Genomic DNA, 113,270 nt, shown 5'->3' with positions numbered 1-113,270 from the left:
CTGCAAAAGTTGCCGTATCAGATCATCGTCGGCGACAAAGAGAAGGCTGGCGAGTTGGTTGCCGTTCGCTCCCGCGGGGAAGACCTGGGGCAGCTTACGCTGGATGCGCTGATCGCGCGCCTCAAGGCTGAGATGCCTGAGGCCTGATTCCGGCGGCGGCAGGCATTAAGTTTAGATTAATAGGAGATTTGGCTATAGCTCAGGAACGCGAAGCACGGATCAACGGCGAGATTACCGCCCGTGAAATTCGTCTGGTAGGTAAAGAAGGTGAGCAGATTGGTGTTGTCAGTCTGCGTGAGGCAATGGCGCTGGCGGAGGAAGGCGACGTGGATCTGGTGGAAATTTCCCCGACCGCGCAGCCTCCGGTATGCAAGCTGATGGACTACGGCAAGTACAAGTACGAGCAGTCCAAGAAGCGTCACGAAGCCAAGCAGAAGCAGAAACAGGTTCAGATCAAGGAAATCAAGTTCCGTCCGGGCACCGACGACGGCGACTACAACGTCAAGTTGCGCAACTTGACCCGATTCCTGGCTGACGGCGACAAGGCCAAGGTCACCCTGCGCTTCCGCGGTCGTGAGATGGCCCACCAGAACATCGGTTTGGAGTTGCTTAAGCGTGTCGAAGCCGATTTGTCCGAAATTGCGGTTGTGGAGCAGTTTCCCAAGCTGGAAGGCCGCCAGATGGTCATGATGATTGCGCCGAAGAAGAAATAATCGGTATAATCATCAAATTGACACGGCAGGGTTCGCTCTGCCGTGTTGATTTTGTAGGTCGGCAACGATCTGCCCAAAAGCGTGACACGATGGTTTTTCAAGCGCTTCCGGACTTTGTTCGGCAGCCACCTCGCGTCTAATCTAATCAAAATTCAGCAGGAGCAGTCCATGCCGAAAATGAAAACCAAGTCGAGCGCGAAAAAGCGTCTCAAAGTACTGGGCAATGGTGGTGTAAAGCGCTCTTACGCGTTCAAGCGTCACATCCTGACCAAGAAAACCACCAAGAACAAGCGCCAACTGCGTGGCACTACCATGGTAGATAGCACCAATATGGCCTCTGTTCGCGCAATGATGCCCTACGCTTAAGGAGACTAAGATATGCCACGCGTAAAACGCGGTGTAACCGCTCGTGCTCGTCACAAGAAAATCCTCGCACTGGCGAAAGGCTATCGCGGCCGCCGGAAGAACGTCTATCGCATCGCCAAACAGGCGGTGATGAAAGCCGGTCAATACGCCTACCGTGACCGTCGTCAGAAAAAGCGTCAGTTCCGTCAACTGTGGATTGCTCGTATCAATGCAGCTGCTCGTGAAAACGGCCTGCCGTACAGCAAATTCATGAACGGCCTGAAAAAAGCCTCTATCGAAATCGACCGCAAGGTCCTGGCCGACCTGGCCGTGTTCGACAAGCCGGCTTTTGCACAGATCGTCGAAAAGGCGAAAGCAAGCCTCGCTGCTTAATCGCCCGGACGGATCAAAAGGGAGGCAATCTTGCCTCCCTTTTTTTTGATGCGGCCCGGCCGCAACATGACTCAAGATCAAGACGGTTGGCCAGACTCGCCCGAGCTCTGGGGCGCGTGTGGCCAGCTTTCTTTCGCATACGGTGTGGAACACGATGAACAACGTTGACGCGATTCTCCAATCCGGCCTGACCGCGGTAGCCGCGGCGGCCGATCTCGTTGAACTGGAGCAGGTCAAGGCCCGCTATCTGGGCAAGAGCGGCGAGTTGACCGAACTCCTGAAACAGCTGGGCAAGCTGCCCGCCGAAGAGCGCAAGGCCGCCGGCGCCACCATCAATGTGGCCAAGCAGGCTTTCGAAGCCGCGCACAAGCAGCGCCTCGATCAATTGAACGCCGCCAAGCTGGAGGCGCAACTGGCCGCCGAGGCGCTGGACGTGACCCTGCCGGGGCGCGGCAGCAACGGCGGCGGTCTGCATCCGGTGGCGCTGACGCTGGAACGCATCGCCGGCCTGTTCCGCACCATGGGCTTCGAAGTGGCGGACGGTCCAGAGATCGAAACCGACTTCTATAATTTCCAGGCGCTGAACATCCCGGAAAACCATCCCGCGCGGGCGATGGCCGACACCTTCTACGTGGAAGGCGGCGACGTGCTGCGCACCCATACCAGCCCGATCCAGGCGCGCTTCATGATGAACAATCAGCCGCCGATCAAGATCGTGGCCCCGGGCCGGGTGTATCGCGTGGACTCCGACGCCACCCATTCGCCGATGTTCCATCAGATGGAAGGCCTGTGGGTGGAAGAGGGCGTGTCCTTCGCCGATCTCAAGGCGGTGGTCACCGACTTCCTGCGCCGTTTCTTCGAGCGCGACGATCTGCAAGTGCGCTTCCGTCCGTCCTTCTTCCCGTTCACCGAACCGTCGGCGGAAATCGACGTGCTGGGCGAACGCGGCTGGCTGGAGGTGGGCGGCTGCGGCATGGTGCACCCCAATGTGTTGCGTAATGTCAACATCGATCCGGAGAAGTACACCGGCTTCGCCTTCGGCATCGGTCTCGATCGTTTCGCCATGCTGCGCTACGGCGTCAACGACCTGCGGCTGTTCTTCGAGAACGACCTCAACTTCCTGAGACAGTTCAACTGATCGCGTACGGAGCCGAATACTATGCAATTTTCCGAACAATGGCTGAGAAGCTGGGTTAATCCGTCGCTGAGCACCGACGAACTGTCCTACCTGCTGACCATGGCGGGTCTGGAAGTGGAAGAAGTCAACGCCGCCGCGCCGGCCTTCAGCGGCGTGGTGGTGGCCGAAGTCAAGGAAGTGGCCAAGCACGAAAACGCCGACCGCCTGCGCGTGACCAAGGTGGACGTGGGCGCGGGCGAACTGGTGCAGATCGTCTGCGGCGCGCCCAATGTCGCCGTCGGCCTGAAAGTGCCGTGCGCCTTGCCCGGCGCCGCGCTGCCCGGCGATTTCAAGATCAAGCCGACCAAGATGCGCGGCGTGGAATCCAACGGCATGTTGTGCTCCGGCAAGGAACTGGGCGTGCCGGACGAAGTCGACGGCCTGCTGGTGCTGCCGGCCGACGCGCCGACGGGTCAGAGCATACGCGACTACCTGGGCCTGGACGACCAGCTGTTCACGCTGAAGATCACCCCCAACCGCGCCGACTGCCTGTCCATCCGCGGCATCGCCCGCGAAGTGGCGGCGCTGACCGGCGCCGAACTCTCGCCGGTGGCCATTCCCGCGGTGGCGCCGGTGATCGACGACGCCTTGCCGGTGAGCATAGACGCCAAGTCGGGCTGCGGCCGTTACCTGGGCCGCGTGCTCAAGGGCGTCAACGCCGCCGCCGCCACGCCGGAGTGGATGCGTCGCCGCCTTGAGCGCGCCGGCCTGCGTTCGATTTCCGCCGTGGTCGACATCACCAACTACGTGTTGCTGGAACAAGGCCAACCGATGCACGCCTTCGACCTGGCCAAGCTGGACGGCGGCATCGTCGCGCGCATGGCCAAGGACGGCGAAGAGCTGCTGTGCCTGAACGAAAAAACCGTCAAGCTCAAGCCGGATTACATGGTGATCGCGGACCAGGGCAAGGCGCTGGCCATCGCCGGCGTCATGGGTGGCGAACACAGCGGCGTGACGACCGCCAGCGCCGACATCTTCCTGGAAAGCGCCTTCTTCGCGCCGGAAGCGATCGCCGGCAAGGCGCGCGAGCTGGGCTTCGGTTCGGACTCCTCCTTCCGTTACGAGCGCGGCGTGGACTTCCAGCTGCAACGCGAAGCGATGGAGCGCGCCACCCGTCTGGTGCTGGACATCTGCGGCGGCCAGCCGGGTCCGGTGGTGGAGGCGCTGGCCGAACTGCCGCAGCGCGGCGAGGTCAAGCTGCGCGTGTCGCGCTGCGCCAAGCTGCTGGGCGTCGCCCTGAGCAGCGAACAGATCGGCGAGATCCTGAGCCGGCTGGGCCTGAGCCATCGCCTGGACGGCGAGGTCTTCACCGTGGAGGCGCCGTCCTTCCGTTTCGACATCGCGATCGAGGAAGACCTGATCGAGGAAGTGGCGCGGGTTTACGGCTACGACGCGATCCCGTCCGACGCGCCGCGCTCCGGCATGCGCATGCTGGCGCAGCGCGAAGAGCTGCGCCCGCGCGATCAGATCCGCCACCTGCTGGCGGGCCGCGACTACCAGGAAATCGTCAGCTACGCTTTTGTAGACGAAGCCTGGGAGCGCGATTTCGCCGCCAACGAGCAGCCGGTGCGGCTGATCAACCCGATCGCCTCGCAGATGAGCGTGATGCGCTCCACGCTGATCGGCGGCCTGGTCGACGTGCTGGTGGGCAACCTCAACCGCAAGCAGCCGCGCGTGCGCGTGTTCGAAGTGGCGCGCGTGTTCAAGAAATCCGCCGACTGGTTCGACCAGCCGGAAAAAGTGGCCGGCCTCGCCTGGGGTCCGCGTCTGCCCGAGCAATGGGGCGCCAAGGCCGAGCGCGTTGATTTCTTCGACGTCAAAGCCGATGTCGAGGCGCTGTTGCATCCGCAACAAGCCAGCTTCCGCAAGGCCGCGCATCCGGCCTTCCATCCGGGCCGCTGCGCCGAAGTGCTGGTGGACGGCGTCGTGGTGGGCGTGATCGGCGAACTGCATCCCAAGTGGGCGCAGCAATACGATCTGTCCAGCGCGCCGGTGTTGTTCGAGCTGGACCTGGCGGCGGCGGAAGCGCGGCGGCCGATCAAGGCGCAGCCGGTGAGCAAGTTCCAGGCGGTGCGCCGCGATCTGGCCCTGGTGGTGGACGAGGCGGTGGAAACGGCCCAATTGTTGGCCTGCTTCGCCAAGCACGGCGCCGCCATCGTCAGCGAAGTGGCTTTGTTCGACGTGTATCGCGGCAAAGGCGTGGAAGAAGGCAAGAAGAGTCTGGCCTTCCGCGTGATGTTGCAGGACAATAGCCGCACGCTGACCGACGAAGACGTGGAGCCGGCGCTCAAGGCCCTGCTGGACGGCGTAGCCGCCGAGCTGGGCGCTCAGCTGCGCTGAGCCCAAGGCGTGGAGCCCGCCGCGTGGTCGGCGGGCTTTTGAATGATTAGAAATATTGATGTGTGAGAGGGTGACATGACTTTGACCAAGGCTGAGCTGGCCGACATGCTGTTCGATCAAGTGGGACTGAACAAGCGTGAAGCCAAGGACATGGTTGAATCGTTCTTTGAGGAAATCCGCCAGGCTCTGGAGTCCGGCGATTCCGTCAAATTGTCCGGTTTCGGCAATTTCCAATTGCGCGACAAGCCGCAGCGTCCGGGCCGCAACCCCAAGACCGGGGAAGAGATTCCCATCACCGCGCGACGTGTGGTAACGTTCCACGCTAGTCAGAAACTCAAGGGAATGGTCGAGCAATTCCATGCCAACAAGCAAGGCTGATCTGCCGTCGATACCGTCCAAGCGTTACTTCACCATCAGCGAAGTGAGCGAGCTCACCGGCGTCAAGCCGCATGTGCTGCGCTATTGGGAGCAGGAGTTCTCCCAATTGCGCCAGGTGAAGCGCCGCGGCAACCGCCGCTATTACCAACATCACGAAGTGTTATTGGTCAGGCGCATTCGCGGTTTGTTATATGACGACGGGTTTACCATTCACGGGGCGCGCCAGCGCCTGGGCGCGGACGGCCAGGAAGTGCGTCCGGCCACGGCTCAGGAGGTGAGAACCGAGCTGGAGGCAATTTTGGAATGGCTCGATTCAGGGCTTGGCAAAAATTAAAAAGCAGTTTAGAATACGTTTCTCTCGAGTCGGGGCGTAGCGCAGCCTGGTAGCGCACCTGCATGGGGTGCAGGGGGTCGGAAGTTCGAATCTTCTCGCCCCGACCAAAGAATTCCAAAAGTATCAAATATTTAAAGCTCTGCATTTGCAGGGCTTTTTTTATTTTCTCTGTAAAATATTAGAAATCCTTCTAATATCATCCCTCTTCGCGGTCAAACTGAGGCGGTTGATTCCGCCGAATCTCCCATTGCGCGGCCGGCGGCGGCGAACCATTTCCCCCCGTGCTTGCCGTATTCCAGCGGCCGTCGCAAATGCGCGCGGCCGCGTGTCGTCGACTTTTGTGAGGATTGCCATGTTGCATGTCGTTGCCGTGATTACCGCCAAGCCGGGACAGCGCGCCGAGATCTTGCGCGAACTGAATGCGATCGTGCCCCGGGTGCGCGAGGAAGAGGGCTGCATCGAATACGGTCCGGCTCTGGATCACGCGGATTCGCCGCAGCCGTTTGGGGCGGACAGCCTGGTGGTGATGGAGAAGTGGGAAAGCAAGGCGGCGCTGGACCGGCATCTGGACGCGCCGGCGCTGCGCGCCTTCATCGCCGCGACCGAGGGCGCGGTTGCCGGTCTGTCGGTGCATGTGTTGAACCCGGTCTAGCCGGTCGTATCCGTTCTCAGCCGGCTTAGCCGGCTATTTTTTTGGGCAGGGCTAGGCCGGCGACGCTTCTATTGGCAGCCGCTGCAGCTCGCCGTTGAAAAAGCTGCGTTCGCCGCGGCGCAGGGAGGGCAGCAAGGCCTGGAGGCGGGACAGCGCGTCGGCGGCCTCCTGGCCGGCGCCTTGCTCATGCAGCAGAAACCAGGCGGCCTCCAGCAGTAGATTGGCTTGCTGCAAGGGCGGGAAGGCGGCGTTGCCTGCGAGCTGCTCGTCCAGCGCCAGTACCGCCGCCGCGGACCAGCGGCTGAAGCCCTTGGCCGGAGACAGCGAGGCGTGCAAGGGCTGCAGCGCCGCGATGGCGGTTTCCAGCGACAGCGGCTGTTGGGCGCGGAAGGCCGCCAGGCTGCGCGAGCGCGGCGGCGGGCAGTTGCCGCGGGCGATGCGCAGAATGAAGATCAGGTTCCAGGCGGAGCCGCTGCCGTAGCCGAAGCGGTCGCAAATCCATTCGGACAGCCCAAGCCAGCGCATCGCCTGCAACTGCACCGCGCCCACTTGTTGTTCCCGTTCCGGGTCGATCAGGCTCTGCTGCCAGAACAGCCACAGGCACCAGCCGATATTGGCGGCCACATGCTGGGCGGCGTCGATGGAATCCGCCTCGTAAGCCGCCTCCAGCGCGCCGCTCAGCGCCTGCAGCGCCGCGCCGGCCTCGCCTTGCTGGCGCGCGACGCCGGCGCCGCTGGTGGCGGCGTGCTTGTGCAACAGGGCCATCAGGTTCAGGCATTCGAAGCGCACGCGCGGGTTGTAGCGGAATACCGGCTGTAGCTCCGGCGAGGTTTGCAGATGCTCCAGCATGGTCCGCGCCGCGTCGGCGTCGCCGTGGGAATAACGCTCCCAGGCTTTGACGATGCAGGCCATCGCGGCGAAGGTCGGGTGGGCGTGATGCACGCTGCCGGCGTCCAGCACCCGGTCCAGCCGTTTCAGCGCGCTGCGGCTGCCATCCAGCTGGGCGCTGCGGCGCCAGGCCAGGCTTTCCTTCATCAAGGCCAGCGCCTGCTGAAAATCGTCGCCGGCGAACTGGCGCGCGACGTGGAAGGATTCCGCCACCTGACGGCTGGGCCGGCGTCCGAAGCCGTCGTATTCATCGCGGATCGCTTGCGCCATCTGTTGCCAGAAGCGCATATCGCGCATCAGGTAGGACAGGTCGCCGGCCGGACTTTCCGGCCGTTCCCGGCGCAGGCCGAGGAAGTGCTCCAGCCAATCCCGCTCCACTTCGGCGCCGTCGGCGCGGAAGCGCAGCCGCGACGCCATGCCGGCCGCCAGCCAGAACGGGCCGCGGCTGCGCCCGTTCAGCGGCAGGGTGGCGATGGGCTGGCCGCGCGCGGCGCCCCAGCCCGCTTGCACGCCCCAGCGCGCGAAATCGGCGAAGGCGCGCGAGATCAGCATGCGGATATTGTTCTGGCCGGGAAATCCCAGCCGCAAGGCGGAGGCGGACACCGCGCCGTCGCCGAAATGGTGGGCGTGCCAGAGCCGGGCCAGCAGCCAGACGGATTGGCCGCGGGCGGCTTCGCCGTTGACCTGGTAGGGGGCGGTTAACTCGATTTCGATGGCGTCGGAGGCTTCGGTCATGGTTGGCTCGGGCCGCTTGCGGATTGGGCTGGATGGAAGGCCGGCGGCGCTTGCGACAGGCGCTTGTCGGCGGAAGGCGTGATTCTACCGCTCCGCGTCGATGTTTTGACGGCGCCGGACGGTTGTTTGGCCGGGCGCGACGCCGCGGCGGGAGGGCGCGCTCACCAAAGCCGGTCGATTTCCCCCGGATGGAGCGCGATCTCGCAATGCTCGAAGCGCGCGGCCATCCGCTTGGCCCGGTCGCTGAAAAAGCAGGCCATCGTCGCCTTGTCGAACTGGCTGCTGGGAAACGGCGCGGCCGGCGTGCCGCCGATCAAGACGGCGCCGGGCAGCTCGTTCCAACCGCAGCTTTGGTAAAAGCGCCGCAAGGGCTTGTCGCAAGTGAAGACGCCGAGGTCGGCGCCGTTGGCCTGCATGGTTTCGCGCGCGGAGGCGGCCAACAGCCGCCCCAGGCCGCGGCTGCGGTCCTCGGGCTGGGTGACCATGCAACTGATGCCGCTGGCCTGAAAGTCTTCGCCGGCGTGGCGCAACGGCTTGTTGAGAATGTCCAGCGCCGACAGCACCCGGCGGTTCTCCACCAGCAGCAGCGACAGCGGCGCCAGCGCCGGGTCGTGGACGGGATCGGGGCCGGCCGGCGGCTCGCCGGGCCAGGCCAGGTTTTGCAGCGCCAGCACTTGCATGCGCAGTTCGGCGGGCACTTCCGCTTCGGGAAAGATCAGAATCTCCATAAGCTGGCTCTTCTCGCAATGGACGGGTATGGTCGACCTTCATGATAACAGCGTTGACGACGCGGCCGGACCTGGCCCGGTCGGCGGCGACAAGGAGAGCCCATGTCTTCACAGCCTCAAGCCTGTCTCTGGCTGGATCAAAGCCCCGCCGAGCCGCGCTGGCCGCCGTTGGCCCAGTCCGCGCGCTGCGACGTGGCGGTGATAGGCGGCGGCTATACCGGCCTGTGGACCGCCTACTACCTCAAGCGGATGGCGCCGGAACTGGAGGTGGCGCTGCTGGAGGCGGAAAGCTGCGGCTGGGGCGCGTCCGGGCGCAACGGCGGCTGGCTGATCGGCGGGCTGGCCGGGCAGGAAGCCCATTTGCGCGGCCTGGACGGCGAGCGGCGCGAACAGGCGCGCCGGCGGCTGTTCGGCATCGTCGACGAGGTGGCCGCGGTATTGGCGCGCGAGGGCATCGAGTGCGATTTCGCCCATGGCGGCGTCTTGTACGCGGCGGCGCGCTATCCGGAGCAGGAGGCGGCGGGACGGCGCTGGCTGCGCGAACTGCGGCGGGCGGGGCACGGCGAAGCCGACTTTCGTTGGCTGGAGCGCGAGGAAGCGCAGTCGCAGCTGGGCGCGCGCGATGTGCGCGGCGGAGTGTTTTCGCCTCATTGCGCGGTGATCCAGCCGGCCAGGCTGGCGCAAGGGCTGGCGCGGGCCGCGGCGCGCTTGGGGGTGCGCATTCACGAGCGCAGCCCGGTACGGCGGCTTGCTCCCGGCGTGGCGGGGCTGGACGGCTGCGAGCTGCGCGCCGACGTCATCGTGCCGGCGCTGGAGGGCGCGGCCAATCAGTTTCCTCTATTGGGGCGTTGCCTATTGCCGGTGCAGAGCCTGCTGCTGGCCACCGAGCCCTTGCCGGCGGCGCTGTGGGAGGAGATAGGCCTGGCGCGGCGGCAGGCCTTCGGCGATCTCAGCCGGATGGTGACTTACGGCCAGCGCAGCGCGGACGGGCGTCTGGTGTTCGGCGCGCGCGGCGGCTACCGGCTGGGCGGCCGCGCGCAGTGGGACTTCGATCCGGACGGCGCTGAGTTCGCGTGGCGCGAGCGTCTGTTGCGCCAGCTGTTTCCGGCGCTGGGCGCGGCGGCGGTGCAATACCGCTGGGGCGGCACCCTGGGGGTGGCGCGCGCCTTTACCCCCTACGCCATGTACGACCGGCGCGCCGGCATCGCCATGGCCGGCGGCTATGGCGGCGAGGGCGTGGGAGCGGCCAATCTGATGGGGCGCACGCTGGCGGAATGGATACTGGAGCGGGACGGCGATTTGACCTCCATGCCCTGGGTCGTGCCGGAGGGGCGTTTGGAGCGGGTGCGCCGCTGGGCGCCGGAACCCGTCCCCTGGTTGGGCTATCACCTGCTGCGCGGCGGCTACGCGCTGGAGGAGAGGTTGTGCGCCGGAAACGCCGCGCCGGCCTGGGCCCGACGGGGAGCGGGCAGGCTGGCCGCGGCGCTGGAGTCCTTGCTGGCCTGAAGGCCGGCGCGCGATAGGGGGAGGGCAGTCATGTTGCGACGCATTGGAGCCGTGATCTGGGTTTGCTGTGCGGCCTTGTCGGCGGAGGCGGCCGAAGAAAAGGTGCTGAACGTTTACAACTGGAGCCACTACATCGGCACGCAGACCTTGCGCCGTTTCGAGAGCGAGACCGGCATCAAGGTCCGCTACGACGTCTACGACAGCAATGAAATCCTGCAGGGCAAATTGCTGACCGGCCGCAGCGGCTACGATGTGGTGGGACCGTCGATGAGCTTTCTGGGCAATCAACTGGCGGCCGGCGTCTTTCAGCCGCTGGACAAGGCCAAGCTGCCCAATCATCGCCAACTGGACCCGGCGCTGCTGCGGCAACTGGCCGCCGCCGATCCGGGCACCCGCCACGCCGTGCCCTATTTGTGGGGCACCACCTCGGTGGCCGTCGACGAAGACCGGGCGCGGCGGGCGCTGGGCGGCCAGCCGCTGCCGGCCGACGCGCTGGCCTTGCTGTTCGATCCCGCCTATGCGGCGAAGCTTGGCGACTGCGGCGTCGCCATGATGATTTCGCCCAGCCAGGTGGTGGTGCAGGCGCTGATCTACCTGGGCAAGGATCCGGCCCTGAACCGGCCGGAGGACTTGGCGGCCGTCGCCGGCCTGTTGCGCGCGGTTCGACCCTATGTGCGAGTGTTCAGCTCCTCGCCCATCAACGACCTGGTCAACGGCGAGGTCTGCGCGGCGATGATTTACTCCGGCGACGCCTACATCGCCGCGCGCCGCGCGCGCGAGGCCAACAGCCCGCGCAAGATACGCTACCTGCTGTCCCCCAAGGGCGCCGAATTATGGATGGACACTTTCGCCATTCCCAAGGACGCGCCGCATCCGGACAACGCGCATCGTTTCCTCGATTTCATGATGCGGCCGGAAGTGATGGCGGACATCAGCAACGAGCTGTTCTATCCGAATGCCTTGCCGGCGACGCGGCCGCTGCTGGACCGCGCGCTGACGGCGGACCGCAACCTCTATCCGGACGCGGCGACGATGGCCAGGCTGCGCGGCCAGGGGCGGGTGCCGCCGGCGCTGCAAAGGGAGCGGGTGCGGCTGTTCAATCAGTTCAAGAACAATAGTTATCGCTGAAGACGTCCGCGGGCCGGCCCAGCAACTGGGCCGGCGTGCGGCCGAACTCCCGGCGGAAGGCGGCGATGAAGGCGCTGGGGCTGTCGTAGCCGCAGCGCCAGGCGGCGGCGCCGACCGCTTGGCCGGCCGACAGGTATTCCAGCGACTTCAACAGCCGCAGCCGGCGGCGCCAGGCCTGGAAGCTGAGCCCGGTCTGTTCCGGAAACAGGCGGCTCAGGCTGCGCCCGCTGAGGCCGGCCCATTGCGCCCAGTCGTCGCGCGAGCGCGGATCGTCGGGGGCGTCCGCCAGCGCGTCGGCGACGCGGCGCGCGCGCCGGTCTTGCGGCAAGGGCAGGTTCAGGCGCAAGGGCGGGCATTGCTCCAACTCGTCCAGCAAGACCTCCAGCAGCCGCTGTTGCCCGGGAAGGGGCGGAGCGGCGAAGTCCAGCGCGCGCCGCATGATGGCCGGCAGCAGCGCATCGCAGGCGATGGCTTGCGCGCTGGTCGGCAGCCGGACGCAGGCCGCGGCGGCGAAGTGCAGGCTGATGCCGTCTATCAGGCCGTGACGGTGGGAGGCGTGGCGCACGCCGGGGGGAATCCAGGCCAGGTGGCCGGGCGGCAGCCAGAGCCGGCCGCCGTCGGTGGCGATGCTCAGCACGCCGTGGCGCAGCAAGCTCAGCTGGCCGCTGTCATGGCTGTGCCAGGCTTCGGGATCGGCGGCGTCGTGGCGGATGCGGGCGGCGGCGAGCAACATGGGTTTGGCCTGTTTGAGATATTGCTAGGCATTATAGCGATAACGCGCCGTCGCGGCGGGGAGGGATACTGTCATCGTGGCGGCGCGGACTTTAGAGAGGCTGACAAAAACCAGTTTCGCGGCTGAGGCAGGTCGGCGCAACGCGGCATCCGGAGTTTGTTGGCCGCTCTTGGCCGCGCCGCCCAACGTCGACATCGTATCCCCATAAGGAGCAAGACCATGCAAGACACCGCTATCGCCGTGGTGCGTGAATTATTCGACTGCGCGTTGCTGCGCCCGGAGCTGGACGAGAGTCGCTTGGCGCGATTGGTGCATCCCGACTACCGCCAGCAGGCGGACGGCCGCAGTCTGGACTACGCCGATTTCGTCAAGCATCTGCGCCATCTGAAGCAGGCGTGCCACCGGGTCGGCCTGGAAATCCTCAGCTGGGCGGAGCAGGGCGAACGGCTGTTCACCCGTCATCTGGTCACCGCCGACAAGCGGGACGGCAGCCAGGTGCGCATGCTGGTCATCGCCGAGTTCCGCGTGCGCGACGGCATGGTGCGCGCCTGCGACGAACTGACGCATATGCTGAGCGGGGCGGCCGAGGACAGGGATCTGGGGTCTCGCCACTGATGCGGTTTGGCCGCATGACGTTGCGTTCGGGCATTCGCGCGTCTTGAACGCCGGCGGCATCGTTTTGCATGCGATGCCGTCGCGCTTATCCATTTCGCAATGGGGCGTCCCCCTAATATGAACGACGGCGGGGCGGCGGATGAGAGAGGGCAAAAAAAATGGACCCGGCGGGTCCATTCGATATGGCGGCGCTTGAATCAGGCTTCCGGCACGTTCAGCGAGTTGATGCTGAAGCCGGCGTCGACATAGGTGATTTCGCCGGTGATGCCCGAGGACAGATTGGACAGCAGGAAGGCGGCGGTGTTGCCCACTTCCTCGGTGGTGACGTTGCGGCGCAGACAGGATTGCCCGGCGGCCATGGCCAGCAGCTTGGAGAAGCCGGAAATGCCGGCGGCGGCCAGGGTCTTGATCGGGCCGGCGGAAATGCCGTTGACGCGGATGCCGTCCTTGCCCAGGCTGGCGGCCATGAAGCGCACCGAGGCCTCCAGGCTGGCCTTGGCCAGGCCCATCACATTGTAATTCGGGATCGCGCGCACCGCGCCCAGGTAGGACAGGGTCAGCAGCGCGGCGTTGCGGCCCTGCATCATCGGGCGCGCGGCCTTGGCCAGCGCCGGGAAACTGTAGGCGGACACGTCGTGGGCGGTCTGGAAGGCTTCGCGGCTCAGCGCGTCCAGGAAGTCGCCTTCCAGCGATTCGCGCGGGGCGAAGGCGATGGCGTGCACCAGGCCGTCCAGGCCGTCCCATTCCTTGCCGAGATCGGCGAACAATTTATTGATTTCTTCGTCGTTCTGCACGTCGCAGCGGAAAACCAGCTTGGAGCCGAAATCCGCGGCCATTTCGCGCACGCGGTCTTCCAGTTTGTCCACCACATAGGTGAACGCCAATTCCGCGCCTTCGCGATGACAGGCCTGGGCAATGCCGTAAGCGATGGAGCGGTTGGAGATCATGCCGGTAATCAGAATCTTTTTGCCTTGCAGAAAGCCCATTTGGAGTCCTTCTCGGAATAAACAGCTGCGCATTATACCGAAGCCCGGGCGTTTCAGCAGCGGCATTGTCGGCCAGGTCGGAGCCTTTCCGGTGGTATATAAGGAAAGAACGAAGCGCAAACCGGGCCGCGCGCGCCGGATTTCCGGTTGCTCCGGCAGTCCGCGCTTGCTACCATCACACATCAATTGCAGTCGATGCACCACCAAATAAATAGCGAGGAAACCATGAGCGATCTGATCCACCACGTAAGCGATGACAGTTTCGATACCGATGTTCTGAAAGCCGACCTGCCGGTGCTGGTTGATTACTGGGCCGAGTGGTGTGGTCCGTGCAAGATGATCGCTCCCATCCTGGACGAAGTGGCCAAGGAATACGAAGGCCGCCTGAAAGTGGTCAAGCTGAACATCGACCAGAACGAACTGACGCCGCCGAAATTCGGCATCCGCGGCATCCCGACACTGATGATTTTCAAGGACGGCCAAGTTGCCGCCACCAAGGTGGGCGCGCTGGCCAAGAGCCAGTTGACCGCCTTCATTGACAGCCAACTGTAAAGCGTCTATTCTCCAGCAAAATCTCAAAACGGGTAGCGATTGACGCGTTGCCCGTTCCATTTTTTACGCCACCCTCCGAATTCAGCGTTCCGCTAAATCGTTACCGAGTCGACCTACGGCTGCTATGCACTTATCTGATCTAAAACATCTTCATGTTTCCGAGCTCGTTGAAATGGCCATTTCCAACGAGATCGACGGGGCCAACCGACTGCGCAAGCAGGACTTGATCTTCGCCTTGCTGAAAAACCAGGCCAAAAAAGGCGAGAGCATTTTCGGCGAAGGTACCCTGGAAGTGCTGCCGGACGGTTTCGGTTTCCTGCGCAGCCCAGACACCTCCTATCTGGCCGGCCCGGACGACATCTATGTCAGCCCGTCGCAGATTCGTCGCTTCAACCTGCATACCGGCGATTCGATCGAAGGCGAGATCCGCACCCCGAAGGACGGCGAACGCTACTTCGCGCTGGTCAAGGTGGACAAGGTCAACGGCGAAGCGCCGGAGAACTCCAAGCACAAGATTCTGTTCGAGAACCTGACGCCGCTGTTCCCCACCGAGCAGTTCAAGCTTGAGCGCGACATCCGCGCCGAGGAAAACATCACCGGCCGCATCATCGACCTGATCTCGCCGATCGGCAAGGGCCAGCGCGGCCTGCTGGTGGCGCCGCCGAAGTCCGGCAAGACCGTGATGCTGCAACACATCGCCCACGCCATCACCGCCAATCACCCGGAAGCGGTGCTGATCGTGCTGCTGATCGACGAGCGTCCGGAAGAAGTGACCGAGATGCAACGCTCGGTCAAGGGCGAAGTGGTGTCGTCCACCTTCGACGAGCCGGCCACCCGTCACGTGCAAGTGGCCGAGATGGTGATCGAGAAGGCCAAGCGCCTGGTGGAGCACAAAAAGGACGTGGTAATCCTGCTGGACTCCATCACCCGTCTGGCGCGCGCTTACAACACCGTGGTGCCGGCCTCCGGCAAGGTGCTGACCGGCGGCGTGGACGCCAACGCGCTGCAACGCCCGAAGCGCTTCTTCGGCGCCGCGCGCAATGTGGAAGAGGGCGGCAGCCTGACCATCATCGCCACCGCGCTGATCGATACCGGCAGCCGCATGGACGATGTGATCTACGAGGAATTCAAGGGCACCGGCAACAGCGAGATCCATCTGGAGCGCCGCATGGCCGAGAAGCGCATCTTCCCGGCGCTGAACATCAACCGCTCCGGCACCCGTCGCGAAGAGCTGCTGATTCCGCAGGATCAGCTGCAGCGGATCTGGGTGTTGCGCAAGCTGCTCTACCCGATGGACGACCTGGAAGCGATGGAATTCCTGCAGGACAAGATCAAGGCCACCAAGTCGAACCAGCAGTTCTTCGACTCGATGCGCCGCTAAGAGCGTTCGGACACGCTCAGCAATGCCAGGCTCGCCGCCTGGCATTTTTTTTGCCCGCGTCCGCCGGCGCCGCTCAGGCCCCGGCGCGCGGGATTTTTGTTAATACCGATGGCGGCGTCGACAGCGAGGCCGCGATTTGGCCTAAGATGGAGCAAGGATGCCGCCGGCGCGTTGGCCCGGCGAGTGGATGACGGCAGGGGACAATAATATGTGGTCGATGGAGGCGGGAGAAGCGGCCGACTGGATTGCCGGTCGGCTTTCGGCTTATGACTTTACCGGCAGGGTCGGCGATTTCAGTTTCCGGCCGGCTGACGGCGGTTTGCGGCCGGCGGCGGTGCTGGTGCCGCTGGTGTGGCACAGCGAGGGGCCCACGGTGATGTTGACCCGGCGCGCGGAAAACCTGCCGGCCCACGCCGGCCAGGTCAGCTTTCCGGGCGGCAAGCTGGAGCGGGACGACGGCTCCGCCGAGCGCGCCGCGCTGCGCGAAACGCGGGAGGAAACCGGGCTGACGGAGAACCATGTCCGGCTGCTGGGCCGTTTGCCGGACTATGTGACGATTACCGGCTTCGTGGTGACGCCGGTGGTGGGTCTGGTGCTGCCGCCGTTCGAACTGAGCCCGGAGCCGGGCGAGGTGGCCGAGGTGTTCGAGGCGCCGCTGCCGCTGCTGATGGACACCGGCGCCTATCAGCGCCACAGCCACCAGGGGGACGACGGCCAGATGCGCGCGTATTTGTCTCTAGACTGGCAGCGTCACCGGATCTGGGGCGCCACCGCGGCGATGTTGTGGCTGCTGTCCGATGCCTTGGGCGTGGCCGGACAGGATCAGCCGCCGTTCAGATCATGTCCAGATCGTTGAACAGGATGTTGCGGCCGGCCACCTTGGCTTCGTAAAGCAGGCGGTCGGCGCGCGCCAGCATCAGTTCCGGCGTGTCGTGAGGCCGCCAGTCGGTCAGCCCGCCGCTGAAGGTCACGCTCTGATCCACCAGCGGGAAGCGGGTCTGGCTCAGCACCACTTGCACCCGTTCCATCACCTTTTGCGCGTCGCGCAGCCGGGTGCAGGGGAAAATCACCAGGAATTCCTCGCCGCCCACCCGAGCGCTGATGTCGGTGTTGCGCGTGGTGTCGGTCAGCGCGTTGGCCACCGCCACCAGCACATTGTCGCCGGCCTGATGGCCGTGGCGGTCGTTGAATTGCTTGAAGTGGTCGATGTCGAACACCGCTATGGTCATGGTCTGGCCGTAGCGTTCGCAGCGGCTGATCTCGTCCTTCAGCATCATGTCGGCGTAGCGCCGGTTGTACAGATGGGTCAGCGGGTCGGTGGCCGCCATTTCGCTCAGTTGCTGGTTGCTTTCCTGCAACTGCTGCTCCAGCTGTTTGCGGCTGGAAATATCGTAGAGCGCCACCAGCGTGGACGGCGGGGTGCGTTCGCCCAAGGGGCGCAGCGAGACGATGACCCAGAGCCGGCTGTGGTCCTCCAGTTCCAGCTCCATTTCCTGATTCTCGACTTCCTGGCCGGCCTCCAGCCACTGATCCAGCGGCTGCAGTCGAAACGGCAGGTTGAGAATGTCCGAGTCCTCCTTGGAGCCCGCCGCGCGCGGCGGCAGCTGCAGCATGGCGCGGGCCAGCGCGTTGGCGCGCTGGATGCGGCGGGTCTTGGGATTGACCAGCAGCAGCGCCAGCGGCGCGGTGTCCAGGATCAGCTTGGCCTCTTCCTCGCTTTGCCGGATCAGGTCGGTGCTGCGGCTCAGCAGCGTGTGCTGGCGCAGATTGGACAGGTAGTTGCGCAAGGCCAGCAGCGTCATGCCGGCGATGAACAGCCAGCCCAGCAGCGCCAGCATCGCCTTCTCCTGCACCGAGCGGGTGAAGTCTTTGCGGGCGATGCCCACCGCCACCTGGAACGGGTAGCGGCCGGTCTGGCTTTGGCTGTACAGGCGGGTGACGCCGTCGATATTGGACGGCGCGCTGAATTGCGCCTGATTGCCGTCGCGGCTGAGCAGCTTGGCCGGTTGCAGCGGCCGGAACTGTCGTTCCAGTCCCTTGGGCGGCTTGGGCCAGCGCGCCACCATCAGTTGCCTTTGGTCCAGCACCAGGATTTCCCCGTGCTCGCCGACGGTGATGCGTGAGACTTCGTCCTGAAAGAAGTTGTTGGCGATGACGCCGGCGGCCATGCCGATGACGTTGCCGCCGTCGTCGCGCAGCTTGCTGGCCAGCACGATGCCGTGTTGCTCGGGGTTGTGCTGGGCTGCGGTGTAATTGTTTTCCGGGTCTTCGTTGCGGTGCAGCCAGCGGCAGAACTCATTGTGAGGCTGCCGCACGATGGCGGCCTGACGGCTGGTGAAGATGGCCTGGCAGGCGCTGTCTATGATTTCTATCCGGCTCAGATAGGGGGCCAGCTGCAGTTGCTGCTGCAGTTGCTGAAACAGTTTTTGTTGCCCGTCCTCGCTGCTTTTGCCGGTGTGCAGCAGGGCCTGGACCTGCGGCAGCTGGCTGCTGCTTTGCAGGATCAGCCCGGCTTCGCTGATGCCGGCGGCCAGCCGCTCCGCCAGCAGCTGGCTGAGGCCGTTGGCCTGCCGCAGCGCGTTTTCCTCTTCCTGGTGATAGGTGTTGAGCAGTTCCAGGGCCACCAGCGCCAGCGTGCCGAGCAGGAAGAGGATGGAACCCCAGATCGCATAGCGTGCCGGGCGTTTGTTCCGTTTGCGGAGGTTGAAGTCCATGACGCTCGTCATTGGGGGTTATGAACCAGTTATAGCGCTAGGCGGCGGAGTATGACAGGGGCCCGCCGCCGTTGGGCTCGGACGACGTCTCAGAGCCTGTTCAAAGTCTGCTGAGCTTCGGCGATACAGCGTTGAAAACCAGCTCAAAATGCTCATGTACCACGTGTACATTCCGCTTTTTCGCTAGTTTTCGCCTTGTCTCGCCCTTGCTCGCGAGACTTTGAGCAGGCTCTCAGGCCGCGGTGAAGCGCATCGAGAGATCGACGGCGCGGACGTCCTTGGTCAGCTTGCCCACGGAAATGCGGTCGACCCCAGTTTCCGCAATCGCGCGCACGGTGTCGAAGTCCACGCCGCCGGAGGCTTCCAGCTGGGCGCGGCCGGCGGTCAGGCGCACCGCTTCGCGCATTTGCTCCAGCGACATATTGTCCAGCAGCGCCAGCTTGGCGCCGTGGCGCAGCGCTTCTTCCAGTTGCTCCAGCGTTTCCACCTCGATCTGCAGGCTGACGTCGGCCGGGGCCAGTTGTTGCGCGGCCCGCAGCGCGGCGGCGATGCCGCCGGCCGCCATGATGTGGTTTTCCTTGATCAGGATGCCGTCGAACAGGCCGACGCGCTGATTGTCGCCGCCGCCGGCCGTCACCGCGTATTTCTGCGCCAGCCGCAGCCCCGGCATGGTCTTGCGGGTGTCCAGTATCCGGGCGCGGGTGCCGGCCACGGCGTCGACGTAGCGGCGGGTTTCGCTGGCGACCGCGGACAGGGTCTGCAGGAAGTTGAGCGCGGAGCGTTCCGCGCTCAGCAGCGCGCGCGCCGGGCCGGCGATATTGCACAGCACCGCGCCGGCGGCCACTTGCTCGCCTTCGGCGGCCAGCCACTCCACCCGGCAACGGGGATCGACTTGGCGGAAGCATTCGTCGAACCAGGCCTGGCCGCACAGCGTGGCCGCTTCGCGCGCAATCACCCGCGCCGCGCCGGCGCTGTGTTCGGGAATCAGCAGGGCGGTCCAGTCGCAGCGGCCGATGTCTTCGGCCAGGGCGGCGGCGACTTGCTGGGCGATCAGGTGAGGGGCGGGCAAAGCGGGCATGCGGGACTCTCCAAGAAAACGTCATTGTACCCAATGGCGACGGCTTGGTGCGCGCGCTCTGGTATCATTCGAAATGGATAAGCAAGCCGATAGGTCGTTCATGGATTTGCCCGCATCGTTTTTTCCCGACGCCGCGCTTTGGTTGAGCAATGGCGCGGCTTTGTCTTTGTTGGCGCTGGCGGCGCGGCGGGTGGCCTGGCGCGGCTTGCCCTTGCCGGCGTGCAACGCCTGGATGGGCGCCTGCGTGCTGGCGCTGGCCTTGTGGCTGTTGCGCGGAGGCGTGGCGCCGGGCCTGTCCTTCCATTTGCTGGGCGCCGGCCTGTTCACCCTGATGATGGGGCCGTGGCTGGCCTTGCTGGCCTTGGCGCTGCCCTTGCTGGCGCTGGCCTTGAGCGGGCAGGCCGATTTGCCGGCGCTGGGCCTGAATTATCTGACCATGATCTTGCCGCCGGTGGCGCTGTCCGCCGCGGCGCTGCGGCTGAGCCAGCGCGCCTTGCCCAGCAATCTGTTCGTCTACGTCTTCGTCAACGGCTTTCTCGCCGGCGGCGCCGGCATGTTCGCCGCGGGCCTGTCCGGCCTGTCGGCCTTGGGGCTGGCCGGCGCCTATCCCTGGGACCAGTTGCTGGAAGAGACGCTGCCGTTCTATTTTTTATTGTCGTGGTCGGAGGCTTTCACCACCGGCTTGTTGGCGGCGGTGCTGGTGGTTTACCGGCCGGAGTGGGTGGCGACCTTTGACGACGGCCGTTACCTCGGGCCGCGACGCCGTGCGCGGTGAGAGGCTGTTGGCGGTCCGCCGCGCGGCGTAAGAGGCGATAGGGCGAGCGCGTTTTCAAGGGCGCTCATGCGCAATGCTGGATCAAGATAGGAGAATGTCATGCCGTTCGCTTTATGGAGCATTTTGCTGGCGGCCTTGCTGCCGTTGATTTGGGCCGGGGTGACCAAGGCCGGCGCGCGGATGGACAACCACAAGCCGCGAGAGGCGCTGGCCCAGGCCAGCGGTTACCGGCTGCGCGCCAATTGGGCGCAGCAGAACGCCTGGGAGGCGCTCCCGACTTATGCCGCCGCGGTGCTGGTGGGATGGGCGATGCACGTGCCGCAGGCCTTTCTGGACGCCGCAGCCGGGGTTTTCATCGTCGCGCGGGTCGCGCACGGCTTGCTGTATCTGGCCGATCAGGCCAGCTTGCGCTCGCTGTCCTGGCTGATCGGCCTGCTGACGGTGGTGGCGATTTTCTGCAAGGCCGGCGGGGTGTTCTAGCGCGGCCCGACCTAATCCAGCCAGCCGTTGGCGCGCAGCGCCGCCTGCACCTGGTCCAGGCCCTTGGTGTGAAAGGCCTGCCAGCCGGCGCGGCGCGCGGCGTCCACGCATTCGATATTGTCGTCGAAGAAAGCGATACGCCCCGCCGCGACGCCCAGTTCCTGCTGCACATGGCGGTACGCCGCGTCGTCCGGCTTGCGCAGGCCGATCAGATGGGAGGCGAACAGCCTGTCGAAGCGGTGCAGCAGATCGAATTCGCGCTCGATCTTGCCCCAGTGCAGCGCGTTGTTGTTGCTGAGCACGGCCAGGCGATGGCGAGCGCCGAGCCGGGCCAGCATCTCGGCCGCGCCGGGGAAGGCGCCGCGCAGCCAGCTGTCCAACTGCGCGGTCATTTCCTTCGCGTCGATGTCCAGCCCCAGATGTTCCGCCATCGCGGCGCTGAACGCCTCCGGCGTGCAGGCGCCGGTGTCGAGTTCGGCGATCCACGGCGTTTCCATCCAGAAACGCCGGGCCTGCTCCGGATCCAGCCTGCCCTGGGACAGCTTCACCAGCGGATCGATGCCGTTCCAGTCCACCAATACCCCGCCCAGATCGAATACCAGCACGTCTACGCTTGAATTCATTGCTTCGCCTTTTGTCTAGGGCGCGAGCGGCTCGCGCCAACAGTTTAGAGAACGATGGGTTCCGGCTCCAGTTCCACGCCGAAGCGCCGACGGACTTCGGCGCGCACCTTGTCGGCCAGCGCGCGCATCTGTTCGCCGCTGGCGGCGCCGTAGTTGACCAGCACCAGCGCCTGGCGCGCGTGCACGCCGGCGTCGCCGTCGCGATAGCCTTTCAGCCCGCATTGGTCGATCAGCCAGCCGGCGGCCAGCTTGATCTGGCCGTCGGCGGCGGGGTAGTGCGGCAACGCCGGATGGCGCGCCAGCAGCGCTTGCGCCTGCTCCGCCGGCAGCACCGGGTTTTTGAAGAAGCTGCCGGCGTTGCCCAGCTCGGCCGGGTTGGGCAGTTTGCTGGAGCGGATGCGGATCACCGCGTCGCTGACGTCCCGCGGCGTGGGCGAGGCGACGCCGGCGGCGGTCAGCTCTTGCTGAATGTCGCCGTAGCCGGTGCGCAGCCGCGGCGCGCGCGACAGCCGGAAACGCACGGCGACGACCAGCAGGCGGCCGGCGGCTTCGTGCTTGAACACGCTGTCGCGATAGCCGAAGCGGCAGTCCGCCGCGTCCAGCGTCAGTTCGGCGCCGCCGCGCTCGAGGTCGGCGCAGACGACTTGGTGAATGTGGTCCTTGGCCTCCACGCCGTAGGCGCCGATGTTCTGGATAGGGCTGGCGCCTACGGTGCCGGGAATCAGGCTGAGGTTTTCCAGCCCGTACCAGCCCCGGCTCAGGGTGTGGAGCACGAAGTCGTGCCAGTTCTCGCCGGCGGCGGCTTCGACGATACACTCGTCGCCGTTCTCCTCCTGCAGGCGGATGCCGCGCAGCCCCAGCTTGACCACCAGGCCGGGGTAGTCGCGGGTGAACAGCAGATTGCTGCCGCCGCCCAGCCACAGCACCGGGCCGGTTTGATAGGCCGGGCTGTCCAGCAGCGCCGGCAGGTCGGCCAAGGCGTCCAGTTCGCAAAAGTCGCGCGCGCGCGCGTCCATGCCGAAGGTGTTCAGCGGTTTGAGCGGGTAATGTTGGCTGAAGGTCAGGCTCATGGCGCCGGTTCCGGTTGAAGTTGTCGATGCAGGCGGCGGCGGCTTTCCCCGGCCAGGTAGCGGGTCAGGAACAGCGCGGCCACGCTCAGGCTGATCACCAGCGCGGTCCAGAAGCCGAACACGCCCATGGGCTTCCTGGTCAGCCAGTCGGTCAGGCCCAGGGTGATGCCCAGGCCCAGGCCCACGCACCAGAACGACAGAATGTGAATGATCATCGGCACCGTGGTCAGCTTGTAGCCGCGCAAGGCGCCGGAGGCGATGGTCTGGGCGGCGTCGGTCAATTGATAGACCGCGGCGAACAGCAGCAGGGTGGCGCCCATCGCGATCACGCGCGGGTCCGGCGTGTACATGCGCATGATGGGTTCGCGGAACAGCAGCACCACCAGCATCGCGCAGAAGGCCATGCTCAGGCCCAGCAGCAGGCCCACGCCGGAGCTGAAGCGGGCGGCGCGGTAGTCGCCGGCGCCTACGTGGTGGCCGACGCGCACCGACAGCGCGGTGGCCACGCTTTGCGGCAGCATGTAGATGATGCTGGAAAAATTGAGCACGGATTGGTGGGTGGCCACCACCACGGTGCCCAGCTCGGCGATCAGCAGCGCGATGAAGGAGAACAGGCTGACCTCGACGAAGAAGGACAGGCCGATGGGCACGCCCAGCTTGAGGAAGCCGCGGTACATGCGCCAGTCCGGGCCGCGCAGCCGCTCCAGCAGCCGGAAGCGGCTGAAGTTGCGATGCCAGCTGACATAGGCGAGCAGGGCCAGGCAGTTGAACCAGAACACGATGCCGGTGGCCCAGCCGCAGCCGGCGCCGCCCAGTTTGGGCAGGCCGAACAGGCCGTGGATCAGGATGTAGTTGAGCGGCACGTTCAGCGCCAGCGCCAGCAGGCTGACCACCATGATGGCCTTGGGCCGGCCCAGGCTGGACGCGTAGGCGTGCAGCGCGCGGTGGGTCATCGCCGCCGGCATGCCCACGGCGGCCCCGGTGATGAACAGCATCACCTTGTCGGTCACTTCCGGCGGCAGATGCAGCCATAGCCGCAGCGCCGGCTCCAGCGCCACCATCATCGCCGCGCCGAAGAGGCCGATCAGCAGGCCGAACCACAGGCCCTGGCGCGCGGTGTCCTTGAATTTGTCGTGCTCGCCGGCGCCCAGCTGGTGAGCCAGGATGGGGTTGAGCGCGGTGACGATGCCCATCAGGGTGACGTAGAAGGTGATGAACACGCTGGCGCCCAGCGAGACGGCGGCCAGGTCGTCGGTGCTGACGCGGCCGGCCATCACGGTGTCGACGAAGGCGGTGGCCACCTGAGCGATCTGGGCGATCATCATCGGCAAGGCCAGCCGGCTGATTTGACGGGCTTCCTGCAGCACGGCCCCGCGCGGGGCGCGATTGATTTCAAACAGCATGGGAGTAGGCGGGATGGCACGGAGAACTGGCCATTATACCGGCTGCGGGGCGGGCTTGTCTTTGCCGCTCCATGGCAATGGGGCGGCAAAGGGCGGAACGGACGCGCGGAGCGCTCCCGGCGGTTCTTGGAACGGATTTGCGATCCCGGGAGCCAAGGTGAGGCGCGAGGCGTTGCGGCTGAAGAAGCGGATGAGCCTTCCTAAGCGCTGTTCGCCGCGTATGGCCTCGCGACGCGCGGCCGAGCGTAAACCGGCTCTTCAGAAGCGCGCGGGCGGATCGCGGCGCAGATCGCAGCTGATCAGCAACTCGCCGCCGAAACGGGCGTTGATGCTGAGCGCGTCCACCAGCGAAATGTCCCGCACGGTCAGGTGTTCGCCGTTGCGGTCCAGTTCATAGCCCAGCTCATGGGCGAAATCCGCCAGCTCTTGCAGGGCGGGGGTGTCGGCCGGCGTGAGCGGAGAGGCGCTCAGGCTGCCGCAAAGGGGGCGAGGTCTTCCCACGGCGTCGAAATTGGCAAAAGAGAAATCGGTATAGCTATCTTGCAGGCAGTCGTACATGGCGGTTCTCCAATCGGTTCGGTCGCGGTTGGCGCGCCGGACTGGGATCTCGCCGGCGACGCTTTAGCAGGATTTTTGGGCGCCCTGCAAGTTGTCTTTAACTCGGCGCCGCCGCGCATGCCCGAAACGGAAACGGGGCGCGGCTCATGCATCGATCCGAAGCGATTGCCGTGCTTAACTGCCTGTACGGGTAAAACAAAACCCGCCTACGACTAAGAGCGCAAGCGGGTTGACCGGTTTGACGCTTTAGCTGGCATTTGTTAAGCGCCCGCAAGCTGTGTCAAATCGGCGCATGAATGTCAGCCTATGCCTTTGGCTTTGGGCTGTCAATCCCCTTGCTCGGCCTCGGCGGGCCAATCGGCCAGCCAGCCGCGCCAGTGAGGTTCCGGCCGCGCGGCGACGGCGGCGCGCAGCCCCTGTTTACAGGCCTGGTGGGCGGCGGCGTCCAGCGCGCCTTCCAGCCATTGCCGGCGCAGCCACAGCAGGTGGCAGCTGGCGGCCTGGCGCGCGTTGTGCTCCGCGAGCGCGCCGGCGTTGCCGGCGCGATACAGTTCCCAGCGCCGCGGGCCGTTGAGTTCGGCCTCGCCGGGCAGGCCGCACAGCCTGGCCAGTTCGCCCAGCGGGGTGGCCAGTTCGGCATGGCCGCCGCTCAGGATTTCGCTCAGCGCGCAATGCGCGTCCGCCGGCCGGCCGGAACGCAGCTGCTCCGCCAGCGGCAGGCCCAGCGCCAGCGCGCGATGGCGCAGCACCGGCAGCTCCAGCCGCGAGCCGTCCCAGCTGACCAATTGCGCCCGGCTGTCGCGCAGCAGGTCCAGCCAGTCCGCCAGCATCGCGGCTTCGTCGCCGGCGTCGACGGCGAGCCGCTCGACGAGGCGGGTGCGCCCATCCTGCTGCAGCACGCCGGCGATGGCGACGACGCGGTGCAAGTGGAAGGGGATGAAGTCGGTGCCGCTCTGGGCGCGGCAGCGCTGCAGCACGAAATCGGCGACGTCGGCCTCCCCGATTTCGCCGTCCAGCTGATACAGCTGGCGGATGGCGGGCACGTTGGGAATGGTCTGAAGATGAAAGCTGAGAGTAGGGCGCACGGGCGGGGTCTTGTCGGAGTCGGCGAATCGGCAGCGATTGTATGCCTATCACCGGAGGCGGGCAATTGGCGGTCGTGGATGTTGCATCGCGGCGGGATATGGCGGCGAATTGTATTTTCTGCAAAGAATAGGGATATAATCGCCGGCTTGACTACCTACTAGTCTTGCGAATCCTGGCATTCCAAGTCGACTATCTTCTCATAATGATCCGCAAGTTTATCCGTAAAGTACTGGACCTGCCCGCCGGCATGGGCAAGCGCCGCACCAAGGCGCGCGTGATTCCTCTGCCGCAACACGGCATCCGCCGAGACCAGCTCAGCTCCGCTGCGCTGAAAGTCACCACCCGACTGCAGGAGGCCGGTTTTTCCGCCTATGTGGTGGGCGGCGCCGTGCGCGACTTGATGTTGGGCGTGTCGCCGAAGGATTTCGACGTCGCCACCAACGCGACGCCGGAGGAAGTGCACCGGGTGTTCCGCCGCTCCCGCATCATCGGCCGGCGTTTCCGCATCGTCCACGTGATGATGGGGCAGGAAACCATAGAGGTGACCACCTTCCGCGGCGGCTCCGTGGACGACACCAATGAAACCGGCCGCATCATGGCCGACAACAGCTTCGGCAGCCAGGAAGAGGACGCCCACCGCCGCGACTTCACCGTCAACGCGCTGTTCTACGATCCGTCCGACGAAACCGTCATCGACTACCACCACGGCGTCAAGGATTTGCGCGCCCGCAAGCTGGTGATGATAGGCCAGCCCGCCCGCCGTTATCAGGAAGACCCTGTGCGCATGCTGCGCGCGGTGCGCCTGGCGGCCAAGCTGGGTTTCGAGATCGACGACGCCACCCGCAAGCCCATCCGCACCCACGCCCATCTGCTGAAGAAAGAGCCGCCGGCGCGCCTGTTCGACGAAATGCTCAAGCTGCTGATGTCCGGCCAAGCCTACGGCTGCCTGAAGAAGTTGCGCGAGGAAGGCATGGCGCGCGGCGTGTTTCCGCTGCTGGACGCGGTGCTGGACGACAAGGGCGACGATCTGTTCTTGAAGCTGGGCCTGGAAAGCACCGATCAGCGCATCCGCGCCGACAAGCCGGTGTCGGTGGGCTTCCTGCTGGCCACCCTGCTGTGGAAGCAGGTGCACCAGCGCTGGCAGAAGCGCCTGAACGCCGGCGACCGCGCGGTGTACGCGCTGGCGCAGGCGATCGCCGACGTGGAATCCGAACAGGACAACGATTTCGCCATTCCGCGCCGCTTCAGCGTGACCATGCGCGAAATCTGGATGCTGCAGTCGCGCTTCGACAGCCGCAGCGGCCAGCGCGCCTACCGCTTCCTGGAACAGCCGCGTTTCCGCGCCGCCTACGACTTCTTCGCGCTGCGCGGCGAAGCCGGCGAGGTGGACATGAAGCTGGTGTCCTGGTGGAATGATTTCCAACGCGCCGACGAAGAGGAGCGCGAACAGCTGCTGGAGATCGCCAAGGCCAGCGGCGAGCCGGACCCCGCCAAGAAACGCCGCCGCCGCCGTCCCGCCAATCGCCGCAAAGCCGCGGGCGAATCCGGCGGAGAGGCCTAAGTGGCCCAGGCTTTCATCGCGCTGGGCAGCAATCTCGAGCAGCCGGCGGCGCAAATCCGCGCCGCGATCGCCGCGATCGCAGCCTTGCCCGACACCGCGCTGATCCGGCCGTCCGCCCTGTACCGCACCGCGCCGGTGGGCTATGCCGATCAGCCGGACTTCATCAACGCCGTCGCGGAGGTGGACACCGCGCTGGCGCCGCGCGATTTATTGCGCCGGCTGCTGGCGATTGAGGCTGAATTCGGCCGGGTGCGCACCTTCCGCAACGCGCCGCGGGTGCTGGATCTGGATCTGCTGTATTACAGCGGCGTCGCGCAGAGCGACGAAGACCTGACCCTGCCGCATCCGCGCATGCATCTGCGCGGCTTCGTCATGATCCCGCTGGCGGAGATCGCCCCCGATCTGGCGCTGCCGGCGCTGGGCACGGCCGGCGAACTGGCCGCCGGGCTGGCCGATCAAGGCGTGGAGCGTCTCGAAAACAACTAGCTAAGAGGAAGCGAGCGATGAGTCAATTGCGTTATGTCGTGGTCGAAGGGCCGATCGGCGCGGGCAAATCCTCTCTGGCGCGCCGACTGTCGGAATACTGGGGCGTGCGCCTGCTGGCGGAAGATCCCGCCGCCAATCCTTTCCTGCCGCGCTTTTACCGCAACCTGCCGGCTCACGGCCTGTCCACCCAACTGTCCTTCATGCTGCAACGCGCCGAAATGGCCAAGAGCATGCTGGACGGCGAGCTGCTGGCCAGCCCGCTGGTGTCGGACTTCCTGTTCGAAAAAGACGCGCTGTTCGCCAAGATCAATCTGGACGAGGCCGAGCTGGCCTTGTACAAGCGTCTGGCGGCGCAGGCGATGCCCGAGCATCCGGTGCCGGACCTGGTGATCTATTTGCAGGCTTCCGAAGAAAACCTGCTGAGCCGGGTGGCCGCGCGGGCGGCCGAATACGAGGTCAATTTCCCCGAAGGCTATCTGAAGCGCGTGCATCAGGCCTACAGCGAGTTTTTCCATCAATACGAGGCCGCGCCGCTGCTGATCGTCAACACCGACCACCTGAACCTGGTGGACGGCGACGAGGACTTCGAGCTGTTGATCCGCTGCATCAGCGAGGCGCGAGGCCAGCGCAATTATTTCAACAAGAGCGTCTGAGCCGCTTCGCGCTGCGCGCCCCGCCGGCTGATGGACGACTGAACGAGGAAGAACGGGCATGAAAATTACCGTCAACACCCTGCAGAAAATGGCGCAGGAAGGGCAGAAGATCGCCATGCTGACCTGTTACGACGCCAGCTTCGCCGCCTTGCTGGAGCAAGCCGGCGTCGAGATTCTGCTGGTGGGGGATTCGCTGGGCATGGTGGTGCAGGGCATAGACTCCACGCTGCCGGTGGCCGAAGAGGAAATGCTGTACCACGTGCGTTGTGTGGCGCGCGGCGCCAAGCAGGCGATGGTGCTGGGCGACATGACTTTCGGCGCTTACCAGGAAAGCCCGCAGCAGGCCTTCGCCCACGCCGCCCGCATCATCCAGGCCGGCGCCCACATGGTGAAGCTGGAAGGCGGCGCCTATATGGCCGACACCACCCGCTTCCTGGTGGAGCGCGGGGTGCCGGTGTGCGCCCACATCGGCCTGACGCCGCAGTTCGTCAACACTTTCGGCGGCTACCGGGTGCAGGGCAAGAGCGAGGAAGACGCGCGCCGCATCGTCAACGACGCCAAGGCGCACGCCGAGGCCGGCGCCAGCCTGGTGCTGATGGAGTGCGTGCCGGCCGAGCTGGCGCGCGAGATCACCGAGTCGATTTCGGCGCCCACCATAGGCATAGGCGCCGGCGCCGACGTGTCCGGCCAAGTGCTGGTGCTGCACGACATGCTGGGCGTGTATCCGGGCAAGAAGGCGCGCTTCGTCAAGGATTTCATGGCCGAGAGCGCCAGCATCCAGGGCGCGGTGCAGGCCTATGTGCAGGCGGTGAAGGACAAGTCCTTCCCGGCGGCGGAACATACTTTCTGATCGGCTCTGCCCAGGACATCAAGCAATGGAAATCATTCGTACCGTGGCGGAGATGCGCGCCTGGCGCCGCCAGGCGGGCAAGCTCGCCTTCGTGCCCACCATGGGCAATCTGCACGCCGGCCATCTGGCCCTGGTCAAGGCGGCGCGCGAACGCGCCGACAAAGTGGCGGTCAGCATCTTCGTCAACCGGCTGCAGTTCGGCCAGGGCGAGGACTTCGGCGCTTACCCGCGCACCTTCGACGCCGATTGCGAAAAGCTGCGCGCCGCCGGCGTGGACGCGCTGTTCTTCCCGGATGAGCAGGAGCTGTATCCGCGCGTGCGGCAGGACTTCAACGTGGAGCCGCCGAATATTCAGAACGAGCTGTGCGGCGCCTTCCGCCCCGGCCACTTCCGCGGCGTCGCCACCGTGGTGACCAAGCTGTTCAACATCGTGCAGCCGGACCTGGCCTGTTTCGGCAAGAAGGACTTTCAGCAGCTGCACGTGATCCGAGCGATGGTGGACGACCTGAACTCGCCGATCGAGATCGTGCCGGTGGATACCGGCCGCGCCGACGACGGCCTGGCGCTGTCCTCGCGCAACGGTTATCTGAGCGCGGAAGAGCGCGCCGAGGCGCCGCGGCTGTACCGCAATCTGACGCGGCTGCAGCGGCGGCTGCAAGACGGCGACAATGACTACGCGGCGCTGGAGCAAGGCGCGCGCGACGATCTGGCCCAAGCCGGCTGGACCGTGGATTACGTTGAAATTCGCCAGGCCGACACCCTGGCGGTGGCGCACGCCGGCGAAAAACGCCTGGTGGTGCTGGCGGCCGCCCGACTGGGGCGCACCCGCCTGATCGACAACATTGAAGTGTTCCGCTGATCAGCGGACTAAGGATGCAATCATGCAGCGCAATATGCTCAAATCCAAGCTCCACCGGGTCACCACCACGCACAGCGAGTTGCACTATATCGGTTCCTGCGCGATAGACGAGAACCTGCTGGAAGCGGCCGACATTCTGGAATACGAAGAAGTGCAGATCTGGAACGTCACCAACGGCGAGCGTTTCGCCACTTACGCGATCAAGGCCGAGCGCGGTTCCGGCACCATCTCGGTCAACGGCTCGGCCGCGCGCCGCGCCGCGCCGGGGGATCTGCTGATCATCGCCTCCTTCGCCCAGTACGAGGCCGCCGAGCTGAAGCATCATCAGCCCAAGCTGGTGTTCGTCGACGCGGACAACCAGATGACCGAGCTCAAGGGCGCGACGCCGACCCAGGCGGCCTGATCCGCCTCCGGTTTCGCCCGTCAGCGGCCGCCTCAGGGCGGCCGTTGTTTTTTTGTTGCAGCACAGCATCAATCTCGGGGCCGGCGCCGGTTTATTTCAAGCCGGGGCTTGGCGCTGGCGTCGACGGTGAATCATATTTAAAAAGCGGAGGTGTCTGGCTGCCGGTCCGGGCTTGCGTCGGCGGCCGCTTCCCAATCCATCGTCCATCCAGCAGCGAGGGAGGCATCATGAGCACGAGCCAGAATCTGACCGGGGGTTGCCTGTGCGGCGCGGTGCGCTACCGTTTGCGCGCCGAGCCTTACGATGTGGTGCACTGCCATTGCAAAAGCTGCCGGCGCGCCAGCGGCGCGGCCTTCGTCACCTGGTTCACCATCCGCGTGGCCGATCTGGACTGGCGCGGCGAAAAGCCGGTGATCTACCATTCCTCGGCCGCGGTCAGCCGCGGCTTCTGTCCGCATTGCGGCTCCACCCTGAGCTATCGCCACGAATCGGACCCGGAGGAGCTCGACCTCACCGTGTCCTCGCTGGACCACCCGGAGCTGGTGGCGCCGGCCGGGCATATCTGGTGGGAGCAGCATCTGCCCTGGGGCAGCCCCGCCGCGCAGCAGGAGTTGCCCGTCTACCAGCGCAGCGAAGTCTGAGAACGTGTTTACGATCTCGCGAGCTAAGGAGAGACAAGGCGAAAACGAGCGAAAAAACGGAATGTACTCGTGGTACATGAGCATTTTGAGCTTGGTTTCAACGCCGTATCGCCGACGCGTAGCAGATCGTAAACAGGTTCTGAGAGGCTGTTTGCGATCCGCCGCGCGTCACGGCGCCGGGTGCAGCGCGCCCGGCGCGACGACCACGCCGTCCTCGTCGGCGTACAGCCAGTGGCCGGGGCTGAAGCGCACTTGGCCGAACTCCACGCTCAGATTGCGCTGGCCTTCGCCGCGCTTCACCGATTTGCGCGGATGAACGCCCAGCGCGCGTACGCCCAGCGCCAGCTTGTTCAAGGCGGCGGAGTCGCGGACGCAGCCGTTGATCACCAGGCCGGCCCAGCCGTTGGCCACCGCCAGCACGCCCAGTTGATCGCCCAGCAGCGCGCAGCGCAGCGAGCCGCCGCCGTCCACCACCAGCACCTTGCCGGCGCCGTTCTGGCTCAGCGCCTCCCGCAGCAGGCTGTTGTCCTCGAACAGCTTCAGGGTTTCGATGCGGCCGAAAAAGCGGGCCTGGCCGCCGTAGCGTTGCAGCGAGGGCGTCAGCACCTGCAGTTGCTCGTCGAACTGATCGCATAGATCGGCGGTGTGAAAGTCCATGGCGGTTCTCCTGGGGAGGATGGCGAAAGCTTCATCCTAGCAGCGCGGACGCGCGGGCGGTATGCCGGACAAATGAAAAAGCCGCCTGACGGCGGCTTTGGGCGTTGCGGATGGAGAAAGGGCTTATTCCAGCCGCAGGGGCACGAACAACACCGCCTCGTTGCGGCGCACCAGCAAGGCGATATGGCCTTTGGCGCTGGCCAGCGCTTTCTCGAAGCTGGCGATGGTGGAGACTTCCACCTGGTTCAAGCCCAGGATCACGTCGCCCGCCTGCAGGCCGGAGCGGGCGGCCGGGCCCTGCGCCTTCTGGATCAGCAAGCCGCCGCGCACGCCCAGTTCCGAGCGCTGGTTCGCCGTCAGTTCGCTCAGCGTCAGGCCCAGCTTGCCGAACTGGAAGCCCTGCGGCGAGCTTTCCTCCTGCTGCGGCTGCGCGCTCGGCGCGTCCTGCGCCAGTTCGGCCAGCGTGGCTTCCAGCTCTTTCTCCACGCCTTTGCGCCACACCGTCAGCTTGATCTTGGTGCCCGGCTGCAGCGAGCCGACCAGTACCGGCAGATCCTTGGAGCTTTCTATCGCCTTGCCGTCCAGCTTCAGGATGATGTCGCCGGCTTGCAGGCCGGCGCGAGCGGCCGGTCCCTTGGGATCGACGCGCACCACCAGCGCGCCGCTGGGGCGCTGCAGGCCGAAGGACTGCGCCAGTTCCTGGGTCACTTCCTGAATGTTGATGCCCAGCTGGCCGCGGCTGACCTTGCCCTTGGCCTTGAGCTGATCGACCACGCTCATGGCAAGGTCGATGGGGATGGCGAAGGAAATGCCCATGAAGCCGCCGGAACGGCTGTAGATCTGCGAGTTGATGCCCACCACCTCGCCGCGCAGATTGAACAGCGGGCCGCCGGAGTTGCCGGGGTTGATCGCCACGTCGGTTTGGATGAAGGGAACGAAGTTCTCGTCCGGCAGGCTGCGGCCCTTGGCCGAGACGATGCCGGCGGTGACGGTGTTGTCGAAGCCGAACGGCGCGCCGATGGCGGCCACCCATTCGCCGACCTTCAAGTCCGCCGGGCTGCCGATCTTGACCACCGGCAGGTCCGCCGCCGCCACTTTCAGCAGCGCCACGTCGGTGCGCTTGTCCACGCCCACCAGCTTGGCGCGCAGCTCGCGCTTGTCGGTCAGCATCACCTTGACCTGCTGGCTGTCCGCCACCACGTGGGCGTTGGTCAGGATGTAGCCGTCGGCGCTGATGATGAAGCCGGAGCCGAAGGAGACGCTTTCTTCCTGCGGCTGTTCGCGCTGCGGCGGATGATTGGGGATGAAGCGGCGGAAGAAATCGTACAGCGGGTCGTCTTCCGGCACCGGAATCGGCAGATTGCTGGCTTGGGCGCCGCCGCTCTCTTCGCGGCTGGCCTGGATGTTTACCACCGCCGGACCGTCGCGGCTGACCAATTGGGTGAAGTCCGGCAGCAGCATGGCGACGCGGCCATCCTGTTGCGCGGGAATGGCGACCGGCGCGGGCTGGGAGTTGCCTTTGAAGAAGCGCTCGACCTTGTCGCAGCCGGACAGCAACGAGGCTGCGAGCAAGGCGCCAACCAGGGTGCGCAGATACGTTGTCACAGGCTATCCTTTTAGGTTGATGTCTATGCGGAAAATAAGGGCGGAACCGGAGTTTTTCCAGTATTTGATTCAGTTGTCTTTAATCATAACGGTTTTTGCCGGATATTCGCAGAGGTCGGCGATGACGCAGCGCTCGCATTCCGGTTTCCTGGCTTTGCAGACATAGCGGCCGAGCAGGATCAGCCAGTGATGCGCGTCGACTTTGAATTCGTCGGGGATGTATTTTACCAGCTTATCCTCGACTTCTCGCACGTCTTTGCCGGGCGCGATCCGCGTGCGGTTGGACACCCGGAAAATATGGGTGTCCACCGCGATGGTGGGCTGGCCGAAAGCGGTGTTGAGCACCACGTTCGCGGTCTTGCGGCCGACGCCGGGCAGCGCTTCCAAGGCCTCGCGGGTTTGCGGCACCTCGCCGCCGTGTTTTTCCAGCAGCAGGTGACAGGTGGCGATCACGTTCCTGGCCTTGGTCTTGTACAGGCCTATGGTCTTGATGAAGTTCGCCAGCGATTCTTCGCCCAGCGCCAGCATCGCCGCCGGGGTGTTGGCCACCGGGTAGAGCCGGCGCGTGGCCTTGTTGACGCCGACGTCGGTGGCCTGCGCCGACAGCAGCACCGAGATCAGCAGTTCGAACGGGCTGCTGTACTCCAGCTCGGTGGTGGGGTGCGGGTTGGCGTCGCGCAGGCGGGTGAAGATTTCTTTGCGTTTGACGGCGTTCACGGCTTGTCCTTGTCTGCTTGTTCGCGGGCGGCGCGCATCGCGGCGGCGCGTTCCATCGCCTTGCGGATCAATTCGTTCTTGTCGGCCGCCGGCGCGGCGGCGGAGGCTGCGACCGGCGCCGCGGCCGGGGAGGCCGGCGCGGCGCTGACCGCGGCGCGCTCGGCCAGGCGTTTGGCCTTGTCCGCCTGATCGCGCGTCTTGCGCGCCTGGCGTCGTTCATAGCGGACGCGGGCCTGGGCGGCGCGCGCCATCACCCGTTCGCGCTCGCCGTCGGCGGGATCGGCCACCGGCAGCAGGTCGATGCAGTCCACCGGACAGGGCGCCAGGCACAGCTCGCAGCCGGTGCATTCGGCGGCGATCACGGTGTGCATCTGCTTGGCGGCGCCGACGATGGCGTCCACCGGACAGGCCTGGATGCACAGGGTGCAGCCTATGCAGCTGTCTTCGCGTATCACGGCCAGCGCGCGCGGTTTGGGCTGCGGGCCGTCGGCGGCGAAGGGAACGACGTCCCGGCCCAGCAGCTCCGCCAGCGCCCGGATGCCGTCGTCGCCGCCCGGCGGGCAGCGGTTGATCGGATCGCGGCCTTCCGCCAGCGCCTCCGCATACGGGCGGCAGCCGGCGTGGCTGCATTGTCCGCATTGGGTCTGGGGCAGCAGGGCGTCGATCCTGTCGACGAGTGTGATCACGGGCATGCTGTGGGGTTCCGCTTCAAAAACCGCTAATTATCGACGCTAGGGGCCGCGGCTTCAACACCCGGCGCGGACTAGGCTTCGGGAGGCCTTGCCGGCGCGCGCGCTTGAAGCGGGGAATCGGGCGTCGCCGGGGGCGCGGCGCGCGATTTTCGTAAAAAACAAAGCGGCGGGGCTTGGAGCGGCGCGCGGGTGCGCTATGGTGAAAATACTCACTTTTCCGGACCGCCGCCATGAAAATCGCCCACAAAGCCGGCCTGATTTCCGCCCTGGTATTGGCCTTGACCCTGTCTACCCTGTCCTGGCTGCAATACCTGAGCGTGGCGGACAGCATACGCGCCGGCAAGGAGCAGGAAGTGACCCAGACCAGCCAGGTGCTGGCCGAGCAGATCGCCAATTGGCTGAACGGCAAGCTGGCGCAGATCCAGCTGATGTCGGAAACCATAGACGCCGGTTTCAGCGGCGAGCGCATCCTGGAAGTGTTTCAGCGGCCCATGCTCAAGAACGAGTTCAAGCTGGTGTTCGGCGGCTTGGACAGCGACGGCAAGAGAATCTCCAACGATCCGTCGTGGAATCCGCCGCCCACCTGGGACGCCCGCAAGCGGCCGTGGTATCCGGTGGCCAAGGCGGCCGCCGGCGTCGGCCTGACCGATCCCTATCCGGACGCCGCCTCCGGCGAGATCCTGATTTCGGTGGTGGCCAAGCTGACCGACAAGGGCGCGTTCAAGGGCGCTTTCGGCGGCGACCTCAGCCTGAAGTCGGTTTCGGACGCCTTGAACACCGCCACCTTCAACGGCGCGGGCTACGCCTTCCTGCTGTCCGCCGACGGCAAGATCATCAGCCACCCGGACGCCAAGCTGAACGGCAAGAGCGTCGCCGAGCGGTTCGGCGGCGCCGCGCCGGCGCTGGACGGCAAGGTGCACGAGGTGGAGGTCAACGGTCAGAAACTGATGGTGGCCTTCCAGCCGCTGTCGCACCTGCAGCCGGCCAAGTGGCTGGTGGGCGTGGTGCTGGACGAGGGCAAGGTGATGGCCGAGGCCAAGCAGATAGGCTGGCGCGGCTTTTGGGGCGCGGTGATAGGGGTGTTGCTGAGCATGGTCATCCTCAGCACGCTGATGCAGCAGATCCTGCGCCGTCCCCTGCAGCAGCTCAAGCATTCGCTGGCCGAGCTCAACAGCGGCAACGGCGACCTGACCCGCCGCATCGACGAAAGCTCCCGCGACGAATTCGGAGAGGTGGCCAAGGAGCTGAACCGGTTCATCGCCTATCTGCAGCGCTTGATCGGCGACATCCGCCAGATTTCCACCCGCGTCCACCAGGGCGCCGAGCAGAGCGCGGAAGAGGCGCAGCAGAGCAGCGGCGAGGCCAGCCGCCTGCAAAGGGAGCTGGAGCAACTGGTGGCGTCCATCGGCCAGATGGCGGAGGCGTCCGGCGAGATGACCTCCAATGCCGGCGCGGTGGCCGAGGCCGCGCGGCAGGCGCACGAGGAGACCGGCAGCCGGATGGTGTTGGTCACCCAGTCCAGCCAGGCGATACGGCGCTTGGCCGACACCCTGGAACAGACCTCGCTGTCCATGAACGAGCTGGCCGAGTTCAGCAAGAACATCGAATCCATCGTCCGGGTGATCACCGGCGTGGCCGAGCAGACCAATCTGCTGGCGCTGAACGCCGCGATCGAGGCAGCGCGGGCCGGGGAGATGGGACGCGGCTTCGCCGTGGTGGCGGACGAGGTCCGCAAGCTGGCTTCGCAAACCCAGGAGGCGACGCAGGAAATCCGCAGCATGATAGAGCAGCTGCAGCGCGGCGTGAGCGAGGCCAGGGGCCGGATGGACGAAAGCCGCGATTGCGCCAGCAGCACGGTGAAGGACGCCGAGCAGATCAGCGAGATGCTGACGCGCATCCAGGACGTGATTTCCGACATCAACGCCAAGAACAGCGACATCGCCGGCGCGGTGAGCCGGCAAAGCCAGATGACGCGGGAGATCAACGACAGCGCGGGCAGCATCCAGCACATCGGCCAGCGCGTCAGCGACGCGGCGCAAGTGCAGTTGCGGCACTGCAAGGACACCGCCGCCGACGTGGCCGAGCAGGACGAGATGATCGCCCGCTTCCGGCTGGAGTAGCGCCGGGACGGATAGGCTTGGGCGTGAAAAAGCCGGAGCCGCATCGCGGCCCCGGCGTGGCGGATCCAGCGTTTACAGCGGTTGCTGCAACTGCTGCAGGATTTGCGGGTTTTCCAGCGTGGACACGTCCTGGGTGATCTCCTCGCCCTTGGCGATGGAGCGCAGCAGGCGGCGCATGATCTTGCCGGAACGGGTCTTGGGCAGGTTCTCGCCGAAGCGGATGTCGTCCGGCTGGGCGATCTTGCCGATCTCGTGCGCCACCCAGTTTTTCAGCTCGGCCGCCACCTTCTTGGCTTCCTCGCCCTGCGGGCGCGCGCCCTTGAGCACCACGAAGGCCACCACCGCCTCGCCCTTGACCTCGTGCGGCTTGCCGACCACGGCGGCCTCGGCCACCAGCGGGTTGGCCACCAGCGCGGATTCGATCTCCATGGTGCCCAGACGGTGGCCGGACACGTTCAGCACGTCGTCGATGCGGCCCATGATCCAGAAATAGCCGTTCTCGTCGCGGTTGGCGGAATCGCCGGCCAGGTAGTACTGGCCGTTGAACTCTTCCGGGAAATAGGTTTTCTTGAAGCGCTCGGGATCGTTCCAGATGGTGCGCACCAGGCTGGGGAAGGGCTTCTTGATCACCAGGAAGCCGCCGCGACCCGGGTCCACCTGGGCGCCGGACTCGTCGACGATGTCGGCCATGATGCCCGGCAGCGGCAGCGTGCACGAGCCGGGCTTGGTGGCCACCGCGCCCGGCAGCGGCGAGATCTGGATGGAGCCGGTCTCGGTCTGCCACCAGGTGTCGACGATGGGGCAGCGGCCGCCGCCCACGGTTTCGTGGTACCAGATCCAGGCTTCGGGGTTGATCGGCTCGCCCACGGTGCCGAGCAGGCGCAGGCTGGACAGATCGTGCTGCTTGGGCAGGTCCGCGCCCAGCTTGATCAGCGAGCGGATGGCGGTGGGCGCGGTGTAGAAGATGCTGACCTTGTGCTGCTCAATCATGCGCCAGAAGCGCGAGGCGTCCGGATAGGTGGGCACGCCCTCGAAGATCACCTGGGTGGCGCCGTTGGCCAGCGGGCCGTAGCAGATATAGCTGTGGCCGGTGATCCAGCCCACGTCGGCGGTGCACCAGAACACGTCGTTGGGCTTGTAGTCGAACACCCAGCGGAAGCTGTTGGCCGCGCCCAGCAGATAGCCGGCGCTGCTGTGCTGGATGCCCTTGGGCTTGCCGGTGGAGCCGGAGGTGTAGAGGATGAACAGCGGGTCCTCGGCGTTCATCCATTCCGGTTCGCACTGTTCCGGCTGGCCGCTGGTCAACTGGTGCCACCATACGTCGCGGCCCTCGCTCCAGGCCACCTGGTTCTGGGTGCGCTGGTAGGCGACCACGTGCTTGACGCTGTCGCAGCCGTCCATCGCCAGCGCCTCGTCCACGGTGGCCTTCAGCGGCACGCTCTTGCCGCCGCGCAGGCCTTCGTTGGCGGTGATCACCAGCTTGGCGCCGGCGTCCTGGACGCGGTCGCGCACCGCGCCGGCGGAGAAGCCGCCGAACACCACGGAGTGGATGGCGCCGATGCGGGCGCAGGCCTGCATCGCCACGACGGCCTCGATCACCATCGGCATGTAAATCACCACGCGGTCGCCCTTGGCCACGCCCAGGCTCTTCAGGCCGTTGGCGAACTGGCAGACGCGGCGGTGCAGCTCGGCGTAGGTGACGCGGGTGACCGCGCCGTCGTCGGCTTCGAAAATCAGCGCGATGCGGTTGGCGTTGACCGGCAGGTGGCGGTCCAGGCAGTTGTAGGAGACGTTGAGCACGCCGTCGTCGAACCATTTGAAGAACGGCGCCTGGCTGTCGTCCAGCACGCGGGTGAACGGTTTTTTCCAGGTGATCTGATCGCGCGCCAGATCGCCCCAGAACGACAGGTAGTCGGCGTCCGCCTGCTCGCACAGCGTGTGGTACGCCTCGATGCCGGAGATCGCCGCCTTCTGGCGGAAATCGTCGGAAGGCGGAAAGCTGCGGGTTTCCTTGAGGACGGATTCTAGCGTGGACATAAACTTCTCCTGGATTAACTTTGTAGCGTTGCCGCCGCTCCTGGACCGCCGGAGCGGCGCGGTGGGTTGAAAGGCAGGCCGACATCCTCGGCCCGGCCTTATGTCAATGTCAATGCTTGGAGGCGCCGGACGCGCCGATGCCGGTCATCGCGCGCACGAACTGGGCTTCGAACTTGGCTTTCTCCTCGTCGGCCTGGCGCGACTTGTCCAGCACCGAGAACAGCCAGGTGGAGACGAAGGCCAGGGTCATCGAGAAAATGGCCGGATTCTTGTACGGGAACACCGCGTGCTCGTGCTTGAGCACCTCCACCCAGACCGTCGGCCCCAGCACGATCAGCACCACCGCCGACAACAGGCCGATGAAGCCGCCGATCACCGCGCCGCGCGTGGTCAGCCCCTTCCAGAACATGGACAGGAACAGCACCGGGAAGTTGGCGGAGGCGGCGATGGAGAAGGCCAGGCCCACCATGAAGGCGATGTTCTGCTTCTCGAACACCAGGCCCAGCACGATGGCCACCACGCCCAGCACCACGGTGGTGATCTTGGACACGCGGATCTCGTCGGCCTCGTTGGCCTTGCCGTGCTTGATCACGCTGGCGTACAGGTCGTGCGACACCGCGGACGCGCCGGACAGCGCCAGGCCGGCCACCACCGCCAGGATGGTGGCGAAGGCCACCGCGGAGATGAAGCCCAGGAACATGTCGCCGCCGACGGCCTCGGCCAGGTGCACCGCCGCCATATTGTTGCCGCCTATCAGCTGGGTGACGGATTTGCCGTTCTTGACCACGGTTTCCATCATCCCCGGCTGGTTCAGCACCAGCATGATGGCGCCGAAGCCGATGATGAAGGTCAGGATGTAGAAGTAGCCGATGAAGCCGGTGGCAAAGAATACCGATTTGCGCGCTTCCTTGGCGTCGGACACGGTGAAGAAGCGCATCAGGATGTGGGGCAGGCCGGCGGTGCCGAACATCAGCGCCAGGCCCAGCGAGATCGAGTCGATCGGATCGGCCTTGCCCGGCGCCATGATGGCGATGCCCTTGCTGTGCGCGGCCACCGCTTTTTCAAACATGACTTCCGGGCTGAAACCCACGGTGGCCAGCACCATGATGGCCATGAAGGTGGCGCCGGAGAGCAGCAGCACCGCCTTGATGATTTGCACCCAGGTGGTGGCCAGCATGCCGCCGAACAGCACGTAGCACACCATCAGCACGCCCACCATCAGCACCGCCGAGGTGTAGCTCATGCCGAACAGCAGTTGGATCAACTTGCCGGCGCCCACCATCTGCGCGATCAGGTAAATGGCGACCACCACCAGGGTGGAGGTGGCGGCGAAGCTGCGCACCGGAGTCTGGCGCAGCCGGTAGGAGGCGACGTCGGCGAAAGTGTATTTGCCCAGATTGCGCAGGCGCTCGGCCACCAGGAACAGGATCACCGGCCAGCCCACCAGGAAGCCCATCGAGTAGATCAGGCCGTCATAGCCTTTCTCGAACACCATCGCGGAAATGCCGAGGAAAGACGCGGCGGACATGTAGTCGCCGGCGATCGCCAGGCCGTTCTGAAAACCGGTGATGCCGCCGCCGGCCGCGTAGAAATCGCTGGCGGACTTGGTGCGGCGCGCGGCCCAATAGGTGACGCCCAGCGTGAACGCCACGAACAGCAGGAACATGATGATGGCGTGCCAGTTGGTGGCCTGTTGCTTGACATCGCCCTCAATGGCCCCGGCCGCGATGGCCAAGGAGGGCAGTAGAAGGCCGGCGACGCAGGCCAGTTGCAAGACGCGTTGCTTCATTGCTTGGACTCCTCGACGATTTGCTGATTGAGCAGATCGAATTCAGTGTTGGCGCGGCGGACGTAGATGCCGGTCAGCACGAAGGCCGAAACGATGATCAGCACGCCGATGGGGATGCCCACCGTCATGGTGGCGCCCGCGCTGATCGGATGGCCCAGCGTGGCCGGCGAAAACGCCAGCACCAGGATGAAGCCGTAGTAGATGATCAGCATGGCTAGAGTGAGCTGCCAACCCAGTCTGGTTTTCTTGCGCACCAGTTCCTTGAATTTGGGATTGGACTGCACTTTCTTGAGTATGTCCTCGTTCATTGCATCCTCCTTTGTGGTCGCGACTTGAGATGTCGCTGCTGAAAACATAAGGGAGGTGGCGGAGGCGAATCTAATCGCTTTTTTTGATGCGCAAAATTATTCAGACCGATGTTGCAATGCAGAAATTGATTAAAATCAATACGTTGAAATAGAATTTTTGCTCTTAATGCCGGGGCGGACGCTTGTTGGGGCCAGCGCGAAATCGACGTTGCAGCGGGGCGTCGCGGCCGCGGCGGGCCTTGCCGCAAATGCCCGGGAGCGCCGTCGGCGCGGCACAAAGCGCTTGTTATTTAGCCGGCATTGCGCCGAAAATGGACCGCACAAGACAAAATCATCGCCGGCCTGGCCTCGCTCAGGCCGCCGCCTCCGCCGCATCGCGCGGCGGCGCGCAAGCGGGCGCCGGAGACCCGCCGTCATGCCGCCCATGCCTGCCGCGCGCGGCGATCCGGCTCGCCGTCGGGCATCCAAGTCAGGGGAGAACATGGAAATCTATCAGTTGCGCACCTTTGTCACCGTCGCCCAGCAAGGGCACCTGACACAGGCCGCCGAACTGCTGCATCTGTCGCAGCCGGCGGTCACCGCGCAAATCAAGGCGCTGGAAGAAGAAGTGGGCATGCAGCTGTTCGAGCGCAGCGCGGGAGGGGTGTCGCTGACCCGCATCGGCCAGGAGTTGCTGCCGCAGGCGCAGGCGATACTGGGCGCGGCCAGCGGCATCATCAACCATGCGAGGCAATTGAAGGGCCAGTTGTCCGGCAAGGCGCGGGTCGGCGTCACGCTGACGCCGGACACGCTGAAAATCGGACCTTGGGTGGCGGGGCTGGTGGAGCGCTATCCCTTGCTGGACGTTCAGCTGCGCCACGGCGTGACCGTGGATGTGCTGAACCTGGTGCGCAAGAAGGAGCTGGACGCCGGTTTCTACCTGGGCAAGAACCCCTATGTGAACGTCTCCACCATCAAATTGGCGGAGCTGCCGTTCCGCATCGTCGCGCCCGCCGCCTGGGCGCCGCGTTTGGCCGGCGGCGGCCTCAAGGAATTGGGCAAATTGCCGTGGATAGGCATCTCGCAGTTCTCCAGTCTTTCCAAAATCACCGCGGAATTGTGGCGGGAACTCAACATTTCGCCTAAGAAGGTAGCGGAGTGCGATCATCTCGACGCCATCCTTGAGCTGGTGGCCTCCGGAGTGGGCGTGGCGCTGGCGCGGGAAGAGGCGGCGCAGGCCTGGCGCGACGCCGGCAGGTTGACAGTGCTGCCGGATGTGCGCAAATTGGCCGAGTTACAGTTCGTCTACCCGTCGGACCGGGCGGGCGACCCCGTGCTGGAAATCTTGTTGCAAGAACTGCTGCAGGTGTGGCGTTTGCCCGCCGTTGCGGCATAGGAAGCCGTTCAACGCCGCCGAGCCGAGGCGCGCCGGGCTTTGAACAGGCTCTTGGAACCCGCTTGCGATCCGTTGCGCGTCTTTAGCCGGCCGCGCCCCCCCGTTTCGCAAGCGGTCCGCTGGCGGTAGCCGCGCGCTGCGCGGTCCGCCGGGTTTGACCGAGGAGTGGCAATGACCCGTAGTTGGTTGATCGGCGCGATGGAAAGTTACCGCAGCGCGGTGGAGCGCGGCCAGCAGCGCATGCTGGACGCCCAGCAAGAAGCCTGTAGCGTCTGGTGGTCGGCTTTCGCGCCGGCGTATCCGATGTCGCAGTGCGATCTGGAGCGCAGGCTGGACGATACCCTGCTGGTGGGCGCCAATCTGCTGCAAGCTCAGGCCGATACCCAGCGCGACTGGATGTTGCTGACCGAGCGCTGGCTGTCCGAGGTGAACCGCGACGTGCAGGCCCGCTTGGACGCGGCCAGCGACGACGCCCCCTCGCTGCATCCGCTGTGCCACGCCTGGCAGGTGGGCAGCCTGTCCGGCTCCGCCTTGTCCAAGGTGTCCCGCCAGGTGGGGCATTTCGCCGCCACCAGTCTGTCGTCCACGCCGCTGCGCGCCACTTGCGACGCCAGACGGGTGTGGAAGCGCCAAAAAGCCTGATCCCGGCGCCGGGCCCGCCTTCGCCGGCGCCTGGCCTCAGCCTCAAATCCGCAGCAAGGCGTCGCTGTCCTCCGCATCCATGCTGTGCGGCTCGCCCACCAGCAGCGGGTCGGCCGCTCGGGCGACGCGCGCGTCCTTGCCCGGGTAGTCCAGCCGGGACAGGAAGTAGCGGATGCAGTTGAGGCGCGCGCGCTTCTTGTCGTCGGATTTCACCACCGTCCACGGCGCGTCCCCGGTATGGGTGTGGAAGAAGGTCGCTTCCTTGGCCGCGGTGTAATCGTCCCATTTGTCCAGCGACTGTATGTCGATGGGCGACAGTTTCCAGTGCTTCAGCGGGTCGTCGCGGCGCGAGATGAAGCGGCGCAGCTGCTCTTCGCGGCTAACCGAGAACCAGAACTTGAACAGGCGGATGCCGCTGTTGACCAGCATGCGTTCCAGTTGCGGCGTCTGACGCATGAATTCCAGATACTCGTGCGGATGGCAAAAGCCCATCACCCGTTCCACGCCGGCGCGGTTGTACCAGGATCGGTCGAAGAACACGATCTCGCCGGCGGTGGGCAGGTGCTGGATATAGCGCTGGAAATACCATTGGCCGCGTTCCCGGTCCGACGGCTTCTCCAGCGCCACCACGCGCGCGCCGCGCGGGTTCAGGTGTTCCATATAGCGTTTGATGGTGCCGCCCTTGCCGGCGGCGTCGCGGCCTTCGAACAGGATCACGATCTTCTGGCCGCTTTCCTTGACCCAGTTCTGCACTTTCAACAACTCGATCTGCAAGGCCTGCTTTTGCAGCTCGTACTCCGGGCGGCGCATCCGCGTGCGGTAGGGGTAGCTGGCCGGCAGTTCGGCGCTGACGCTGTCCTCGGCGCTGCCTTGCGGCGCGGCGGCCACTTGCAAGGCCACCGGCTGCCGGCTGACGGTTTCGATGGCTTGCACCGATTCCTGGTGCGCGCGCTCCACATTGTTGCGGCGGTGGGCGGCGGTTCGGCGCGGCGGCTGAACGGCCGGCGGCTGGGCGTCGGCGGCGGCCTCCGCGGGCTGGGGGGCTTGGGGCGGGGTTTTGTCTTGTGTCATGCAAGCTCCTTTGCGAGGGGTAAAACCATGCTACTCCCATGGAAAACGGGTGTCGATGCGCGCGGCTTGGCGCGGGCCGGAACAGCGTTGGAGTCCAAAATGGGGGTTTTGTCACAAGACAAAGCTTTTCATGCCGATTTCATGCATATTCATGCCATTGCGCTTTGACTACGGGAGCGGGCCATGTGGGCGGTGGAGTTGAACGGGGTGTCCAAGAGTTACTGGATGGAGCAGGTGCGGGTGCCGGCGCTGGCCGAGGTCAGCCTCAAGATCGCCGCGGCGCGCTTCACCGTGCTGTCCGGCCAGTCCGGCAGCGGCAAGACCACGCTGCTTAACCTGATCGGCGGCATCGACCGCGCCGACGCGGGGGAGATCGCGGTGGCGGGGCAGGCGCTGAACCGTTTGAGCGACGACGCGCTCAGCGATTTCCGCGCGCGCCACATCGGCTTCATCTTCCAGAATTTCAATCTGATGCCGGTGCTGTCGGCGTTCGAGAACGTCGAATATCCGCTGCAGTTGCAGGGCGTGCCGGCGCGGCTGCGGCGCGAGCGCGCGCTGGAGATGCTGGCGGCGGTGGGTTTGGCGGACAAGGCGACGCACCGCCCCGGCCAGTTGTCCGGCGGCCAGCGCCAGCGGGTGGCGATCGCGCGCGCGCTGGTGCACGAGCCGGCCCTGGTGCTGGCCGACGAGCCCACCGCCAATCTGGACAGCCATACCGGGGCGTCCATCCTGGCCTTGTTGCGCCAGCTGCAGCGCGAACGCCGGGTGGCGGTGGTGTTTTCCTCGCACGACCCGCAGGTGATCGCGGCGGCGGACGAGCGCTACCTGGTCAGCGACGGCCGGGTCGGCGCGCTGAACCCCGAGGAGGCCTGGGCGTGAACACCTTGAAACTGGCCTGGCGCAATCTGCTGCGCAATCGCCGCCGCACCTTGGCGACCTTGTCCACCATGATCATAGGCCTGGTGGCGGTACTGCTGTTCGGCGGCTACAACCGCACCGTGCAATACGGGCTGCAAACCGGCATGGTGCGCGCCGGCGGCCATCTGCAGGTGCAGCACCGCGATTACTTCCTGTACGGCAGCGGCAATCCCGCCGCTTACGGCATCCGCGATTACCGCGCGGTGATGCGGCTGATCGAGAACGACCCGGTGCTGCGGCCGATGCTGACCGTAGTGACGCCCACGCTGAGCCTGGGCGGCATCGCCGGCCATTATTCGGCCGGGGCCTCGCGCACGGTGATCGCGCGCGGCAGCGAGGTGGACGCGCAGAACCGGCTGCGGCGTTGGGACGACTACAGCTTCAACGACAAGCGCAAGCCGGTGGCGCTGACCGGCACCGCGCCGAACGCGGCGGTGATAGGCACCGGGGTGGCGCGGGTGCTGCAGCTGTGCGCGGCGTTCAAGCTCAAGGACTGCGCGCCGCCGCCGGCTCCGCCCGGCGGCGAGGATTTGCCGGCCGATCTGGCGGCCTTGTCCGCGGCGGCGCCGCCCGCCGGCGGCCGCGACGATCAGATCGAACTACTGGCCGCCACCGCCGCCGGCGCGCCCAATGTGGCCCGGCTGCAGGTGGCCAAGGTGGAGAGCCAGGGCATCAAGGAATTGGACGATATGTACGTCGGCCTGCATCTGCGCCAGGCGCAGCAGCTGGTGTACGGCCAGGGCGAGCCGATGGCCACCGCCATCGTGCTGCAGCTGAGGCACACCTCGCAGATTCCGGCGGCCGAGGCGCGTTTGCGCAAGCTGTTCGCCACCAGCTTGCGCGGCCAGCCGCTGGCGGCGCACGACTTCGCCACCCTGCAGCCGCAATACGGCCAGATCACCGGCATGTTCGGCACCATTTTCGGCTTTCTGGCGGTGCTGATCGCCTGCGTGGCGCTGTTCACCATCGGCAACACCATGAATATGGTGGTGCTGGAGCGCACGGTGGAGATCGGCACGCTGCGGGCGATGGGGCTGCGCCGCCGCGGCATCCAGCGCCTGTTCCTGTGCGAAGGCTGGCTGTTGGGCCTGGGCGGCGGCGCGCTGGGCATCGCGCTGGCGCTGCTGGCCGCCTGGCTGATCAACCACGCTGGCCTGACCTGGCTGCCGCCGGGCCAGGTGGACCCCAGCCCCATCCTGGTGCGGGTATGGGGAGAGTGGCGGATGATGGCGGTGACCGCCGGCGGCCTGATGGCGATGGCGCTGCTGTCGTCGTGGTGGCCGGCGCGGCGGGCGGCCGCGGCCAATATCGTGGAGGCTTTGCGTCATGCGTGAAACGCTTGGAACATCGACGGGCATGAGGACGAAACGCTGGGCCGCGCTGGGCGCGGCGCTGTGGGCGGCAACCGCGCTGGCGGCGCCGGACGCGCAGACCATCCTGGCCAACAGCGACGCGGTGCGCAATCCCGAGCGCTCCTTCGGCCTAGTGGTGTCGCTGGTCAGCTACAAGGACGGCAAGCAGAACGAGGCCAGCGCGCTGGCGGTGTATTCGCGGGCGGACGCCGGCAGCGGGCAGTTCCGCAGCCTGCTGCGCTTCATCCAGCCCAAGCGCGACGCCGGCAAGCTGATGCTCAAGAGCGGCAACGATCTGTGGTTTTTCGACCCGGCGAGCAAGGCCAGCGTGCCGATTTCACCGCAACAGCGGCTGCTGGGCCAGGCGGCCAACGGCGACGTGGTCACCGTCAACCTGGCGCTGGACTACCGGGCGGCGCTGGCCGGCGAGGAGACGATACAGGACGGCGACCGCCAGCCCCGGCCGTGCTACAAGCTGCGGCTCACCGCGCGCAATTCCGGCGTCACCTACCACGCGATCGATCTGTGGGTGGACCGCGACGACTACCGCAGCCGCAAGGCGCAGTTCTACGCCGAGAGCGGCAGCCTGCTGAAGACCGCCTATTACCGCGCTTACCAGCCGGTGCTGGGGCGCGAGCGCCCGACCGAGACCGTGATCATAGACGGCCTCAATCCGCGCTGGATCACCGTGTTGCGCAACAGCCAGTTCGCCTGGCGCGAGGTGCCGGAGGCCTGGCTGCAGCGCGACTATCTGCCGCGCTTCCGGGCCGAATGACGATGCGGGGCCTGGCGCTTGGCCTGGCGTTGGCGAGCGCCCTTGTCCAAGGCGCCGACGCGCCGCCGGACGAGGAGGCGCTGCGGCTGGCCGATCAAACCCGGATGGAGGAGGCGGCGCCGCGCGATCTCAAGCTTCAGCTGGAGGCGGCCGCCTTGTCGCCGCGGCCGGGCGAGGACGGCCAGCGGCTGTCCTTGGACCTGCGCTGGGACGGGCGGCTGAGCCCGGCCTGGCGCGGGGTGCTGGCCAACCGGCTGGACTGGCGCTTCGCCGGTTCGCCGCAGCGGGACCGCGGCGTCAATACCCTGAAGGAGGCCTATCTGAGCCGCGAGTTCGGCGTCGACTCGATGCTGGACCTCGGGCGCGTCAATACCCGCTACGGCGTGGCCGTCGGCTACAACCCCACCGATTTTCTCGGCGCCGGCACCGTGCGTTCGGTGGTGTCCGCGGACCCGGACAGCCTGCGCCAGAACCGCCTCGGCAACGCCATGCTGCGCTGGCAGAAACTATGGGACCGCGGCTCGCTGACCGCGATCTGGTCGCCCAAGCTGGGCGCGGGGCCGAACCCGGACGGCGCCAGCCTGGACTGGGGCGCCAGCAATCCCCGGCAGCGGCTGCTGCTGGCCGCCAGCTATCGCTTCGCCGAAAACCTCAATCCGCAATGGCTGCTGCTGCAAGAGCAGGGCCGCTCGCCGCAGTTGGGCTTCAATCTGTCGCGCGTGCTCGGCGACGCCACCGTGGCCTATCTGGAATGGGCCGGCGGCCGGCAGCGCAGCGCCTGGCGGCAAAGCCTGGGGCAGCCGGACTCGGCCTGGCGCAACCGGCTGGCCGGCGGCCTGACCTGGACCGGCGCCAACAAGCTGAGCCTGACGCTGGAAGCGCAACAAGACGGCGCGGCGCCGGATCGCGACGACTGGCGCGCGCTGCGCGCGCAGCCGGCGCTCTACGGCGCCTACCGGGCGGGAGTCGGCGCCGGCGGCGGCCTGCCCACCCGGCGCGCCGCCTTGCTGCGCGCGCATTGGCAGGACGCGCTGGCGGACGATCTGGACCTGACCGCGATGCGCGGCTTCGACCTGGTGGACCACAGCGGCATGAACTGGGCGGAGGCCCGCTATCACCTGGGCCCGGTGGACCTGGCCTTGCAGTGGCAGCGTTTCGACGGCGCGCCGGACAGCCGTTACGGCGCCAGCCCGGCGCGGCGGGTCTGGCAATTGCTGTTCGACTATTTTTACTGAAGCGGCAATGCGCGGCGGCGGCCGCGGCGCGGAACGCATGGCGAGCGGCGGAGAAAGCAACCATAGTGATGAGTGGGGCGGCGCGGCGCCGCCTGGCGTCTAGACTATCCTGACTGACGGGGGACAGGCATGGGCATGAACACGGTGGCCGCTTTGCAAACGTATCTGCGTTCCTGGAACGCGGCGGGCTGCCTGCACGGCGTGGCCGCCGTCGGCCTGGCCGACGGCGAGCGGGCGGCGGTGGCCGGCGGCATGGCCGATCCGGGCCTGGGCGTGGCCAACGAGCAGGACACGGTGTTCCGCATCGGTTCGCTGAGCAAGAGCTTCACCGCCGCCGCGCTGTTGCAGCAGGTGGCCCAGGGGCGGCTGGAGCTGAGCGACAGCCTGGAGCGCTTCTTCCCCGATTTTCCCAACGCGGCGGGCATCAGCCTGCATCAATTGCTGAATCACAGCGCCGGCACCGCCAACTTCACCAGCGCGGCCGAGTATTGGCCGACGCGGATGCGGCTGGCGCACCGGCCGCAGGAGCTGCTGGACTGGGCGCACGCGCTGCCGCCGGCCTGCCCGCCCGGCGTCGCCCACGCTTACAGCAATACCGGCTATCTGTTGCTGGCGGCCATTGTGGAGCGGGTGGCGGATCAGGATTTCGCCAGTTATCGGCAGCAATACCTGTTTCGGCCGCTGGGCCTGGAACGCACCTACGTCGACGACGGCCGCGCCATCCTGCCGCATGCGGCGCGCGGCCTGCATCCGGGCGCGCCGTGGCGCTACGCGGAGCCTATGGACATGTCGGTGGCCTGGGGCGTTTACGATCTGGCCTCCAGCGCCGGCGATCTGTGCCGCTGGCTGGAGGCGCTGCAGCGGGGAGAGGCGCTGCCTGCCAAGCTGGCAGCGCTGATGCTGGACGTGAGCGCCCTAGAGTACGCCTACGGGTTTTACGGCGAGGACTGGACGCTGGCCGGCCGCCGGCAGCGGCTGGCCCAGCATTTCGGCGACGTCAACGGCTTCTTCGCCTTCATGAGCGTCTTGCCCGGCGGCGGCGGCGTGGTGGTGCTGGCCAACGCCTTCGGCTCGCCGGTGGAGAGGCTGGGGCGGGATCTGGCGCGCATCGCCAGCGGCGAGTCCTTGGAAGCCCTGCCTGCGCTGGGACGGCAGCAGCCGGACGAGCAAATGTTCCCGCCGGGGCGTTATGAGAGCGGGGACGGAGCCTGGCTGGAACTGTTTTACAACGAGCACGGCTGCTATGCGCGCAGCCCGCGCCGTTACGGCGTGCCCATCGCCTATCCGCTGACCGTGGCGGCGCAGGCGCCGCAACTGGCGCGCGCCGCGGTGCTGCCGGAAACCCTGCTGGCCGAAGGAGGGATGCTGCAATGGTGCGACGCGGAGGGGGAAAGCAGGCGTTTGCGGCGGCAGTAGGCGGTTTGTCCGGCGGAATGGCGTGGTCTATCGTGAGAACAGACAAAACCAAGCCAGCTTTCGAGTCGAGGCCGAGAATTGACGGATTGTAAACAAGGGGCGCGGGGCTGGCGTTTCCAGGCCTTCCTCGCCGCCGTTCCATGGCGCGAGTGCGGGGTGGGGCTCTTGGTGCCCTTGCTGGCCATGTCCGCGCAATGGCTGCTGTGGGACTGGGTCCGCCCTTACGCCTGGTTCCTGTTTTATCCCGCCGTCTTCATCGCCGCCGCGCTGGGCGGGCTGGCCGGCGGCCTGGTCGCCACCGCCGTGTCGGTGCCGCTGGTCTGGTATCTGTTCATCCCCCCGCAATGGAGTTTCGCCATAGCCCGGCCGCAGGACGCCGTCTCCATCGTCCTGTTCGCCTTGTGCGGTCTGATTTTGAGCCTGTTCAGCCAACGCCTGATCAACCGCCGCTCGCGTTGGGCCGAGGACGAGCTGACGCGCCAGCAGGCCTTGTTGCGCGCGATCATCGACAACTCCACCGCGGTGATCTTCGTCAAGGACGTGGACGGCCGCTATCTGCTGGTCAATCAACGTTATCCGGATTTATTCCATATCAGCGCGGAGGCCATGCGCGGCCTGCGCGACGAGGACCTGTTCCCGCCCGAGGTGGTGGCCAATTTGCGTTGCGCCGATATGGAGGTGCTGAACAGCGGCCAGGCGCGCGAATACGAGGAAACCGTGCCGCAGGACGACGGCCCGCACACTTATCTGGTGTACAAGTTTCCCTTGCGCGACGCGACGGGGAGCGTCTACGCGGTGTGCGGCATCGCTTCCGACATCAGCGCGCGCAAGCGCGCCGAAGCGGAGCAGAGGCAGCGCGAGGAGCTGCTGCAGGAAATGAGCGCCATCGCTCGGGTGGGCGGGTGGTGGTTCGATCCGGCCAGCGGCCGCGGCGGCTGCACGTCCGAAGTGGCGCGCATCCACGGCCTGCCGGACGACGCGCCGGTGAACGTGGGCGGGGATTCCAGCTTTTACCGCGGCGAAGACCGGCGGCGCATCGAAGAGGCCATGCGCCGGGCGCGGGAGGAAGCCGAGCCCTACGATCTGGAACTGAGCCTGTTCAGCGCCGGCGGCCGGCGCAAATGGGTGCGCGTGTCCGGCAGGCCGGTGCTGGCCGGGGCCGAGGTGCTGTCGGTGCGCGGCGCGATGCAGGACATCTCCGACCGCAAGGCGATGGAGAACGCCCTGCTGGAGAGCGAGGAAAGGCTGACGCTGTTCATCGAGCACGCGCCGGCGGCGCTGGCGATGTTCGATGGCGACATGCGCTATCTGGCCGCCAGCCGGCGTTGGCTGGAAGATTACGGCCTGGATGGCCAGATCATCGGCCGGTCTCACTACGAGGTGTTTCCGGAAATTTCGGCCGCCTGGCGGGAGGTGCATCGGCGGGCGCTCGCCGGGGAGGTGATACGCGCGGAGGAAGACCGCTTTCTGCGCCAGGACGGCGCGGCGCAGTGGCTGTGCTGGGAAGCGCGGCCATGGCATGCGCGCGACGGCTTCATCGGCGGCATCGTGATCTTCACCGAGGACATCACCGTCCGCAAATCGATGGAGGAAGAGCGCCACCGGCTGGCGGAGGCCCTGGACCAGTCGGCGCAACCGGTGGTGATGACCGACGCGGCCAAGAGCATCCTCTACGCCAACGCCGCCTTCGGCGAGCTGATGGGGTATTCGATGAACGAGCTGTTGGGCTCGTCCATCTCCCGTTTCATCCCGGACGATCCGGTCAAACGAGCGGAGCGGGCGGCGCTGGAGCGGCAGGTGGTGGAGCAAGGGCGCTGGAGCGGCGAACTGGCCCGCGTCGCCAGCAACGGCGAAATCATCCCGGTCTACGCCTCCGTCACCGCCATGCACGATCTGTCCGGGGCCTTCTGCGGCTTCTTCGGCACGTACAACGATTTGCGGCCGCTGCGCGAAAAAACCCAGGCGCTGGCCAGCGCCGAGGCGCGCTACCGCAGCGTGCTGGACCACGCCGCCGACGCGGTGTTGGTGGCGGACGCGGAAGGGCGCTATCAGTACGCCAATCTGCAGGCCCGCCAGCTGCTGGGCTACGAGGAGCCGGAAATCCTGGCGATGCGGGTGGGCGACTTCAGCGCCGACTCCGCGGCGGAGGACGCGCAGGCGCTGTTCCGGCGGCTGCTGTCCAATGAGCAATTGAGCGCCGAGATGCTGGTGCGCCGCAAGGACGGCGCCGAGGTGCCGGTGGAACTGAACGCGATCCGGCTGCCGGACGGCGGCGTCTACGGCGCTTTCCGCGACATCACCCTGAGGCGGCAGGCGGCGGAGCGGATACGCCAGCTGTCGATGGCGGTGGAGCAGAGCCCGGAGAGCGTGGTCATCACCGATCTGGACACGCGGATCGAATACGTCAACGAAGCCTTTGTCCGCAATACCGGCTACAGCCGGGAAGAGGTGATGGGGCAGACGCCCAATCTGCTCAAGTCCGGCCTGACCCCGGCGGAAACCTACGCCGAGCTTTGGGACGCGCTGCAAGCCGGCAAGGCGTGGAAGGGCGAGCTGTTCAACCGGCGCAAGGACGGCAGCGACTACGTCGACTTCGCCCATATTTCGCCTATCCGCCAGCCGGACGGCAAGATCAGCCACTATCTGTCCCTGCAGGAGGACATCAGCGAGAAAAAGCGCCTGGGCCTGGAACTGGACCAGCACCGCCATCACCTGGAGGAACTGGTGGCGGTGCGCACCGCCGAGGTGAGCGCCACCAGCGCCAAGCTGCAAACCACCCAGTTCGCCATGGACAGCGTGGGCATAGGCATACACTGGGTGGACGCCGCCAGCGGGCGGCTGATCTACGTCAACCGCTACGCGGCGCAGCTGCTGGACTACGGCGTGGAGGAGATGCTGCGCCTGAACGTGTCCGACATCGTGCCCGACACCACGCCCGAGGTTTACGCGCGCACCGTGGAGCGGCTGCGGCGGCAAAGCCGGGCGCAGTTCGAAACCCAGCAACGGACCCGGGACGGCCGGCTGGTGGCGGTGGAAATGATTTTGTATTACTTGCCGGACCAGCCCGGGGACTCGGACAAGATCATCGGCTTCGTCACCGACATCACCCGGCGCAAGGAAACCGAGCAGGCCCTGGTGCGCGCCAAGGAGGACGCGGAGGCGGCCAATCTGGCCAAGAGCGCCTTCGTCGCCAATATGAGCCATGAAATCCGCACGCCCTTGAACGCCATCATCGGTTTCACCCATTTGCTGATGCGCACCCAGCCGCGGCCGGAGCAGCAGGCCAAGCTGGAAAAGGTGCTGGCGGCCAGCGGCCATCTGCTCACCATCATCAACGACATCCTGGACCTGTCCAAGATCGAGGCCGGCAAGCTGTCGCTGGAGCGGACCGATTTCTCGATCGGCGCGCTGTTCGAGCATGTGGGTTCGCTGATCGACGAACCGGCCCAGGCCAAGGGCTTGCGCGTGGAGATCGATTACGCCGGCGTGCCGCCCTGCCTGCGCGGCGACCCCACCCGGTTGCGCCAGGCCTTGCTCAACTACGCCGGCAACGCGGTCAAGTTCACCGAGCAGGGGACGGTGACCCTGAGCGCCCGGCTGTTGCGCAGCGAGGGCGAGCGCCTGCTGCTGCGCTTCGAGGTGTGCGACACCGGCATCGGCATTCCCGCCGACAAGCTGGCCGGCCTGTTCCAGGCCTTTCAGCAGGCGGACGACTCCACCACCCGCAAATACGGCGGCACCGGCCTGGGGCTGGCGATCACCCAGCGCCTGGCCGCGCTGATGGGCGGCGAGGTGGGCGTGGCCAGCCGGGAAGGGAGCGGCAGTACGTTTTGGCTGACCGCCTGGCTGACGCGGGGGGAGAGCGTCGCCGCCGAGCCGGCCGGCGCGGCGCCGGACGAGGTCGAAGCCGAATTGCTGCAGCGCGCCGACGCGCGCGTGCTGGTGGTGGAGGACGACGTGATCAATCAGGAAGTGGCGCTCTGGCTGCTGGGCAGCGTCGGCCTGAGGGCCGAACTGGCGAGAAACGGCCGCGAGGCCGTGGAGTGCGCGGCGGCGGGACGCTACGACCTGGTGCTGATGGACGTGCAGATGCCGGAGCTGGACGGCCTGGAGGCGACGCGCCGGATCCGGGCCCTGCCGGGCTGGGAGCGGACTCCTATCCTGGGCATGACCGCCAACGCCTTCGACGAAGATCGCCAGCGTTGTCTGGAGGCCGGCATGAACGATTTCGTGGCCAAGCCGGTGGACCCGGAGCAGCTGTTCGGCTTGCTGCTGAAATGGCTGTCGTCGGGGGGCGGGTCCGGGAGGGCCCGCGCCGAGGCGGCGCCGGACGGCGGGCGGCGCGCGTTGTTGATGAGCTTGCCCGGCGTGGACCTGGAAGCCGGCCTGCGCACCGTCGGCGACGATCTGGAGCGTTTTGAGCGCTTGCTGCGCAAATTCGCGGGCATCCATCGCGACGACGTGGCCAGGCTGGAGAGCCTGGCGCGCGCCGATGCGGGCGAAGAGGCGTGCCGCCTCGCCCATTCGCTGAAAGGGGCCGCCGCGTCCTTGGGCCTGGTCCGCGTCCAGGCCGAGGCCGCCGAACTGGAAACGGCCTTGAGGCAGGGGCTGCCCGGGGACGCGATGCCGGCGCGCGCCGAGACGCTGGGCCGGGAACTGGCGGCCCTGTGCGCGGCGCTGGACGCGCTGCCGGAGGCGGAGAGCCGGAGCGGGCCGCCGCCGCTGGAGGCGGCCTCGCGCGCGCAGCTGCAGGAATTGGAGAGCTTGCTGGCGGCGGACGATCCCCGCGCCGAACAGCAATTCCTGTCCCTGCTGCCGGCCTTGCGCGCCCAGCTGGACGCCGCCGAACTGGCCGAACTGGAGCGGCGGATCGAGGCTTTCGATTTCCCCGCCGCGCTCGCGCAGCTGCGCAAGCTGAGCGTCCGGCACGGCCTGGCGCGGGAGCCGCGATGAACGCCCCGCGCGTCGGCGAACGGGTGATCCTGGTGGTGGACGACAGCCCCGACGTGTTGCGGGTGCTGGGGGAGCTGCTGACGCCGCTGTACCGGGTGCGCGTCGCCACCTCGGGCCGGCGCGCGCTGCGCATGGCGGCGCAGTCGCCGGCGCCGGATTTGATCCTGCTGGACGTGATGATGCCGGAGCAGGACGGCTATATGGTGTTGAGCCTGTTGCGGAGCCGCCCGGCTTGCCGCGACATTCCGGTGATCTTCCTCACCGCCCTGGACGCGCCTGGCGACGAGGAAAGAGGCCTGGAACTGGGCGCGGTCGACTACATCGCCAAGCCGGTGCGGCCGGCGGTGGTGCTGGCGCGGGTGCAGACCCAACTGGAACTGAAGGCGGCGCGCGACGCGCTGCGCGACCGCAACGCGCGGCTGGAGGCCGAAGTGGCGCGGCGCGCGGCGGAAAACGAACTGATTTTGAACTCGGCGGCGGAGGGCATCTTCGGCGTCGGCGTCGACGGCGCGATCAATTTCATCAACCCCGCCGCCGCCGCGATGCTGGGCTACCGCCCGGAGGAATTGCTGGGGAAAAGCGCCAGCCTCTGCCTGTTCCGCGGCGACGGCGACGGCCCGGGCGCCGTCATGCCGCCGCCGGGCGGCGAAGCGCGTGACCGGGAAGGGGCTTTCCGCCGCAAGGACGGCGACGCGCTGCCGGTGGCCTTCTCCGCGGTGCCGATGTGCAACGCCGGTTTGCAGCTGGGGGCGGTGGTGAGCTTCACCGACATCCGGGAGCGGCAGCGCTACATCTGGCAACTGGAGCGGCAGTCCAATTTCGACGACCTGACCGGGCTGCCCAACCGCAATCTGCTGCGCGACCGGCTGGACCACGCGCTGCACCACTGCCGGCGCGAGGCGGCGGCGCTGGAAGTGGTGGCCCTCAATCTGAACCGCTTCAAAAGCATCAACGACACCCTGGGGCGCGAGGCCGGCGACGAATTGCTGCGGGGGCTGGCGCAGCGGCTGAGCGAGGGCGTGGCGGACGCGGACACCCTGGCGCGGCTGGGCGGCGACGAGTTCATCCTGTTCGGCCGCGGCGAGATGGTCGGCGCCGGCCTGGCCCAGGCGGTGCTCAAGCTGCTGGCCGAGCCGTTCGAGCAGGCCGGGCGCGAAATCTTCCTGTCCTGCAGCATAGGCGTCGCGGTTTACCCCAAGGACGGCGAGAACGGCGACGGCCTGCTGCGCAACGCGCTGGCGGCGGTCTACCAGGCCAAGGGGGTGGGCGGCTGGGGCTTCCGCTACTACGCGGCGGAAATGAACGCGCGCTCGATGGAGTTGCTGGAGCTGGAGAACGATTTGCGCCGCGCGCTGGAGCGCGACGAGCTGGAGCTGCACTACCAGCCGCAACTGCGGCTGGCGGACGGCGCCCTGTTCGGCTGCGAGGCTTTGGCGCGTTGGCGGCATCCGCGCCGCGGCCTGTTGCCGCCCGCGGACTTCATCCCCTTGGCGGAAGCCTGCGGCCTGATCGTGCCCCTGGGCGAGTGGGTGCTGCGCGCCGCCTGCTCTCAGGCGCGCCGTTGGCAGGACGAGGGCCTGCAGCCGGTGGTGGTGGCGGTGAACGTGTCCGCGCATCAATTCGCCGCTCAGGACATGGTGGAGCTGACGCGCCGGGTGCTCGGCGAGACCGGCCTGGCGCCGCGCTGGCTGGAACTGGAGCTGACCGAAAGCGTGATGATGAGCGATGTGGAAGCCCTGGTCCTCGCCGCGCGGCAACTGCGGGAACTGGGCGTCGCGCTGGCCATGGACGACTTCGGCACCGGTTTTTCCTCGCTCAGCTTCCTCAAGCGCCTGGCGCTGGACCGGCTGAAGATAGACCAGTCCTTCGTGCGGGACCTGGATTGGGACCCGGACAGCGTGTCCATCGCCTCGGCCATCATCGCGCTGGCGCGCAGCCTGAAGCTGGCGGTGATCGCCGAAGGCGTGGAAACCGAGAGCCAGCTGGCTTTGCTGCGCGAATGCGGCTGCGAAGAGATACAGGGTTTTCTTTTCCAGCGGCCGCTGCAGGCGGACGCGTTCGCCCGCTTGCTGAGCGAGGGCTGGCCGCGGTTTTGAGCCGCCGGCGCGGGGCCGGCGGCGTTGCCGGCAATGGCATAAACGCGCCGGATTCTCGGCTTTAAATGCAACTTGACGCAGTTTATTGGGTCAATTCATTCATGAAGGCATCATTTTTTCCGATGGCCGGCGCCGCTGCGCCGAAGACGCGGAAGGTTTTCCAATGAACATCCCCTTAGGCATTATCGAAGGCTTTTACGGCAAGCCCTGGACCTGGGCGCAGCGGGAGTTGCTGTCCACCACGCTGGCGGCGCACGGCTACCGTTTCTACCTGTACGCGCCGAAAGCGGACGCGTATTTGCGCCGCCAGTGGCAGCTGGACTACCCGGCTGAGCTGGAGGAGAGGCTGGCGGCCTTCGCCGGCCATTGCCGGCGGCTGGAGGTCGGTTTCGGCATGGGCCTGAGCCCGTACGAGGCGTATCTGGACTTCAACGACGAGGCCCGCCGGGCGCTGGCGCGCAAGCTGGAACAGCTGCAGCGCATCGGCGTCAGCCAGCTGGCCATCCTGTTCGACGACATGCGCGGCGATCTGCCCGATCTGGCGGAGCGCCAGGCGGAGATCGTCGCCTGGGTGCGTCAGCGCTGCGCGGTGGAGCAGCTGCTGGTCTGTCCCAGCTACTATTCCAGCGACCCGGTGCTGGACCGGGTGTTCGGTCAGCGCCCGGTCGGCTATCTGCAGCAACTGGGCCAATGGCTGGCGCCGGACATCGACATTTTCTGGACCGGCGAGGAGGTGTGCTCGCGCGAAATCTCGCCCGGACACCTGTTGCAAGTGGGCAAATGGCTGGGGCGCAAGCCGGTGCTGTGGGACAACTACCCGGTGAACGACGGCCCGCGGATGTCGCAATACCTGCATCTGCGCGGCTTCACCGGCCGGTCCGCGGCCAACGCCGAGCTGCTGGCGGCGCACGGCATCAATCCGGCGCAGCAAGCGGCGCTCAGCCTGATTCCGGCGCTGACGCTGGCGGACAGCTACCGGCTGGGGCCGCGCTATCAATACGGCGCCTCGATGCGCCGCGCCGCCCAGGTGGTGGCCGGCGAGGAACTGGCCGACATGCTGTGGCGGGATCTGCTGACCTTGCAGGACGTGGGTCTGGACCAATTGGGCGAGCGCGCCGCCGAGCTGCGCGAGCGCTACGCGGCGCTGGACCACGCCTGCGCGCGCGAAGTCGTGGCTTGGCTGGACGGCGAGTATCGGATCAGCGAGCTCGAGGTGCAGACTCAGTAGCGCGGGCTACGTGGCGTTACACGCTTTTACATCTGACTCACAGACGGGGACGGACCGGGACGCCTAGGATGAGCAGCAAGGAAACACCAAGCCCGGCGTCGCGGCAGCACTGAGCAGACGGACGCCATCCTGACCCGACTGGAGAATGTCACCATGAAAAAACTGAGCCTGATCGTACTGTCCGCCGCTTTCGCCCTGAGCTCCGCCGCCGGCTTCGCCGCCGAAGCCGCCAAGCCGGCTTCCGCACCGGCCGCCAAGACCGCGCCCGCGGCCAAGAAAGTGCAGCACAAGGCGGTGAAGAAGCACGCCTCTGGCGCGGCGCAGAAAGCCCAGGCCGCCAAGGCCGAAGCCTCCGCCCCGGCCAAGGCCGCCAAGAAGCCGGCGCAGCATAAAAAGCATGCGGTGAAGAAGGCCCACAAGCCGGCGGCATCGGCTCCGGCCCAGAAAGCCCAGGCCGCCAAGGCGGAAGCTTCCGCTCCGGCCAAGGCCGCCAAGAAGCCGGCGCAGCACAAGAAGCACGCCGCCAAGAAAACCCACAAGAAAGCCGCGGCTTCCGCAGCTAAATAAACCGGAAACCGTTAAACCAAAAGGCCTACACTAGGCATAGACAGCCGGATCACGGTCCGGCTGCATAAAGAGGCCGCGCTGAGCGCGGCCCGAACGGGGACGAGGGGAGGCTGAGGCCTCCCTTTTTTTGCGTCCGCGCAAGCGCCGACAACACCGCGCGGCGTCCCTGAGCCAAGGCGCGCCGACGCCGGATCAGGGATTGGCTTGGCGGTTTTTAGAGAGGCCGTCGCGCTTGCCGCGCCTCCAGCCATGCGCGCAGGGTGCGCGCGTCATGCAGCTGGTGTTGGTTGTCCAGGTGACGGTAGACCTGGACCCGGCGAGCCCCCAGCCACAGCATATGCTCCAAATAATTGAAGAAGCCCATCCAGTGGCCGCGCTGGCTGCGGTCGTCGAAATCGATGTCGCGGGCGACGCGGCTGAGCAGGCCGGTGCCGACGTATTCCGGATTGTCCTTCAACCATTGCAGCAAATGGGCGGCGCATTCGCGGCCGTAAGCGCAGGCGAGAGCGTAGTTTTCGGCGGCGGCGGGCATTTGCCAGTAGTGGGGGTGGTTGCGGGAGGGCAGGTAGCGGACGAAGGGGAGCCGGGTTTCCTGCTGTTCGCGGGCGGCCAGCTTGTAGCGGCGGCGGGGAGGTAGGATGTAAGACATGGCGTTTCTCCTGCTGTGACACAAGATAAACCGCCTGCCGGGGAAGGCTGAGGTATTAGGCAGGCGCGTGGCAGGATTGGCGTACCGGACTTAACTATCAAACCGGCGAGTGCATGGCACTCCCCCACCACGCACCTGCCAAGAGTGCGTAGGCATAGAAAAACTGCTTGCGCAGTGTTCCGTGCAAGCAAGTCGATAGTTAAGTAACGGGACGCCAATCCCGTGTGCCGCTTGTTTGGGCGGCAACGGGGAGATTGTTGCCGAGAGCGGGGACGGGGTCAAGGCGGCGCAGCGGGTTGGGCTAGCGTTTCTTTGCCGGGGAGATCGTGAGCGGGTCTTAGCTGGTCGCCGGCGTGGCGGCGGGCTCTTGGGCGACATTGAGCAGCGGGGCGTAGGGGTCCGGCCGCTCGCGCCAGAAGCGGCGCTCCAGCTCCGCCGCCGGCAGCGGCTTGCTGAACAGATAGCCTTGCAGGGTGTCGCAGAACATATAGGTCAGCGCGGTGGCCTGCTCGTCGGTTTCCACGCCCTCGGCCACCACCCTGAGCTGCAGCGAATGGGCCAGCGCGATGATGGCGCCGGTCAGCGTCATCGCGTCCTGGTCGTTCAGCATCGCGCGCACGAAGGACTGGTCGATCTTCAGCTCCTGGGTGGGCAGCTTGGCCAGGTAGGACAGCGAGGAATAGCCGGTGCCGAAGTCGTCGATGGAAATGCCCACCTGCATGTCGCGGATGCGGCGCAGGGTTTCGCCGCAGGTGTCCAGATTGTCCAGCACCACGGTTTCGGTGATTTCGATGTCTATGCCCGGCACGGCGGCGCCTTCGCTCAAGGCCTGCCGCAGCTGTTCGGAGAAATCGGCCTGGCGCAGTTGCAGCGGGGAGACGTTGACCGCGATGCGCGGCGCCGGATAGCCGGCCTCCAGCCAGCGCAGATGGTCGCGCGCGGCCTGTCGCAGCGCCCAGACGCCCACCTCCAGAATCAGGCCGGTTTCCTCCAGCAAGGGAATGAATTGCGCCGGCGACACCAGGCCGCGTTCAGGGCTCTGCCAGCGCAGCAAGGCCTCCACGCCGACGATCTGCCGCGACACCGCGTCCACTTTTGGCTGGTAGTGCAGCACGAATTCCTGGCGCTCCAGCGCCAGGCGCAGCCGGTTTTCCAGCTCCAGCGTCACCGCGGCGCGTTCGCTCATTTCCTGGCGGTAGAACAGATAGCGTTCATTGGTGCTTTGCGCCAGCTTGAGCGCGGCCTCGGCGTTTTCCAGCAGGCTTTCCGCGTCGGCGCCGTCTTCCGGATGGATGGCGATGCCGAACTTGGCGGAGACGCGCAACTGTTTGTCCAGGATGGCGATGGGCTGGGCGACGCAATGCTCCTGCAATTGCATCACCTGACGCGCGATGTCTTCCTCGCTCTTGACCTCGGGAATGATCAGCGCGAAGCGGTCTATCTTGACGCAGGCCAGCAGCCGGGCTTCCTCGGTGAAGGATTCCAGACGCGCGGCCAGCAGGCGCAGCACCTGGTCGCCGGCCCAGCGGCCGTAGACGTCGTTGATGGATTTGAAGTGTTCGATGTCGAGGAAGACCACCGCCAGGCGGCGATGCTCATGATGGCTGGAGCTGGTTTGCTGCGCCAAGCGCTCGTGGAATAGGCTGCGGTTGGCCAGGCCGGTCAATTCGTCGTAGTAGGACAGGAAATGCAGGCGCTCCTCTTTTTCGATGTGGTCGAGCGCGAAGGCGATGTCGCCGGCCAGCTCGGCCAGCAACTGCATTTCTTCATGGTCGAAGGCGTTGGCTTCGCTGGAGCACAGCGCCAGCGAGGCGGCGCGCTGACCGGGCAGCGGCAAGGGCAGGCAGGCCAGCGAGCGTATGCCTTGCGCCAGCAATTGCTCGCGCGCCGAGTAGGGCAGCGGCGCGCCCAGCTGATTGCAGACCACGTTGCCGCCGCTGGCGATGGCGGCGGCGGACAGCTGCAGCAGCGCCTCGGCGTCCGGCGGCTCGTCGGATTGTCCTTGCAGCGCGGCGATGCGGTGCTCGCCGTCGTTCTGGTCCAGCATGCTGATCCAGACCAGTTTGAACGCGCCGCTCTGGGTGGCGATGTGGCAGGCTTCGCGGAACAGCTCCTGGCGGTCGTGGCAGCGCACGATCAGCATATTGATGCCGCTGAGAATGGCGTAGACGCGGTTGAGCCGCTCTATGCGCAGCCGCAGCAAGGAGTGCTGCAAGGTGATGGCCAGTTGCTGGGCGAAGGCGCGCGCGATCTCCAGGTGCTCGAAGCCATTGCTGGCCACCTCCAGGAAGGCCAGGTTCAAGGAGCCCAGCAATTGCCCTTCCGCCATCAGCGGCAGCCGCAGATAGGCGCGCACGCCGTGGCTGCGCAGCCATTTGACCAGCGCCGGCGGCTGCGCCAGCGTGGTGATGTCGTGCGCGAAGCTGGGCTGGCCGCGCTTGAGTTGTTCCAGGTCGCTCAAGCCATAGCTGGAGAAGGGGAAGCGGCTGTCGATCGGGATCTCGTCCCGGGCGTCGCACTCCAGCGCCAGGAAGATGGTTTCCTCGTGCCTCCAGTCGAACACCGTGGCCGACGCGCCCCAGAACGGCACCAATTGCGCCAGCATGCGCAGCGCCTCCTGCGCGGTTTGCTGCGGGCTGGCGGCGGAGAGCAGGGTCAGACCCATGTCGCGCAGCGACTCCAGCTGCCGGCTGTGGCGTTGGAGCGCCTGCTCGGTTTTCAGCCGCTGGGTGATGTCGCGCATGATGGCGGTGTAATACTTCTGGCCGCCCACTTCCAGTTGCGACACCGAGGCTTCGGCGTAGAACTCGCTGCCGTCGGCGCGCAGGCCGCGCACGCCGCCGGCCGGGGCCAGGCTGCGGCTGACCGGGCCGTTCTGGCCGAAGCCGCGGATCAGTTGCGCGTGGTCCGGACGCAGCGCCTCCGGCACCAGCATATTGACCGGCTGGCCCAGCACCTGTTCGGCGCGGTAGCCGAAGGCCTGTTCCGCGGCGGGGTTGAACTGGATGATGTTCAGCTCGGCGTCGATGGTGACGATGGCGTCCATCGCGGTGTCGATGATGCCGGCGCGCTGCATCTCGCTGAGGCGGATCGCCGCCTCGTGCGCCTGCAATTGGTCCAGCATCAGATTGAATTGATGCGACACCGCGCGCAATTCCTGCGGCCCCAGTTCCTGCGCCCGCGCGTTCAGGTTGCCGCGGGCCACCGCTTGCGCCGTTTCCGCCAGCTGGCGCGCCGGGCGGGTCAGCCCGCGGCTGAAGCGTTGCGCCAGCCAGCCGCAGAGCAGCAAGGTGACGATGCCGCTGGCCGCGCCCCAGCGCAGGCGGTTGTAGTAGGGCGCGAGCACTTCCTGTTCCGGCAGCGCGGCGAGGATCAGCCAATCCGCCTGGGAGAATTTGCGGTAGGAGTAGAGCCGGGATACGCCGTCGCGGCCGACGCCCAGTTCGAAGCCGGAGGCCTTGGCGCGGATGCGCGCGACGGTGCGGGCGACGTTGATCGAGCTCTTGCCGTGCCAAAGCGCGGGGTCGGGGTAGCGCAGCAAGAAGGCTGCCTGCGGGCTCAGCACCGCGATGGTCAGCTTGCGGTCCAGCGTCGCGGGCAAGACCTGGGCCTGAAACGCCAGCAAGTCCATTTGCAGGCTCAGCAGGCCGACGGCGCGGCCTTGTTCGTCGCGCACCGGGTAGCTGGGCATCATCACCCAGCGCTGGGTGGCGGGTTCCTGCACCGGCTCGCTGAGCATCAGGCCGGGAGCGGCCAGCGCGCGGGCGAACCAGGCGGGGTTGGCGGGCGGCGCCCTGACCGCGGGATTGCTCGCGTAGCTGCAGACGTGCAGGCCGGAGGCGGTGCTGAGGCTCAGTTGGGTGACCGAGGGGAAGCTCAGCGCGATGTCGTGGAAAGCGACGGCGCATTCATCGTAGTCGAAACGGCGCACCGGCGGCCGCCGGCTCAACTGCGCCAGCACGCGTTCCAGCTCGGTGATCCTGCCCGCCAGCGTCTGGTCCACCTGGTCGGTCAGCACGCGGGTTTGTTCCTGGGCGGCGTCGCGCATGTCGCGGGCCGATTCGAAGGCGCCGATGGCGATCAGCACCGCGGCGGGCAGCAGGCAGGCCAGCGCGAACAACAGCAATTGAGCGCGCAGGCCCAAGCCGCGGATGGCGGACAGAATGCGGTTTAGGCCTGCGCGCATGTGGCGGGTGCTTTCCGGGACGGGGGATACTCAAAAATTAGTTCCTGCCGCCGGAGGGGGCAAGCCGCTTCTATGCCAAATGCGTTAAATGTATGGGAGCGGCGAGGGGAAACCCCGATGAAAGCCCTGTCAGGCAAGGCTTTCATCGGGGCGGGGGCGGGGCTAGGTACTTACACTTAGTTGGCTGGCGAGGGCCGCTGTAGGCGCTTAGAACCTGTTTACGATCTGCTGCGCGTCGTGAGACGTGACACGGTGAGTACCCCTTCGAAATGCTCATGTACCGTGTGTACATTCCGCTTTCTCAGCCGTTTTCGCCTTGTCTCGCCTTAGCTCGCGAGATCGTAAACACGTTCTTTAGAGGAACATGCCGCCGGAGGCCTCCACCCGCTGGCCGTTGACCCAGGCCGCGCCGTCGCTAAGCAGGGTGGCGATGGCGCCGCCGATGTCGTCGGGCCGGCCGACGCGGCCCAAGGCGGTTTGCGCGGCGATGTGGGCGTTGACCTGCTCGTTGTCGCGCACCAGGCCGCCGCCGAAGTCGGTTTCAATCGCGCCGGGGGCGATGACGTTGACCGCGATGCCGCGCGGGCCCAATTCCTTGGCCAGGTAGCGGGTCAGCACTTCCACGCCGCCCTTCATCGCCGCGTAGGCGGCGTAGCCGGGCAGGGCGAAGCGGGTCAGGCCGGTGGAGACATTGAGGATGCGGCCGCCGTCGGCGATCAGCGGCAGCAGCGTCTGGGTCAGGAAGAACGGGCCCTTGAGCTGGATGTTCATCAACTGGTCGAACTGGGCCTCGCTGGTGTCGGCGAAGGCGGCGTGGATGCCGATGCCGGCGTTGTTGACCAGGAAGTCGAAGTCGGTGCGCTGCCATTGTTCGGTCAGCGTCTGGAGCAGCTGGGCGGCGAAGGCGGCGAAGCCGGCGCTCTGGCCGACGTCCAGCGGCAGCGCGGCGGCCTGGCCGCCCAGCGCCCGGATTTCGGCGACCACCGCCTCGGCGTCGGCGGCGCGGCTCTGATAAGTGAGGACCACGTCCACGCCCTGGCGCGCCAGGTGCAGGGCGGCGCTTTTGCCCAGGCCGCGGCTGCCGCCGGTGATGACTGCGATTTTCTTGCTCATGGGAATCTCCTGTAGGGGGCGGGTGCAGGCTTGGACCCGATGAGCTCAGTCTATTGTATGGTTTTTGATAAACAAATATGAATATTTGAATTATAGTGTTCGGATATTAATAACAATTGGCGGCGGGCATGAACAAGCTGGAAGCGATGCAGATTTTTGTCAGGGTGGCGGAGCTGTCCAGCTTCACCCAGGCGGCGGACAGCCTGGGCCTGCCCAAGGCCAGCATCTCGGTGGCGGTCAAGCAGACCGAGGCCTGGCTGGGCACGCGGCTCTTGCACCGGACCACGCGCAAGGTGCAGATGACCCAGGACGGTCAGGCTTTCTACGAGCGCTGCAAGGACGTGCTGGCGGACATGGACGAGTTGCAAAGCCTGTTCCAGCGCGGCGAGGAGGCGCTGAGCGGGCGGCTGCGGGTGGACATGCCCAGCGGCGTGGCGCGTTATCAGGTCTTGCCGCGGCTGGACGAGTTTCTGCAGCGCCACCCGCGGCTGGAGCTGGAGCTGAGCAGCACCGACCGCAAGGTGGACATTGTGCGCGAGGGCTTTGACTGCGTGCTGCGGGTGGGCGAACTCAACGACTCCAGCCTGGTGGCGCGGCCGCTGGGGCGCTTCCGCCAGCTCAATTGCGCCAGCCCCGGCTATCTGGCGCGCTACGGCGCGCCGGCCGGGCTGGAAGACCTGGCGCGGCACCGGCTGGTCCACTATGTCTCCACCCTGGGCGCGCGGCCGGCCGGCTGGGAGTGGCGGGACGACAACGGCAGCCATTGGCTGGCCATGGCCGGCAGCGTCATCGTCAACAACGCCGACGCCTACCAGGCCGCCTGCCTGGCCGGCCTGGGCCTGATCCAGGCGCCGGAATCCGGGGTGCGCCATTTGCTGGACAGCGGCGAACTGGTGGAAGTGCTGCCGGACTACCGCGCCGCGCCGATGCCGGTGAGCTTGCTGTACGCGCATCGGCGCAATCTGCCGCGCCGGGCCCAGGCGTTCATGGATTGGCTGGCGGAGGCGCTGGCGCCGCACTTGCTCTGAATCCGGCGCAAACATGGCGGCGCAGGGGCAAGCTGCCCTATCATGGGGGCTGGTCAACCGTTTCACTTCGTCATATTCCCGCCATGATTGTCAGATCCACCTCGTCCTGGCTGCGCCTGTTGTTCGTCTGGCACGGCTCGGTGCTGCCGCGCATCATGCCGCGCCTGCTGCTGGTCTTCGCCATCTCCATCGCCGCCGCCGCCGTGCGCGGCTGGTGGCTGAGCGAGCATGCGGACTCGGCGCTCAGCATTCCCGCCTTCACCCTGATGGGGGTGTCGCTGGCCATTTTCCTGGGCTTTCGCAACTCGGTCAGCTACGAACGTTTCTGGGAGGCGCGCAAGCTGTGGGGCAGCTTGCTGATCGTCAACCGCTCGCTGGCGCGGCAGGTCTTGTCGCTGGCGCCGGAGCACGCGGACGCGCGGCGGCTGATAGACGGCTGTTGCGCCTTCGCCTACGCGCTGAAGGCGCAGTTGCGCGGCGACGACGACGACGCCCATCTGCGCCGGCTGTTGCCGGAGGAGGTGAGGGACAAGGTGTTGGCGGCGCGCTTCAAGCCGGCGCTGATCCTGGCCTGGCTGGGGCAGTTGACCGCGCGCATGCGCGGCGACGGCGCGCTGAACGATATGCAATGGCACGCGCTGGACCGCAATCTGAACTCGCTGTCGGAAGTGCTGGGCGGCTGCGAGCGCATCGCCTCCACGCCCATCCCCTTCACTTACCGGGTGCTGCTCAACCGCACCGTCACCGTGTACAGCCTGCTGCTGCCGGCCGGCCTGGTCACCAGCATAGGCTGGCTGACGCCGGCGATCGCGGTCTTCATCGCCTACACCTATCTGGCCTTGGAAGTGATAGGCGAGGAGCTGGAGGAGCCTTTCGGCAAGGAGGGCAACGATCTGCCGCTGTCCGCGCTATGCCACGGCATCGAGGCTTCGCTGCGCGAGATGCAGGGCGAGGAAGTGGCGGCCCCGGCGCCGGAGCCGCGCGGCATTTATCTGTATTGAGCCGGCTCAGGCTCGCGAGGCTGTTACAAGGCGGCTAGCTCGTCCAGACGGATGATGCGGGCTATCGTCTCCAGCTGGCGCATCGAAATCCGGTGTTCTTCCTCGCTGGCGGCGGCGCAGCCGTCCTCCAGCACCAGCACCTGGTAGTCGCGGTCGTGGGCGTCGCGCGCGGCGGCCTGCACCGCCCAGGTGCTGCTGACCCCGGCCAGGATCAGGCGCTCGATGCGATGGGCGCGCAGCACCGCTTCCAGAGAGGTGGCGTAAAACGGGCTGACGCGGGGCTTGATCACGATAGCGTCTTCCGGCCGGACGTCCAGTTCCGGATGGAAGGCGGTGCCGGGGCCGGACAGGTCCAGCGCGCCGAATTCATGCGCGCGGCCGAACAGCGGCGAGTCTTTGGGCTGCTCCACGTAGGAGGGCGCGAAGCCCACTTTCACCTGCGCCACCAGCCAGCCGCGGCGGCGCGCTTCGGCGATGGCCTGGTTGGCGGCGGCGATGACGCCGCGCTGGCGCGCGTGTTCGGCGCAGCGGGCGACCTTGCCGCCGTCGACCATGATGTCGTGGATGTAGTCCAAACCGATAAAAGCGGTGTTCATCGCAGAGCTCCCTATGGCGTGTGGGTCAAGGCAGGCGTGCGGCCGGCGTTTCGGCCGCGGCCAGTTCCGCCAGCACCTCGCCGGCGGCGAGCAGCAGTTCCCGCCGCTGCGGCGGCAGCCCGGCCAGCGCGGCGCGCAGCCAGTCGTCCTTGCGCAGGCGGTGCGCCTGCAGGGCCTGGCGGCCGGCCTCGCTCAGGCGGACCCGGACCTTGCGGCCGTCTTCGGAGTCGCCGGCGCGCAGAATCAGGCCGCCGGCCTCGAGTTCGCGCAGCAGGCCGGCCAGATTGGAGCTGCGCAGTTTTTCCGCGCGGGCCAGCGCCGACGGAGTCGCGGCGCCGTCGGCGCGTTCGATGCAGGCCAGCAGCGACAGTTGGGCGAACGGCAGTTCGTCGTCCTGGGCTTCCAGGCGCAGCCGGCGGCTCAGGGCCATCAGCTGCAGGCGCAGCCGGGACGCGGCTTCGGGGGTGACGGTAAGGTGCGGCATGCCGCTATTTTAACATAGCTATATGGATATAGATAAATGCGGGCGAAACGGCGTCGGGCCGACGCCCGCGCCGTTTCAGTGCCGCGCGCCCGAGAGGGGGCGGAGGTTTAGCCCTGCTTTGGACAGTTGCTCATCCAGCGGATGCCGAAGCGGTCGACCAGCATGCCGAAGCGGGCGCCCCAGAAGGCGTCGTGCAGCGGCTCGTTGATCTGGCCGCCCTGGGCCAGGGCTTCGAAGATCGCCGTCTGTTCCGCCTCGCTGTCCAGCATGAAGTTCAGCGTGATGTTTTCGCCGAGGATGGGCGTGCGGCCCGGCATGCCGTCGGAGGCCATGAAATGCACGCCTTCGGCCTTGAACTCCGCGTGCAGAATCTTGTTCTTGGCTTCGTCCGGGCTGGGGAAGTCCGCGTCGCCGAAGCGCATCAGCGCGACGATCTCGCCGTTGAAGCATTGGCAGTAGAAGGCCAGCGCCTGTTCGCACTGGCCGTGGAAGTTGATGTAGGGCAGCAGGGTTTTCATCAGGGTGACTCCTGGTGGGTGGGGGATGAACCGGAGAGGTTTCAGGGCGGCAGGCATTGCCGCAGAGCGTCGCTGACGGCCGCCGCCGTCGCCGGCCGGGTCAGCCGGGCGACTTCCTGGCCGTGACGCAGGAAAATCAGCGTAGGCCACAGCTTGACGCGGTAGCTGCGTCCCAGGCGACGGCCCGGCCCGTCTTCGATTTGCAGATGACGGAGCTCGGGATGCTCCGCCAGGGCTTGTCGAATCAAGGGCTGAGCCGCCTGGCAATGGCCGCACCAGGGCGCGCCGAATTCCAGCACGGTGACGCCGGGCCGGGCATCCAGTTCGGCGCGTTCCGGCGCCGGGTCGCGGTAGAGTTCGTCCATGGTCTGATAGGGGCAAGGGCGGCTTTTAAATATGCCAAAGGATTGGTCGGTTTGCCAGCATCTTGACGGGCTGGCGGGGCGGGCTTGCCAAAGCCGGGTAAAACCGCGACGATGCAGGCCGTTTCCTCAATGGCCCAGGGTTTGAAATCATGAAATCGCGCAATGTTTCCGGCGGCTTGGTGTATTCCACCGAACACGGCCGCATGTGTCCGCAGTGCGGCTGCGCCGTCGCCCAATGCCAATGCGGCAAGCCGGAGACGCCGGCCGGCGACGGCGTGGTGCGGGTGCGCAGGGAAACCAAGGGCCGCAACGGCAAGGCGGTCACCGTGGTCCAGGGCGCGCCGCTGAACGCGCTGGAGCTGGCGCAACTGGGCAAGCAGCTGAAAAACGCCTGCGGCAGCGGCGGCACGGTCAAGGACGGCGTCATCGAGATCCAGGGCGACCACTGCGAGCAGGTGATGGCCGTGCTCAAGCAGCGCGGCTGGACGGTGAAGCGCGCCGGCGGCTAGCCGCCGTTCCCCATCCGCCGCGCTCAGCCATCGCCGGCATGAAAAAGCCCGCGGCAAGCCGCGGGCCGGGTCTGAGACGGCGATGGCCTACGCCGGCTGCGCCTGAGCCTGGCCGACGCCGAGCGGGGCGCGCCGCCGCAGTTCCGCGGCGAATTGCGCGCCGAACTGTTCCAGGTACTGACGCTGCAGCAGGCATTCATGCGGCGCGTTCACCTCGTACTCGATCAGCTTGCCGGAGACGTAGGGCTGCCATAGCGACGGCTGCTGATCCTCGGGGCGCAGGATGTCGGTGGTGGCGCGGATGAAGATCAGGTCGCCGTCGTAGCGCTGGTAGCGGCAGCGGGCGAGCAGCTCCAGCATCAGCTTGGAGTCGTTCACCAGCCGGCTCAGAAACTCTTCGCCTACCTGGCTGCCGCCCAGCACTTCCTCCATCGCGCTCTTCAAGCCCTTGATGCCGGCGCGCGGCGCGCCGACGATGGCCCGGGTCATCCGGGTGATGATGGTGGCGTCGTCCAGTTTCAGCGAAGCCGGCCCACCCTGCAGCGGATAGCTGTCGAACATGCACAGGAAGCTGACCTCGTGGCCGTCGGCCTGCAGCATGGCGGCCAGGCGCAGCGCCAGATTGCCGCCCACCGACCAGCCGGCCAGCTGGTACGGCCCCCGCGGCTGCACCGCCTGGATGCGTTGCCGGTATTCCTCGGCCAACTCGTCCAGCGATGCGATGACGCGGTCCGGATCGCGCAGGATAGGCGACTGGATGGCGTACAGCGGCTGATCCTCGGGCAGGAAGGGCAGCAGGCCGGCGTAAGGCCAGGCGATGCCGCCGCCCGGGTGGATGCAGAACAGCGGCGGCCGGGAACCCTGGACGCGCAGCGGCAGCATGGCGTCGAAGGGATCGCTGAAGGCGGCGGGCCGCTCCAGGCGCTGGGCCAGCTGGCGCGGAGTGGGGGCGGCCAGGAAGTCGGCGATGCCCAGCGAGACGCCGAAAGTCTCCCTGATGTCGTTGATCAGTTGCAGGCCCAGCAGCGAATGCCCGCCCAGCGCGAAGAAGTTCTGATTGGCGTAGACCTCGCCGCATTCCAGCGCCGTCGCGAACAGCCGGCACATGATTTCTTCTTCCGGGGTGCGCGGCGGCGCCTGCTCGCCGTCGTCCTGCAGCGTCGGCGTCGGCAGTTCGCCGGTGGCCAGCTTGCCGTTGGGGGTCAGCGGGAAGACCGGCAGCACCATGATGACGCTGGGGATCATGTGGTGCGGCAACTGGCGGCTCAGCGCCTGTTTCAGGCCCTCGCTGTCCAGCTCCAGCTGCTGGTTGGCCACATAGCCGACGATGGCCGGGCCGTGCGGCAGCTCGCGCAGCAAGGCGACGGCATCTTCCACGCCGCCGCAGCCGAGCAGGGCGTTCTTGATCTCGTCCAGCTCGATGCGCAGTCCGCGCAGCTTGATCTGGTTGTCCTGGCGGCCCTGGTAATGGATGCGGCCGAGGTGGTCGAAGAACACGCGGTCGCCGGCCCGGTACATGGTGTCGGCGGGGTCCAGCAGATCGGGCACGAAGCCCTTGGCCGTCAGCTCCGGGCTGTTGCGGTAGCCGCGGGCCACGCCGGGGCCGCCGATGAACAGATCGCCCCAGGCGCCGGGCGGCAGCAGCCGTTGTCGCGGGTCCACCACGTAGAGCCGGGTGTTGGCGGTGGCGGGGCCGATGGACAGGTCGCCGTCGCCGTAGTCGGCGTTGATCGAGGTGGCGAAGGAGGTTTCGGTCGGGCCGTAGACATTGAGCAGGCGGCAGTGGGAGAAGCGCGCCAGCAGCGCCGGCGTGCAAGGCTCGCCGCCCAGCATCAGGACGGTGTCCCGCGGGAAGTCCTCGGTCTGGTGGTAGGCCAGCAGGCTGGGCGTCATCACCAGCAGCTTGATGTCTTCCCGCTTCACCAGCGCGGCCAGCGGCTTGCCGGGCGCGCTGGAGACCTTGTCGCAGATGACCAGGGTGGCGCCGGCCAGCAGCGTCATCATGATTTCCAGCACCGACATGTCGAAGCCGGCGGCGATGAATTGCAGCACGCGCTGGCCGGCTTGCAGCCCGGCCGCCCGGATGGCGGTGTCGGCGATGGGCACCAGATTGCGCTGAGTCACTTGCACGCCCTTGGGCTTGCCGGTGGAGCCGGAGGTGTAGATCAGATAGCCGGGCGCGGCGGGGTCTACGCGGGGGAGCGGGAGGACGGCCGGCGGCAGCGCGTCCAGCGCCGCGGCGTCCAGACGCAGCAGTTTTTCCGGCGCGACTTCGGCCTTGACGGCGCTGCCGGCGGCGACGATGACCGCGGCCGGCGCGGCGTCGGCCAGTATGTATTCGACGCGGGCTTCCGGCAGGTCGGGATCCACCGGCACATAGCCGGCGCCGAGCTTGAACAGCGCCACCGCCGCCACCGCCCATTCGATGCTGCGCGACACGATGACGGCGACGTCGTCGCCGGGCCGCACGCCGCGCGCCAGCAGCAGGCTGGCCAGGCGGTCGGCGCGGTCGTCCAGTTCGGCGTAGCTGAGTTCGCGTTCGCCCTGGCGCAGGGCCGGCAGGCCGCCGTGGTTCCGCGCTGAGGCGGCGAAGGCGTCGGCGAAGACCGGCGGCGCGTCGGCGCGCGCCGGCAGCGGGTAGCAGCGCTCGCGCTCGCCGGGCAGCAGCAGCTGGTAGTCCGCGGCCGGGGTTTCCGGCGCGTCGACGAAACGCTCCAGCAGCAGGGTCATCCGCGCGTAATGCAGTTCCAGCGCTTCCTGCGGGTAAAGGTCGGCGTTGGCGTTGAAGCCTATCTCCAGCCGGCCGTCGGCGTTGCGGTCGAAGATGTCTATGCCGAGATGGTCGGCGGGGCCGTTGGCGACGTTCTGGACCGTGGCTTGGCAGCCGTCGAAGTCCACTTCCTGGTCATAGGCCACGATATTGAGCAGGGTGTTGAACAGCGGCTTGTGGCCGCGCTCCGCGTACAGGTCGCGGATCATGGCCTCCGAGCGGTAGCCCTGATGCAGCAGGTGGCGGCGCAGCTGGCGCTGGATGTCCGCGGCGACCGACAGCACCGTGGATTCCGGCGCAAACGAGATGCGCAGCGGCAGGATGTTGGCCACCATGGCCGGGATCTCGCGCAGGGCCTTCAGCTGGCGGGCCGCCACCGGCATGCCCACCGCCAGCTCGCTCTGGCCGGTCATTCGGTGCAGATAGGTGGCGCAAGCCGCCAGCAGCACGCTGGACAGACGCAGCCGGTGTTGGCCGGCGGCCTCCCGCAGCCCGGTCACCGCCGCGCCGGAGAAGGCCTTGCGCAACCGGTTCAGCTTGCGCAGGGGCGCGTCGCCGGGCGCCAGCTGGGTGGGGTCGGGCAGGTCCAGGCAGTACTGGCGCCAGTAGGACTGGTCCTTGAGGTAGGACTCGCTCAGGCGATAGGCCTGTTCCGCCTCGAACACCTGGCTCAGCGGCTGCGCCGGCAGCGGCTCGACGGCCTCGCCGCGCGCCAGCCGGACATAGCAGTCGGTGATGCGCTTGAACAGGATGGCGTGGCCGAATCCGTCCACCACCAGGTGGGAGCCCAGCTCTATCATCCGGTGGCGGCGATCGGCCAGTTTGACGATCAGATAGCGGATCAGCGGTTGCCGGGCCAGGTCCATATCGTCGGCCAGCAGTTCCTCCAGCATCGCCGCGTAAGCCTGTTCCGGGTCCGCTTCGGCGGACAGGTCGCGCCAGGAAAAATAGGCTTCGTGCAGTTCCGGGCGAAGGTGTTGCCGGTATTGCCCGGTGGCCGGGTCCGTGTCGAAGGCGGCGCGCAGGGTTTCCACTTGCCGGCACACGGTTCTGATGGCCTGTTCCAGCAAGGGCGTCTGCAAATCGCCGTTGAATTCGATCACATCGCACAGGTGGTAATGAAGGTTGCGGCCTTCCTGGCCGATGGCCAGGCAGACTTCCTGCTGGGCGGCGCTCAGCGGGCAGAGGGATTTATCGTCTAGCATGCTGTTTCTTCCAATAAATTGTTTTTACAGTTGGTGGTATTTATTTAAAATAAAAGTAATGAGGGATGAAGGCGCGATGACGGAAAAAGGCGCGTCGCCGCTATGCTTGCGGCTTAGGCTCTGGTTTGGGTTTAGCTGCGGCGGATAGGCCCGAAGAAGGGCGGATCAGTGGGCGACGCCGTGGAATGGCGTGGCTGAAGGGGCGCGGTGCGCGGCGTGGCGTTTTTCATGGTTGCTCTGCACATGTCGTATCAGACAGGCCGAATATGTCGTTTTGATAATACGCGGAAATTATATCAATACGGCATGAAATTGATACAGGAAAATTCACTCGACATATATTGGCAGAGGGGATTTGTCTCATTTGTGCAAACGCACATTTTGAGAGCGCCGATAAAACATTAATCTGGCTCAAGACGCGCCGTTAAAGACTATGGCAGTTCATGGGTAAAACGGTGCGGCGCAGCAAAGCGCGCGCTTGCTTGGCCTTAGCCGGCGAAGAGGGCCGCTGGAACGGGCCGGGCGAGCGCGCCGCGGCGTGGGAGAGGGGGGCGGCGCTGGCGCGCGCAAGAAAGGCGTTGCCGCCGCTCAAGCGCTTCAGTCCAGCCGGCGGACGCCGGAGGGCGGAATTAGACATGCAAAGAAAAAGACCGAAACCCAGGCGCCGTCCGCTGACGGCACCGTGTGTTTCGGCCTTGGCTGGATTGTTCGCGCTCTGGTTTTTAGAACGGAATATCGTCGTCCATATCGTCCAGCTGCTTGGGCGCCGGGCGCTGCTCCTGGCGGCGCGGCGCGGCCGGGGCTTCCTGACGCGGGGCCGGGGCGTTGTAGCCGTAGCCGTCGTCCATGCCGCCGCCGCTCATGCCGCCGCCGGAACCGCCCATCTCGTTGCGGCCGCCTTGCAGGCTCAGTTCGTTGACGCGCACGTCCGGGGACAGGCGTTTGTTGCCCTCTTTGTCCTGCCACTCGCGCAGGGTCAGTTGGCCGTAAACGGTTACCTGCTGGCCTTTGGCCAGGTAGTTCTTCAGCGATTCACCGCGCTTGCCCCATACCTGGCAGCTGAACCAGTTGGTGCTCTTGCGCTCGCCAAAGCCGATGTCGCTGGCTACGCGGAACGACAGTACCGGCTCACCGCTGGGGGTGTAGCGCAGTTCGGCGTCGGCGGCCAGACGGCCGTCAAAGGTGATGCTGTTCATCGATGTCTCCGAATAAAAATCTAAATGTTTGGCCCGTCGCCGCGGCTCAGAAGGTGGCGCCGATCAGACGCTGCACCGTCGCTTCATCCCACTGCTGCTGCGATACCTTCAGATAGGCCACGCGGTCTTCCAACACGACCACGGCTTCATGCACGCCGGCCACGCCGGCCAATTGGCGGGACAGGTCGCCGGCGTCGCCCCGCCAGTCCTCGCCGATGTGGTACATCACCGAGCGCACCGGCTTGGGCGGCCGCATGGCCAGCGACCACAGCAGCCAGGTCAGCATCAGCAGGCTGGTGAAGCCGAACACGCCGGCAGGGCCGAAGCGGGTGTACAACCAGCCGCCGGCGGCCGCGCCCAGGAACAGGCCAAGGGATTGGGCGGTATTATACACGCCAATCGCGGTTCCCTTGGCATCCGCCGGGGCGATCTTGGAAATCAGCGAGGGCAGCGTGGCTTCCAGGATGTTGAAGGCGATGAAATACAGGCCCAGCCAGATCACGATCTGCCAGAAGCTGTCCAGCGCCATCGCCATGCCCAGCTGGGCGGCGGCCATCAGCGCGATGGCGCCGACGAAGACTTGCTTGAGCCTGGCCTTCTTCTCGCCGTAGATGATGGCCGGCACCATCAGCAGGAAGCCGATCACCGTCACCGGCAGATACACCTGCCAGTGCTGGGTCTTGTCCAGGTGGGCGGTCTTGATCAGCGCGAAGGGGATGGTGACGAACATCGCCATCTGCGCCGCGTGCAGCGCGAAGATGCCGTAATTGAGCTGCAGCAGCTGGGGGTCTTTCAACACCGCCGGCAGCCGATTGGCCTTGGCCTCGGCGTCTGAGTGGAAGCGCGAGCCGACCGGGTCCGGAATCACCAGCCAGACGCCGATCAGCGCGGCCAGCGACAGCGCGCCGGTCAGCGCGAAAATGCCGTTGACGCCGATGTACTGGGCCAAGAGCGGCCCCAGCACCAGGCTGGCGGCGAAGGTGGTGCCGATGGACATGCCTATCATCGCCATCGCCTTGGTGCGGTTTTCCTCGCGGGTCAGGTCCGCCAGCAGCGCGGTGATGGCGGCGGAAATGGCGCCGGCGCCCTGGATCACCCGGCCCACGGTCAGGGTGGCGATGTCGTGAGCGCCTGCGGCGACGAAGCTGCCCAGCGCGAACAGCAGCAAGCCGCCGTAAATCACCTCCTTGCGGCCTATCTTGTCGGAGAGCATGCCCAGTGGCAGCTGCAGCAGGGCCTGGGTCAGGCCGTAGCTGCCCAGCGCGATGCCGATCAAGGTATGGTTGTCCGCGCCTTCCAGGGTTTGGGCGTACAGGGCGAATACCGGCAGGATCAGGAACATGCCCAGCATGCGCAGGGCGTAGATGCCGGCGAGGCCAAGGCTGGCCCGGAGTTCTGTTGCGTTCATTCTTGTGTGCGTCGTTTGTGTTGCTGGCGGGCTGCGGCCTGCGGGCCGCGCCCCATGGTTCTAGTAACGGTCCGGCGCCGTTCCGGATGACGCCGCGCGTTAAAGACTGGTGGAGTCAGACTTGCCAAGTCGGGTATATTAACAGGTTCCCTGACCGACGGTGAGTTACGCTCCAATATGGACAGCATTCGCATTCGCGGCGCACGCACGCACAATCTGAAGAACATCAACCTGGATTTGCCCCGCCACCAATTGATCGTGATTACCGGTTTGTCCGGCTCCGGCAAATCCTCGCTGGCCTTCGACACCCTGTACGCGGAAGGGCAGCGCCGCTACGTGGAAAGCCTGTCCGCCTATGCGCGCCAATTCCTGCAATTGATGGAAAAACCGGACGTGGACCTGATCGAAGGCCTGTCGCCGGCGATCTCCATCGAACAGAAGGCCACCAGCCACAACCCGCGCTCCACCGTCGGCACCGTCACCGAAATCCACGACTACCTGCGCCTGCTGTACGCGCGCGTCGGCGAACCGCACTGCCCGGAGCACGGCGTGCCGCTGTCCTCGCAAACCGTCAGCCAGATGGTGGACCACGTGCTGGCGCTGCCGGAAGAGAGCCGGGTGATGATCCTGGCTCCGGTCATCGTCGGCCGCAAGGGCGAGAACCTGGACCTGTTCGAAGACCTGCGCGCTCAGGGCTTCGTGCGGGTGCGGGTGGACGGCGAAGTGTTTGAGCTCGACGCCGTGCCCAAGCTGGACAAGAACAAGAAGCACACCATCGAAGTGGTGATAGACCGCCTGAAAGTGCGCGAGGACATGAAGCAGCGGCTGGCGGAAAGCTTTGAAACCGCGCTGCGCCACGCCGAAGGCCGCGCCATCGCCGTGGAGATGGACAGCGCCAAGGAGCACTGGTTTTCCGCCAAGTTCGCCTGCCCGGTGTGCTCCTACAGCCTGCCGGAGCTGGAGCCGCGGCTGTTCTCCTTCAACAACCCCATGGGCGCCTGCCCCAAATGCGACGGCCTGGGCGAAATCACCTTCTTCGATCCGCGCCGCGTGGTGGCTCACCCGGAGCTGAGCCTGGCCGCCGGCGCGATCAAGGGCTGGGACAAGCGCAACCAGTTCTATTTCCAGATGCTGATGGCGCTGGGCGAGCATTACGGCTTCTCCGTGGCCGAACTCGCCTTCGAAGACCTGCCGGAGAAAGTGCGCAACGTGGTGCTGCACGGCTCCGGCCGCGACAGCATCGAGTTCAGCTATATGTCGGAGAAGGGCACCAAGTTCAGCCGCTCGCATCCGTTCGAAGGCATCATCCCCAATCTGGAGCGCCGCTACCGCGAAACCGATTCCGCCGCGGTGCGCGAAGAATTGGCCAAGTACCAGAACAACCAGCCCTGCCCGCACTGTCAGGGCTCGCGGCTGCGTCTGGAGGCGCGCCACGTCTTCGTCGGCGACAAGACGCTGTACGAGATCAACCAGATGCCGCTGAAGGACACCGCCGGCTTCTTCGCCCAACTGGTCTTCAGTGGCCAGAAACAGGCGGTGGCGGAGAAAATCGTCAAGGAAATCAGCGAGCGGGTGTCCTTCCTCAATAATGTGGGCCTGGACTACCTGAACCTGTCCCGCTCCGCCGACACCCTGTCCGGCGGCGAGGCGCAGCGCATCCGGCTGGCCAGTCAGATCGGCTCCGGCCTGACCGGCGTGATGTACGTGCTGGACGAGCCGTCCATCGGCCTGCACCAGCGCGACAACGACCGCCTGCTGGCCACGCTGATGCGGCTGCGCGATCTGGGCAACAGCGTGATCGTGGTCGAGCACGACGAAGACGCGATTCGCGCCGCGGACTACCTGGTGGACATGGGCCCGGGCGCCGGCGAGCACGGCGGCGAAGTGCTGGTGGCCGGCACCCCGGACGAAGTGGCCGCCTGCGCCCATTCCGTCACCGGCGACTACCTGTCCGGCCGTCGCCGCATCGCATTGGGCGGCGAGCGCCGCGAGGTGGACCCGGAGCGCGTGCTGCGTTTGATCGGCGCCAGCGGCAACAATCTGAAGAACGTCACGCTGGAGCTGCCCTTGGGCATGCTGGTGTGCATTACCGGCGTGTCCGGCTCCGGCAAGTCCACGCTGATCAACGACACCCTGTACAAGATCACCGCGCGCGAACTCAACGGCGCCAGCGAAGAGCCGGCCGCCTACCAGGACATCCAGGGCCTGAAGCAGCTGGACAAGGTGATCAACGTCGACCAGAGCCCGATCGGCCGCACCCCGCGTTCCAACCCGGCCACCTACACCGGCCTATTCACCCCCATCCGCGAACTGTTCGCCGGCGTGCCGCTGTCGCGCGAGCGCGGCTACGGTCCGGGCCGCTTCTCCTTCAACGTCAAGGGCGGCCGCTGCGAAGCCTGCCAGGGCGACGGCATGATCAAGGTGGAAATGCACTTCCTGCCGGACGTCTACGTGCCTTGCGACGTATGCCACGGCAAGCGCTACAACCGGGAAACCCTGGAAGTGCAATACAAGGGCAAGAGCATTCACGAAGTGCTGGAGATGACGGTGGAACAGGCGCTGGAATTCTTCAGCGTGGTGCCCACCGTGGCGCGCAAGCTGAGAACGCTGATGGACGTGGGCCTGGGCTATATCCGCCTGGGGCAGAGCGCCACCACCCTGTCCGGCGGCGAGGCCCAGCGCGTCAAGCTGGGGCTGGAGCTGTCCAAGCGCGACACCGGCCGCACCCTGTACATTCTGGACGAGCCCACCACCGGCCTGCATTTCCATGACATCGACCTGTTGCTGCAAGTGTTGCACCGGCTGCGCGAAAGCGGCAACACCGTGGTGGTGATCGAACACAATCTGGACGTGGTCAAAACCGCGGACTGGCTGATAGATTTGGGGCCGGAAGGCGGCGCCGGCGGCGGCCAGATCATCGCCACCGGCACGCCGGAACAAGTGGCGGCCAATCCGGTCAGCCATACCGGGCGCTATCTGAAGCCTTTGTTGCAGCGCGAGCAAGCCTGATGGCAATCAAGTACAATGCGCGGATAGACAGCTTGCTGTTATAAATAAATACTGGCGGCGGCAAGGGGCGAACAGCGCCGCCGCCCAGCTGGACGGCGCGTCGCCCAAGGGCTATCGCATCAAAAACAATATGAGGAAGTCATGCTGACTTTAGGCAAGATCGATCACATCCACATTCGTGTGACTGACGTGCCCAAGGCCCTGAAATGGTATCAGCGCGTGCTGGCCATGGCCCCGGACCCGCGCTACAAGCATATGCGCGAAGGTCCGCACGGAGCGGTGATGCTGGCCAACGCCAACGGCGCGGTGCGCCTGGCGGTGAGCGAGGACAAGAGCGGGGCGGTCAACCACCAGGGCGACATCGCCTTCGTGGTCAGCGGCCAGGATTTTCTGGAGTGGATAGACCAGCTGGCCGGCGAGCGCGTCACCAATCGAGACGGCCAGACCATCGCCCGGGACTCCGTGCGCGATCATCGTTTCTTCTGCTCGCTGTCCTTCGTCGACCCCTTCGGCAACCCGTTCGAGATCGTCAGCTACGACCACACTTGGCTGGTGGGCAAGCTCAAGCTGAACGAACAGCTGGAGTGAAGACAGCTCTCCGCCACTAAAACCGCCGGCTTTGCGCCGGCGGTTTTTTCATGCCCTCAAGACAGCGCGCCTTCCTGGCGCAGCACCTGCTCCAGCGCGGCGAAGCAGGCGGGGTCGATGGCGCTGCCCAGGTGCCGGCGCATGATGTCCAGGGTTTGCGGCGCCGGGGTGGCCGGGTGGTAGGGGCGTTCCGCGTTGATGGCGTCGAAGATGTCCGCCGCGGTGATGATGCGGGTTTCCAGCGCGATGGCGTCGCCGGACAGGCCGCGCGGGTAGCCGCCGCCGTCCGGGCGTTCGTGGTGGGCGCCGGCCACCCAGGCCAGTTCGGCGAAGTGCTCGATGCGGCCCAGGATGGCCTCGGTGTAGCCGGCGTGGCGTTTTACCGCCTCCCACTCGTCCGCCTCCAGCTTGCCGGGCTTGTCCAGTATGGTGTTGCTGACGCCCAGCTTGCCCACGTCGTGCAATAGCGCGCCGCGTTTCAGCCAGCGCCGCCGTTCCAGGCCCAGTTCCAGCTCCGCGGCGATCTGGTCGGCGTAATGGCCCACCCGCTGGCTGTGGCCGGCGGTGAACGGGCTTTTGGAGTCCACTACCTGGCCGAAGCCTTCGGCGATCTCGTCCAGATAGTCCTCGTCCAGCGGCACCGCCCATTGGGCCGGTTCCAGCTTCAGCACCGCCTGGTCGACGTCGTCGGCCTCCAGTTGCCGCCAGAAGTCCGTCCGGGCGCCGACGCGGCGGAAGGCGGCCACCAGCTCCGGGTCGAACCAGCCGCCGGCGCGGCGCAGCGCCTGATCCAGCGCCGCCTGGCGGCCGTGGGTGATGTGGAACACGTCGATCACCTGGGCCAGCAGCGCGATGCGCGAATTCAGCGGGATGGCGTCGCCGCGCAGCCCCAGCGGCCGGCCGGAGCCGTCCCAGTGCTCGTCCAGCGACTGGATGCCGCGCGCCACGTTTTCATTGAAGCGCAGCTGGCGGGCGATGTCGGCGCCGCGGTGGCAGCGGGTGTTGATCAGCTCGTCCGCCATCGCCCGGCCGTGGCGCAGCACCTTGAGGATGGACACCGCGCGCCGCGTCCAGCCCGCGCTGTGGGTGCCGGTGTTCTTGAACACGAAGCCCAGCAGCTGCGGCAGGCCGGCGCCCACCTGCTTGAAGTCCTGTTTGAAGCTGCGGTCGTCGGTCTGGTATAGCTCGCAGATGCGCGCCGCGTTGCTGCTGCAGCCCAGGTCCTTGAGCAGGATGGCGTAGTACAGGTCCCAGAGCTGTTGCGGCGGCAGGCCGATGCATTGGCCGATATGCATGCCTATCCAGCAGCTGCGGATGCCGTGGCCCTCCGGCTGGCCTTCGGTGATGTCCAGCGCGTAGCTCAGCGAGCTGATCAGTTCGGACAGCTTCAGGGTGGCGGCCATGGGCGCTCCACGGAGTTGAGGCGGGCAGGGAGACGACGGGAAGCTACTTGGAACCGCTCACAAAACCTTGCAGAGAAGCCGGGGCAAGGCGCGCTGACGCGGACCGTATATTGAGTACGGCAAGCCGGCGCAACGCGGCGTCTTGGTGAGCGGCGCTCTCTTATTTATCCTCGGCGCGGCGCGCTTTTTCAATCCCGTCGCGCGGGCGCGCGTTCGCGGCTCAGCCGCGCGATGGCGTCCACCAGCCGCGCCTCGATGTCCTGGTCCAGCGGCAGCCGTTCGCTGGCCAGCTCCGCCAGCCGCGGGTGGGCGCCCACCTGCACCGAGTGGCCGGCGTCCAGGAACATGCTGACGTCGTTGCTGTCGTTGCCGAAGCAGATCAGTTCCTCGGCGGCGATGCCGCATTGGCGCAGCGCGGCCATCTTGCTGACGCCGGCGGCGGTGATGTCGAAGATCTGTTCGTCGGAATGGTGGTGCAGCTCCACGCCGGCGTGGGCGTCCAGTTCCCGGCGCAGGCCGGGCGCGTCGGCGCAGGCGGTGATCAGCAGTTTGGCCGGCTGGCGGATGTCTTCGGCGCCGACATGGCTGGCCAGCTTGCCCGGGTCCACCTTGTTGAGGAAGGGGTGGCTGGCGTCGCCGTTGTAGTGGTAGTCCCAGCACAGGTCCACCAGATAGGACGCGGCGAAGCGCTGCGCCAGCCGGGTGACGTCGGCGAACACCGGGTCCGGGATGGGGGTCAGCCGGCGCAGCTCGCCTTGCTGATGGCTCATCGCGCCGTTGGCGCCGATGATCAGCGCGTCGTGGAGGCGGACGTCCAGCAGGGGCAGGATGTCGCGGTAGGGGCGGGCGGAGGCGAAGCCCAACTGGTGGCCGTGTTGGCGCAGCTTGTCCAGCGCGTCCTGGATGGCCGGGCTGATGGTTCTGCCGTTGAAGCAAATGGTGCCGTCGATATCGAAGATGAAGTGCATGGGGTCTCGCTGGGAGGGGGCGGCGGCTGGTTTTTAGCGCCATTTTATGATGTTTGTATTCTAACTGTCTTGCCAACTCGGGTGAAGCCGCCGCGCTGAATGGAATGCCTGTGGACTTGTCAGCAAGCGGTATCGCCCACATTTTCCTTAGAACCTGTTCAAAGTCTGCTGCGCTTCAGCGATACGGCGTTAAAAACAAGCTCAAAATGCTCATGTACCACGAGTACATTCCGCTTTTTCGCTCGTTTTCGCCTTGTCTCGCCCTTGCTCACGAGACTTTGAACAGGCTCTTATATGACCGTTCAACCTGGAGACTGCCGCGCATGAGCCAAAACCTTTGTCTGGATCCGTTGACCGCCGCCGATTTTCCCGCCCTGGCCGAGCTGGCCGGCGAGATCTGGCATCAGCACTTCATCAGCATGATCAGCCGCGAGCAGATCGACTACATGTTGGCCGGCCGCTATGTCCCGGAGAAGCTGTCCGCCTATCTGGAGGCGCCGGACCGCTGGTTTGGCCTGTTGCGGCTGGACGGCAGGCTGGTGGGCTATTGCAGTTACGCGCTGACGGCGACGCCGGGGGAGATGAAGCTGGAGCAGTTGTATTTGTTGGCGGAAATGCGCGGCCGCGGCCTGGGCGCTTACATGCTGGACGCGGTGGAGCGGGCGGCGCGGCAGCGCGGCTGCGATGTGCTGGCGCTGACGGTGAACAAACACAATGCCGGTGCCATCGCGGTGTATCAGCGCGGCGGTTTCCAGGTGCGCGAGGAGGCGGTGTTCGATATCGGCAACGGCTTCGTGATGGATGATTATGTGATGGAGAAGCGCTTGGCCTGAAGGCTGTGAGCAGTCTGCAAGCATGGCCAATGGAAGGGCGCAAGGCGGGATGCCTTGCGCCTTTTCCTTTCAGAGGCCGGTTGGGAGCCTATGACGATCTGCTGCGCTGCGTGGAGCGTTGCACGGTGAGTGCGCCTTCGAAATGTTCACCCGCCTTGTGCGCGCTCCGCTTTCTCCACCGTTTTCGGCTTGTCTCGCCCTTGCTCGCGAGATCGTGAACAGACTCTCAGGACCGCGTGGTTTTGTTGCGGGTCTCCTCCCGCCACATCGCATCCAGATAATGGTGGTACTCGTCGGCGATCCAGCCGGCGGCCTGGCACAGGCCATTCAGCTGGGCCAGGTCCGGATTGGGCATGGCGATCTGCTGGCGCATGATGATCAGCAAGGGGCGCAGCAGGTTCAGCGCTTCCAGGCCGTTGGCCAGCGCTTCCGCGGTTTCGAGTTGGGAGACGGGGGCTGTGGGGACGGGATGTTTATCCATGATGAACTCCTGGCATGGCGTTCCGGGCCGCTTTGACGGCGTGTTCGGAATAGGGCTGAGAAGCCGCGACTGACGAGCGCGGGTTTCGCCTGACAGGTGTGTTCAGCACCAAGGCGGAATGTAGCAGCGGAGCGGTAGGCGGTCAATGCCGAAGGGGAGCGGTAACTGTACGGAATTGCCGCCTTGGATTGGTCTGGATTAATTTGTCTTTGCGCGCGCGGCATCCCGTCGGCGCCGCTGCCTGGAAGAGCAAACATGAATCCTTGGCTATTACTGACCTGCTCCATTGTCGCGGAGGTGATGGGCACCTTGTTGCTGAAGGCGTCGCAGGGGCTGACGCGGCTGTGGCCCACCCTGGCGATGGCGGCCTGCTATCTATTGGCGATCTGGCTGATGGGGCTGGTGAGCAAGAAACTGGAAATCGGTTTGACCTACGCGGTATGGGCCGGGGTGGGCACCGCCGCCACCGCCTTGCTGGGGGTGTGGATCTTCAACGAGGGCGCATCGTTGATGAAGGTGCTGGGCGTGGGCTTCATCGTTGTTGGCGTGGTGCTGCTGAACTTGAGTCAGAGCGCTTGAAGGATGGGAGGCGTAGCAAGGGCAAGCCGGGCAGCTTGCCCTTGTCGCGTCGGAAAGTTTTTAGAGCGTGTTTACGATCTCGCGAGCTAAGGCGAGACAAGGCAAAAACGAGCGAAAAAGCGGAATGTACAAGCGGTACATGAGCATTTTGAGCTGGTACTCACCGTGCAGGGCTTCACGACGCGCAGCAGATCGTAAACAGGTTCTTAGGTGCCGCAGAAGGTCCGATACCCTTGCGCCACTGCCGGCGCGGCCGGCAGCGTGTAGCGCTCCAGACCGGCGCGTTCGGCGTAGGGCTGGCGTAATACGTCCAGCAGCGCCAGCGTCGGGCCCATGTCGCCATGGTCGCTGGCGGCGGCCAGCGCTTCTTCCACCAGGTGGTTGCGCGGGATGTAGAGCGGGTTGGCCTGGCGCAGCGCGGCGGCGCGTTCGGCGGCGGTTTGCGGTTCGGCGTCCAGCCGCTGGCGCCAGCGGGCCAGCCACGGCGCGGCGGCGGCCGGGTCGTTGAAGAGCTGGGTCAGCGCCTGGTCTTGGCCTTCGGCGGCGTCGGCCAGCCGGCGCCAGGCCAGGGTGTGGTCGGCGTCCTGGCGCGCCAGCAGCGCCAGCCAGTCTTCGGCCAGTTCCTGGTCGCTGTCCTGCGCCTGGCTCAGGCCCAGTTTGCGGCGCGCCTGTCGCAGCCAGTGGGCCTGGTAGCGTTCGACGAAGCCTTCGATGACGGCGGTGGCCGCCGGTACCGCGTTCTTGGGCTCGTCCGGGTCCAGCAGCGGCAGCAGGGTTTCGGCCAGCCGGGCCAGGTTCCATTGGGCGATGGCCGGCTGGTTGCCGTAGGCGTAGCGGCCGCCGCTGTCTATGGAGCTGAACACGGTGGACGGGTGGTGGACGTCCATGAAGGCGCAGGGGCCGTAGTCTATGGTTTCGCCGCTGAGCGCCATATTGTCGGTGTTCATCACGCCGTGGATGAAGCCGGCGTGCATCCAGCGGGCGATCAGTTCCGCCTGGCGTTCCGCCGCGGCTTGCAGCAGCGCCAGATAGGGTTGCTCTGCGCCGGTCAGCTCGGGGTAGTGGCGCGCCAGGGTGTAATCGGCCAGCCGGCGCAGCATGTCGCGCTCGCCGCGGATGGCGAAGTACTGGAAGGTGCCGACGCGCAGGTGGCTGGCGGCGACGCGGGTCAGCACCGCGCCGGGCAGCGCCTGTTCGCGGTAGACGGTTTCGCCGGTGGCGGCCACGGCCAGCGCGCGGGTGCTGGGGATGGCGAGCGCGTGCATGGCTTCGCCGATGATCAGTTCGCGCAGCATCGGCCCCACCGCGGCCTTGCCGTCGCCGCGGCGGGAGAACGGAGTGCGGCCGCTGCCTTTGAAGGCGATGTCGCGGCGCTGACCGTTGTGGTCGATGACTTCGCCCAGCAGCAGCGCGCGGCCGTCGCCCAGCGACGGGGACAGGCCGCCGAACTGGTGGCCGGCATAGGCTTGGGCCACCGGCTTGGCGCCGGAGGGCGGCGCGGCGCCGGAGAAGGCGGCGGCCAGCTCGGCGGCGTCGGCCTGGCCGCTGTCCAGGCCCAGTTCCTCCGCCAGCGCGGTGTTCCAGTACAGCAGGGCCGGCGCGGGCGGGGCGTCGGGCTTGACCGGCGCGCAGGCGTCGGGCAGGTCGCGGGCGTAGCTGTGGTCGAAGTCGATGTGGATCATGGCGGGCTCGCTGGGCGGGGTAGGGGATTGAGAACCTGTTTACGATCTGCTGCGCGTTGGTGATACGGCGTTGAAAACACCTTCGAAATGCTCATGTACCGTGTGTACACTCCGCTTTCTCAGCTGTTTTCGCCTTGTCTCACCTTAGCTCGCGAGATCGTAAACACGTTCTGAGACGCCGGCGGCGGGGCAAAGTGCCCGGCCGCCGGCCGGCAAAAAGCCGCCCGTGGGCGGCTGGATTCAACGGCTGCGGCCCTTGCCGGCGCCTGCCGGTTTGCCGCCCGGTTTGCTTATGGGCTTGCCGCGTCCGGTCGGCGCTTTGCCGGCGGCGGGCTTGGCGGCGGCTTTGGCCTGCGCGGGCTTGCCGCGCTGTCCGTGGCCGGCCGTGGCCGCGGCGCGCTGGCCGGGGGCTTTGTTGCGCGACAGCGGCGCGCCCATGCGGTGGCGCACGGCGGCGGCCTTGTCGCCCGGCGGCGTCGGCGGAATCAGGCAGTGCTTGCTGTGGCCGATCAGATCGCTGCGGCCCATCTGGATCAGCGCGTCGTGGAGGATCTGCCAGTTGTCTGGGTGATGGTAGCGCAGGAAGGCCTTGTGCAGCTTGCGGCGGTAGCCGTCGCGCACCACGTCCACCTTTTCCGAGCTGCGCGACAGGCGCTTGAGCGGATTGCGGCGGGTGTGCCACATGGTGGTGGCCATCGCCATCGGCGTGGGGGTGAAGGTTTGCACCTGGTCCAGGCGGAAGTTGTTCTTCTTCAGCCACAGCGCCAGGTTCATCATGTCTTCGTCGCTGGTGCCGGGGTGTGCGGCGATGAAGTAGGGGATCAGATACTGTTCCTTGCCGGCCTGACGGCTGAAGCGCTCGAACAGTTCCTTGAACTTGTCGTAAGCGCCCATGCCCGGCTTCATCATCATGGACAGCGGGCCGTCCTCGGTGTGCTCCGGGGCGATCTTCAGATAGCCGCCCACGTGGTGCTGCACCAGTTCCTTGATGTATTCGGGCGAGCGCACGGCCAGGTCGTAGCGCAGGCCGGACTGGATGTTGATCTTCTTCACGCCAGGCAGCGCGCGCGCCTTGCGGTAGAGCTGGATCAGGTGGCTGTGGTCGGTGTTCAGGTTTTCGCAGATGTCCGGGAACACGCAGGACAGCTTCCTACAGGAACGCTCGATCTTCGGGTCCTTGCAGGAGAGGCGGTACATATTGGCGGTGGGGCCGCCCAGGTCCGAGATGTGGCCGGTGAAGCCCGGGGTCTTGTCGCGGATTTCCTCGATTTCCTTGAGGATGGATTCCTCGGAACGGCTCTGGATGATGCGGCCTTCGTGCTCGGTGATGGAGCAGAAGGTACAGCCGCCGAAACAGCCGCGCATGATGTTGACCGAGTACTTGATCATTTCCCAGGCCGGGATGTTGGCGTCGCCGTAGCTGGGGTGCGGGTTGCGGGCGTAGGGCAGGCCGTAGACGTGGTCCATTTCCTCGGTGGTCAGCGGAATGGGCGGCGGGGTCAGCCACACGTCGCGCTCGCCGTGCATCTGCACCAGCGCGCGGGCGTTGCCGGGGTTGGATTCCAGGTGCAGGGTGCGGCTGGCGTGGGCGTACAGCACCGGGTCGTGGGCCACGGCCTCGTAGGCCGGGATGCGGATCACGGTCTTGGCGCGCTCGGCGCGGCGCTTGGCCAGCCGTTCTTCGCGCGATTCGATGCGGATCACCTGCGGCTTGGACGGGTCCTGGTCCTTGGTGGCTTCGGCCGCCTGCTCCGGGATTTCCTGGTAGGGGTTGAGGTGGGCGTCCACCTTGCCCGGCAGGTCCACCACGCTGGAGTCCATTTCCTGCCATTCTTCGTCCGGACGCCAGCCGTGCGGCGCGATGAAGGCGGTGCCGCGCACGTCGCGGATCTCGCTGAGCTTTTCGCCCCTGGCGGCGCGGTGCGCCACTTCCACCAGCGCGCGTTCGGCGTTGCCGTACAGCAGCAAATCGGCCTTGGAGTTGATCAGCACCGACGGGCGCACTTTCTCGCTCCAGTAGTCGTAGTGGGCGATGCGGCGCAGGCTGGCCTCGATGCTGCCCACCATCACGCCCACGCCGGGGTAGGCTTCGCGGCAGCGCTGGGCGTAGACGGTGACGGCGCGGTCCGGGCGCTTGTTGGCCGCGGCGTGCGGGGTGTAGGCGTCGTCCGAGCGCGGGCGGCGGTCCGCGGTGTAGCGGTTGATCATCGAGTCCATATTGCCGGCGGTGACGCCGAAGAACAGATTGGGCTTGCCCAGTTCGCGGAAGGCGTCGGCGGAGTGCCAGTCCGGCTGGGAGATGATGCCCACGCGGAAGCCCTGGTCTTCCAGCAGCCGGCCCACCAGCGCCATGCCGAAGCTGGGGTGGTCGATATAGCCGTCGCCGGTGATCAGGATGATGTCACAGGAGTCCCAGCCCAGCTGGTCCATTTCGGCGCGGGTCATCGGCAGGAACGGGGCGGGGCCGAAGCGGCTGGCCCAGTACTTGCGGTAGGAGGTGATCGGTTTGGCGGCGTGTGCGGTCGTCATGCTGGCAATGGACTGAAGTTCGAGCAACCCGACATTATGCCATAGTTGCCGCTTGCTTGTTGAATAAGCGCTTGTTTTTTATTGGGAATTGCCTTGGTTGCAGTAGGGTTTTGCCGGAGGGGCGGTTTTGCCCATCAAAATCAAGGCGCTGCGCGCCCTGGCCGCTGGAACGGGGGAAGGCGGCGGCGGCATGACATTCCCTTGCCGCAGGCGTATCCTAGCGGCCCATCGTCAGGCCGCCGCGGCGCGGCCGGGAGAGGAGCGACGGCGGCTTCGGTCCGCGCTGCGTCGCTTCTTCCGCGAGGGAAATCATTGTTTCAGGCAGGAGCTCAAGATGACGAGCCAGATCGTGTTGGTGGATGAGGCGGCGCCAGGCCGCTATGTGGATGAGTTGGAGCAGGGCAAGGTCTTGTATCTGCCCAGCTTCGATTTCAAGCTGCTGGCCGAGGAGGGGGGCTTGCTGGATCCGGCCGTCGCCGATCCCAAGCGCAAGAACATCAGCCTGGAGCCGGACAACGGCGCCTTGCACGGCGTGGTGGGAGGCGCGGAGCGGGAGGCGGCGGTGCGCGGTTTGATCGCGCGTTACCAGCGGGCGGCGGCCGATCTGGCCGCGCGGCTGTTGCCGGAATACCAGGGCAAGCTGCGCGCCGCGCCCACCAGCCTGCGGCTGATGCGGGTGGAAGACCGCCGGACCTCCTGGCGCAAGGACGACAGCCGGCTGCACGTGGACGCGTTTCCGTCCCGCCCCAATTACGGCGAACGCATTCTGCGGGTGTTCTGCAACATCAATCCGCATGGCGAGCCCAGGGTGTGGCGGGTGGGCGAGCCGTTCACCGACATGGCGCGGCGCATGCTGCCGCGGGTGCCGCGGCAATGGCCGGGCTCGGCGGCCTTGCTGGCGGCCTTGAAGATCACCAAGCGCAAGCGCAGCGCTTACGACCACATCATGCTGCATCTGCATGACGCGATGAAGGCGGACCTGGATTACCAGCGCCAATGCCCGCAGGAAACCATGCCGTTTCCGCCCGGCTGCGCCTGGGTCTGTTTCTCCGACCACGCGTCGCACGCGGTGATGTCCGGCCAGTTCATGCTGGAGCAGACTTTCTGGCTGCCGGCGGCGGAGATGAGTGATCCGAAACGTTCTCCACTAAGTTTGTTGGAAGATATTGCCGGCAAGTCCCTGGTTTAAGGTGATGTTCGTGTTTGGCTGGCTGAAAAAACGATTGAGTGGACGGGGTGGGGTTACTCACGAGGTGACTGCAAAGCGGCCAATGAGCCCGAAAGGGTTTAGCGAGGAGCAGCTGCGCCGCTTGGGAGAGGCTGCGGAGGATCACGTCTGGGGCAACCGGGACGAAGTTCAGGCCAGCCGGGAGTGTATCTGTACTGCGTGTTACTCCCGATTTCCTCCTTCCGCAGTATTGAGATGGCAGGATGATGGTGGTTCTGCGATCTGCCCGAATCCAGGTTGCGGCTTTGGTGGGTCGGTATTGGGAGATGCCTCCGGTTTGTGTCTGGACGACTACGATTACTCAATGTTTGCTGACAGGCAAAATTGATGCTTTGCCGGCCTGCGGGAAGGTTGGTACGCGGGGTCTCAAGTATTGAGCAAAAATCGGTTACAATCTTCGATTAGTCATAAACTCGCACCGCACAAAACAATGAGCACGGAAAACAACGCGCCGGTTGTCAGCAACTTCATCCGCAACATCATTGACGAGGACCTGGCCTCCGGCAAGCACAGCAGCATCGTCACCCGCTTCCCGCCGGAACCCAACGGTTTCGCCCATATCGGCCACGCCAAGGCCATTTGCCTGAACTTCGGCCTGGCCGAAGATTACCAGGGCAAGTGCAATCTGCGCATGGACGACACCAATCCGGAGAAAGAGTCGCCGGAGTACGTGCAGTCCTTCATCGACGACATCAGCTGGATGGGCTTCAAGTGGGACGGCGACGTGCGTTTCGCTTCCGACTACTTCGACCGCCTGTACGGTTACGCGGTGGAGCTGATCCAGGCCGGCAAGGCCTATGTGGACGATCTGTCCGCCGAGGAAATGCGCCAGTACCGCGGCAGCCTGACCGAGCCGGGCAAGAACAGCCCCTACCGCGAGCGCGGCGTGGAGGAGAACCTGGATCTGTTCTCCCGCATGAAGAACGGCGAGTTTGCGGACGGCAGCAAGACGCTGCGCCTGAAGATAGACATGTCTTCCGGCAACATCAATCTGCGCGATCCGGCCATCTACCGCATCCGCCGCGCGCATCATCACCGCACCGGCGACAAGTGGTGCATCTACCCGATGTACGACTACACCCACTGCATTTCCGACGCCATCGAGGGCATCACCCACTCCTTGTGCACGCTGGAATTCGAAGACCACCGTCCGCTCTACGACTGGGTGCTGGACAATATCAGCATCGGCTGCCATCCGCGCCAGTATGAGTCGTCGCGGCTGGAGCTGCTGTACACGCTGACCTCCAAGCGCAAGCTGCTGGCGCTGGTCAACGAAGGCGCGGTGAGCGGCTGGGACGATCCGCGCATGCCCACCATCGCCGGCATGCGCCGCCGCGGCTACAGCCCGGCCGGCATCAAGCTGTTCGCTCAACGCATCGGCGTGTCCAAGAGCGAGAACATCATCGACATGGCCATTCTGGAAGGCGCGGTGCGCGAGACGCTGGAAAACGATTCGCCGCGCGTGATGGCGGTGGTGAATCCGCTGAAAGTGACGCTGAACAATTACGACGCCGCCGTCACCGCCAGCCGCAGCGCGCCCTTCCATCCGCATCATCCGGAGTTCGGCGAGCGCGAAGTGCCGATCGCCCGCGAGATCTGGATCGAGCAGGACGATTTCGCCGAAGTGCCGCCGCCCAAGTGGCAGCGCCTGACCGTTGGCGGCGAAGTGCGCTTGCGCTACTCCTATGTGATCAAGTGCGAGGAAGCGGTCAAGGACGCGGCCGGCAATGTGGTGGAGCTCAAGTGCAGCATCGACCACGACACCCTGGGCAAGAACCCGGAAGGCCGCAAGGTCAAGGGCGTGATCCACTGGGTGTCCGCCGAACACGCGATCGAGGCCGATGTGCGCTGGTACGAGCGCCTGTTCACCGAGCCGCGTCCGGACGCGGTGCGCGGCGAGGACGGCGAGTACGCCGACTTCCGCCAGTTCTTGAACCCGGAATCGCTGAAGTTGGTGCCGACCTATGTCGAGGCCTCGGTGCTGCAGGCCGAGCCGGAGTCCCGCTTCCAGTTTGAACGCCTGGGCTATTTCGTCACCGACCGTTACGAGCATCAGCCGGGGGTCAAGGCGGTGTTCAACCGCAGCGTGGGCCTGAAGGACAGCTGGAGCAAATAAGCTCGAGCGCCCGGCCGGAAGCTTTGCGCGTCCGACCGGGCCATGACTTTCAGCAATGGCGGGCCCCAGGGTCCGCCATTTTTACGGCCTGCACGCCTTCCAATAAGAACCAAGGATCAACGATGAAACTATCCGTGAAACCGCTTGCCCTGTCCCTGTTGGCCGCCGGCCTGCTCTCCGCCTGCGCCGCCACGCCGGGCAAGGGCAATTACGTTGAAGACAAGACTTACAAGATCACCATCCTGCACACCAACGACCACCACGGCCGTTTCTGGCCCAATAGCGACGGCGAATACGGGCTGGCCGCGCAGAAAACGCTGGTGGACCAGGTGCGCGCCGAGGTCAAGGCCGCGGGCGGCTACATGCTGTTGCTGTCCGGCGGCGACATCAACACCGGGGTACCGGAGTCCGATCTGCAGGACGCGGAGCCGGACTTCCGCGGCATGAGCCGCATCGGCTACGACGCGATGGCGGTGGGCAACCACGAGTTCGACAAACCGGTGCCGGTGCTGATGAAGCAGCGCCAGTGGATCAACTTCCCGATGTTGTCCGCCAATATCTATCAAGACGGGCAGCGCATGTTCGATCCCTACGCGATGTTCAATCTGGGCGGGGTGAGGGTGGCGGTGCTGGGCCTGACCACCGACGACACCGCCAAGATGGTGAACCCGGAACAGGTCAAGGGCATCGAGTTCCGCAGCCCGATCGCCGAGGCCGGCAAGCTGGTGCCTGAGCTGCGCCAGAAGGCCGACATCGTCATCGCCGCCACCCATATGGGCCACTACACCGACGGCCAGCACGGCGTGAACGCGCCGGGCGACGTGGAAATGGCGCGCGCGGTGAAGGGGCTGGACCTGATCGTGGGCGGCCACAGCCAGAACCCGGTGTGCATGAAGGCGGAAAACCAGCGCGACGACGCCTATGTGCCGGGCGCGCCCTGCGCGCCGGACCGCCAGAACGGCGCCTGGATCGTGCAGGCGCACGAGTGGGGCAAATACGTGGGCCGCGCCGATTTCGAGTTCCGCAACGGCAAGCTCAAGCTTTCCAAATACCAGCTGATGCCGGTCAACCTGAAGAAAAGCGTCAAGGGCGTGGACGGCAAGGAGCAGAAAGTGCCGTACACCCAGCTGATCGAGGAGGACGGCAAGCTGCGCAACTTCCTGCAAAGCTATCAGAACAAGGGCCAGGCGGCGCTGGACGTGCCGGTGGGCCGGACCAGCGCCAAGCTGGACGGCGACCGCGGCGTGGTGCGCAGCCAGCCCACCAATCTGGGCGTGTTCATCGGCCGGGTGATGATGGCCAAGGTCAAGGCGGACTTCGCGGTGAGCAATTCCGGCGGCATCCGCGATTCGCTGCCGGCCGGCGCGATCAACTACCGCGACGTGCTGAAGGTGTTCCCCTTCGGCAGCACCCTGGCGTACGTGGATCTGAACGGCGAAGAAGCGCTGGACTATCTGAAAGCCGCCGCGCGGATGACGCCCGGCGCCGGCGCCTTCGGCCAGTTCGCCGGGGTCAAGCTGCGCATCGTCGGCGGCCAGCTGCAGCAGGCGCTGATCGGCGGCCAGCCCATTGATCCGTCCAAGACCTATCGGATGGCGATCAACAGCTTCATCGCCGCCGGCGGCGACGGCTACCCGCTGATGAACAAGCATCCGGGCTACGTCAACACCGGCTTCGTCGACGCCGAGATGCTGCGCGAGCACATCGCCGCGCATTCGCCGATAGACGCCGGCGCCTACGCGCCCGGAGACGCGGTGACGCGCAACTGAGCGCGGCCGGCAAATAGACAATTCAGCCGCGGCCGAAGGTCGCGGTTTTGCGAAAGAACCTCATGGATTACCAAAGCTTGAGCCGGACGGTGTCGCACGCCTTGCGTCACGAGCCCTGGCTGTATGAACTGGAGCTGGACGACGCCGGCTGGGTGCCGTTAACGGCCTTGCTGGCGGCACTGCGCGCCGAGCGTGAAGAATGGCGCGATCTGGCGGTTTCTGACCTGATTGAAATGATCGCGCGTTCCGAGAAGAAGCGACATGAGATCGACGGCGACTGCATCCGCGCGTTTTACGGCCATTCTTTGCCGGGCAAATTGTCAAAACAGCGGAGCGCGCCGCCGGCGTGGCTCTACCATGGAACGTCGCCGGAAACCGCCGCGTTGATACGGCAAAGCGGCTTGCTGCCCATGGGGCGGCAGTATGTGCATTTGTCGGTAGATACCGAAACTGCGATGCAGGTGGGTGGCCGTAAGGCAGGTGCGCCAGTTTTGCTCAAGGTGGATGCCGCCGCAGCGCATGCGGCGGGAACGGCCTTCTATCACGGCAATGAGATGGTGTGGTTGGCGGATGAGGTGCCGGCCGAATTCATTCTGCCGACAGCTTGGTAAACGGGGTCCGGTCGAGCGGACCTGCTGGGCACTTGTAGACTAAAACCGCAGCCCAGGCTGCGGTTTTTTCTTGCGGGCCTTGCCGGCCGCGGCTTGGCGGCTTGCTGGCCTTTGGGTCCGGTGAATACGCGGGCGCGCTTGCCTAGGGTAATGGAGGCAGTGGCAGCTTGAGACGGTGGCCGCCTTCCGCGCGTCGACGCGTGGAGGCCGGCCTGAGAGGTTTGGCGTTTGAACCCTTACAGGAGAACGATCATGGCTCAGCAAGGCGTATTCACTCTTCCCCCGCGCATCAACTTCGGCGTCACCGCGTTGACCAACGCGGCTTACCAGCAAAACATCACCGTGTACGTGGACAATGAGCCGCGCGCCACTTTCAGCGGCAGCGGCGTGGACGACCGCAACCTGGGCACCCGGGTGATCAATTCCGGCTCCGGCGCGGTGCGGATCGCGGTGACGGTCAACGGCAAGCAGTCGGATCTGGTGTCCAGCCAGGTGGTGCTGGCCAATCGCCTGAACCTGGCCTTGGTGGGCGCGGAAGACGGCGCGGATCAGGATTACAACGATTCGATCGTGGTATTGAACTGGCCGCTGGGTTAAGGCTCGCCTGACGGATGAACAAAGCCCCCTGGCGGGGGCTTTGTCGTTTTAGTCTTCCAGGGTTTCGTGGCTGGCGGCCTTGCCCTCGCGCCAGTAGCTGGCGGCGCGGATGCGGCTCTTGTCTATGCCGCGTTCCTCGCGCAGGTGTTGGCGCACCGCGCGGATGGCGTGGTATTCGCCGGCGGCCCAGACAAAGCCTTCGCCCGCCGGCAGCGTCAGCGGCTTGAGCGCGGCGAGCAGCGCCGGCTCCGCGGCTTCGGCGTCCTGGTGCACCCAGCGGACGTCGGCGTTGGGGTGCTCGGGCAGTTCGCAGCGCTGGTCCGCCTCGCTGGTTTGCAGCAGGGCGATGACCTTGGCGGCGGGCGGCAGTTCGGCCAGGCGGCGGCGGATGGCGGGCAAGGCGGATTCGTCGCCGATCAGCAGATGCCAGTCGAAAGCCGCCGGAATGACCAAGGAGCCGCGCGGGCCGCCTATGCCCAGGTATTGGCCGGGCTTGGCCTGGGCCGCCCAGCTGGTGGCGGGGCCGGCCTCGTGCAGCACGAATTCCAGGTCCAGCTCCAGCCGTTCCGGGTCGAAGCGGCAGGGGGTGTAGTCGCGCGCGGTTGGGCGCGGCTGGCCTTCCGGATAAATCAGGGTTTCGTCCACCAGCGCCGGCAGCGCGGGCTTGGCGTCCGGATGCTCGGGGAAGAACACTTTGAGGTGGTCGTCGAAGGAGGCGGTGGCGAAGCCGGCCAGTTCTTCGCCGCCCAGGGTGACGCGGATCAGCTTGGGGCCGAGCGAGCGGATGGCGCGCACTTGCAGCAGGCGGAAGCGCAGCGGGTGGCGCAGGCGCTGCACGGTCAGTTCGGGTGTGGTCATAGGGAGTCCTGTGTTGAAGTCGTGGCTGGGCGCTTGGGGGCGTAAATCGTTCTTAGCGGGTCTTAGCCGGTGTCGCCCAGAATTTGCTCACAGGCCTGTCTCAGGATGGCGGCGATGCGGCGCTGTTCGTTCTCGTCGACGTTGGCGGTTCGCATCAGCGCTTGCTTCAGTTCGCCGCGGGCCCGGGTCAGTTCCGGAATCCAGCTGCCGGCGGCGTCGTCCGGCGGCGGCATTTCTCCGGTCAGCGCACGGCGGATCGAGTTCATCTTGCGCGCGATGTGCTTCAGCCGCGCCATCATCCATTCCACTTGCTCGCGGTTCTGCTCCAGATAGACGCGGCCGGCTTCCGCCAGCGCGTAGCATTTGCGGTTGCCTTCTTGGCTCACGGTGACGTGGGCCAGTTCCTCCAGATAGGTCAAGGCCGGGTAGACCATGCCGGGGCTGGGGCTGTAAAAGCCGTTGCTGCGGCTTTGCAGCGCCTTGATCAATTCGTAGCCGTGGCTGGGCCGCTCTTCCAGCAGGGCCAGCAACAGCAGCTGCAGTTCGTCGGAGCTGAATTTGCGGCCGCGGGTCATGCTCTCGTCGTCGCCGCCGCCGAAGCCGCCGAATCCTCCGTGGCGGCCATGGCCGCCGCCGTGGCCGTGCCGGGCCATCGCGTGGAGGCGATGATGCGCGTGGCGTCCGCCCAGGCGGCGGAGCAGGGTGTCGAGACGGTGAGGCATGACGGCTCTCCTGAAGAAAATATATCTTAAGATATGTTTTTCGATATAAGAAAGTCAAGCCGGCCTCATGGGAAAGGAGCTGGGCTGTGGCGTTTTTGGCACGGGGCAAAAGAAAAGCCGCCCGGAGGCGGCTGGAAGAAAGTGGGCGCGGTTTCAGTCGCCGCTGACCACGTCCACGCCCTTGGGCGGCACGAAGGCGAAGCGGGAGGCGGGAAGCGGCGGGTTCCGCTGCGGCGCGCTGAAGCTGACCTTGGTGTGGTTGCCGAAGCTGTCGGTCAATTCCATTTCCACCAGCATATTGGCCTTGAAGCCCATGCGGATGGCGCTGAAGCTGTTGTCGGCCTGCTTGGGGCTGGCGGACAGCCATTCCACCTCGCCGCTCTTGCCGGCTTCCTTCAATTGATAGTTCTGTTCGATGGCGTTGTTGCCGGCCAGCAGCGCGGCCGGGCTGGAGCCCAGCGCCGCGCCCTGCGCCTTGCGGGTGACTTGCGCCAGGTCCTTGTCGTAGACCCACAGCGTCTTGCCGTCGCCGACGATCAATTGTTCATAGGGCTTGTTGTACTCCCAGCGGAATTTGCCGGGACGGGCGATTTCCAGCCGGCCGCTGGCTTCCTCGCGCTTGTTCTTGTTGCTGACCACTTGCTTGAAGTCGGCGCTCAGGGTTTTGTTGCCGGCGACGAAGGCCTTGAGCTGGGCGACGGCGTCGGCGCTGGCGGCGGCCGGCAGCGCCAGCGCGGCGACGGCGAAAGAGGCGGAAATCAGTGTTTTCATCTTCATGCGGTTCAAGTCCTTGGCGCGCGGCGCGCTGCCGCCGCAAAGCAGGTGAGACCGCCGCCGCCGGTCGTGGTTTCCGGGCGCGGGGGCGGCGGCGGCGCCTATGTGTTAGCGATTATTGCGCGGCGGAGGCGTCCGGAGCGGCTGCGGCCGCGCCTTCGTCGTCGGCTGCCGGCGGCTGGCTCAGCACGCGCAGCGCCAGGCCCAGCGATTTCAGCCATTCCGGCTTGTCCAGGCGCTCCAGGTCCAGGATGTCCGCCTCGGTGGGCTGGAAGGCGAACACCGGCTTGCCGAGGTTGCTGTAGCGGATGTCGGCGTGGGCCTGGCCGCGGAAGCGCGGGCTGTCGAAGCGTATGGTCTGGCGGATGGCCAGCAGGTCGCCGCCGCGGCTGACGTAGAGATCGCTGACGGTGTTGCTGTTCAGCGGGGTGTCGTCGGAGGCCTTGATCAGGCTGTCGACCAGTTGCAGCAGGCTTTCGCTGCCCAGCGGGCCGGGCTTGATCTGCGGCTTGCGCGCGGCTTCCTGGCGCGCCACCTGGATCAGGCCGGCGATGATGTGGGAGGCCAGCTGGTTTTCCTGGGCGCGGCTCATGGCGATGCGCAGCCGGTAGCGCGCGCCCAGTTCCGCGGCGCGCGGGTCCAGCGGCTGGAAGCTGAACGCCTGTTTGTCCACCTTGGCGTAGGCTTCGTCCAGCAGTTTAGGCATCGCCTGGTACATGGCCTGGAGCGGGAAGTTGTCGGCCACGCGCTGCGGCAGCCGCACGCGCAGGAACTTGCCCTCGTAGGCCTGCATTTCCGGCACGAACAGGTAGGCGGCGGACGGGTCCACCAGCAAGGACAGGTCCTTGGCGTGGAATTGCAGCGGCAGCTGCACGCTGGTCAGCAGGTTGCGGCGTTCCAGGCGCAGCGCCGGGATCAGCTCCAGCTTGCCGCCCGGCACGTCCAGCGCGGCCTTGACGTTGAGGCGCATGCTGCGGGCGATCTGGTCGGCGGCGGAGGCGGCGGCCTGTTCCAGCTTGCCGCCGTCTTCCTTGGCCTTGTCGACGTCGGCGACGCTCAACTCGTCGAAGCCGATGTCGGCGTCGATGTTGTAGCCCTTGCTGTTCCAGTTTTGCAGCATGATCTTGCGGACGGCCTGATCGGCGCTCTTGTTGGCGAGGGGCGAGACGCAGCCGGTCAGCAGCGCGACGCCGCACAACGCGGCGCACAGTCCCAGTTTTTTCAGACGCATGGTGTTTCCTTGAGCGAGATTCTGCGCCGGACGGGAAGGTGCGGTTCGGCGCGAGCCGAACAGTTTAACGCATTCGGCATCGCCTATGTCATGCGGGGGCCGGCGCGAGGCGGCCCCGGCGGGGGATCAGCTGAATTTATTGGTGATCGGGTAGCGCCAGTCTTTGCCGAAGCCGCGATGGGTGACGCGCGGGCCCACCGGCGCCTGGCGGCGCTTGTACTCGTTGACCTTCAGCAGCCGCACCACGCGGCGCACGTCGGCCTCGGCGTAGCCTTCGGCGATGATGGCGTCGGCGGACAGGTTTTCCTCCACGTAGCGCGCCATGATGGCGTCCAGCACCTCGTAAGGCGGCAGGCTGTCCTGATCGGTCTGGTCCGGACGCAGTTCCGCCGACGGCGGCCGGGTGATGATGCGTTCCGGGATGATCTCGCCTTGCAGATTGCGCCAGCGGCACAGTTCGAACACCAGGGTCTTGGCCACGTCCTTGAGCACGGCGAAGCCGCCGGCCATGTCGCCGTACAGGGTGCAGTAGCCGGTGGTCATTTCCGATTTGTTGCCGGTGGTGAGCACCAGCTTGCCGCTCTTGTTGGACAGCGCCATCAGCAGGGTGCCGCGGATGCGCGCCTGCAGGTTTTCCTCGGTGGTGTCCTCGGCCAGGCCGGCGAAGCTGGGCGCCAGCGCCTGGACGAAGCTTTCGTACATCGGCCAGATTTCGATTTCCTCGTACTTCACGCCCAGGCGGGCCACCATGTCGCGGGAATCGGTCACCGAGATGTCCGCGGTGTAGCGCGAGGGCATCATCACCGCGTGCACCTTGTCCGCGCCCAGCGCGTCCACCGCCACCGCCAGCGTCAGCGCGGAGTCTATGCCGCCGGACAGGCCCAGCAGCGCGCCGGGGAAGCCGTTCTTGCCGATGTAGTCGCGCACGCCGGTCACCAGCGTGCGGTAGACGCTTTCCAGCGGGCCGGGCAGCGCGGCCTTGGCGCCGGGCAGCAGGTCGCCGCCGTCGAAGTCGACGATCAGCAGTTCCTCGTCGTAGGCGGCGGCCTGGGCCACCACCTCGCCGGCGCGGTTGACGGCGAAGGAGGCGCCGTCGAACACCAGTTCGTCCTGGCCGCCGCTCAGGTTGACGTAGGCGAAGGGCAGGCCGGTTTCCTCGGCGCGGAAGCGCACCACGTCGTGGCGGGTTTCAATCTTGTTGCGATGGAAGGGCGAGGCGTTGAGCACCACCACCACGTCGGCGCCGGCGTCGGCGGCCTCGGCGGCCGGGTCGACCGACCACACGTCTTCGCAGATCAGCACGCCCACCTTGGCCTCGCCCTGCTGGAACACCAGGGGCGCGGCGCCGGGGGTGAAGTAGCGGCATTCGTCGAACACTTCATCGTTGGGCAGCAGCATCTTGTGATACTGGCCCAGCCGGTTGCCGTCGCGCAGCACGGTGGCGGCGTTGAAGCGTTCCGCGCCCATCCGGGCCGGGTGTCCCACCACCAGGGTGATGCCGTCCAGCTCCAGCAACTCGTCCAGCGCCTGGCTGCAAGCGCGGTAGAAACTGTCGCGCAGCAGCAGGTCTTCCGGGCTGTAGCCGGTCAAGGCCAGCTCCGGCGTAACCAGCACGTCCGCGCCCTGGGCGATGGCGGCGTGGGCGAGGTCGAGGATTTTGCGGGTGTTGCCGGCGATGTCGCCGACGACGGGGTTGAACTGGGCGAGCGCGATACGCATCTTGATAGGGAACCGAATGTTTCGAGATAGATGGAATTTTACCTGATAGACGGCGCAAACGCCCGAGAGGAATCATGGAGTCGCTGCAATTGCATGAGGGAGTGGGCGCCTGGAGCGCGGAACAATGGGCCGGCCTGGAGGAGGGCGGCAATCTATTCACCGGCTGGCGCTGGCTGCAGGCGCTGGAGCAGGCCGGCTGCGTGGGGGAGGCCAGCGGCTGGTTGCCCTTGCCGCTGGGCCTGGAGCGGAGCGATGGCCTGCGCGGTCTGGCGCCGGCTTATCTGAAGCGGCATTCGCGCGGCGAGTATGTGTTCGACTGGGCCTGGGCCGAGGCCTATGCGCGAGCCGGCCTGCATTACTACCCCAAGCTGGTGGTGGCTTCGCCGTTCAGCCCGGTGAGCGGCCGGCGGCTGCTGGGCGACGCGGCGGCCTGGCCGCAATTGATCGCCGGCCTGGAGCAGGTGGTAGAGGAGCATGGCCTGTCGTCGGCCCATGTGTTGTTTCCCTCCGACGCGGAGGCGCGGAGCCTGGGCGAGGCCGGCTGGCTGCTGCGCGAGGGCGTGCAGTTTCACTGGCGCAACCGTGGCTATGTCGACTTCGACGCCTTCCTGGCCACGCTAAGCCGCGACAAACGCAAGAAAATCCGCCAGGAGCGGCGCAAGGTGGCCGAGGCCGGCGTCAGCGTGCGCGCATTGCGTGGCGAGGCCATAGCCGCCGAGGACTGGGCGCTGTTCTATCGTTGTTACCGCCAGACCTATCTGGAGCATGGTTCCGCGCCCTATTTGAACCCGGCCTTCTTCGCGCTGCTGGCGGAACGGCTGGGCCGGCATTGCCTGATGTTCGTCGCGGAGCGAGATGGGGAACCGGCGGCGGCCAGCCTGTGCCTGGTGCAGGACGGCGTGCTGTACGGGCGTTACTGGGGCGCGCTGATCGACATTCCCTGCCTGCATTTCGAGTTGTGCTACTACCAAGGGTTGGAGTATGCGATTCGCGCCGGCCTGCAATGCTTCGAGGGCGGCGCTCAGGGCGAGCACAAGCTGGCGCGCGGTTTTGAGCCGGAGCGGACCTGGTCCGCCCACTATATCGCGGACCCGCGCTTTCGCGCGGCGATAGCAGGCTGGCTGCGGCGCGAGCGCGAAGGGGTGGGCGAGTATGTCGACGCGCTTTTTTCTCATTCCGCTTACAAAACACTTGCGCCGGATGAATAGGGCTTATATACTGCGCAGCCTCTGTGAACGAAACGCCAAGCGCCTTGTTTCACGGGGATTCTGGAGAGGTGGATGAGTGGTTTAAGTCGCACGCCTGGAAAGCGTGTTTAGGGTAATACCCTAACGGGGGTTCGAATCCCCCCCTCTCCGCCAGAATCGACAAAAACTGCCCAGGCGGTTTTTTTATTGCTCCGGCCCGGCCGGCGCAAACAAGCAGGACACCTCCGGAGAGGTGGATGAGTGGTTTAAGTCGCACGCCTGGAAAGCGTGTTTAGGGTAATACCCTAACGGGGGTTCGAATCCCCCCCTCTCCGCCAAAGCAAGCAAAAAGCCCTGACTGAAACAGTCAGGGCTTTTTCGCGTTCGGCCTTGCTCAATCCAGCGCCTGGAAGTCCTCGGTGCGCTCCGCCCAGGCGAAGATGGCGCTCAGTTCCGGCGGCGGCGCGGTCAGCTTGCGCAGCGTCAGGTCCATCCAGGAGCCGCTGACCTCGTGACGCGCGGCCAGGCGGCCGTCCTCCTTGTAAATCTCGTGGCGGATGCAAAAGCGTTTGCCGTCCTGGCTCAGGCCGGCGATGGCCAGGCGCACGTGGATGCGTTCGCTCAGCCGCAGTTCCTTGAAATACTCGGTCCACTCCTTGAAAATGACCGGGCCAAACCCCTGCGCCTGGAATTGTTCAAAGCCGAAGCCTTGGCCGCGCAGCCATTCTATGCGGGCATGGGTACAGAAGTCGGCGTAGGCGGTGTGGCGGACGTGCTGGTTGGCGTCGCAGTCGGACCAGCGCACTTCCAGCGGATGGCAAAACGGTTCCAAACCAATCTCCTCGAACGGCAGCGGTTAGCATGAAGGCGGGCGGTGCATGATCTTGGCATTGCCCGCGCGCGGGGGTCAAGCGCTTTGCCGCAAGCCGTTTCAGCCCAGGCGGCGGCGCAGAAAGCCGGCCACGGCGCCGGCAACGAGCTCCGGCTGTTCCCGGTGCGGCAGGTGACGGACGCCCGGCAGCAGCAAGAGTTCGGCCGCTTCCCGGCTCAGGCTCAGGTAGCGCCGGGGATGCAGCGCGCTGCCGTATTCGTCTTCCTCGCCGTGAATGGCCAGCAGCGGGCAATGCAGGGCGGGCAGTTCCGCGGCCAGGTTCCAGCCGGCGAAGCCCGGGGCCAGCCAGGTTCGCACCCAGGCGTTCAGCACCCAGTCCGCCTTGTCGCCGTGATAGCGGCGCAGCTTTTCCCGCTGCTCCGGCCGGCTCAGCTGTTGTTGCGCGGCGCGGATGCCGCCGAGGGTGCGTTCTTCGACGAAGGCTTGCGCCGATTCCGTGATCAAGGCCTGGCAGGCGGCCGGCCGCAGCGCGGCGCAATGCGCGGCGATGGCGCCGCCCACGCTGTGGCCGAAGGCGATGAAGCGGCCGATGTTCCAGCCGGCCAGCAGTTCGGTTAGGAGCAGGGCCTCGCGGCGGATGAAGTCCAGTTCCGGCCACTGGGCGCGGGGACTGGAGCGGCCATGGCCCAGCCGGTCGTAGGCGAGCACCGCGCAGCCGGAGGCGGCGCGCAGCTGCGCGGGAAAGTCGCGCCATAGCTCGACGCAGCCCAGCGAGTCGTGGAACAGCAGGATCAGCGGCGCGGCCGGGTCGGCGGCGGGCCAGAGGCGGGAGAAGACCTCGCCGCCGTCCAGCGGGGTCATGCGGTCCTGGGCCGCCGGCGGCGCGCTCTTCACGCGCGGCTCCGGCATGCGGAAGGGAAGGGCGCTGCGCCGGTTTGAACGCTGGCGCGGCGATCAAAATTGTCGATGTTAACCGTGTCGGCGCTCAAGGCCGGAAAAGAGGACGTTGGCATCGGACGATTGTTGGCGCGGGCGCGGCGCTTGTCAATCGCCGCTGAGCGGCCGTGGGCTTGGGCCGCGTCGCCGCGCCGGGAGAATACAGATGCAAGCGTGGTTTCGACGGTTCTTGTGCGCGGGCCTGCTGGCCGTCGCGGCGCCGACGGCCGCATCGGCCGCGGCGCTGCTGATCGCGGTGGAGGACGACTGGCCGCCGTATTCGGTGCGCGGCGCCGACGGCGCGGCGCAAGGGCTGGCGCCGCAACTGGCGCGCGAGGCGTTTCGCCGCCAGGGCGTGGCGGTCCGCTTTGTTTCGGTGCCGTTTGCGCGTTGCCTGATGCTGGCGCGCGTCGGCCGCGCCGCCGGCTGCCTCAGCGCCACCATCACCGACGACAATAGAAGCCAGTTCTGGTGGCATCCAACGCCGATGTTCACCGAGGAGCTGGCCATCTTCGCCTACGCCTCCAGCAAGACTGGGCTGGGCATGCGGGACCTGGCCAAGCGCCGGGTGGGCATCACCCAGGACTATACCTATCCCAGCGCCTTCATGAATGATCCCAACATCATCAAATCAGTGGCCAACTCGGACGACGATCTGATTCGCATGCTCTTGGCCCGGCGCGTGGATTACGTGCTGATGAACACGCTGCCGGGGCAGCTGCGCATCCGCGGCAATCCCTCCGCCGGCCGAGTCCGCAAGGTGGGGCGCATCAGCCAGGACGGTTTCTGGCTGGCTTTCTCCAAGGCGAAGCCCAAGGGCAAGGAGCGCGCGGAGCAGTTTGAGGCCGGCCTGCGCTCGATGCGCCGCGACGGCAGCTACGCGCGCCTGCTCAAGACCTTCCAGACCCCTCCCGCCGGGAAATAAGCGCGGGCGGCAGGGCGCGAAACCGCAAAAACGGCGAGCCAATGCCGTAATCATGCACTTGATTCGCATTCACAACTTTTTACACCGTTTTATCGTGAATTTACCCGCAATTTACAAAAACGGTGGTTTTCAAAAAAAACGCTTCATAACAGGCTGTTCTAATAAGCAACGGTTTAGAGCCGTTGACAACGCCTCGCAGAGACCCTGAGCCAGGACGCGCCGACGCAGGCAGTAGCCGTCGCACGGCAAGGAGGCGCAAGGCGGGATCTGGGGTTTTGTTGGCGGGTCTTGGAGCCTGTTCAACATCCCGCGAGCCAGAGCGAGACCCGGTGAAAAGCGCTGAGATGCATGAGCATTTGGCCGTGGTTTTCAACGCCGCAGCGCCGCAGATTGTGAACAGCTTCTTAAACCGCTTCCAAACAGGACTGCCGCGCCCTTGGCTCAGAGCAGTCCGTTTGACCTCGACAAGGCTTCCGCTTGCGCCTGGATTGGCCCGCCCATCCTGAATACCCGCTCATATGGAGAAATAATAATGCGCTATTCGCCGCGACAGCTGTTGTCGCTTGCCCTGCTATTGTCCGCGCCTGCCTGGCTGACCGCTTGCGGTTCGCCGCAGCAGCCGGCCGCCGCCGTGCCGCAAGTCACCGTGGAGACCGTCGCGCCCGGTGACGTGCCGATGACCATGGAACTGGTGGGCGAAACCGCCGGTTACCGCGACATCGAGGTGCGCGCCCGCGTCGGCGGCATCCTGCTCAAGCGCACCTATGTGGAAGGGCAGCCGGTGAAACAGGGCCAGCCCTTGTTCCAGATTGATCCCGCGCCTTACCAGGCGCAACTGGAGCAGGCCAAGGGCGCGCAGGCGCAGCAGCTGGCCGCCTTGCAAAAGGCCGACGCCGACCTGGAACGCATCCGGCCCTTGTACCGCGAACAGGCGGTGGCGCGGATGGATTACGACAACGCGATGGCCGCGTTCAACGCCGCCAAGGCCGCCAAGCAGTCCGCCGACGCCAAGGTCAAGGAAGCCCAACTCAACCTGGACTACACCCGCGTGGCGGCGCCGATTCCGGGCCTGACCAGCAAGCAGGTGCAGTCCGAAGGCAGCCTGATCCGCGTGGACGCCGCCGAGCCGCTGACCACCATTTCCCAGCTCAACCCCATCTACGTCAACTTCGCCATCTCCGAGCAGGATAGCCTCAACTACGAGCACAGCCTGGCCGCCGGCCAAGTCAGCGCCCAGGAGCAGGACCAGCACCCGGTGCGCATCCGCCTGGCCGACGGCCGGGTCTACGCGCAAAGCGGCAAGCTGGATTTCCGCGACAATCGCGTGGACCCCAAGACCGGCACCATCAGCGCGCGCGCGCAATTTCCCAATGCGGACGAGCGTCTGTTGCCGGGCCAGTTCGTGCGCGTGCTGCTGGATCTGGGCGTGCGCAAGAACGTGCTGACCGTGCCGGAGCAGGCCATTGTCCAGGCCCAGGCCGACAATCAACTGATGGTGGTGGGAGCGGACAACAAGGTACAGGCCAGGATGGTGAAACTGGGCGCCCAGGTGGGCGACCGGGTGGTGATCGAATCCGGCCTCAAGGCGGGAGAGCGGGTGATTGTCGATGGCCTGATGCAGGCCCGCCCCGGCGTGGTGGTCAAGCCGGTGGCCGCCGCGCCGGCCAAGGCGTGAGGAGCTGACCATGTTCTCGCGTTTCTTCATCAATCGCCCCATCTTCGCCAGCGTGTTGTCCATCGTCATCGTGCTGGCCGGCCTGGCGGCGATGCGTGCGCTGCCGGTGGAACAGTACCCGCAAATCGTCCCCGCGGTAGTGTCGGTGTCGGCCAGCTATCCGGGCGCCACGCCGGAAACCATCGCCCAGACCGTGGCCGCGCCGTTGGAGCAGCAGCTCAACGGCGTGGAAAACATGCTCTATATGCAATCCAGCGCCGCCTCCAACGGCCAGCTCAGCCTGAATGTCTATTTTGCCGTGGGCACCGATCCGGACCAGGCCACCATCGACGTCAACAACCGGGTGCAGGCGGCGATGAAGCAACTGCCGGACGAGGTGCAGCGCCAGGGCGTCACCGTGCGCAAGAAGTCCACCTCGGTGCTCAGCGTGATCTCCATCGGCTCGCCCACTGGCCAGTATGACCGCAACTACCTGTCCAACTTCGCCCTGCTCAACGTAATGGACGAGCTCAAGCGCATTCCCGGCGTGGGCGACGTGGCGATGATGGGCGGCACCGATTACGCGATGCGGCTGTGGCTGCGGCCGGACCGCATGGCTCAGCTGGGCCTGACGCCGTCCGACGTGGCCAAGGCGGTGCGCGAGCAGAACGCCCAGTTCGCCGCCGGCAAGATCGGCGCTCAGCCCACCAGCGCGGCCATCAGCTTCACCTACACCGTCAACGCCAAGGGTCGGCTCAGCGAGCCCAAGGAGTTTGAGAACATCATCGTGCGTTCAATGCCGGACGGCTCCAAGATCCGCGTCAAGGACGTGGCGCGGGTGGAAATGGGCGGCAACGACTATGATGTGATCGGCACCCGCAACGGCAAGCCCAGCGTGGGCATCACCACCTATCTGCAACCCAGCGCCAACGCGCTCAAGGTGTCCGCCGCCATCGCCGCCAAGATGGAGGAACTCAAGGTCCGGTTCCCGGCCGGCGTGGACTACACCATTCCCTTCGACACCACCAAGTTCGTTAAGGTCTCCATCCACGGGGTGGTGGAAACCCTGGTCGAAGCCACGGTGCTGGTGTTCCTGGTGGTTTATTTGTTCCTGCAGAATTTCCGCGCCACGCTGATTCCCTGCATCGCGGTGCCGGTGTCGCTGGTCGGCACCTTCGCCGGCATGCTGCTATTGGGCTTCTCCATCAATCTGCTGACCCTGTTCGGCATGGTGCTGGCCATCGGCATCGTGGTGGACGACGCCATCGTGGTGCTGGAAAACGTCGAACGCATCATGAGCGAACGCCGCTGCGGCGCCAAGGAAGCCGCGGTGCTGGCGATGGGCGAGGTGTCCGGCGCCTTGGTGGCCATCGTGTTGGTCTTGTGCGCGGTCTTCCTGCCGGTGGCCTTCATGGGCGGCATGACCGGCGTGATGTACAAGCAGTTCGCCGTCACCATCGCCATGTCGGTGATCATTTCCGGCATCGTCGCGCTGACGCTGACCCCGGCGCTGTGCGCCTTGCTGCTCAAGCCCGGCCATCACCAGCCGCCGCGCTTTTTCCAGTGGTTCAACCGCGCCTTCGAGCGCCTGACCGGCCGCTATGTGCTGGGCGTGCTGTTTCTCAACCGCCGCGTCGGCGTCGCCTTCGGTCTGATCGCCGTCATCCTGGCGGCCACCGTCGGCCTGTACCAGAAAGTGCCCGGCTCGCTGGTGCCCAATGAGGACATGGGCACGCTGTTCGCCAGCACCGCCTTGCCGGACGCGGCGGCGCTGACCCGCACCACCAAGGCCACGGCGGAGTTCGACCGGCTGATGATGGCCAACCCCAATGTGGAAAGCGTCACCACCTTCACCGGCTTCGACATCCTGTCCGGCTCCAAGCAGACCAACCGCGGCACCAGCTTCGTCACCCTCAAGGATTGGGACCAGCGCAAGGCCAAGGGCGAGGATTCCTTCTCCGTGGCCGCCGAGTTCAACCGCCTGGGCCGCACCGTGCAAGCCGGCGTGATGAGCGCCTTCAACCCGGCGCCCATCATCGGCATGTCCACCACCGGCGGCCTGGAAGCCTATCTGCAGGACCGCGGCGACCAGGGCGCGCAAAAGCTCAGCCAGGCGGCGGAGAAACTGCTGGCCGCGGCGCGGCAGCGTCCGGAGTTCGCCAGCGTGGCCACCACTTTCCGCGCCAATGTGCCGCAGAAATACCTGGACCTGGACCGTGAAAAGACCAAGGCGCTGGGCGTGGACATCAACCAGGTGTTCGACACCCTGCAAGCCACTTTCGGCCAGCTCTACGTCAACGACTTCAACAAGTTCGGCCGCACCTACAAGGTGCAGCTGCAGTCCGAGGCGGATTTCCGCGCGCGGCCGGAGGACATCGCCAATATCTATGTGCGCTCCAACGAGGGCGTGATGGTGCCGCTGTCCAGCCTGGTGGAGGTCAAATCCAGCTACGGGCCGGAACTGGTGGACCGCTTCAACATCTTCAACGCCGCCAAGATCCTGGCCCAGCCCGCGCCCGGCATCAGCTCCGGCCAGGCGATCCAGGCGCTGGAAGAGGTGACCCGGCAAGTATTGGGCAACGATTACGCGCTGGCCTGGAGCGGCAGCGCCTATCAGGAGAAGCTGGCCGGCGGCACCGCCGCCACCGCTTTCTTGTTCGGCATCCTGATGGTGTTCCTGATCCTGGCGGCGCAATACGAGCGCTGGAGCCTGCCGCTGGCGGTGGTGACCTCGGTGCCCTTCGCGCTGTTCGGCGCCTTGCTCGCCGCCGTCATCGGCCAGCAGGACAATAACGTCTACTTCCAGATCGGCGTGGTCACCCTGGTGGGTCTGGCCGCCAAGAACGCGATTCTGATCGTGGAGTTCGCCGTCCAGCAGCGTCAGCAGGGCCTGCCGCTGATGGACGCGGCGCTGGAAGCGGCGCGGCTGCGTTTCCGCCCCATCGTGATGACCTCGCTGGCCTTCATCCTGGGTTGCGTGCCGCTGGTGATTTCCAGCGGCGCCGGCTCCGCCAGCCGCCGCGCGCTGGGTACCCCGGTGGTGGGCGGCATGCTGGCCGCCACTTTCATCGCCACCTTCTTTGTCCCGCTGTTCTTCCGGCTGATCATGCAGGTGTCGGAGCGGCGCAAAAAGCCGGTTGCGGCGGAGGAGGCCGACCATGCTTAAACGCGCGCTGATTCCCTCATTGGTGGCGCTGGCGCTGACCGCTTGCGCGGTCGGCCCCGACTACAGCCGCCCCAAACTGGAGCTGCCGGACAGCGGCCAGGCTCAAAGCCCGGCCATCGCCATGGACTGGTGGAAGCAGTTCAACGACCCGGTGCTGGATCAGCTGATCGCCGAGGCCCTGGAACACAACCAGGACTTGGCCGCCGCCGCCGCCCGCGTCGACGAGGCCGCGGCCCAGGCCGGCATCGCCCGCGCCCAGTTGCTGCCGGCGCTGAACGCCAACGCCGGCTATCAGCGCGGCCGCACCTCGACCGCGACGACGACTCCGGGCGCGCCGCTGGTCAGCGATGTGCGCAACGCCAACCTGACCGCGTCCTGGGAACTGGACTTGTGGGGCAAACTGCGCCGTGGCAACGAGGCGGCGCGCGCCGACTTCGCCGCCAGCCGCTTCGCCCGCGACAGTTCGAAGCTGGCGATCGCCGCCCAGACCGCGCAGACCTATTTCCAGCTGCGCGCTTACGACGCCCAGCTGGACATCGCCAAGCGCACGCTGCAAAGCCGCGAGGAATCGCTGAAACTGCAGACCAAGCGCTTCAAGGGCGGCTTGATCTCCGAGCTGGACCAGCAGCAGGCCGAGGCCGAAGCGGCTGCCGCCCGCGCCAAGGTGCCGCAAATCGCCAGCGCGCTGGAGCAGACCGAAAGCGCGCTAGGCGTGCTGCTTGGCCACTCGCCCAAGCAGCTGGTAGCCGGCGGCATCCAGCGCGGCCAAAACCTGGACGCCTTGTCCGCGCCGCCGGCGGTGCCGGCCGGCCTGTCCTCCAGCCTGCTGGAGCGTCGGCCGGACATCGCCGCCAGCGAGCAGCAGCTGATCGCCGCCAACGCCCGCATCGGCGTGGCGCGCGCGGCCTACTTCCCCAGCATCAGCCTGAGCGGGGCACTGGGTTCGCAGAGCTTGTCGCTGGACACGCTGTTCACCGGCCCGACGCGGACCTGGAGCTTCGTCGGCAACCTGGCGGCGCCGGTGTTCAACTTCGGCCAGACCGGCTACGCGGTGGATGCCGCCAGCGCGCGGCAGCAGCAGGCGCTGGCGCAGTACCAGAAGACGGTGCAAAGCGCGTTCAAGGATGCACTGGACGCGCTGTCCGGCTACGGCGCGGCGCGCGACATCCAGGCGGCGCAGACCACGCAGTTCCAGGCCTTGAACAAGTCGCTGCGGCTGGCCAATCTGCGTTATGACAACGGCTACGCCAGCTATCTGGACGTGCTGGACGCGCAGCGCAACAGCTTCCAGGCGGAGCTGGGCCTGGTCAGCGCCAAGCTGGACCAGCTGAATGCGGTGGTGGGCCTGTACAAGGCGCTGGGCGGCGGCTGGGAAGCGCCGGCCAAATCCTGATCCGCAGCATGAAACGACAAACCCCGCCGAACGGCGGGGTTTTTTTGCGGCGGCATCATGCGCCGACGGTCAAAGCGGGCGCAGCCCGTCGCGTTTGGACGGTTCCATCAAGAAACAACAACAGTGGCATATCTGTCAGTGGTTGTGTCCGGACCCGCTGCTTACCATGCGCAGCGTTTCGACGTCGCCATTCCGCGCGAGGACCCATGGGCACCATCACTCACTCAGACACTCTTTATCCGCACTTGTTGACCTTGGCCGGGCGCGAGCGCCTGGTCGACGAAGCCTACCAAGTGCACGACGCCGTCTTCAGCGGTCTGGACCGGGCGGCCTTCCGCAAGATGGTGCTGCCGGAGTCCGAGCACAGCAGCATCCTGCTGCATCGCGGCGAGCACGGCCAGGCGGTGGGCTATTGCGCCGTCCACCTGTTCCAGCGCCGGGCGGCGGGGCGCGAGGTCAAAATCCTGCGCGGCCAGGCCGGGCTGCTCAAGGACTACCGCGGCCGCAACAGCAATATGCCATTTCTGGCCGGCTGCATGCTGCGCTACTGGCTGCGCAGCCCGTGGCGGCCTATGTACTTTCTGGGCGCGATGATCCATCCGTCCAGCTTCATCCAGATGCATAAGTACGCCGCCGGCATGTGGCCCAGCCCGGAACGGGGCATGGAGCAGCCGCTGGGGCGGCTGGCGGCGGAGTTGTGCGGCAGCTTCGGCATGGCGGCGCCCGCGCCGGAGCGGCCCTATGTGGTGAAGCTGGGCATTCTGACCAGGGACAGCCAGACCGACCGCCAGTTCTGGCTGCAGCACCCGCGTCCGGCGGCGCGTTATTTTGTCGAGCACAACCCGGACTACCACCAGGGCCACGGCTTGCTGGCCATGGCCGAGCTGTCGCCGACGGCCATCCTGAACGGCGTGCTGCGTTATCTGCGCGATAGGCGGCGCGCGGGGCGGGCTTAATCCAAGAAAGTCGCCCTTGCCCGCGAGACTTTGAACAGGTTCTTAGAACCTGTTTACGATCTGCTGCGCGTTGGCGATACGGCGTTGAAAACGCCTTCGAAATGCTCATGTACCGTGCGTACATTCCGCTTTCTCAGCCGTTTTCGCCTTGTCTCGCCTTAGCTCGCGAGATCGTAAACACGTTCTTAGATCCGGACGCCGACAATCACGTGGGAGGCCTTGAAGAAGGAGACGATGGCCTTGCCGACGGCCAGTTCCAGATCGTCCGCGCTCTCCTTGGTGACGATGGCCACCAGGGCGTCGCCGCCGTTGAGGCGGATTTCCACCTCGGTGTTGACCGCGCCCTGGCGCAGCGCGGATACCCGGCCTTCCAGGCGGTTGCGGGTGGAGAGCCGGATGCCGGCCTCGGGGTTGGCCAGGATCACCCAGGGCGCCTTGATGATGGCCAGTGCTTCGCAGCCCACGGACAGCCCCAGGTTGGCGGTGCTGCGCTGGGTGATGACGGCGGTGATCACGTCGCCGCCGGGCAGGGCGATGTCGATCTCGTCGTTGACGGCGCCGGGATGGATGGCGGCGACTTTGCCGGCGAACTGATTGCGGGCGCTGGTGAGCATGGGATGTCCTTGGTATCGGGTGGGTGGGTGATATCGCCATTTGCGATATGCGGAAAGTATATGCGGAAGCGGGGGCCGCGCCTGTAGCTCTTTCGACCTAATTAAGCTGTTTACGATCTGCTGCCTGTTGTGAGACGCGGCATGGCGAGCACAGCTTCAGAATGCTCGTCTATCCTATGCACACTCCGCTTCTTCGGCCGTTTTCGCTTTGTCTCGCTCTAGCTCGCGAGATCGTACGCAGCTTCTCCTATTGCTTGAGCACCGCATCCGCGAGCGCGAACTCAAGCGCGGCGAGGATGTGAATCCGGGTGGTGTCGAACACCGGCACCGGCACGTCGGCCTGGCTCAACAGCAGCGGAAGCTCGGTGCAGCCGAAGACGATGCCCTCGGCGCCGCGCTCGACCAGCTGCCGAATCACCTCCAGATAGGCGCTCTTGGTGGCCGGCGACGCCATGCCGCGGCCCAATTCGTCGCGCAGAGTGCGCTGAATGAAGTCGCGCGTGTCCTGCGCTTCCGGGATCAAGGCGCGGATGCCGTGCCGGCTTAGTTTGTCCTGAAAAAACGGCAACTCCATGGTGAACTTGGTGCCGAGCAGGCCGACGGTCCGCAGCTGTTGCCGAGAGATGTCCCGCGCCGTCGCGTCGGCGATATGGATGATGGGGAGGCCGACCGCCGCTTCCAGGCGCTCGGCCACGACGTGCGCGGTATTGGCGCACAGCACGATGGCTTCGGCCCCGGCGGCTTTCAAATGCAGGCAGCCCTTGAGCAGCAGCGCATAGGTGTGCTCCCAGTCGTCCCAGCCGCGCCGCTGGATATCGTTGAAATTCAGGGAGTAAACCACGCACTCGGCGAAATTGAGGCCGCCCAGCGCGGCGTTGACGCCTTCATTCAGGTAACGGTAGTAATCCAGCGTCGATACCCAGCTGATGCCGCCCAGCAGACCGAGTTTTTTCATGACCTTCCTTGATGGTTATTGCGAAACATGGTGTTTTGAATGTCGTTTGATGAGGCCCGGATTCCCAGAGTATGTCATTGGGCAGGGAGGGGCTAATGCTCTTGTCGCGGCGGCTGGGCTGAGCGTTCCATTTGCGGGCATGTGTGCCGGACAGTTAAAATGCATTTGGAATAATAAAAGAGTGAGCTATGGCACGTAGATATCGGCAAGTCCAGAACCGCTTTGCCCCGACTCTCATCGCTGCGCCCTGGTATGTCAGCGCTGTCTTGGCCGGACTCAGCTTGTTGGGTTTGAAAGGCATTCTGCCGGCGCTCTGGGCCAACAATGTCATGCTGAAGCCGCTGGCCGAGGGACTTTCCGCGCTGGGCTGGCCCATTGCGCTGTTCTTCCTGGTGCTGGCCGTGTTGTCCTTGATGCGGCAGGCCGCGGAGCCGCGCTTTAGTTTCAAAATCGATCCGGAGACGCCGCGAAAGACGCCGCCAAGCGCGTCGTCGCTGGGTCCGGCGCAGCGGGAGAACAGAGCGTGGAGCGCTCAAGAGACGGCCAGTGCGGAGCGGCCCGCGCAATGGACGCTGGCTTTGATCCGCGACATCGAATGGAAGCGTTTTGAGGATGTTTGCCAGAAGTTTTACGAGTTGAAAGGCATTCGTTCTGAAACCACGCCGTTGGGGCCGGACGGCGGCATCGACATCCGCTTGTTTCAAGATGATTCCGGCCGCGCCACATCGGTGGTGCAATGCAAGGCCTGGGGCGAATGCTATGTCGGCGTGAAGCCTATTCGCGAATTGCTGGGCGTGATGACCCACGAGAAAATCGCCAAGGCCTTTTTCATGACCAGCGGCAAATTTTCCGACGACGCCAAGACCGTGGCGCAGAGCAATCACATTACCTTGATCGATGGCGAGATGCTGTTGATGCTGATTGAGCGCCTGCCCGGCGCCGCGCGCCAGCAGTTGCTGGACTTCGCCTGCGCCGGCGACTACCGCACCCCAACATGTCCCGCTTGCGGTGTTCCGATGCGCCATGTCGCCGGCAAGGCCGGCCGCTCCGACTTCTGGGGCTGTTGCAATTATCCGCGTTGCAAGCGGGTGCTGGGCATGAGGCGGCAGGAGGCGACGGCGGCCTGAACCAGCATCAATCGACGATGAACAACTTGGCCCCGGTTTCGGTATGGGACAGATGCGGCTCGGCGTCGTCGGCCACCTGGTAGCTGACGCCGGGCTTCAGGGTGAAGCTGCGGCCGTCCGCCAGCGTGGTATGCAGCTCCCCCTCCAGACACAGCAGGATGTGGCCTTTGACGCACCAGTGGTCGGCGCGGTAGCCCGGCGTGTATTCCACCATGCGGACGCGGATGTCGCCGAAATGCCGGGTGCGCCAATAGGCGCAGCCGGTTTCGCCTGCATGTTGGGTGGGCTCCAGCGCGGACCAATCGCTGATTCCAAACGGGAGGTCGGATATTTTCATGAGCGGCTCCTCTGCAAGGGCTCTAAGAACGTGTTTACGATCTCGCGAGCCAGAGCGAGACAAGGCGAAAACCGCTGAGAAAGCGG

At 66.0% G+C, this 113,270-nt stretch carries 99 protein-coding genes and 3 tRNA genes (1 of these 102 running past the window's edge); 58 read left to right on the top strand and 44 right to left on the bottom strand.

Annotation, left to right across the window (positions count from 1 at the left end; genetic code table 11):
* From thrS to VK98_RS09900, 10 genes are all read left to right on the top strand, one after another.
* Positions 1-147 carry the final stretch of a threonine--tRNA ligase gene (thrS, locus tag VK98_RS09945; RefSeq protein WP_048413874.1) on the top strand. It extends 1,755 nt beyond the left edge of the window, so the window shows 147 of its 1,902 coding nt (coding positions 1,756-1,902); its start codon lies off the left edge, out of view; it ends in the stop codon at positions 145-147.
* 41 nt (positions 148-188) lie between these two features.
* Positions 189-713: a translation initiation factor IF-3 gene (infC, locus tag VK98_RS09940; RefSeq protein ID WP_081556240.1), complete on the top strand. Its 525-nt coding sequence runs from the start codon at positions 189-191 to the stop codon at positions 711-713.
* 168 nt (positions 714-881) lie between these two features.
* Complete coding sequence (gene rpmI / locus VK98_RS09935) at positions 882-1,079, top strand: 50S ribosomal protein L35 (RefSeq protein ID WP_019103239.1); 198 nt, start codon at positions 882-884, stop codon at positions 1,077-1,079.
* Between the two features lie 12 nt (positions 1,080-1,091).
* Positions 1,092-1,451: a 50S ribosomal protein L20 gene (gene rplT / locus VK98_RS09930; protein ID WP_019103240.1), complete on the top strand. Its 360-nt coding sequence runs from the start codon at positions 1,092-1,094 to the stop codon at positions 1,449-1,451.
* Positions 1,452-1,605: 154 nt separating this feature from the next.
* Entirely contained in the window at positions 1,606-2,589 is a 984-nt protein-coding gene (pheS, locus tag VK98_RS09925; RefSeq protein ID WP_048413873.1) for a phenylalanine--tRNA ligase subunit alpha, read from the top strand.
* A 21-nt stretch (positions 2,590-2,610) separates the two neighbouring features.
* Positions 2,611-4,968, top strand: coding sequence for a phenylalanine--tRNA ligase subunit beta (gene pheT / locus VK98_RS09920; protein WP_048413872.1), 2,358 nt, complete (start codon positions 2,611-2,613; stop codon positions 4,966-4,968).
* 75 nt (positions 4,969-5,043) lie between these two features.
* The gene (locus VK98_RS09915) at positions 5,044-5,346 is read left to right on the top strand and encodes an integration host factor subunit alpha (RefSeq protein WP_019103243.1); all 303 of its coding nucleotides are present in this window, start codon (positions 5,044-5,046) and stop codon (positions 5,344-5,346) included.
* A complete protein-coding gene (locus tag VK98_RS09910; RefSeq protein WP_019103244.1) occupies positions 5,327-5,680 on the top strand; it encodes a MerR family transcriptional regulator in 354 nt (117 codons plus the stop codon). The genes VK98_RS09915 and VK98_RS09910 overlap by 20 nt, the downstream gene beginning before the upstream one ends.
* A gap of 30 nt (positions 5,681-5,710) precedes the next feature.
* Positions 5,711-5,787, top strand: a tRNA-Pro gene (locus tag VK98_RS09905).
* A gap of 245 nt (positions 5,788-6,032) precedes the next feature.
* Positions 6,033-6,332, top strand: coding sequence for a putative quinol monooxygenase (locus tag VK98_RS09900; RefSeq protein WP_048413871.1), 300 nt, complete (start codon positions 6,033-6,035; stop codon positions 6,330-6,332).
* A 51-nt stretch (positions 6,333-6,383) separates the two neighbouring features.
* Here the strand turns inward: VK98_RS09900 and VK98_RS09895 are convergent, their stop codons facing one another.
* Together VK98_RS09895 and VK98_RS09890 are read right to left on the bottom strand one after the other, a co-directional pair.
* Positions 6,384-7,955, bottom strand: a complete 1,572-nt coding sequence (locus tag VK98_RS09895) for a hypothetical protein (protein ID WP_048413870.1) — start codon at positions 7,953-7,955, stop codon at positions 6,384-6,386.
* 161 nt (positions 7,956-8,116) lie between these two features.
* Positions 8,117-8,683 carry a GNAT family N-acetyltransferase gene (locus VK98_RS09890; RefSeq protein ID WP_048413869.1) on the bottom strand — a complete coding sequence of 189 codons (567 nt, stop codon included), beginning with the start codon at positions 8,681-8,683 and terminating at the stop codon, positions 8,117-8,119.
* 102 nt (positions 8,684-8,785) lie between these two features.
* Here VK98_RS09890 and VK98_RS09885 point away from each other — a divergent pair, with 102 nt between their 5' ends.
* The gene (locus VK98_RS09885) at positions 8,786-10,189 is read left to right on the top strand and encodes an FAD-binding oxidoreductase (RefSeq protein WP_048413868.1); all 1,404 of its coding nucleotides are present in this window, start codon (positions 8,786-8,788) and stop codon (positions 10,187-10,189) included.
* Between the two features lie 30 nt (positions 10,190-10,219).
* Positions 10,220-11,317 (top strand): polyamine ABC transporter substrate-binding protein, encoded by a 1,098-nt coding sequence (locus VK98_RS09880; RefSeq protein ID WP_082158872.1) that lies wholly within the window; start codon positions 10,220-10,222, stop codon positions 11,315-11,317.
* Here the strand turns inward: VK98_RS09880 and VK98_RS09875 are convergent.
* Positions 11,295-12,050 carry a helix-turn-helix transcriptional regulator gene (locus VK98_RS09875; protein ID WP_048413867.1) on the bottom strand — a complete coding sequence of 252 codons (756 nt, stop codon included), beginning with the start codon at positions 12,048-12,050 and terminating at the stop codon, positions 11,295-11,297. The two genes, VK98_RS09880 and VK98_RS09875, sit on opposite strands and share 23 nt — an antisense overlap.
* 219 nt (positions 12,051-12,269) lie before the next feature.
* Here VK98_RS09875 and VK98_RS09870 point away from each other — a divergent pair, with 219 nt between their 5' ends.
* Complete coding sequence (locus VK98_RS09870; protein ID WP_048413866.1) at positions 12,270-12,665, top strand: nuclear transport factor 2 family protein; 396 nt, start codon at positions 12,270-12,272, stop codon at positions 12,663-12,665.
* Positions 12,666-12,862: 197 nt separating this feature from the next.
* Here VK98_RS09870 and fabI read toward each other — a convergent pair whose 3' ends face one another.
* The gene (gene fabI / locus VK98_RS09865; protein ID WP_043591772.1) at positions 12,863-13,651 is read right to left on the bottom strand and encodes an enoyl-ACP reductase FabI; all 789 of its coding nucleotides are present in this window, start codon (positions 13,649-13,651) and stop codon (positions 12,863-12,865) included.
* 225 nt (positions 13,652-13,876) lie between these two features.
* Here fabI and trxA point away from each other — a divergent pair, with 225 nt between their 5' ends.
* The 3 genes from trxA to VK98_RS09850 all read left to right on the top strand — a co-directional run bounded on the left by trxA (position 13,877) and on the right by VK98_RS09850 (position 16,440).
* Positions 13,877-14,203, top strand: coding sequence for a thioredoxin TrxA (gene trxA, locus VK98_RS09860; protein WP_039755088.1), 327 nt, complete (start codon positions 13,877-13,879; stop codon positions 14,201-14,203).
* 124 nt (positions 14,204-14,327) lie between these two features.
* Positions 14,328-15,584 carry a transcription termination factor Rho gene (gene rho / locus VK98_RS09855; protein ID WP_043591613.1) on the top strand — a complete coding sequence of 419 codons (1,257 nt, stop codon included), beginning with the start codon at positions 14,328-14,330 and terminating at the stop codon, positions 15,582-15,584.
* A 157-nt stretch (positions 15,585-15,741) separates the two neighbouring features.
* The gene (locus VK98_RS09850; protein ID WP_231589243.1) at positions 15,742-16,440 is read left to right on the top strand and encodes a CoA pyrophosphatase; all 699 of its coding nucleotides are present in this window, start codon (positions 15,742-15,744) and stop codon (positions 16,438-16,440) included.
* Here the strand turns inward: VK98_RS09850 and VK98_RS22750 are convergent.
* Together VK98_RS22750 and nadC are read right to left on the bottom strand one after the other, a co-directional pair.
* Complete coding sequence (locus VK98_RS22750) at positions 16,418-18,298, bottom strand: GGDEF domain-containing protein (protein WP_197083017.1); 1,881 nt, start codon at positions 18,296-18,298, stop codon at positions 16,418-16,420. The genes VK98_RS09850 and VK98_RS22750 overlap by 23 nt on opposite strands.
* Before the next feature lie 232 nt (positions 18,299-18,530).
* Positions 18,531-19,376, bottom strand: coding sequence for a carboxylating nicotinate-nucleotide diphosphorylase (gene nadC, locus VK98_RS09840; protein ID WP_048413865.1), 846 nt, complete (start codon positions 19,374-19,376; stop codon positions 18,531-18,533).
* Positions 19,377-19,449: 73 nt separating this feature from the next.
* Between nadC and VK98_RS09835 the strand changes: the two genes are divergently transcribed.
* On the top strand, positions 19,450-20,151 hold the full coding sequence (locus VK98_RS09835; protein WP_338074597.1) for an energy-coupling factor ABC transporter permease: 702 nt from the start codon (positions 19,450-19,452) through the stop codon (positions 20,149-20,151).
* Between the two features lie 99 nt (positions 20,152-20,250).
* On the top strand, positions 20,251-20,631 hold the full coding sequence (locus VK98_RS09830) for an MAPEG family protein (RefSeq protein WP_048413863.1): 381 nt from the start codon (positions 20,251-20,253) through the stop codon (positions 20,629-20,631).
* An 11-nt stretch (positions 20,632-20,642) separates the two neighbouring features.
* On the opposite strand, the gene VK98_RS22745 is transcribed toward VK98_RS09830, so the two are convergent.
* The 5 genes from VK98_RS22745 to VK98_RS09805 all read right to left on the bottom strand — a co-directional run bounded on the left by VK98_RS22745 (position 20,643) and on the right by VK98_RS09805 (position 25,370).
* Complete coding sequence (locus VK98_RS22745; RefSeq protein WP_053077312.1) at positions 20,643-21,254, bottom strand: HAD family hydrolase; 612 nt, start codon at positions 21,252-21,254, stop codon at positions 20,643-20,645.
* A 44-nt stretch (positions 21,255-21,298) separates the two neighbouring features.
* Positions 21,299-22,324: a UDP-N-acetylmuramate dehydrogenase gene (gene murB, locus VK98_RS09820; protein WP_048413862.1), complete on the bottom strand. Its 1,026-nt coding sequence runs from the start codon at positions 22,322-22,324 to the stop codon at positions 21,299-21,301.
* A complete protein-coding gene (locus VK98_RS09815; protein WP_048413861.1) occupies positions 22,321-23,727 on the bottom strand; it encodes an MATE family efflux transporter in 1,407 nt (468 codons plus the stop codon). The genes murB and VK98_RS09815 overlap by 4 nt, the downstream gene beginning before the upstream one ends.
* Positions 23,728-23,985: 258 nt before the next feature.
* Positions 23,986-24,285: a hypothetical protein gene (locus tag VK98_RS09810; RefSeq protein ID WP_048413860.1), complete on the bottom strand. Its 300-nt coding sequence runs from the start codon at positions 24,283-24,285 to the stop codon at positions 23,986-23,988.
* Between the two features lie 326 nt (positions 24,286-24,611).
* Positions 24,612-25,370 (bottom strand): hypothetical protein, encoded by a 759-nt coding sequence (locus tag VK98_RS09805; protein ID WP_082158870.1) that lies wholly within the window; start codon positions 25,368-25,370, stop codon positions 24,612-24,614.
* Positions 25,371-25,573: 203 nt separating this feature from the next.
* Between VK98_RS09805 and pcnB the strand changes: the two genes are divergently transcribed.
* The 7 genes from pcnB (at position 25,574) to VK98_RS09770 (ending at position 30,824) form a co-directional block, all read left to right on the top strand.
* Positions 25,574-26,932: a polynucleotide adenylyltransferase PcnB gene (pcnB, locus tag VK98_RS09800; RefSeq protein ID WP_048413858.1), complete on the top strand. Its 1,359-nt coding sequence runs from the start codon at positions 25,574-25,576 to the stop codon at positions 26,930-26,932.
* Entirely contained in the window at positions 26,933-27,418 is a 486-nt protein-coding gene (gene folK / locus VK98_RS09795; protein WP_048413857.1) for a 2-amino-4-hydroxy-6-hydroxymethyldihydropteridine diphosphokinase, read from the top strand.
* Between the two features lie 17 nt (positions 27,419-27,435).
* On the top strand, positions 27,436-28,071 hold the full coding sequence (locus tag VK98_RS09790; RefSeq protein ID WP_048413856.1) for a deoxynucleoside kinase: 636 nt from the start codon (positions 27,436-27,438) through the stop codon (positions 28,069-28,071).
* Between the two features lie 58 nt (positions 28,072-28,129).
* Positions 28,130-28,921: a 3-methyl-2-oxobutanoate hydroxymethyltransferase gene (gene panB, locus VK98_RS09785; RefSeq protein ID WP_048413855.1), complete on the top strand. Its 792-nt coding sequence runs from the start codon at positions 28,130-28,132 to the stop codon at positions 28,919-28,921.
* Positions 28,922-28,946: 25 nt separating this feature from the next.
* Positions 28,947-29,780, top strand: a complete 834-nt coding sequence (gene panC / locus VK98_RS09780) for a pantoate--beta-alanine ligase (protein ID WP_048413854.1) — start codon at positions 28,947-28,949, stop codon at positions 29,778-29,780.
* A gap of 22 nt (positions 29,781-29,802) precedes the next feature.
* On the top strand, positions 29,803-30,183 hold the full coding sequence (gene panD, locus VK98_RS09775; protein ID WP_048413853.1) for an aspartate 1-decarboxylase: 381 nt from the start codon (positions 29,803-29,805) through the stop codon (positions 30,181-30,183).
* A gap of 227 nt (positions 30,184-30,410) precedes the next feature.
* On the top strand, positions 30,411-30,824 hold the full coding sequence (locus VK98_RS09770; protein WP_048413852.1) for a GFA family protein: 414 nt from the start codon (positions 30,411-30,413) through the stop codon (positions 30,822-30,824).
* Positions 30,825-30,992: 168 nt separating this feature from the next.
* Here VK98_RS09770 and rraA read toward each other — a convergent pair whose 3' ends face one another.
* The 4 genes from rraA to rsxB all read right to left on the bottom strand — a co-directional run bounded on the left by rraA (position 30,993) and on the right by rsxB (position 34,495).
* The gene (gene rraA / locus VK98_RS09765) at positions 30,993-31,481 is read right to left on the bottom strand and encodes a ribonuclease E activity regulator RraA (protein ID WP_048413851.1); all 489 of its coding nucleotides are present in this window, start codon (positions 31,479-31,481) and stop codon (positions 30,993-30,995) included.
* A 123-nt stretch (positions 31,482-31,604) separates the two neighbouring features.
* Positions 31,605-33,086: a DegQ family serine endoprotease gene (locus VK98_RS09760; RefSeq protein WP_048413850.1), complete on the bottom strand. Its 1,482-nt coding sequence runs from the start codon at positions 33,084-33,086 to the stop codon at positions 31,605-31,607.
* Positions 33,087-33,155: 69 nt separating this feature from the next.
* The gene (nth, locus tag VK98_RS09755) at positions 33,156-33,803 is read right to left on the bottom strand and encodes an endonuclease III (protein WP_048413849.1); all 648 of its coding nucleotides are present in this window, start codon (positions 33,801-33,803) and stop codon (positions 33,156-33,158) included.
* The gene (rsxB, locus tag VK98_RS09750; protein WP_048413848.1) at positions 33,800-34,495 is read right to left on the bottom strand and encodes an electron transport complex subunit RsxB; all 696 of its coding nucleotides are present in this window, start codon (positions 34,493-34,495) and stop codon (positions 33,800-33,802) included. The genes nth and rsxB overlap by 4 nt, the downstream gene beginning before the upstream one ends.
* A 230-nt stretch (positions 34,496-34,725) precedes the next feature.
* On the opposite strand from rsxB, the gene VK98_RS09745 reads away from it, so the two are divergent.
* Positions 34,726-36,615 (top strand): methyl-accepting chemotaxis protein, encoded by a 1,890-nt coding sequence (locus tag VK98_RS09745; protein ID WP_048413847.1) that lies wholly within the window; start codon positions 34,726-34,728, stop codon positions 36,613-36,615.
* 72 nt (positions 36,616-36,687) lie between these two features.
* Here VK98_RS09745 and acs read toward each other — a convergent pair whose 3' ends face one another.
* From acs to VK98_RS09730, 3 genes are all read right to left on the bottom strand, one after another.
* Positions 36,688-38,652 (bottom strand): acetate--CoA ligase, encoded by a 1,965-nt coding sequence (gene acs / locus VK98_RS09740; protein WP_048413846.1) that lies wholly within the window; start codon positions 38,650-38,652, stop codon positions 36,688-36,690.
* 109 nt (positions 38,653-38,761) lie between these two features.
* Positions 38,762-40,441, bottom strand: a complete 1,680-nt coding sequence (locus tag VK98_RS09735; protein ID WP_048413845.1) for a cation acetate symporter — start codon at positions 40,439-40,441, stop codon at positions 38,762-38,764.
* A complete protein-coding gene (locus tag VK98_RS09730; protein WP_048413844.1) occupies positions 40,438-40,749 on the bottom strand; it encodes a DUF485 domain-containing protein in 312 nt (103 codons plus the stop codon). Before VK98_RS09730 ends, VK98_RS09735 begins: the two co-directional genes overlap by 4 nt.
* Positions 40,750-41,230: 481 nt before the next feature.
* Here VK98_RS09730 and VK98_RS09725 point away from each other — a divergent pair, with 481 nt between their 5' ends.
* Both VK98_RS09725 and VK98_RS09720 read left to right on the top strand, forming a co-directional pair.
* Complete coding sequence (locus VK98_RS09725) at positions 41,231-42,124, top strand: LysR family transcriptional regulator (protein WP_048413843.1); 894 nt, start codon at positions 41,231-41,233, stop codon at positions 42,122-42,124.
* A 171-nt stretch (positions 42,125-42,295) separates the two neighbouring features.
* Complete coding sequence (locus VK98_RS09720) at positions 42,296-42,766, top strand: hypothetical protein (protein ID WP_048413842.1); 471 nt, start codon at positions 42,296-42,298, stop codon at positions 42,764-42,766.
* Between the two features lie 42 nt (positions 42,767-42,808).
* Here VK98_RS09720 and ppk2 read toward each other — a convergent pair whose 3' ends face one another.
* On the bottom strand, positions 42,809-43,660 hold the full coding sequence (ppk2, locus tag VK98_RS09715) for a polyphosphate kinase 2 (protein WP_197083018.1): 852 nt from the start codon (positions 43,658-43,660) through the stop codon (positions 42,809-42,811).
* 360 nt (positions 43,661-44,020) lie between these two features.
* On the opposite strand from ppk2, the gene VK98_RS09710 reads away from it, so the two are divergent.
* From VK98_RS09710 to VK98_RS09670, 9 genes are all read left to right on the top strand, one after another.
* Positions 44,021-44,716, top strand: a complete 696-nt coding sequence (locus tag VK98_RS09710; protein ID WP_048413840.1) for an ABC transporter ATP-binding protein — start codon at positions 44,021-44,023, stop codon at positions 44,714-44,716.
* Positions 44,713-46,089: an ABC transporter permease gene (locus tag VK98_RS09705; RefSeq protein ID WP_048413839.1), complete on the top strand. Its 1,377-nt coding sequence runs from the start codon at positions 44,713-44,715 to the stop codon at positions 46,087-46,089. The genes VK98_RS09710 and VK98_RS09705 overlap by 4 nt, the downstream gene beginning before the upstream one ends.
* Before the next feature lie 22 nt (positions 46,090-46,111).
* Positions 46,112-46,882, top strand: a complete 771-nt coding sequence (locus VK98_RS09700) for an outer membrane lipoprotein-sorting protein (protein WP_048413838.1) — start codon at positions 46,112-46,114, stop codon at positions 46,880-46,882.
* Positions 46,883-46,911: 29 nt separating this feature from the next.
* Complete coding sequence (locus tag VK98_RS09695; protein WP_156187811.1) at positions 46,912-48,117, top strand: hypothetical protein; 1,206 nt, start codon at positions 46,912-46,914, stop codon at positions 48,115-48,117.
* Between the two features lie 135 nt (positions 48,118-48,252).
* A complete protein-coding gene (locus VK98_RS09690) occupies positions 48,253-49,533 on the top strand; it encodes a serine hydrolase (protein ID WP_048413836.1) in 1,281 nt (426 codons plus the stop codon).
* A gap of 78 nt (positions 49,534-49,611) precedes the next feature.
* On the top strand, positions 49,612-54,486 hold the full coding sequence (locus VK98_RS22740) for a PAS domain S-box protein (RefSeq protein ID WP_156187809.1): 4,875 nt from the start codon (positions 49,612-49,614) through the stop codon (positions 54,484-54,486).
* Positions 54,483-56,582, top strand: coding sequence for a bifunctional diguanylate cyclase/phosphodiesterase (locus VK98_RS09680; RefSeq protein WP_048413835.1), 2,100 nt, complete (start codon positions 54,483-54,485; stop codon positions 56,580-56,582). Before VK98_RS22740 ends, VK98_RS09680 begins: the two co-directional genes overlap by 4 nt.
* 163 nt (positions 56,583-56,745) lie before the next feature.
* Complete coding sequence (locus VK98_RS09675; protein ID WP_048413885.1) at positions 56,746-57,810, top strand: beta-N-acetylglucosaminidase domain-containing protein; 1,065 nt, start codon at positions 56,746-56,748, stop codon at positions 57,808-57,810.
* Positions 57,811-57,963: 153 nt separating this feature from the next.
* The gene (locus tag VK98_RS09670; protein WP_048413834.1) at positions 57,964-58,377 is read left to right on the top strand and encodes a hypothetical protein; all 414 of its coding nucleotides are present in this window, start codon (positions 57,964-57,966) and stop codon (positions 58,375-58,377) included.
* 214 nt (positions 58,378-58,591) lie between these two features.
* Here the strand turns inward: VK98_RS09670 and VK98_RS09665 are convergent, their stop codons facing one another.
* From VK98_RS09665 to VK98_RS09655, 3 genes are all read right to left on the bottom strand, one after another.
* Positions 58,592-59,026, bottom strand: coding sequence for a hypothetical protein (locus tag VK98_RS09665; RefSeq protein ID WP_048413833.1), 435 nt, complete (start codon positions 59,024-59,026; stop codon positions 58,592-58,594).
* Between the two features lie 337 nt (positions 59,027-59,363).
* A complete protein-coding gene (locus VK98_RS22735; protein ID WP_053077308.1) occupies positions 59,364-63,212 on the bottom strand; it encodes an EAL domain-containing protein in 3,849 nt (1,282 codons plus the stop codon).
* A gap of 354 nt (positions 63,213-63,566) precedes the next feature.
* The gene (locus VK98_RS09655) at positions 63,567-64,325 is read right to left on the bottom strand and encodes an SDR family NAD(P)-dependent oxidoreductase (RefSeq protein WP_048413832.1); all 759 of its coding nucleotides are present in this window, start codon (positions 64,323-64,325) and stop codon (positions 63,567-63,569) included.
* A gap of 128 nt (positions 64,326-64,453) precedes the next feature.
* Between VK98_RS09655 and VK98_RS09650 the strand changes: the two genes are divergently transcribed.
* Positions 64,454-65,353 (top strand): LysR family transcriptional regulator, encoded by a 900-nt coding sequence (locus VK98_RS09650; RefSeq protein WP_048413883.1) that lies wholly within the window; start codon positions 64,454-64,456, stop codon positions 65,351-65,353.
* Between the two features lie 83 nt (positions 65,354-65,436).
* Entirely contained in the window at positions 65,437-66,354 is a 918-nt protein-coding gene (locus VK98_RS09645; RefSeq protein ID WP_048413831.1) for a bestrophin family protein, read from the top strand.
* 23 nt (positions 66,355-66,377) lie between these two features.
* On the opposite strand, the gene VK98_RS09640 is transcribed toward VK98_RS09645, so the two are convergent.
* From VK98_RS09640 to VK98_RS09625, 4 genes are all read right to left on the bottom strand, one after another.
* Entirely contained in the window at positions 66,378-66,950 is a 573-nt protein-coding gene (locus tag VK98_RS09640; protein WP_048413830.1) for a cysteine hydrolase family protein, read from the bottom strand.
* Between the two features lie 25 nt (positions 66,951-66,975).
* The gene (locus tag VK98_RS09635) at positions 66,976-67,434 is read right to left on the bottom strand and encodes a MarR family winged helix-turn-helix transcriptional regulator (RefSeq protein WP_048413829.1); all 459 of its coding nucleotides are present in this window, start codon (positions 67,432-67,434) and stop codon (positions 66,976-66,978) included.
* Positions 67,435-67,541: 107 nt separating this feature from the next.
* Positions 67,542-67,952, bottom strand: a complete 411-nt coding sequence (locus VK98_RS09630) for a VOC family protein (RefSeq protein ID WP_048413828.1) — start codon at positions 67,950-67,952, stop codon at positions 67,542-67,544.
* A gap of 41 nt (positions 67,953-67,993) precedes the next feature.
* Positions 67,994-68,317, bottom strand: coding sequence for a thioredoxin family protein (locus VK98_RS09625; RefSeq protein ID WP_048413827.1), 324 nt, complete (start codon positions 68,315-68,317; stop codon positions 67,994-67,996).
* Between the two features lie 149 nt (positions 68,318-68,466).
* On the opposite strand from VK98_RS09625, the gene VK98_RS09620 reads away from it, so the two are divergent.
* Positions 68,467-68,826 carry a translation initiation factor Sui1 gene (locus tag VK98_RS09620; RefSeq protein WP_048413826.1) on the top strand — a complete coding sequence of 120 codons (360 nt, stop codon included), beginning with the start codon at positions 68,467-68,469 and terminating at the stop codon, positions 68,824-68,826.
* A gap of 87 nt (positions 68,827-68,913) precedes the next feature.
* Here VK98_RS09620 and VK98_RS09615 read toward each other — a convergent pair whose 3' ends face one another.
* The 3 genes from VK98_RS09615 to VK98_RS09605 form a co-directional block, all read right to left on the bottom strand.
* Positions 68,914-72,801, bottom strand: a complete 3,888-nt coding sequence (locus VK98_RS09615) for a non-ribosomal peptide synthetase (protein ID WP_048413825.1) — start codon at positions 72,799-72,801, stop codon at positions 68,914-68,916.
* A gap of 722 nt (positions 72,802-73,523) precedes the next feature.
* Positions 73,524-73,997: a single-stranded DNA-binding protein gene (locus VK98_RS09610; protein WP_048413824.1), complete on the bottom strand. Its 474-nt coding sequence runs from the start codon at positions 73,995-73,997 to the stop codon at positions 73,524-73,526.
* Positions 73,998-74,043: 46 nt separating this feature from the next.
* Complete coding sequence (locus tag VK98_RS09605; protein ID WP_048413823.1) at positions 74,044-75,405, bottom strand: MFS transporter; 1,362 nt, start codon at positions 75,403-75,405, stop codon at positions 74,044-74,046.
* A 177-nt stretch (positions 75,406-75,582) separates the two neighbouring features.
* Here VK98_RS09605 and uvrA point away from each other — a divergent pair, with 177 nt between their 5' ends.
* Positions 75,583-78,414, top strand: a complete 2,832-nt coding sequence (gene uvrA / locus VK98_RS09600; RefSeq protein WP_048413822.1) for an excinuclease ABC subunit UvrA — start codon at positions 75,583-75,585, stop codon at positions 78,412-78,414.
* Positions 78,415-78,555: 141 nt separating this feature from the next.
* Positions 78,556-79,002, top strand: coding sequence for a VOC family protein (locus tag VK98_RS09595; RefSeq protein ID WP_048413821.1), 447 nt, complete (start codon positions 78,556-78,558; stop codon positions 79,000-79,002).
* A gap of 56 nt (positions 79,003-79,058) precedes the next feature.
* On the opposite strand, the gene VK98_RS09590 is transcribed toward VK98_RS09595, so the two are convergent.
* Both VK98_RS09590 and VK98_RS09585 read right to left on the bottom strand, forming a co-directional pair.
* Positions 79,059-80,405 (bottom strand): HD-GYP domain-containing protein, encoded by a 1,347-nt coding sequence (locus VK98_RS09590; RefSeq protein WP_048413820.1) that lies wholly within the window; start codon positions 80,403-80,405, stop codon positions 79,059-79,061.
* A gap of 188 nt (positions 80,406-80,593) precedes the next feature.
* The gene (locus VK98_RS09585) at positions 80,594-81,373 is read right to left on the bottom strand and encodes an HAD-IIB family hydrolase (RefSeq protein ID WP_048413819.1); all 780 of its coding nucleotides are present in this window, start codon (positions 81,371-81,373) and stop codon (positions 80,594-80,596) included.
* 323 nt (positions 81,374-81,696) lie between these two features.
* Here VK98_RS09585 and VK98_RS09580 point away from each other — a divergent pair, with 323 nt between their 5' ends.
* Entirely contained in the window at positions 81,697-82,206 is a 510-nt protein-coding gene (locus VK98_RS09580) for a GNAT family N-acetyltransferase (RefSeq protein WP_048413818.1), read from the top strand.
* Between the two features lie 226 nt (positions 82,207-82,432).
* Here VK98_RS09580 and VK98_RS09575 read toward each other — a convergent pair whose 3' ends face one another.
* The gene (locus VK98_RS09575; RefSeq protein WP_019100950.1) at positions 82,433-82,687 is read right to left on the bottom strand and encodes a hypothetical protein; all 255 of its coding nucleotides are present in this window, start codon (positions 82,685-82,687) and stop codon (positions 82,433-82,435) included.
* 255 nt (positions 82,688-82,942) lie between these two features.
* Here VK98_RS09575 and VK98_RS09570 point away from each other — a divergent pair, with 255 nt between their 5' ends.
* Positions 82,943-83,266, top strand: a complete 324-nt coding sequence (locus tag VK98_RS09570; protein WP_048413817.1) for a multidrug efflux SMR transporter — start codon at positions 82,943-82,945, stop codon at positions 83,264-83,266.
* 206 nt (positions 83,267-83,472) lie between these two features.
* On the opposite strand, the gene VK98_RS09565 is transcribed toward VK98_RS09570, so the two are convergent.
* Entirely contained in the window at positions 83,473-84,948 is a 1,476-nt protein-coding gene (locus VK98_RS09565; protein WP_048413816.1) for a YdiU family protein, read from the bottom strand.
* A gap of 240 nt (positions 84,949-85,188) precedes the next feature.
* Positions 85,189-87,477 (bottom strand): YgiQ family radical SAM protein, encoded by a 2,289-nt coding sequence (locus VK98_RS09560; RefSeq protein ID WP_048413815.1) that lies wholly within the window; start codon positions 87,475-87,477, stop codon positions 85,189-85,191.
* Positions 87,478-87,811: 334 nt separating this feature from the next.
* Between VK98_RS09560 and VK98_RS09555 the strand changes: the two genes are divergently transcribed.
* The 5 genes from VK98_RS09555 to VK98_RS09535 all read left to right on the top strand — a co-directional run bounded on the left by VK98_RS09555 (position 87,812) and on the right by VK98_RS09535 (position 93,798).
* Entirely contained in the window at positions 87,812-88,666 is an 855-nt protein-coding gene (locus VK98_RS09555; protein WP_048413814.1) for a Kdo hydroxylase family protein, read from the top strand.
* A 469-nt stretch (positions 88,667-89,135) separates the two neighbouring features.
* A complete protein-coding gene (locus tag VK98_RS09550; RefSeq protein WP_048413813.1) occupies positions 89,136-90,821 on the top strand; it encodes a glutamine--tRNA ligase/YqeY domain fusion protein in 1,686 nt (561 codons plus the stop codon).
* 122 nt (positions 90,822-90,943) lie between these two features.
* Positions 90,944-92,590 carry a bifunctional UDP-sugar hydrolase/5'-nucleotidase UshA gene (gene ushA / locus VK98_RS09545; RefSeq protein ID WP_048413812.1) on the top strand — a complete coding sequence of 549 codons (1,647 nt, stop codon included), beginning with the start codon at positions 90,944-90,946 and terminating at the stop codon, positions 92,588-92,590.
* Between the two features lie 62 nt (positions 92,591-92,652).
* Positions 92,653-93,201 carry an RNA 2'-phosphotransferase gene (locus VK98_RS09540; protein ID WP_048413811.1) on the top strand — a complete coding sequence of 183 codons (549 nt, stop codon included), beginning with the start codon at positions 92,653-92,655 and terminating at the stop codon, positions 93,199-93,201.
* Between the two features lie 252 nt (positions 93,202-93,453).
* Positions 93,454-93,798 (top strand): fucose-binding lectin II, encoded by a 345-nt coding sequence (locus VK98_RS09535; protein ID WP_019102018.1) that lies wholly within the window; start codon positions 93,454-93,456, stop codon positions 93,796-93,798.
* Positions 93,799-93,846: 48 nt separating this feature from the next.
* On the opposite strand, the gene VK98_RS09530 is transcribed toward VK98_RS09535, so the two are convergent.
* The 5 genes from VK98_RS09530 to VK98_RS09510 all read right to left on the bottom strand — a co-directional run bounded on the left by VK98_RS09530 (position 93,847) and on the right by VK98_RS09510 (position 99,102).
* The gene (locus VK98_RS09530; RefSeq protein ID WP_048413810.1) at positions 93,847-94,656 is read right to left on the bottom strand and encodes a siderophore-interacting protein; all 810 of its coding nucleotides are present in this window, start codon (positions 94,654-94,656) and stop codon (positions 93,847-93,849) included.
* Positions 94,657-94,718: 62 nt separating this feature from the next.
* Positions 94,719-95,378 (bottom strand): PadR family transcriptional regulator, encoded by a 660-nt coding sequence (locus VK98_RS09525; RefSeq protein WP_082158864.1) that lies wholly within the window; start codon positions 95,376-95,378, stop codon positions 94,719-94,721.
* 153 nt (positions 95,379-95,531) lie between these two features.
* Positions 95,532-96,155: an outer membrane lipoprotein chaperone LolA gene (gene lolA, locus VK98_RS09520; RefSeq protein WP_231589241.1), complete on the bottom strand. Its 624-nt coding sequence runs from the start codon at positions 96,153-96,155 to the stop codon at positions 95,532-95,534.
* 112 nt (positions 96,156-96,267) lie between these two features.
* A complete protein-coding gene (locus VK98_RS09515; protein WP_048413809.1) occupies positions 96,268-97,383 on the bottom strand; it encodes a hypothetical protein in 1,116 nt (371 codons plus the stop codon).
* A 126-nt stretch (positions 97,384-97,509) separates the two neighbouring features.
* Complete coding sequence (locus VK98_RS09510) at positions 97,510-99,102, bottom strand: NAD+ synthase (protein WP_048413808.1); 1,593 nt, start codon at positions 99,100-99,102, stop codon at positions 97,510-97,512.
* Positions 99,103-99,176: 74 nt separating this feature from the next.
* Between VK98_RS09510 and VK98_RS09505 the strand changes: the two genes are divergently transcribed.
* The 3 genes from VK98_RS09505 to VK98_RS09495 all read left to right on the top strand — a co-directional run bounded on the left by VK98_RS09505 (position 99,177) and on the right by VK98_RS09495 (position 100,627).
* The gene (locus VK98_RS09505) at positions 99,177-100,310 is read left to right on the top strand and encodes a GNAT family N-acetyltransferase (protein ID WP_053077307.1); all 1,134 of its coding nucleotides are present in this window, start codon (positions 99,177-99,179) and stop codon (positions 100,308-100,310) included.
* Between the two features lie 62 nt (positions 100,311-100,372).
* A tRNA-Ser gene (locus VK98_RS09500) sits at positions 100,373-100,463 on the top strand.
* A 73-nt stretch (positions 100,464-100,536) separates the two neighbouring features.
* Positions 100,537-100,627, top strand: a tRNA-Ser gene (locus tag VK98_RS09495).
* A gap of 56 nt (positions 100,628-100,683) precedes the next feature.
* Here VK98_RS09495 and VK98_RS09490 read toward each other — a convergent pair.
* Together VK98_RS09490 and VK98_RS09485 are read right to left on the bottom strand one after the other, a co-directional pair.
* Positions 100,684-101,121 carry a thioesterase family protein gene (locus VK98_RS09490; protein ID WP_197083016.1) on the bottom strand — a complete coding sequence of 146 codons (438 nt, stop codon included), beginning with the start codon at positions 101,119-101,121 and terminating at the stop codon, positions 100,684-100,686.
* A gap of 99 nt (positions 101,122-101,220) precedes the next feature.
* Positions 101,221-102,015, bottom strand: a complete 795-nt coding sequence (locus VK98_RS09485) for an alpha/beta fold hydrolase (RefSeq protein WP_197083015.1) — start codon at positions 102,013-102,015, stop codon at positions 101,221-101,223.
* Positions 102,016-102,223: 208 nt separating this feature from the next.
* On the opposite strand from VK98_RS09485, the gene VK98_RS09480 reads away from it, so the two are divergent.
* From VK98_RS09480 to VK98_RS09460, 5 genes are all read left to right on the top strand, one after another.
* Complete coding sequence (locus VK98_RS09480; protein WP_048413807.1) at positions 102,224-102,982, top strand: ABC transporter substrate-binding protein; 759 nt, start codon at positions 102,224-102,226, stop codon at positions 102,980-102,982.
* 532 nt (positions 102,983-103,514) lie between these two features.
* A complete protein-coding gene (locus tag VK98_RS09475) occupies positions 103,515-104,657 on the top strand; it encodes an efflux RND transporter periplasmic adaptor subunit (protein WP_048413806.1) in 1,143 nt (380 codons plus the stop codon).
* A gap of 10 nt (positions 104,658-104,667) precedes the next feature.
* Positions 104,668-107,802: an efflux RND transporter permease subunit gene (locus VK98_RS09470; protein ID WP_048413805.1), complete on the top strand. Its 3,135-nt coding sequence runs from the start codon at positions 104,668-104,670 to the stop codon at positions 107,800-107,802.
* On the top strand, positions 107,795-109,195 hold the full coding sequence (locus VK98_RS09465; RefSeq protein WP_048413804.1) for an efflux transporter outer membrane subunit: 1,401 nt from the start codon (positions 107,795-107,797) through the stop codon (positions 109,193-109,195). Before VK98_RS09470 ends, VK98_RS09465 begins: the two co-directional genes overlap by 8 nt.
* Before the next feature lie 206 nt (positions 109,196-109,401).
* On the top strand, positions 109,402-110,151 hold the full coding sequence (locus tag VK98_RS09460) for a hypothetical protein (RefSeq protein WP_156187807.1): 750 nt from the start codon (positions 109,402-109,404) through the stop codon (positions 110,149-110,151).
* Positions 110,152-110,336: 185 nt separating this feature from the next.
* Here the strand turns inward: VK98_RS09460 and VK98_RS09455 are convergent, their stop codons facing one another.
* Together VK98_RS09455 and VK98_RS09450 are read right to left on the bottom strand one after the other, a co-directional pair.
* Positions 110,337-110,765, bottom strand: coding sequence for a molybdopterin-binding protein (locus VK98_RS09455; protein ID WP_048413803.1), 429 nt, complete (start codon positions 110,763-110,765; stop codon positions 110,337-110,339).
* Between the two features lie 247 nt (positions 110,766-111,012).
* Positions 111,013-111,720 carry an aspartate/glutamate racemase family protein gene (locus tag VK98_RS09450; protein ID WP_048413802.1) on the bottom strand — a complete coding sequence of 236 codons (708 nt, stop codon included), beginning with the start codon at positions 111,718-111,720 and terminating at the stop codon, positions 111,013-111,015.
* Between the two features lie 281 nt (positions 111,721-112,001).
* Between VK98_RS09450 and VK98_RS09445 the strand changes: the two genes are divergently transcribed.
* The gene (locus VK98_RS09445; protein WP_197083014.1) at positions 112,002-112,847 is read left to right on the top strand and encodes a restriction endonuclease; all 846 of its coding nucleotides are present in this window, start codon (positions 112,002-112,004) and stop codon (positions 112,845-112,847) included.
* A 7-nt stretch (positions 112,848-112,854) separates the two neighbouring features.
* Here the strand turns inward: VK98_RS09445 and VK98_RS09440 are convergent, their stop codons facing one another.
* Entirely contained in the window at positions 112,855-113,184 is a 330-nt protein-coding gene (locus VK98_RS09440; protein WP_048413800.1) for a DHCW motif cupin fold protein, read from the bottom strand.
* Positions 113,185-113,270 lie beyond the last annotated feature (86 nt).

Origin of the sequence: Chromobacterium sp. LK11 (genome assembly GCF_001043705.1) — a bacterium.
Classification (GTDB): Bacteria; Pseudomonadota; Gammaproteobacteria; order Burkholderiales; family Chromobacteriaceae; genus Chromobacterium; species Chromobacterium alkanivorans.
Note: the sequence above shows the minus strand (reverse complement) of the source record. Positions and strands in the feature narration are given on the sequence as shown.

What these genes read in the sequence shown, in the direction of transcription:
- VK98_RS22735 (WP_053077308.1), bottom strand. Translation starts at nt 63,212, where the DNA reads ATGCGCGCAGGCCTAAACCGCATTCTGTCCGCCATCCGCGGCTTGGGC.
- VK98_RS09730 (WP_048413844.1), bottom strand. Translation starts at nt 40,749, where the DNA reads ATGAACGAGGACATACTCAAGAAAGTGCAGTCCAATCCCAAATTCAAG.
- VK98_RS09675 (WP_048413885.1), top strand. Translation starts at nt 56,746, where the DNA reads ATGAACATCCCCTTAGGCATTATCGAAGGCTTTTACGGCAAGCCCTGG.
- VK98_RS09595 (WP_048413821.1), top strand. Translation starts at nt 78,556, where the DNA reads ATGCTGACTTTAGGCAAGATCGATCACATCCACATTCGTGTGACTGAC.
- VK98_RS09815 (WP_048413861.1), bottom strand. Translation starts at nt 23,727, where the DNA reads ATGCTGTTTGAAATCAATCGCGCCCCGCGCGGGGCCGTGCTGCAGGAA.
- VK98_RS09835 (WP_338074597.1), top strand. Translation starts at nt 19,450, where the DNA reads ATGGATAAGCAAGCCGATAGGTCGTTCATGGATTTGCCCGCATCGTTT.
- VK98_RS09870 (WP_048413866.1), top strand. Translation starts at nt 12,270, where the DNA reads ATGCAAGACACCGCTATCGCCGTGGTGCGTGAATTATTCGACTGCGCG.
- ushA (WP_048413812.1), top strand. Translation starts at nt 90,944, where the DNA reads ATGAAACTATCCGTGAAACCGCTTGCCCTGTCCCTGTTGGCCGCCGGC.
- rpmI (WP_019103239.1), top strand. Translation starts at nt 882, where the DNA reads ATGCCGAAAATGAAAACCAAGTCGAGCGCGAAAAAGCGTCTCAAAGTA.
- VK98_RS09850 (WP_231589243.1), top strand. Translation starts at nt 15,742, where the DNA reads ATGCCGCCGGCGCGTTGGCCCGGCGAGTGGATGACGGCAGGGGACAAT.
- VK98_RS09710 (WP_048413840.1), top strand. Translation starts at nt 44,021, where the DNA reads ATGTGGGCGGTGGAGTTGAACGGGGTGTCCAAGAGTTACTGGATGGAG.
- pcnB (WP_048413858.1), top strand. Translation starts at nt 25,574, where the DNA reads ATGATCCGCAAGTTTATCCGTAAAGTACTGGACCTGCCCGCCGGCATG.
- VK98_RS09680 (WP_048413835.1), top strand. Translation starts at nt 54,483, where the DNA reads ATGAACGCCCCGCGCGTCGGCGAACGGGTGATCCTGGTGGTGGACGAC.
- VK98_RS09505 (WP_053077307.1), top strand. Translation starts at nt 99,177, where the DNA reads ATGGAGTCGCTGCAATTGCATGAGGGAGTGGGCGCCTGGAGCGCGGAA.
- VK98_RS09510 (WP_048413808.1), bottom strand. Translation starts at nt 99,102, where the DNA reads ATGCGTATCGCGCTCGCCCAGTTCAACCCCGTCGTCGGCGACATCGCC.
- VK98_RS09615 (WP_048413825.1), bottom strand. Translation starts at nt 72,801, where the DNA reads ATGCTAGACGATAAATCCCTCTGCCCGCTGAGCGCCGCCCAGCAGGAA.
- VK98_RS09670 (WP_048413834.1), top strand. Translation starts at nt 57,964, where the DNA reads ATGAAAAAACTGAGCCTGATCGTACTGTCCGCCGCTTTCGCCCTGAGC.
- VK98_RS09560 (WP_048413815.1), bottom strand. Translation starts at nt 87,477, where the DNA reads ATGACGACCGCACACGCCGCCAAACCGATCACCTCCTACCGCAAGTAC.
- VK98_RS22745 (WP_053077312.1), bottom strand. Translation starts at nt 21,254, where the DNA reads ATGAATTCAAGCGTAGACGTGCTGGTATTCGATCTGGGCGGGGTATTG.
- VK98_RS09470 (WP_048413805.1), top strand. Translation starts at nt 104,668, where the DNA reads ATGTTCTCGCGTTTCTTCATCAATCGCCCCATCTTCGCCAGCGTGTTG.
- VK98_RS09880 (WP_082158872.1), top strand. Translation starts at nt 10,220, where the DNA reads ATGTTGCGACGCATTGGAGCCGTGATCTGGGTTTGCTGTGCGGCCTTG.
- VK98_RS09645 (WP_048413831.1), top strand. Translation starts at nt 65,437, where the DNA reads ATGATTGTCAGATCCACCTCGTCCTGGCTGCGCCTGTTGTTCGTCTGG.
- VK98_RS09590 (WP_048413820.1), bottom strand. Translation starts at nt 80,405, where the DNA reads ATGGCCGCCACCCTGAAGCTGTCCGAACTGATCAGCTCGCTGAGCTAC.
- VK98_RS09910 (WP_019103244.1), top strand. Translation starts at nt 5,327, where the DNA reads ATGCCAACAAGCAAGGCTGATCTGCCGTCGATACCGTCCAAGCGTTAC.
- VK98_RS09625 (WP_048413827.1), bottom strand. Translation starts at nt 68,317, where the DNA reads ATGGACGAACTCTACCGCGACCCGGCGCCGGAACGCGCCGAACTGGAT.
- VK98_RS09550 (WP_048413813.1), top strand. Translation starts at nt 89,136, where the DNA reads ATGAGCACGGAAAACAACGCGCCGGTTGTCAGCAACTTCATCCGCAAC.
- VK98_RS09790 (WP_048413856.1), top strand. Translation starts at nt 27,436, where the DNA reads ATGAGTCAATTGCGTTATGTCGTGGTCGAAGGGCCGATCGGCGCGGGC.
- VK98_RS09530 (WP_048413810.1), bottom strand. Translation starts at nt 94,656, where the DNA reads ATGACCACACCCGAACTGACCGTGCAGCGCCTGCGCCACCCGCTGCGC.
- VK98_RS09690 (WP_048413836.1), top strand. Translation starts at nt 48,253, where the DNA reads ATGAACACGGTGGCCGCTTTGCAAACGTATCTGCGTTCCTGGAACGCG.
- acs (WP_048413846.1), bottom strand. Translation starts at nt 38,652, where the DNA reads ATGTCCACGCTAGAATCCGTCCTCAAGGAAACCCGCAGCTTTCCGCCT.
- rho (WP_043591613.1), top strand. Translation starts at nt 14,328, where the DNA reads ATGCACTTATCTGATCTAAAACATCTTCATGTTTCCGAGCTCGTTGAA.
- VK98_RS09570 (WP_048413817.1), top strand. Translation starts at nt 82,943, where the DNA reads ATGAATCCTTGGCTATTACTGACCTGCTCCATTGTCGCGGAGGTGATG.
- VK98_RS09830 (WP_048413863.1), top strand. Translation starts at nt 20,251, where the DNA reads ATGCCGTTCGCTTTATGGAGCATTTTGCTGGCGGCCTTGCTGCCGTTG.
- pheT (WP_048413872.1), top strand. Translation starts at nt 2,611, where the DNA reads ATGCAATTTTCCGAACAATGGCTGAGAAGCTGGGTTAATCCGTCGCTG.
- VK98_RS09455 (WP_048413803.1), bottom strand. Translation starts at nt 110,765, where the DNA reads ATGCTCACCAGCGCCCGCAATCAGTTCGCCGGCAAAGTCGCCGCCATC.
- VK98_RS09630 (WP_048413828.1), bottom strand. Translation starts at nt 67,952, where the DNA reads ATGAAAACCCTGCTGCCCTACATCAACTTCCACGGCCAGTGCGAACAG.
- lolA (WP_231589241.1), bottom strand. Translation starts at nt 96,155, where the DNA reads ATGAAGATGAAAACACTGATTTCCGCCTCTTTCGCCGTCGCCGCGCTG.
- VK98_RS09440 (WP_048413800.1), bottom strand. Translation starts at nt 113,184, where the DNA reads ATGAAAATATCCGACCTCCCGTTTGGAATCAGCGATTGGTCCGCGCTG.
- VK98_RS09885 (WP_048413868.1), top strand. Translation starts at nt 8,786, where the DNA reads ATGTCTTCACAGCCTCAAGCCTGTCTCTGGCTGGATCAAAGCCCCGCC.
- VK98_RS09915 (WP_019103243.1), top strand. Translation starts at nt 5,044, where the DNA reads ATGACTTTGACCAAGGCTGAGCTGGCCGACATGCTGTTCGATCAAGTG.
- VK98_RS09605 (WP_048413823.1), bottom strand. Translation starts at nt 75,405, where the DNA reads ATGAACGCAACAGAACTCCGGGCCAGCCTTGGCCTCGCCGGCATCTAC.
- VK98_RS09580 (WP_048413818.1), top strand. Translation starts at nt 81,697, where the DNA reads ATGAGCCAAAACCTTTGTCTGGATCCGTTGACCGCCGCCGATTTTCCC.
- VK98_RS09635 (WP_048413829.1), bottom strand. Translation starts at nt 67,434, where the DNA reads ATGCCGCACCTTACCGTCACCCCCGAAGCCGCGTCCCGGCTGCGCCTG.
- VK98_RS09620 (WP_048413826.1), top strand. Translation starts at nt 68,467, where the DNA reads ATGAAATCGCGCAATGTTTCCGGCGGCTTGGTGTATTCCACCGAACAC.
- VK98_RS09745 (WP_048413847.1), top strand. Translation starts at nt 34,726, where the DNA reads ATGAAAATCGCCCACAAAGCCGGCCTGATTTCCGCCCTGGTATTGGCC.
- uvrA (WP_048413822.1), top strand. Translation starts at nt 75,583, where the DNA reads ATGGACAGCATTCGCATTCGCGGCGCACGCACGCACAATCTGAAGAAC.
- rraA (WP_048413851.1), bottom strand. Translation starts at nt 31,481, where the DNA reads ATGGACTTTCACACCGCCGATCTATGCGATCAGTTCGACGAGCAACTG.
- nadC (WP_048413865.1), bottom strand. Translation starts at nt 19,376, where the DNA reads ATGCCCGCTTTGCCCGCCCCTCACCTGATCGCCCAGCAAGTCGCCGCC.
- VK98_RS09480 (WP_048413807.1), top strand. Translation starts at nt 102,224, where the DNA reads ATGCAAGCGTGGTTTCGACGGTTCTTGTGCGCGGGCCTGCTGGCCGTC.
- VK98_RS09565 (WP_048413816.1), bottom strand. Translation starts at nt 84,948, where the DNA reads ATGATCCACATCGACTTCGACCACAGCTACGCCCGCGACCTGCCCGAC.
- panD (WP_048413853.1), top strand. Translation starts at nt 29,803, where the DNA reads ATGCAGCGCAATATGCTCAAATCCAAGCTCCACCGGGTCACCACCACG.
- panC (WP_048413854.1), top strand. Translation starts at nt 28,947, where the DNA reads ATGGAAATCATTCGTACCGTGGCGGAGATGCGCGCCTGGCGCCGCCAG.
- VK98_RS09640 (WP_048413830.1), bottom strand. Translation starts at nt 66,950, where the DNA reads ATGAACACCGCTTTTATCGGTTTGGACTACATCCACGACATCATGGTC.
- VK98_RS09720 (WP_048413842.1), top strand. Translation starts at nt 42,296, where the DNA reads ATGACCCGTAGTTGGTTGATCGGCGCGATGGAAAGTTACCGCAGCGCG.
- VK98_RS09465 (WP_048413804.1), top strand. Translation starts at nt 107,795, where the DNA reads ATGCTTAAACGCGCGCTGATTCCCTCATTGGTGGCGCTGGCGCTGACC.
- VK98_RS09610 (WP_048413824.1), bottom strand. Translation starts at nt 73,997, where the DNA reads ATGAACAGCATCACCTTTGACGGCCGTCTGGCCGCCGACGCCGAACTG.
- VK98_RS09900 (WP_048413871.1), top strand. Translation starts at nt 6,033, where the DNA reads ATGTTGCATGTCGTTGCCGTGATTACCGCCAAGCCGGGACAGCGCGCC.
- VK98_RS09770 (WP_048413852.1), top strand. Translation starts at nt 30,411, where the DNA reads ATGAGCACGAGCCAGAATCTGACCGGGGGTTGCCTGTGCGGCGCGGTG.
- VK98_RS09540 (WP_048413811.1), top strand. Translation starts at nt 92,653, where the DNA reads ATGGATTACCAAAGCTTGAGCCGGACGGTGTCGCACGCCTTGCGTCAC.
- VK98_RS09665 (WP_048413833.1), bottom strand. Translation starts at nt 59,026, where the DNA reads ATGTCTTACATCCTACCTCCCCGCCGCCGCTACAAGCTGGCCGCCCGC.
- VK98_RS09700 (WP_048413838.1), top strand. Translation starts at nt 46,112, where the DNA reads ATGAGGACGAAACGCTGGGCCGCGCTGGGCGCGGCGCTGTGGGCGGCA.
- murB (WP_048413862.1), bottom strand. Translation starts at nt 22,324, where the DNA reads ATGAGCCTGACCTTCAGCCAACATTACCCGCTCAAACCGCTGAACACC.
- VK98_RS09535 (WP_019102018.1), top strand. Translation starts at nt 93,454, where the DNA reads ATGGCTCAGCAAGGCGTATTCACTCTTCCCCCGCGCATCAACTTCGGC.
- VK98_RS09810 (WP_048413860.1), bottom strand. Translation starts at nt 24,285, where the DNA reads ATGTACGACTGCCTGCAAGATAGCTATACCGATTTCTCTTTTGCCAAT.
- rplT (WP_019103240.1), top strand. Translation starts at nt 1,092, where the DNA reads ATGCCACGCGTAAAACGCGGTGTAACCGCTCGTGCTCGTCACAAGAAA.
- VK98_RS09895 (WP_048413870.1), bottom strand. Translation starts at nt 7,955, where the DNA reads ATGACCGAAGCCTCCGACGCCATCGAAATCGAGTTAACCGCCCCCTAC.
- VK98_RS09450 (WP_048413802.1), bottom strand. Translation starts at nt 111,720, where the DNA reads ATGAAAAAACTCGGTCTGCTGGGCGGCATCAGCTGGGTATCGACGCTG.
- VK98_RS09555 (WP_048413814.1), top strand. Translation starts at nt 87,812, where the DNA reads ATGACGAGCCAGATCGTGTTGGTGGATGAGGCGGCGCCAGGCCGCTAT.
- VK98_RS09575 (WP_019100950.1), bottom strand. Translation starts at nt 82,687, where the DNA reads ATGGATAAACATCCCGTCCCCACAGCCCCCGTCTCCCAACTCGAAACC.
- VK98_RS22750 (WP_197083017.1), bottom strand. Translation starts at nt 18,298, where the DNA reads ATGGACTTCAACCTCCGCAAACGGAACAAACGCCCGGCACGCTATGCG.
- trxA (WP_039755088.1), top strand. Translation starts at nt 13,877, where the DNA reads ATGAGCGATCTGATCCACCACGTAAGCGATGACAGTTTCGATACCGAT.
- VK98_RS09650 (WP_048413883.1), top strand. Translation starts at nt 64,454, where the DNA reads ATGAACAAGCTGGAAGCGATGCAGATTTTTGTCAGGGTGGCGGAGCTG.
- panB (WP_048413855.1), top strand. Translation starts at nt 28,130, where the DNA reads ATGAAAATTACCGTCAACACCCTGCAGAAAATGGCGCAGGAAGGGCAG.
- VK98_RS09475 (WP_048413806.1), top strand. Translation starts at nt 103,515, where the DNA reads ATGCGCTATTCGCCGCGACAGCTGTTGTCGCTTGCCCTGCTATTGTCC.
- VK98_RS09585 (WP_048413819.1), bottom strand. Translation starts at nt 81,373, where the DNA reads ATGCACTTCATCTTCGATATCGACGGCACCATTTGCTTCAACGGCAGA.
- VK98_RS09725 (WP_048413843.1), top strand. Translation starts at nt 41,231, where the DNA reads ATGGAAATCTATCAGTTGCGCACCTTTGTCACCGTCGCCCAGCAAGGG.
- VK98_RS09890 (WP_048413869.1), bottom strand. Translation starts at nt 8,683, where the DNA reads ATGGAGATTCTGATCTTTCCCGAAGCGGAAGTGCCCGCCGAACTGCGC.
- VK98_RS09525 (WP_082158864.1), bottom strand. Translation starts at nt 95,378, where the DNA reads ATGCCTCACCGTCTCGACACCCTGCTCCGCCGCCTGGGCGGACGCCAC.
- VK98_RS09655 (WP_048413832.1), bottom strand. Translation starts at nt 64,325, where the DNA reads ATGAGCAAGAAAATCGCAGTCATCACCGGCGGCAGCCGCGGCCTGGGC.
- rsxB (WP_048413848.1), bottom strand. Translation starts at nt 34,495, where the DNA reads ATGCCCGTGATCACACTCGTCGACAGGATCGACGCCCTGCTGCCCCAG.
- VK98_RS09515 (WP_048413809.1), bottom strand. Translation starts at nt 97,383, where the DNA reads ATGCGTCTGAAAAAACTGGGACTGTGCGCCGCGTTGTGCGGCGTCGCG.
- fabI (WP_043591772.1), bottom strand. Translation starts at nt 13,651, where the DNA reads ATGGGCTTTCTGCAAGGCAAAAAGATTCTGATTACCGGCATGATCTCC.
- VK98_RS09460 (WP_156187807.1), top strand. Translation starts at nt 109,402, where the DNA reads ATGGGCACCATCACTCACTCAGACACTCTTTATCCGCACTTGTTGACC.
- VK98_RS09875 (WP_048413867.1), bottom strand. Translation starts at nt 12,050, where the DNA reads ATGTTGCTCGCCGCCGCCCGCATCCGCCACGACGCCGCCGATCCCGAA.
- pheS (WP_048413873.1), top strand. Translation starts at nt 1,606, where the DNA reads ATGAACAACGTTGACGCGATTCTCCAATCCGGCCTGACCGCGGTAGCC.
- VK98_RS09735 (WP_048413845.1), bottom strand. Translation starts at nt 40,441, where the DNA reads ATGAAGCAACGCGTCTTGCAACTGGCCTGCGTCGCCGGCCTTCTACTG.